We start from the raw sequence: 90427 nt of genomic DNA, 5'->3' as shown, positions 1-90427 counted from the left end.
TACCCACGTGTTACTCACCCGTCCGCCGCTAAGCATCAGAGGTGCAAGCACCTCATCAACTCCGCTCGACTTGCATGTATTAGGCACGCCGCCAGCGTTCGTCCTGAGCCAGGATCAAACTCTCCAAATTGGTGTTTGAAATGCTCATTGCTTTTTTATCGCTTTTTTCGCTTATCCCGAAGGATTTGCGAGGCAGTTATTACTCGTTGTTCAGTTTTCAAAGAACAATTCATTCTTTCGTGTCAACCGCGTGTTTCGTATCGGCGACTTTTATAATATATCACATTCGCCCAAGTTAATGCAAGCTTTTTTTTAAATTCTTTTTTCGAAGCTTGTTTACTTACTCTTGGGGCGAGAACTAATGTAGCACATAATTGAATACAGAGTCAACCTTTTCCTTAAACCTTTTTTTAAATTTGCTAAACCACCACCCACTGGAGCCCAACGATTAAGGCTACTCCAGGTACACCTAATGTAAGTACAGTTCCTATCGTTATGGGGTTCAGCGGGATATACATCCCTGGAACAAGGCCTGAATAGTTTAACAAGTACAGCAAACCAGCCGCCAGAACAAGATGAAGCGAGAAGCTGCGCAGCCATCCCCACGATAACCTGTTCTTAAGCAGTACGACTGCTAACAGGAGAGAAGATCCAATAAAAATCGATAACCATATTGTCTTCACACTCTCACCCCTCTCCATGCTGGCCAGTTCTTGCTAGTACGCTTTGCCAATCGAAGCAGCATCTCATATCGCTTTTCTGCTGTGATCATACAATATATCGCGTAATCCACTTGATCCTTGCCGACTGCATAATTAAAGAAACGATTCGCATTTTCCCATTCACGGTGTGCCTCAACAATTTCGGCTCGGATGTCATCCATTTGGTTCATCCCTTTTTTTAATTCGAGCTGGCCTGTATTGCTCATATCTATCCCTCCCGCTTGTCCTCACTTCATAATGTTCATTACTATATGTATAAGCTTGGACATTAGAATAGAACGGGATATTAAAAGGAACACCTTATCAAAACGACAAAAACGGCAGATCGAGTAATTTCTCGACCTGCCGTTTTCTATATTGATTATGACTAGTTTATTTCTCTTCGACCTTCTAATGCTTTGGACAAAGTAACCTCATCTGCATATTCAAGATCACCGCCAACAGGCAAGCCATGCGCGATACGCGTAACTCGGATACCAAATGGCTTGATCAGCCGGGATAGATACATTGCTGTGGCTTCGCCTTCAATATTCGGGTTAGTGGCCAGTATAAGCTCCTGAACGCGTTCGTCGCTCAGCCTTCTTAACAGCTCAGCGATACGAATTTCGTCTGGACCGATGCCCTCCATAGGCGAAATTGCGCCTTGAAGCACGTGATAATGGCCTTGGAAGTCCTTCATACGCTCAATCGCAACAAGATCCTTAGACTCTTGAACAACACATATGATGGAGTTGTCACGTGATTTATCCTGACAGATTCTACATGGATCTGTATCGGTTATATTGCAACAAACCGAGCAATAGAACAAATTGCGCTTAACGCTTACTAGCGCCTTCGCAAAATCAATGACGTCGTCTTCCTTCATTCGAAGAACATGAAACGCCAGACGGGCGGCCGTTTTGGGTCCAATACCCGGTAATCGCGTAAAAGCATCAATTAACTTCGCTATCGGTTCTGGGTAATACAAAACTGGGTACAGCTCCTTTCAAGCAAAAAACGCCTTCGGTGTCCCCTGGACACTGAAGCAGCTTTGACGGAGAAATAAAAGATAAGTACACGTAATATACCTTCCTTTATTTCAAACAGAAGCAATACTGCTTCTTAGAACAATCCTGGAATTTTCATTCCGCCTGTGAATTTACCCATATCCTTATTCGCTAGATCATCCACTTTAGTTAGCGCATCGTTAACAGCTGTAAGGACAAGGTCTTGCAGCATTTCGACATCTTCCGGATCTACAGCCTCAGGTTTAATCGTAATGCTAAGAAGTTTCTTATGGCCGTTCGCAGATACGGTTACTACTCCGCCGCCCGCTGTTCCTTCAACCGTCTTTGTTTCCAACTCTTCTTGAGCCTTCATCATTTGATCTTGCATCTTCTTCACTTGCTTCATCATTTGGTTCATATTGTTCATTACAATTCACCTCATCATTAGAATTTAATCTTTATCCTTCACTACCACTAAATCTTCACCAAAAAGTTTGACGGCCTCTTCCACCCATACTGGCCGACTTGCAGCTTGTGGTGAAGCAGAAGATTCGGGCTCAAGCTGAAGCGTCTCGCTCTTCTGCGTACTAGCGCCTTGTGCCGCTGCCGCCTGCCAGTCCTTCATCATAACCGTAACAATACGGAATGAACCGCCGAGCACATCATGCATGACTTTCTCAATAATCTCGCGATTGGCCGGCTTCTCGGTCGTTTCTCGGTGCATTGTATTCTTGAATGCCACGAGAATGGCATCGTCAGCAGAAGCAACCGGCTCACCGTCTTTTAGCCAAGCATGGACCGTAATCTTAGCGTCCTTCACACCCTGCAGCACATCGTTCCACTTCATTCTGAATTGATTGAATTCTGGACTGCCTGCTGTTGCCAGGTACGGATCAAGCTTGACTGAAGACCGTACTATGCCGCCTGAGCCGCCGAATGAACTGCGAACCGCATTAGTACGTGCTGCTTGCTTGCTGGCCGCACTGTCAGCCGAAGAAGCGCTGTTCCCGCTACCTACTCCATTTTGAATCGCTTGCTCTAGTTTACGCTCCAATGCCTCAATCTGCTGACGCAAACGTCCTACTTCAGCTGATTGTCCGCCGCTTGATGCTGAAGCTGCTGTACTTGCAGAAGCCGCTCCGCCTGACGATTGCTCGTCATTTAATGTGCAAAGCTTCATAAGCGCTACTTCAAACAAGGTTTGAGGCTGCGAGGCATGCTTAAGCTCCACTTGATAACGGTTCAACGTATCAATCATAGCGAACAATCGCTCTGGAGTGAAGGCCTCCGCCATCATTTTGAAGCGTTCAGGATCAACGATCCTCTCTGTTACTGCGCCGCCCTGCGGAGCAAGCTTCATAACAAGCAAATCACGGAAATAATAAATTAAGTTTTCCATGCATTTGTCCGCACTTTTGCCGGCTTGCATCAAGCTTTCCACAAGCGGCATAACAGCTGCTACATGTCGATCCTTCACAGCTTCCGCCAGCTGGTAGAAATGATCAGCGGCCATGCCGCCTGTCACATCTACTGCCGCGTCGAGAGTAATGCGATCACCTGCAAAAGCAGAAACCTGCTCCAGCAAGCTGATCGCATCGCGCATTCCGCCTTCCGACAATCTTGCAATATAAGCAAGCGCATCTTCGTCGGCCTGTATGCTCTCTTCACGGCAAATCTTAAGCAAGTGCTGCGTCTGCTCTTCAAGCGATACCTGTCTGAAATCAAACCGTTGACAACGGGAGATAATCGTAGCAGGCAGCTTATGCGGTTCGGTCGTCGCCAAGATAAAGATAACATGCCCCGGCGGCTCCTCCAATGTTTTGAGCAAGGCGTTAAATGCCTCGGCCGTAAGCATATGTACTTCATCTATAATATAAACTTTGAACCGCACTTCTGAAGGTGCATATCGCACTTTATCACGAATATCACGAATTTCATCAATACCGCGATTAGATGCAGCATCAATCTCAATTACATCCATAATATGTCCCGCGGTAATCCCTATGCAAGCATCACATTCATTACATGGCTCTTCAGCCGGACCACGTTCACAGTTCACCGCTTTGGCTAATATTTTCGCAGCGCTTGTCTTCCCGGTTCCTCGCGGCCCATTAAAAAGATAAGCATGAGATACACGCTGCTCACGAATAGAATTTTGCAGCGTTTGAATAATATGCTGTTGTCCAACCATGTCCTGAAACGTCTGCGGACGCCAGGCACGGTATAAAGCGATATGTGACACGCAGACCTTTCCTTTCAAGTTGCCTTTTCATTTACAATAAGCAAAAGCACCTTCGGTCCAGTGGACGCTGAAATTGCTTTGCATTGCGAAATATAAGAGTAGTATTAGAAAATAATATACTTTCTTATATTTTAAACAATTGCTACTCCCCTATTATACAACAACTGTGTAGCAAGCAAAACTTTCTTTTGCTAAGACTTTACCCTATTAAAACAACATCTATAAACAAAAACACCTGCATTCGCTAATTTCGACAAAAACATCGAACAGCGATCACAGGTGCTACTTTTGCTATTAGCAAATCATATTAGAAAATTTTAGTACCGTGCACCTACTCCTGATAAATACGACCCAGGCGACATCCTTGCACTACAGCTCGAGTCAGGCACTCCCCCGGCACATGAACTAATTTACTTATGGCTGCTTCCTTCCGGACCTGACCAAGTTCATAAACGTCCATTGCGGAGGACCCAACTGTCAACACTGCTCGCAAGTGCCAAGACCCTACATCAGTATAACCTCAAGTAGGAATTCAACCTCGCTACAGCGGATTGCGAGTTACAGGGCACCGCTACCTCCCCATCTAGCACGGCAAAAATAAGTATAGCCGATTCCGTCCTAAAGCGCAACTCGCGGTTGAAATTGGACGAATGCCAGAGCTACCTTTTGGCTTCTACATGAACCTTATACCGAGGCATATTGTACTGAACGACCGACTGGGCCTTTGCTCGCAGCTCTTCGACTTGAACGTCAGACAGTGCTTTATTTGCTTTTACATTCACATGAAGATCGGTACCGTTAAAGTAAATTTGCGTGTGCTCGATGCCGGAAATCGGCTTCAACACCTGCTCAATGAATTTTCCATCTGCATTATAATTAAGATACTGATAACGATTCGGTAAATTGGGATTGCTGTTGGAATAACCCATGTATCCATCATGACCGTAGGTTTTCAGCCTGTTTTCTTGCTTGCTTCTTCCGTTCCCACATCCTGAGATCGTCATGGCTAACAGAAATAAGCAAGCCAGCAAGGCTGCCATTTGAAATAAACCAAATCGTTTACTCAAACCGAATGTTTGTTTATTCAATCAAAAAACCTCCCTTCTATCCAATAGGATGGCTGAGGGAGGCTCTTGTATTCTGCCAAATAAAGGCGGAACGATTTGTAGGATTAAATACCGTATTTCTTCTTGAAACGATCGACGCGGCCGCCAGCATCCAGGAACTTTTGCTTACCCGTGTAGAATGGGTGGCATTGGGAACAAACCTCTACGCGAAGACTCGGTTTAACCGAACCAGTCTCGAAGGAATTTCCACAAGCGCAAGTTGCTGTAATGATGTGGTATGTCGGATGAATAGCTTGTTTCATCTCGTTCACCTCTTTCTGCCCTGAATCGCATGCGGACTCAGAGTTAAATCGCACATCTCGGATTATAGCATGAACTTATTTGCTGTTGCAATGAATAATCAGTGATATGGTTAATATTAGCCGAATTTACTACCTAATAGGTACTTATCGACGTAATGCGGCTGGTGGAACATGTGTGTAAGAGCCAATAACTACACCCGGCAGCTCTTCACGGAAAATTTCAAGCATTTGCTTCATCCCGTATATTTCACCTTGTGCCTTAGGAATAATCGCTAAGTAGCTTTCAGGATCGATATTCAGGTTGCGCATTTGAATGAGTTTTAGTCCAGTACGCTTAACGAATCCAATCATCGCTTCTATTTCTTCCTCACGGTCAGTGACCCCTGGGAAAATCAAATAGTTGATCGACGTATATACACCATTGTCAGAAGCATATTTCAAAGACTTCTCAACATTTTTTAAGTTGTAGCCGCGAGGCTTATAGTAAGCATTATAGTGATCATCAAGTGCACTGATCGTACTTACGCGCATTAGATTAAGGCCTGCATCAACAATCGCGCGCATGAAATCAGTCAATCCCGCGTTCGTATTAATGTTAATGTATCCAAGCGAAGTTTGACTGCGAACACGCTTCATAGCCTCAACGATGATTTTAGCTTGTGTTGAAGGTTCCCCTTCACAGCCTTGACCAAAGCTAATGATGGATTCCGGCTCGCGCAAATGCTCAAGCATAATTTCAACGATCTCATCAACAGTCGGCTTAAAATTCATCCGCGTCTGTGGTGCAACAAATCCGCTATCGTCAGGTTGTTCAGAGATACATCCGAAGCAGCCTGCATTGCAAGAATACGATACCGGAACAGCACCCTCCCATCTTCCTAGAAACGTGTTGGAAGAGGTTAAGCACTCATAACCTAGAGCACAGTTCGACAGATGCTTATAAAGACGATTATCCGGATATTTAGCGAGAATACGCTCTACTTGAATACCAAGTTCGTCACGATCGCAATTAAGCGGATCCCATCTTTCAGGATCGTCACTTTGCTCAGCCGTTACATAAAAGTTACCGTCTTTCCATACGACAGCTGTATAACCGAACAATGGCAGCTTCTCGTTCTTGTCCGCTTTCACATAGCCCGGCAAGCATAGACGAGTAAAGCCTTGCGGAAGCAAGGCGCCGACTGCTTGAGCTCCGCCTTGCAATGCCTGCATCTCACCCGTGCTCGGATTAAGACCAATGGGTCTAGTGAAGGGCAGGCTAACAAGAGTTGCTCCATTAGGAAGCGGAATTAATTCCTCCTCCATAATTTCGACAATCATATCGCCGCTTCTTCCCAAAGCTATAAAGTCGGGATGGTCAAATACATTTCCGTTTTTATCCGCATATACGAGATTCATGTTGTTCTCCCTCCTGCGGTCTTACGATCCGTGCGTAGTTCTAGGCGTAGGACGCCTGCTGGTCGCTGTAGTACTGCTCTTTATACCGGACCGCTCCGGCTTCGCTTCAACTGTTGTATCAAGAGACATGAGGAACTGTTCGTTGTTCTCACTATCTTTAAGTTTCTTCAAGAAATTATCTACATAATCAGGCGTATCCGTCATTCCTCTGCGGATGGCCCAAACCTTCTCCAGCTCTTCCTTCGTAAGCAGCATTTCCTCACGTCTAGTTCCAGATCTGCGCAAATCAAGCGCAGGGAAAATACGACGCTCAGAAAGCTTACGGTCTAGATGGAGCTCCATATTACCCGTACCTTTAAATTCTTCATAAATGATGTCATCCATACGTGAGCCTGTTTCGATCAACGCAGTCGCAAGTATAGTCAAGCTTCCGCCCTCTTCCACGTTTCGAGCCGAACCAAAAAACCGTTTTGGACGGTGGAACGCTGCTGGATCAATACCGCCGCTAAGCGTACGACCAGATGGAGGAATAACCAAGTTATACGCCCTAGCAAGACGGGTGATACTATCCATCAAGATGACAACGTCCTTCTTATGCTCAACAAGACGAAGCGCTCGCTCAAGTACAAGCTCTGCTACTTTGATATGGTTCTCGGGCAGCTCATCAAATGTGGAGGCGATAACTTCACCCTTCACGGAGCGCTGCATATCAGTAACTTCCTCTGGACGCTCATCAATAAGCAGAACGAACAATTTGATATCGGGACGATTTTCGGAAATGCTGTGGGCGATTTCTTTAAGAAGCAAGGTTTTACCTGTCTTCGGAGGAGCAACAATTAGACCGCGTTGGCCAAGTCCTACAGGAGCAAGCAAATCCATCATTCGAGTGGAAAGCTTCGACTGTGTCGTCTCAAGCACTAGCTTCTTTTCTGGATAAAGAGGAGTAAGCGCAGGAAAGTGCAATCGTTCGGAAGCCGTTTCCGGATTTTCGCCGTTAACAGCATTTACTTGCAATAGACCAAAATAACGCTCATTCTCTTTCGGCGGACGGCATTTACCTGAAACAAGATCGCCGCTTCTCAAATCAAATCTGCGAATTTGTGATGCTGAAATATAAATATCTTCCTTGCTCGGCAAATAGTTAATAGGCCGTAAAAATCCGAAGCCTTCTGACAAAATATCGAGGACGCCTTCCATGAACATAAGGCCGCTCTTCTCTGCTTGCGCTCGAAGAATTGCAAAAATTAATTCCTTCTTCTTAAGTGTTCCGTAATAGGGAACTTGAAATTGCTTCGCCAATTTATAAAGGTCGGTCAATTTCATCTCTTCTAGATCTGCGATCTGAAGGTCTGTCATGTTCTCACCACTTTATTTAATTTTCATTATGATTTTGTATATCTAGTAAAATCATAGGATTGATTATCCATCATTGCCGAATTAGACGCCGTCTATTCCACAGCGTCCGCATCGTCCTATTCCTTATGAAGTGGCTTCCGTTTCACGCCATACTTCCGCACCCAGGCGGCATAAGTTTTCTACTAGATTATCATAACCTCGGTCAATATATTCGACGCCCGAAATTTCAGTAACGCCTTCTTCAACAGTCAAAGCAGCGACAACAAGTGCAGCCCCTGCGCGTAAATCAGCAGCCTTAACTTTTGCAGCACTCAGCTTGCCGCCTTCAATAACAGCTGAACGGCCCTCAACACGAATATCCGCTCCCATGCGAGTGAGCTCAGGAACATGCTTAAATCTAGTACCGTATACATAATCAGTTAAAATACTGACTCCATTCGCTTGTGTAAGCAAGGTTGTCATTGGAGATTGTAAGTCCGTAGGGAAACCAGGGTACACAAGTGCCTTTACATCAATGGACGAATAATTAGGTCCGCCAATAATTCGGATGGATTCATCCATCTCAATAACTTGAACACCCATCTCTTCAAGCTTAGCGCTCATCGCTTCCAAGTGCTTCGGAATAACATTATCAATAAGGACATCGCCGCGCGTTGCTGCAGCTGCAATCATATACGTACCGGCTTGAATTCGATCGGGAATAATGGAATGGCGGCAGCCATGCATCTGATCGACGCCTTCAATACGAATCGTCTCAGTCCCGGCACCTTTGATTTTTGCGCCCATGGCATTAAGGAGAGTAGCTACATCTATAATTTCAGGCTCTTTTGCCGCATTTTCAATAATCGTTATTCCTTTGGCCCGCGAGGCAGCTAGCATGATATTAATCGTTGCTCCAACACTTGAAACGTCAAGGTAAATCTTTGCACCTCGTAATTGCTCAGCATGAATTCGAATAGATCCATGATCATTAGTTACCGTGGCACCTAGTGCTTCAAACCCTTTAATATGCTGATCGATAGGTCTAGGCTCAAAGTTGCAGCCCCCTGGCATTCCGATTGTCGCTTCACCAAATCTACCAAGCATTGCCCCCATCAAATAATAGGATGCACGCAGCAATTTCACTTTGCCGTTTGGCATCGGTTTGGAGACAAGCGCGGAAGGATCAATGCGCATCATATCGCCGTCACGCTTTACGACAGCACCAAGCTCCTGCAAAATTTCACTGTATACAGCTACATCACTTATAATAGGCAAATTATCCAACACAACTTCTGATTCTGCTAAAATAGCAGCAGGTACAAGAGCCACCGCGCTGTTCTTGGCTCCGCTGATTTGAACGGTACCGCGAAGCGGCCGTCCACCGCGTATCATCAATTTCTCCATCTAATTATAGTTCCTCCCGTAGATTGGAAGAGAATAAAGGAAAAACCGCCAAAGCAAGCGAGTGTTAAACCCACTTGCCGTTATGAGGCGGTTTATTCCTTTGCTCCTGTTATTACACTTAGTTGTTACTTCCGAACAAACGGATTTTTGTTAGTAACAGCCAGCTTCTCAATTCGCACAGCTGTCATGTATTGGCGTAGTTCCAATGAATCAGCGTTAGCTATTTGTTTTCTTGGAATTGTATTTGTAAAAGCAACATGTTTCTCTCAATGGTATACTGCAACTGAAATTAATATCATGATCAAAATCAAATCGATTGGAAGACTAGATTTTTTTTGGCCCCGGCACACGCCATTGCAGCAGTGAATTGAATGCCCATATATTTCAAGGCGCTTTCGCTGACCTTACAAATAAACGGTGATTTTTCTTCCTTAGCAGCTTCAACAATCGTTTGTGCAATTACCCTGATGTCTGTGTTGAACTGGACTACTGTTTCTCGCTTGCTATAAGCGCCTGGCAAAATTCATTCATAGGAACTAACAAGATCGATGTCTTCCTCGTAAATGTTATCTTTCTTCCTCCAGCTCGGTCCGACTTGTCATTCTGAGACATTATAACATAATGAGCCTTGGAATAGTAAAGCTTGTTTTGCTATTGCCAATAAATGAAAAAAACGACATCGCCTTCAAGTAAGAGACGATGCCGTTTATTTGCTAAATCAGGAGCCTATTGCAAAACGACTTGTGGAGTTGCCGCCTCGCAGCTGCATATTAACCGCAATTCGCATCTCATCGATGTCGAAAGGTTTCGTAAAGTGCATTAATGCCCCGAGATCCGTCGCTTCTTTAATCATATCCAATTCACCATATGCGGTCATCATGATGACTTTAATGTTTCGGTCGATAGCTTTCACATGCTTTAAAATTTCCAGACCATCCATGCCGGGAATTTTCATATCCAACAGAACAAGATCAGGAGCATCGTTCTTGACGATTTCCAAAGCCAGCTTGCCATTAGACGCTTGGAACGTATTATAGCCCTCGCTGCTGAAAACTTCCATAAGCAATACGCGAATACCGTTCTGATCATCAACGATCAACACTTTCTTCTTATCCAACTCCAAATCCCCCCGCAAATGAGTTTACCCAGAAAATGGCCAACTCTTCCATAATCGTTAATATATTCGCTAAAGTGGGTATATAATCCTTCTCGTTAAGAGAAAAACTTATCTGTTGTTGTTAAAGAATCTGCCATTGATCAAAAATGCAATATATTACTCAGAATGGTTAAGCGCTGCTTGTACAAATCCGCGGAATAATGGCTGCGGACGGTTCGGTCTAGACTTGAATTCCGGGTGGAATTGAACAGCCAAGAACCAAGGATGATCAGCCATTTCCACAACCTCAACAAGACGGCCGTCTGGGGAAGTTCCAGAAATAGTAAGACCAACAGATTCAATCGCTTCACGGTACTCATTGTTAAATTCATACCGGTGACGGTGACGCTCATAAACGAGCTCGTCGCCATATTCACGCTCAGCAAGCGTGCCTGGCTTAAGTTTACAAGGGTAGAGACCAAGACGCATCGTGCCACCCATATCTTCAACATCCTTCTGATCCGGCAGCAAATCAATAACCGGATATGGAGTGGATGAATTAATTTCAGAGCTATTCGCACCAGCTAGTCCCGCCACATTGCGAGCATACTCAATGACAGCTACCTGCATGCCAAGGCAAATGCCGAAGAACGGAATTTTGTTTTCACGAGCATATTTAATCGCTGTAATCTTGCCTTCAATACCGCGATCGCCAAAGCCGCCTGGCACAAGAATACCATTAACGCCTCTAAGCTGCTGGTGGGCGTTCTCTTCCGTAAGCTCATCTGCATGCAGCCAACGAATTTTCACTTCTGAGTCGGAAGCAATACCCGCATGCTCTAGCGACTCTACAATACTGAGGTACGCATCATGCAACGAGACATATTTACCAACAATTGCAATTTCCGTCTTCTTATGAAGCGACTTCACACGCTGAACAAGGCTTTCCCATTCGCGCATATCCGGCTGTTCTGTCTTAAGCTTCAGATGATTAACAACGATCTCGTCGAGGCCTTCCTCACGAAGCATCAATGGCACTTCATACAAAGTGGACGCATCGCGGCATTCCACGACTGCATTCGCATCGATATCGCAGAACAAGCCAATTTTACGTTTCAAATCTTCAGCAAGCGGATGCTCTGTACGGCATACGATTACGTTCGGTTGAATACCGATGCTGCGCAATTCCTTAACACTATGCTGCGTCGGTTTTGTTTTCACTTCACCTGCCGCTTTGATGTAAGGAATAAGCGTTACGTGGATGTACATTACATTGTCGCGCCCGATATCGCTTTTAATTTGACGAATAGCTTCAAGGAAAGGCAAGCTTTCGATATCACCAACCGTACCGCCGATTTCTGTAATTACAACATCAGAACCCGCTTCTTTGCCCGCACGGAATACACGGTCTTTAATTTCGTTCGTAATATGCGGGATTACCTGAACAGTTCCACCCAAGTAGTCGCCGCGGCGCTCTTTGGTAATTACGTTGGAATAGATTTTGCCGGACGTCACATTGTTGTTCTTCGACAAGTTAATGTCGATAAACCGTTCATAGTGACCAAGATCCAAATCTGTTTCTGCACCATCATCGGTAACGAATACTTCTCCGTGCTGATATGGACTCATCGTTCCTGGGTCGACGTTGATGTATGGATCAAACTTCTGAATCGTTACTTTGAGGCCCCTGTTCTTCAGCAATCGGCCAAGCGAGGCTGCTGTTATCCCTTTGCCCAAGGACGACACTACGCCGCCGGTTACAAAAATATATTTGGTCACTGTGATGATACCCTCCAAGCCCTATGGTTAATGTTTAGGTTTGCCCATTTACTCGATAAACATGGATGCGGATACACTCCGCCTATCCATCCAATTTGTGGGAATGCATCCTACAGACCCATCCCTCACAAACAAAAAAAGTGACACCCGTAGCAACGGGGCACTTTTCCTTTTTTGGCATATATAAAAATACAAGCAAGCATCAGCAATGCGTTATGCTCTACTTCTATTTCACCGCGAAACTTGACCTTCTCGTCAAAAGACGAAAACGAGTCGTTTGCGCTTGTATGCGTTATTTGTTAACCGAATCTTAAGCCCATGAGATAGTTTACTCTGCGCTCCTAGCAACTGTCAAGCGAAACTGACTGGATATTCCTCACGCCAGTTCAAACGACTAAGCCATCTGTATAGAGCAGAGCTCGTACCGCAGAAAAGTATAAGAAGGAGGATAAGCTGGGTGCTTAAACCGCCTTATACTTTCAGCAAACATTTACTTGTCAGACTCGTCGTCGTCTTCAAATTCCTCATCATCCGACTCATCATCATCCGCATCGAGTTCACCGTCGACTTCTTCCTCGTCCAGCTCCTCGTCGTCGATTCCAACTTCCTCATCGACTTCAGCTTCCTCTTCTGCCTCTTCGAAGTCCTCGCGGTCCTCGTCGAATACATCGTAGTCTTCTTCAGCCTCTGCGTAAGTATCCTCTTCTTCGTCCGCAAATACATCATCATCTTCGAGATCATCATCATCGTTAATGATACGCGTACGCTTCGCATTACCTACAGGATCTTCAGAACGCTCAACTGGATACCAGCGTTTCAGTCCCCACATGTTGCTGCCAACGCAAGCGAAACGTCCATCAATGTTGATTTCTGTATACACTTGGGCGATGAACTGGTTGATTCCGTCTGCGGAAAGACCGCGTATTTTAGCGATCTCCATCATTAGATCGCGATAGTAGTAAGGCGTATTAGCCGCTTTCAGCACTTCAAAGGCCAAATCGACCATAGGCATTTCCTTCATACGTTCAGGATCCAGCTTTAACGTGAAATTGCTGCTGCTCATATGGACACATCCTCTCTTGCCATTCAATTTATGTACTCGTTCTTACCTATAAAATGCAAGGATCGTGTACGTTATTCTCTTATACACCGCTCACATTTAATCGCAAAACGATCGGTAACTGCCAGAGGCTCGCACCCGTCGTTTACGCTAGTCACAGTATAGTAAAACCTATTTCCTGCAAAAAAGCAAGCGGACCACGCTGCTGCAGTATAGCTTGGACTTCTATGCAAAAAGCGAAAGGATAGTCCTTCCGCTTTGACTGTATCCATCCGGCCATGACACGAGGCAACGCACCTTGGTCGTAAGAGCCCCTGAGAACTCTTTGTTCATCGTATGTCCCCAGTCGATTTTTGACACGGTTTTCAGCCTAATTATGTGAAAAAAGGCAAGTTGCTCATGCGTTATAGAGCGCTCGTTCATACAATAGTTCAGCATGGTCCGTCGGGAGGGGAAGCCAAGTTTGGACACCGTCGCTTTTATCCGTATGTTGCAGGATACGATGGCTCGCACGGACACAACGACTGTTAAGCGTATCATTCGCTTTCAGCGTGCGAGCGACTACCGATACTTCCTACAGCAATTGCCTAAAGTCACTTCATCATCTTTACCGCAAAAAAGCATTAGACAAATGCCCAGCATTCTTGGAATAGCCTGCACATTGCCGGCCGAGGAATCATTAGAGCGATTCGCCGGGCGTGTTTGGATTGAGAAAGATTGTAAAATCAGCGTGCATTCTTCTCCACAAAAGTCGATTATTGTAGATAAGGGCATCCCCTGGGGTGTAAACCAGATTAAAGCCCCGCTGGCTTGGAGCACGACAACCGGTCACCGGGTCAAAGTCGGCGTCATCGATACAGGAGCTGATTTCAGCCATCCAGATCTTCGCCAATCACTCTCTAGGGGCATCAATCTTCTTAATCGCAGCATGCTCCCTCATGATGATAATGGTCATGGTACACATATAGCAGGTACCATCGCCGCAGCAAATCAATTACAGGGCATGATTGGCGTAGCCCCGCGGGCGTTAATCTCGCCTGTCAAAGCTTTTGACCATAATGGGAGCGCCTTCGTATCCGACATTATTCTCGGTATTGAATGGTGCATCCGCAATCGCATGAACGTCATCAACATGAGCTTCGGTATGAAGACAAAAAGCAAAGCGCTGCTTGGAGCTGTCATTAACGCTCACAATGCAGGCGTCATTATCGTTGCTTCCTCCGGCAATGACGGGAAGCGCCGTTCCGTTGATTATCCGGCACGCTACCCTCAAACGATTGCTGTTGGCGCTACGAATAAACTCCGCCGCGTTGCACCTTTCAGCAATCGAGGCTCCTATATTGACGTTTACGCGCCTGGCGACAAAATCGTATCCGCATGGCTGCGCGGCAAATACAATGAAATGAGTGGAACCTCCATGGCCACCTCGCATGTCAGCGGAGCAATCGCGCTTCTGCTCGCACATAAGCCGGGACTTACGCCTACCGAGATCAAGACAATTATTAAACGATCCGTTCAGCCCCTTAGAGGCAGTAAAGCCCGCCGAACGATCGGCGAGCTTGACGTGATGCGTATGATGCAAACCGTGGATAAAGTATGAGTCCACGGTTTATTTTTATGAAACAAAGCTTACATGCGTTCTGGAGCAGAAACGCCGACCAAACGAAGCACGTTCGCAATAGCGATACGTACGGCTCCAAGCAAGGCTAAGCGTGCTTGCGATTGCTCAGCATCTTCTGTGATGACGCGCTCCGCTCTATAATAGCTGTGGAACTGGGAAGCCAGCTCGTATACATAACGAATAAGACGATGAGGCGCATATTGTGCTGCAGCCTCAGAGATCTCCTGCGGCAGCTCACCAACTTTACGAAGAAGATCGAACTCGCCCTCGGCAGTCAGCTTGCTGAAATCGATAGTGTCCGTGGATTTAAGAACAATGCCTTGTTCCTCCGCTTGTCTGAAAATACTGCAAATCCGAGCGTGCGCATATTGAACATAGAACACAGGGTTCTCATTTGAAGTAGAGATCGCCAAATCCATATCGAAATCAAGATGCGAATCCATGCTCCGCATGGAGAAGAAGTAACGAATCGCATCGATGCCCACCTCATCCATCAAATCCTGCATGGTAACCGCTTTGCCCGTACGCTTCGACATTTTCATTTTCTCGCCGTTCTGGAACAAGCTGACCATCTGAGCAATTAACACGGTCAGTTTCTTCGGATCGTTGCCTAGTGCCTCCATCGCTGCTTTCACACGCGGAATGTAGCCATGATGATCGGCACCCCAAATGTTGATCATCTGATCGAAGCCGCGCCCGTATTTATCCATATGATATGCGATATCCGGTGTCAAATAGGTATATGAGCCGTCATTTTTCACGAGCACGCGGTTTTTGTCGTCTCCAAAAGTCATGGTAGACAGCCATGTCGCTCCTTCTTCTTCATAGACATGCCCTGTCGCCTTCAGCGTTGCAAGACCTTGCTCCACTTGTCCGCTCTCGTATAATGCTGTTTCACTGTACCAAACGTCAAAGCCGACGCGGAATCTTCCGAGATCGCGTTTAATTTTATCAAGCTCCCGCTCAAGGCCAAACTGGCGGAAAAACGTAAAACGTTCTTGATCAGGCAATTCCAGCAGCTTATCGCCTTCTTGCTCGACAAGAAGTTTTGCAAAACCAATGATGTCCTCGCCATAATAACCATCCTCCGGCATTTCCGCCGCTTGACCAAGCGCTTGACGGTAACGAGCTTCGATGGATACAGCTAGGTTCTCCACCTGCTTGCCCGCATCATTAATATAATATTCGCGCGTAACCTCATATCCCGCATAATCAAGTACATTGCACAATGCATCGCCAACCGCGGCACCGCGAGCATGTCCAAGATGCAGGCTGCCCGTCGGATTCGCGCTCACGAATTCTACCTGTACACTTTTGCCGGAACCATCCGAAGTACGTCCGTAGTTTTCTCCCGCTTCAAGCGCTGCAGCCACAACCGGATAGAGATAGCTGTTATCCATACGGAAGTTAATAAAGCCCGGGCCTGCAATTTCCGCTGCTTGAATAGAAGCTTGCTTCGTATCCAAATGCGCAATAATCGCCTCAGCGATTTGACGAGGATTTTTCTTCGCCAGCTTCGTCAACTGCATCGCTGCATTTGTTGCCAAATCACCGTGCGATTTATCCTTAGGAACTTCGAGCACAAACGCTGGAAGCTCTTCCCGCGCCGCCAAACCAGCCGCTACCGCTGCATCAGCGATCGCTGCTTTGACTTGTTCATACATCTTCTCTAATACATTTGCATTCATTAATTTTGTTCCTCCTGTATATGGAGCCGGATATGAAACCGACCCGACATTTGATCACCAACGTACAATTCATACTCCCATTCAAGTGTAAAAGGCAGCTGATCGGGCAATGTGTCCATCGCTTTCATTACACCATCTTCACCCGGCGCATGAAGCCGCAGCTGCAGCGTTTCTGCTTCAAGCGATAAAGATGTCATTTGTGATTGATAGCTGCCAGCTCTCCTATGTCCAGGAACAAAAAGCTGCTCTGATTCTATAGCGCCGCGCCGCACAACTGACATTTCTTCCGGCCGGAATCGAATAAGCGTCCGTATTTCACCAGCTTCTGTATCGCCTTCCACTGCCGGCTCGATGTAGCGGATAAATATGGATTTCTCCTTGCGGAACCAATCCCCTTTGTAAGCATGAGAATGCGAGCTTCCATCCTGCACACTCTCCAATGTAATTCGCACTTTCCTGCTGTCTGCCATCATCTTGCTCCTGTTATCAGTCTAATCTTATGTAACTACTATATACAGGTAGGCTCCGAATTTCAACGCTAGAGCCCGGTTAACTTGTTGCAAACGGTACGATTTCACGCCATGCCTCCACACGATCCTCGAGCGTTCGCATACGCGGAGTTGGAATCGGACTGGAGGAAGGCAGCTTGAGTAACGTAATGTTTCGAAAGCTTTCATGCCCTTTATAAAATTTCTGAAAGGTATCGTATGCCTTGCTTCCGTTAAATGCAAAGCAGCGCAGCTCTGGATATTTGGCTACAAGCTCCGGCAGCTTCTGCGGTACGATTCCACGTATGTTCACATCCAAGCTGCCTTCGCGCTCGCAAGATTCGATAACATCCCATAACGCTAAGCGATGCTCCTTTAAGAAAGCGAGACGGTTGTCATACACTGGGTCTGGGTCTGACTCATTGAATAAACGATATATTATTTTCCACATAAAATTTTGCGGGTGTCCATAAAATTGCTTATGCTCAAGCGATTTTACGCTTGGTGCTGTCCCAAGAATCAACACGCGTGATCGCTCATCGATAACAGGCGGAAACGAATAAATGCGCATGTCGTATAGCCCCCTAATCTATTTTTAAAAGCAGCAATAACGTCTTATTATAAGCCCATTCTAGCCTTGATCATACGATCGCATTTTCTGTTTGTATTAGAAAAAGACGCTTCCCGCTAAGATTACGCGGAAAACGTCTTTTTATCAATGCGAATCGATTATTTGGCCGGAATCTTTATGCTTTGACCCGGATAGATTCTATTCGGGTTCTTTAGCTTATTGTAGCTGGCTAATTTCTGCCACGTCGTTCCGTGCTCCAAAGCTATTGCATACAGAGTGTCCCCTGCTTTAACCGTATAAACCGAAGCTTGAGGAGTCGTTGGAACAGAAGTCGTTGGCTTCTCAGGTTTAGCTGGCTCTGTCGGCTTCGTTGGTGTTGTTGGTGTTGTTGGTGTTGTTGGTGTTGTCGGTTTTGTTGGTTCTACCGGCAACACTACTGACTTCGCACTTAGATTAAGCTTAAACTCTGCATAACCGTCAGCTGTATCACCCGTGTAGGAAGTCAACTTATTCGCTTCCGCTGCACTCTTTGCTTCCGGTGACGTCTTGATTGTCACATTCACGGTGTCATTAATTGCCGCTAGCGACCAGTTGCCATCCGCTGCCGGATCAATCGTCTTGAAGGAGCGAATGTAGTCAATGACAACCTGGCGGTTCTCATCCGGGGAAGCAAGGATAATACGTTTGCCGTCCGGGTTAGCGAATTTGCTGGAAGATGCACGGTAGTTGTTCGTTGCAACAACGAACTTCTGATCCGCCTTAATTGGTTTTCCTTCAAACTGCAAATTAACGATCCGCTTCGCGCTTTCGTTCTTGAGCGCGCCGCCAGCTTCATACTTCGTCGGTTGTGCAACATCGATCTGATAGGTCACACCGTCAATGACATCGAAGTTGTACGTTGGAAAATCATAATTGATCAGCTCTTGCTTCTCTGTGCTCGCTGCATCGATCTGCTTGAATTGACCAGCTGACCACTCGAGCCATTCTTTAATCTCCGCTCCTGTGACGAGTACAGCATTCACAGTATTCGAGTACAAATACAAATCGGCAACATTCTTGATTGCAATATCGCCCGCCTGAATATTGGTATAATAGTTCGGTCCTTGGCGGCCGCCAGCCTTAAACGGCGCTCCTGCCGAAAGAACAGGAAGCCCTTCATATTCCGTTCCCTGCAGCTGCTTCTCTACATACCATTTTTGTGCATTCGTAACGATTTGAATGGATGGATCATCTTGAACAAGAGCAAACCAGCTGTTGATTGACGCTGTCGTCTTGCCGACAGGCCCTCGCACATACGCCAGCGTATGCTCATGATCCTCTTTCACCGCATCGACAACAGCTTTGTCAGCTTCTACAAGAGGTACCTTATTTACCGCATCAAAGATAGGCTTAACCGTGCTTTTCGAATCGACAACGGCCCATTTCCCATCCTTGTTCTCCAGTGTTAAATCAATAATCCCAAGATTATTTCCCCAGAAGCCCGGTTCAACCGCAGGCACTCCGTTAATCGTTCCTTTGGCGAGATCGACACCCGTTTTTCCTTCAAACGATTTGTCAGGGAATACTTTATGCGCATGTCCGAACAAAATCGCATTAATGCCAGCAACTTTGCTTAAATAAAGCACCGAATTTTCCATGAGCTCTGATTGCGGGATATCTTCAAAGCCCGAGTGCGGAATCGCAACAATGATATCCGCTCCCTTCGCTTTCATTTCCGGCACAAACTTTTCTGCCGTTTTGACAACATCCTTAACGATAACCTTGCCTTCTAGATGAGCTTTGTCCCATGTTGTAATTTGCGGAGGCACAAATCCAATCACGCCAACCTTCAGCTTATGCTTCGCGCCCTTGCTGTCTGTTACCTCTTTATCAATAATGAGATAAGGCTTAAACAAATTAACATCATTCGTCTCATCCTTGTCTCCATCTACTTTATAAATGTTTGCATTTACATAAGGAAAGTCTGCGCCCGCGAGCGAGGTGTCCAGAAACGATAAGCCATAATTGAATTCATGATTGCCTAAGTTGCCTGCATCGTAGTTAAGCAAATTCATAGCTTTGTACACCGGATGCGTCTCGCCCTGCTTCAGCTTATCAACAGTAGCGACATAATCACCTAGGGGATTTCCTTGAATCAAATCGCCATTATCAAATAATAGACTGTTCGGAGCTTCCTCCCGCGCTTTCTTGATGAGCGTAGCCGTCTTCGCGAACCCATATTCATCAGTAGGCTTGTCCGCAAAATAGTCATAGTTCATCATGTTCACGTGCAGGTCCGACGTTTCCATAATTCGCAGTTGCACTGTATTCCCTGCACCCGCATCAGCCATTGCCGTGAACGGCATAGCTCCTAGACTAACGGTAATAGCAGCAGCTAAAGCACCCTTCCACACCGATTTGTTAACCAACAAAAACGCCTCCTTCATTCTCTTTCTATTAATAAGATGCTCTGCTGCAAGCACAAGATGAAATAATGTTTTCCTACAATATATTAATTTAAATATTCTGAATTGTCATTTATTTATTTTGTTAATCCAAAGTACCCTTTTACAATAAAAAAAAAGGCTTCACGCCACGCGGATAAATGACCGCTGGCAGTGAAGCCTTCACTCTATTTAATGACTATTTCAAAAAGCCTAGAAGCATCTCGCGAATAACCTTCGCCGCAACAATTTGCGTTTGCTCCGTCGGATCATAAGCTGGTGCAACCTCAACGAGATCGAAGCCCACAATGTTCACGCCGGATCGTGCAATGGCATGAACGGATTCAATAAGCTCCTTCGACGTAATGCCGCCCGCTTCCGCTGTACCTGTACCTGGTGCTGCAGATGGATCAAGCACATCTATGTCGATCGTTAAATAAACCGGACGTCCTTCGAGCTCAGGAAGCACCTTCTTAAGCGGCTCCAAAACCTCGAACGGATGGAAGTTGATGTTCTCGCGTGCATATTGCCACTCTTCGCGCGATCCTGAACGAATACCGAACTGGTAAATGTTCTGTCCACCCATAAGACCAGCTGCTTTGCGCAGCGGCGTAGAGTGAGACAATGGCTCGCCTTCATACGACTCGCGCAAATCAGCGTGAGCGTCGAAGTGAATGATCGCAAGATCAGGGTACTTTTTGTACACCTCTTGGAAGATCGGCCAAGAAACAAGATGTTCGCCGCCGAGACCAACAGGAATTTTTCCGTCGTCTAGCACACCGCGAACGAATTCGCCGATGATTTCCAGACTGCGCGCTGCGTTTCCGAAAGGAAGCAGCAAATCACCAGCATCGAAATATTCAATATCCTCGAGGCTGCGATCTAGGTAAGGGCTGTATTCTTCAAGTCCAATCGACACTTCGCGAATGCGAGGAGGGCCGAAACGGGAGCCTGGACGGAAGCTAACCGTGAAATCCATCGGCATGCCGTAGATAACCGCTTTGGAAGCTTCGTAGTTGTCAGAGCTCAAAATGAAGACATTGCCTGAATATTTTTGATCCAATTTCATGAGGTATGTCCCTCTCTTTCCTGAAGCGTAGCCGCTTGTTACTTCACAAGATCTTCAACAAATTTAGGAAGCACGAATGCTGCTTTGTGAAGACGAGGCGTGTAATATTTTGTATCAATTTCTGGAATTGCTGTCTCATCAACAGCAAGAGGATCGTGTTTTTTGCTGCCCATTGTGAACGTCCACAGACCGCTTGGGTAAGTAGGAATGTTCGCGCCATATACACGAACGATCGGGAATACTTCCTTCACGTCTTTGTTTACGCTTTGGATCAGGTCTGCTTTAAACCAAGGGTTGTCCGTTTGAGCAACGAAGATACCGTCTTCTTTCAATGCTTCGTAGATGCCTTGGTAGAAGCCCTTCGTAAATAGGTTTGCCGCAGGGCCAACCGGTTCAGTGGAATCAACCATAATAACGTCATAGGTGTTTTTATGATCATGAATATGCATAAAGCCGTCGTTTACAAGCACTTCAACACGCGGGTTGTCGAGCTCGCCAGCGATGGATGGCAAGTATTTTTTGGAGTACTCGATTACTTTACCGTCGATGTCGACAAGAACTGCCTTCTTCACCTTCGGATGTTTCATTACTTCACGAATAACGCCGCCGTCTCCGCCGCCAACAACAAGCACGTACTCCGGATTCGGATGCGTGAAAAGTACAGGATGCGCAACCATTTCGTGGTAAACGAACTCATCCTTAACCGTGGTCATAACCATACCGTCGAGAACAAGCATCGTTCCAAACTCTTCCGTTTCGATCATATCAAGCTGTTGAAAATCTGTTTGTTCATTAACGTAAGTCTTAGTGATCTTCGCCGTTATGCCGAAGCTATCTGTTTGTTTTTCCGTATACCACAATTCCATGGTGTTAGATCCCTTCTTTCCTTCAATCGTTCAACCTGTATTATAGTAAAATTATTAAATCACTACAAGTACTCTAGACAATCCGTGCATTAACGTTTTTCAAAGATTTTATTAAGTATAATATCCTGATTTTCCGTACGATATGTAGATGCTGTTTCACAACAAAGGCTGTCCCACATAACATGGGACAGCCTTTATTCATCTTGAAAAGGTGATACCTGTTCTTTTGTATAATGTCCGTCTCAACCATTTGCCAGCTTCACGCAGCCTGTCGTTTCACGAATGATCAGCTCTACCGGCAAAGCCTTGCACCTCTCCTGAACAGGGTTGCCATCAATCTGATCGAGCAGCATGCGGATCGCTTCCTGCCCTTTCTCCAAAATATTTTGAGAGACGGTCGTTAGCGCAGGCGAAGTAAAGCTAGAGATGGACAAATTGTCAAAGCCGATTACCGAATAGTCCTCCGGCACCTTTTTGCCTAGTTCTCGCAGCCGTTTAAGCAAGCCCATCGCACTTACATCCGAAAACGAGAAGATCGCCGTCACGTCCGCAAGCTTGATGAGCTGATCCGCAGCGCGATAGCCACCATCAAGCGATGTCGGGAGCCTGATCATTAAGGCTTGATCGTATGGAATACCCGCTTCTGCCAGCGCATCCTTATAGCCTAACCATCGCTCATGCAAAACACCGTAATATGTGATGCGCTCAAGCGGAATATCTCCAATTAAAAGTGCAATTCGTCGATGTCCTTGGTCGATTAAATAACGAATCGCGCGATAGCTTCCTTTTCTGTCCTCTAAATTAACTTGATATAGATCCTCCCGCTTCAAGTAGCTATCAATAAAGACGGCAGGCATGCCTAAGTTTACAATGCGATCAACTGCCTGCGAGCCCTCATTCGTCCCCATCACGATTAACCCATCCAATCGACGCTCCTTGGCGAATGTGAATGTTTCTGTGCTCTCATCAATACCCGATAAAATAATATGAAATTGGCGATCACGAGCCCCTTCTTCTACACCTGTAAGCAGGTCCCAATAAAATGGGTTGTCCTGCAGCCTCCCAGGCTGCATCATCGGTACGACGAGTCCAACAAGATGCGTACGCCGAGTCTTTAGATTTCTAGCAGGCAGATTTGGCGTGTAGCCAAGCTCGATAATTACCCGCTCGATATTTTCTTTCGTTGTGCCCGATACCCTTCCCTTTCCGTTAATAACATTAGATACCGTCGCAATCGATACACCAGCCACCTTGGCAACGTCTACGATGCTTACTTCATTTTTCATCCTCTTATCGCTCTCTTTCGTCTCAAAGCCCATCCGGCTCCTTGAGTTAAACGTTTTATCATAGTATAGCTTATTTGTGGAGGCACTAAAATTTGTACTCCGAAAATATAAAAAAAGAAGAAGCAAACCGGCTCAAGCGAGCCAGCCTGCTTCCCCTATATTTCATACTACCAGCCGCTGTTGCCTGCACCTCTAGTTATTACAAACTGATTATTCGGATTCGATAGGCCTCCCGATGCAGCCCCTGTGACCGTTACATTGCTAAACGTCCCTGATCCAGTAACGGAATCGAACAATATCCCATAGGTGCCGGCGCCGCTGATATTCACTTGATTAAAGCTCACGTTTGTTATCGATTGATTGTAGCTGAATTTCACAGCTTCATAGGTGCTGTCATTAATTTGAACATTATCGACAACGATTGGAGCCGAAATGCTCTGATTTTCTGCATAGATCCATAAACCGCCGAAGCTCGTGTTCCAGTTGCGCTCCCAGCCGCCTGTACGGTTCAACGTATTTCGTTTCACTTCAGTCGTGCCGCTAAACGCAACGGCATTGAACCTTGTGCTGACCACGATGCCTGCAGAAGCCGTCACCGTGTCTGCACCGATGTTATCCCATATCTTGTTGTCCTTGCCGCCGTAAAGGGCGTAAGTATTTGCAAGAACAGGAACCTGGGCGATATTATAGCGGAACATGCTGTTCTCATTCGGTGAGCCGTCCGACCACATCGCGAAGGCGTCGTCCCCTGTATTGCGTACACTGAAATGGCTGATCGTTGTATTTTTGACACCGCCGTGAAGGTTTACACCATCCGCCCATGTATTGCGAATCTTACCTCCGACTACATATAAACCGTCCGTTCCAGACTGCAGCCAGAAGCCCACCTTCGTATGCTCGATCCATACATTTTGAATAAGCGAGCCTGTTCCAAAGTTTCCTTCGAAAGCAGCGTGGTCCGCACCGTCGTTCCGATACAGCGAATCTCCCGTAATCGCAAGATCGGTAATCGTTACATTACCGCCTACGCCATAAAAGCCGCCTTTCCCGTTAGTGCCTTGCAAATTAGAGTACCACATGCCAGCGCCGCGAATATGGATACCGTTCACATTCACTCGGTCATTCATTCGGAAGGTGCCTGATGGAATCCACACGCCTGCTTTGCCTGTCGACTTCGCATTAGCAATAGCGTCGCGAATCGCTTGCGTATCATCACCTGCATCGCTCGCTACAGCTCCGAAGGAGGTAATGCTCACGAAATTAGCAGGCATTGTGTAGGCGGCATCTACTTGTTCCAAGTTAATAAGATCAATCGTATAGTAAGAAGCTGTATCGCCAGAATCCTTCTGCAGCTTCACCGTAGCCCCCGCAGGAATGTTTCCGACAAGGAAGCGGCTCTCATCATAGAAACGATGCCCTTCGCCATTCGCAGCATTGTCGTTGTATGGATAAGCGCCATACGTCCATGCATAACGTGACGTTAGGCTAAGTGTCTGTGTTTTAGTTCCGTTCACATAAAGGCTAAGTGTTCCATTCGTACCGCCGCCCCCTGCCGAATCAGGCATACTGTACCTGACGACAACAGAGTTAGCAGCTTGTGGCGCTGTCCACTGCACATAATGCCCAGTAGATGTCAGCTTTACAGCGCGTCTTCCCGACGATTCTGATTCAATAGTCAAATAAGTGCGGTTTGCTGTAAGCACCTGAGCGTTCGTCGTGCCGCTCTCCGCTTCCAGCTCTTGATAAGGTACGGTTGCTCCCCGCGCCGCCAAGCCGATTCCACCTGATGCAGAAATGTAATCGATCGCTATTCCGCCGCTATTTCCGCTGTCATATTGATACGTAATTGTATTTAAACCTTTGCGAAGGCTCAGCGTCTCGCTTTGACTGCCCCAAGTAGTTGCTCCTCCAGTTGCTGAGAGCGTTGTTGTTTTAACAAAAACACCATTCACGTAAATATTTATCGTCTTGATCGTCCCTGTTCCATTAGCGTAGCGAAGCTCAACGGCCGAGTTCCCTTCCGCAGTCCGGTTAACGGTGAAAATTGCTCTCGCACCGACGCTTGTAAAGTTCTGCAAATAGGTCGATGCTTTGGTTACTCCACCTGAGAAAAATTGATCCTCCGCTTGATACACAAATCCCGTGCCCGGCGTTGGGGTAGGTGTTACAGTAGGCGTAGGCGTTGGTGTCACGGTTGGTGTTGGAGTTGGAGTTGGTGTTGCTGTAGGGGTTGGTGTCGGCGTTGTTGTAAGAGCACCTACAACGAGGTTATCCAAATTGATATTTCCAGAATCCGTCGTATCAAATTGAAGCCGAACGGCATTGCTGCCTGCATTCAGAGTAACGACTTCCAGCTTGGTGCCCCATGTGTCCCAATTCGATGTAGCTGGAAGCGTCACTTGACGCAGCTTTGTTCCATTCAGATAAAGGCTTAATGTTTTATCGCTGCCTGTTCCATTAGCATATCGGAACGTTAGCTCACGGCTTCCGGCTGCGGCTGGCGTAACAGCAAATTGTACCGCCGCGTTTCCTTTGTTGCCATCTGTGAAGCCGCCGACAAATCCGGTTCCCGTATAGCCCGTATGATCGTTAGCTATAGTTGTTCCTCCAGTAAGAGTCGCCGCTTCTGCCTCAAGGGTGTTTGGCGCAGCTGGCGCTGCTTCAACATCAATTTTGTCTAAGTTTACGTTTCCTGTGTCTGTCGTGTCGAATTTGTAGCGGATCGTATTGCTGCCTGCTGCGAGCGTCAATGCTTCCGTGCTGGTCGTCCAGCTGTCCCAATTCGCGGTTGCATTCAGCGTCGTTTGCTTAATCTTGACGCCATTTACGTATAGGCTCAACGTCTTCGCACTGCCATTCCCATTCGCATACCGCACGGTTACGTTATGAACCCCAGCTGCTGCCGCGCTTACCGTAAACTGAGCAGCTGCATTTCCCTTATTGCCATCTGTAAAACCGCCAACGAAGCCAGACCCGGAATAACCCGTATGATCATTCGCATATACGGCTCCCCCTGAGAGTGAAGCCGACTCCGCCTCGTAAGAAGCTGCATAGCTGGTTTGTGCCTGCGCGAAGAATGTGAGCACCATACTCATAATAATGAGTACGGATAGACGTTTCTTAAGACTAATCGTCATTAATCATCACGATCCTTTTCATATAATAGAAGCTCATTTACCTGCGTTGATTTGAATAAGTGCGGTTCTAATGTAAACGCATTCATAAATCGATATCCACTATGTCAGGCAACACCACCTTTCAATAGAACATTTTTTGATCCATTCGCAGCATATTGAGGAAGGTTCATGGATCTTTGCATAATACCATGCCTTATTTTACGATTATGATAACCAATTAAACGTTTAACCAAGTAACGCTCGTCATTCGTGGTTAAACCTTTAATCAGAGATTATCATGCGTTTTCCTTATCGTCAACATCCTAATTTCAAGCCGATTATTCTTGTATTGCAGGCTGCTAATTCTTATGCCACGCTACTGAATAGAGTCCGAATATTAATCTATATAATGAATACTATTTAAATCCCTTCTACAAATATTTACGATTACGCTCCTCTTCGTGAATAGGGTGTTCTTCGTTTTTCCATACTAAGGAAAAGCGAAGTTTTGCATTGAAGGGAGCCTGCTCCATGAAAAAAAATTCCAACCAGCAGGGTAAGCTGCGCCGCAGACCTGCTTTTCCATTTATAACCGAGAGGTTCCTTCCCCAATTTCTGAAAATGAAGAAATGGTTGAGATGGGCAGCTGCCGCATTCACCCTTTTCATACTCATCTTGGCCGGTACACTTATCTTCTTACGTACGCAATCGCTGCCAGTCACTGCGATTAGCCAAACATCTCAAATGCTTGATTTGCATGGCAATGTCATCGATACGTTTCATGCAGGAGAGAACCGCCGTTCTGTGCAGCTATCCGACATTTCGCATTATGTGATTGAAGCTACCTTAGCTATAGAGGATCGCCGCTTCTATGATCATCGCGGCTTCGATATGAAGGGAATGGCGCGAGCCGTTATGGTTAACGTCCAAAGCTTCTCGGCACGCCAAGGCGCAAGCACGCTTACTCAGCAGCTCGCACGTAATCTATATTTGACGCATGAGCGAACCTGGCAGCGCAAGCTGAAGGAAGCGATGTACACGGTTCAGCTTGAAATGAATTACTCCAAAGACGAAATTCTGGGCATGTATTTGAATCAAATTTATTATGGCCACGGCTCCTATGGTATTGAAGCAGCGGCGATGATGTACTTCAATAAACACGCTTCCGAGCTCACGCTTGCAGAAAGCGCGATGCTTGCCGGCATTCCGAAGGGTCCTAAGTATTATTCGCCATACCTTAACATGAAGAATGCAAAGGACCGCCAGCTTACTATTTTGCAGGCGATGCTTGAAGGCGGCTCCATTACATCCGAGCAGGCTGATGCCGCTTATAAGGAAATGCTGAGCTTCCAGACACTTGGCTCTGGCGACCAGGAAGGGTTTGCGCCTTATTTTCGCGATTACATCAGATATATTGCTGTCGACAAGCTGGGTATTAATGAACATTTGCTGAATGAGGGCGGAATTACCATCTATACAACGCTTGATCCGTCCGCGCAAGCAACGGCTGAAGAGGTCATTGCAAAGGGCTTTCCAGAAAACTCCGAGCAGCAAGCGGCGCTCATTGCTATAGACCCGCGCACCGGATATATCAAAGCGATGGTTGGCGGAAGAAATTATAAGAACAACCAATATAATCGAGTGTTTGCAAAGACGCGCCAACCCGGCTCCTCCTTTAAGCCTTTCTTATATTTAACCGCCTTGCAAAGCGGTTTTATGTCGCCTGTTACCCGTTATAAGAGTGAACCAACTGTATTCACTTATGATGAGGGACGGAAGACGTATGAACCACGCAACTATGGTGACAAGTATTTGAATGAGCTGATTGATATGAGACAGGCGCTGGCCAGCTCGGATAATATTTATGCGGTTAACACCATCATGACCGTCGGCGCTGATAAAGTTATTGAAACGGCAAAGAAGCTGGGAATTGAAAGTCCGATGAAGCCGGTCCCTTCACTTGCGCTTGGCACCTTTCCAGTCAGCCCATTCGAAATGGCTTCTGCATTTGGCACTTTCGCAAACGGCGGCATTCACATGGAGCCGATTGCGATTCTCCGCATTGAGGATCGCAAGGGACAGGTATTATATGAAGCGAAACAAAAATCAGTGCAAGCCATCACCCCAGCCGAAGCCTATGTTATGACCAGTTTAATGGAGAGTGTATTTGAAGAAGGCGGAACAGGTTTCCGCGTATCTTCTATTATTAAGCGGCCGATAGCAGGCAAGACGGGTACGACCCCCACAGATGCATGGCTTGTTGGGTATACGCCTGAACTAGCGACAGCAGTGTGGGTAGGTTACGATAAGGATCGCAAATTAACCGTTGCCGAGGCTTACCGCGCTGCTCCGGTTTTCGCCAAATTTACTGAGCAAGCGCTGTCTGCTATACCGCCGAAGATTTTCCCGATTCCGGAAGGCATCGTGAACGTGTATATCGATCCGACAAGCGGCAAGCTTGCAGAAAGCAGCTGTCCGCACAGACGATTAGAAACCTTCATCAGCGGAACGGAGCCGACTGATGTATGCGGCGAGCCTGCGGGTGCAGGAAATAACGACAGTGACGCCACTCAAAATGGATCTGGTACAGCAGGACGACGTTCTTGGTGGAATGACTTGAAACGCTGGTGGACAGACTAAACAAACAGCAGCCTTCCTTTAATGAGGAGGGCTTTTGTTCCATCCAATATTGAACCAACCGTGATCTTTGCGCATTTTTGTCCAACTTATGATCAAAAAGTGAATTTTCTTTGAACAAAACCACAAAGTTGTGGTATAGTATGGATAAGAAAACACTTACAATTGATCGGGAGTGTTAAATATGACAACAAAAACCGCAACAATCAGCAACATTCAGCCTTCTAAATCAGATGTCAAGCGCCTCGTAAAGGCAATGACTGCCATCTCTTGGATCGTTTTATCTATTGGCGTTTTATTAAGCCTCATTAACTTAAGCCATTTCAGCGACAAAAATGTTGGACTTATGGTCGGCATTGGATTCCTAATCGGCAGCGTTCATATTTATGTTATTGGCACAGCGATCGGACTTGTTCATGCACGCCTTAACCAAGAGCAGTCGTCAAAGGATTTTAACGAGCCTCAATAATTAAAATTAACTTCATCACTCTTAACCAATAGACAGTCACATTCGGTCATTGACCAGATGCGACTGTCTATTTGCTTTTACTGGGACAAAACAATTTTATTTGGGTTAAGTTACTATATGTAAGAACAATTCACTGTCTGAACGCTCCTAAATCTAACAGTTGTCTAAGCCGTGAACTTTCTATTACAGAATAAAGACGAATTATTGACGTAATTGTTAACCCCGCAGTTATTACCTTGTGGATCTGCTATTGTAGTCGTAAGCAGTAATTTTGAGGAGTTGAACTGATGATGAGACCGTTTCTTCGTATGCTGACACCCGCACTGATTATGCTAATGGCCGTTATGCTTTCCGGCTGCGGCGAGCAATTCATCGTGCTCGATCCGAAAGGGCCAATCGGCGAGTCTCAGAAAGATTTGATTTATTTTTCAACCATTCTGTGTGCGGTTATTATCGTGCCCGTACTTATCCTGACAGCTGTTATCGTCTGGCGGTACCGTGATAAGCCCGGCAGTAAAGCTTCCTATAAGCCTAACTGGGAGCACAGCACGAAGCTAGAGATTACCTGGTGGAGCATTCCGATTGTAGCGATCCTTGTTCTTGCTATAGTCACCGTCAAATACACGTATGCGCTCGAGCCTTCCAAACCGATTGAGTCGGCTAAGGCGCCAATTACGATTCAGGTTACTTCACTTGATTGGAAATGGTTGTTTAAATATCCTGAAGAGGATATTGCGACCGTCAACTATTTGAAGATTCCTGAAGATACGCCGATTAGATTCCAGTTAACATCGGATACGGCGATGAACTCCTTCTGGGTGCCACAACTCGGCGGACAAATTTATTCCATGTCAGGGATGGCGATGACCTTATTCCTACAGGCTGATGAGCAAGGCAGCTATTATGGCTCCGGTGCTAACTTCACAGGAAAAGATTTTGCCAAAATGACATTCAAGGTGGATGCTACGTCCGAAGAGGACTATAAAGCTTGGGTAGGCGAGGTTAAAGCATCGTCGCCTGAACTGACAATGGAAGGGTTCGAGAAGCTTACTGAACCAGGTCCTTCTAATGTGCAGTTGTTCTCCAGCTTCCCTGAAGGACTGTTCAATAAAATTGTAACGCAATATGTAAAAGGCGACGGCAGCGCTCACCAGCATCATGGTGGAGGCGCAACAGAGCCCGCCGCAGAAACGGATAAAGAATCCATCACAGCGGATACGTCTACGACGCAAAAAGAAACGAAAAGCAAACCAGATTTAAATGCTCATATTCATGCGGGTCATTAACCCGCTTTCAAGCAAATGCTTAAGAGGCGAGTTTGTGCCACAAACTTTTAGGAGGACCCCTCATGTTAGACAAAATTAAAGATTTCGCGTCCGAATTTTTCGTCACAGGCGATCCGCTTATTTTAGGGGCTCAAGTATCCATCGGCCTGTCGGTTGTGGCGATTATATTCACGCTTACCTTTTTCAAAAAATGGCGCTGGCTTTGGACGGAATGGCTGACCAGCGTCGATCATAAGAAGATCGGTATTATGTATATCATCGCATCTATTCTTATGCTGTTCCGCGGCGGCGTTGATGCGCTGCTCATGCGTGTTCAGCTCGCAGCTCCTGAAGTGGAGTTTTTGCAGCCGGATCACTATAACCAAATCTTTACGACGCACGGCGTAATCATGATTTTGTTCATGGCGATGCCGCTTATGTTCGGTTTATTCAATATCGTCGTTCCACTGCAAATTGGTGCCCGCGACGTTGCATTCCCGTTTTTGAACTCCCTTAGCTTCTGGATGTTCTTCTTCGGTGCCATGCTGTTTAACGTATCCTTCATTATCGGCGGTTCACCTGATGCAGGATGGCTCGCTTATCCGCCGCTCTCTGAGCTGTCAGGAAGTCCGGGACTCGGACAGGACTTCTATATATGGGGTATTCAAATCTCAGGTATCGGTTCATTGGCTACAGGTATTAACTTTATCGTTACGATTCTAAAAATGCGTGCACCAGGCATGAAGCTCATGCAAATGCCGATGTTCGTATGGTCTGTTTTGTCGTCATGTGTAACTATTATCTTCGCATTCCCAATTTTGACTGTTACCTTGTTCCTATTGTTCATCGACCGTTATCTGGGCGCTCACTTCTTTACGCTCGACGGCGGGGGCAACCCGATGATGTATATCAACCTCATCTGGATGTGGGGACATCCTGAGGTATATATTGTTATCTTGCCGGCTTTTGGTATTTTCTCTGAAATCGTTTCGGCTTTCTCGAAGAAAAAATTGTTCGGTTATAAGTCAATGGTATTTGCGCTTATGTCGATCAGCTTCTTCTCCTTCTTTACATGGGCGCATCACTTCTTCACAATGGGTTCAGGCGCCAACGTCAATGCTTTCTTCGCTTTGACAACGATGATTATCGCAATACCGACCGGGGTTAAAATATTCAACTGGCTGTTTACAATGTATCGAGGCCGAATTAGGTTTACGACTCCGATGATGTGGACGGTAGCATTTATTCCCTGCTTCGTTGTCGGTGGGATGACCGGGGTGCTCTTGTCTGTCGCACCTGCTGACTTCCAGTTTCACAACAGTTACTTCCTGATCGCGCATTTCCATCAGGTGCTTATCGGCGGCGTTGTGTTCGGTTACTTCGCAGGCCTTTACTACTGGTGGCCAAAAATGTTCGGCTTCCGTTTGCATGAAGGTCTTGGCAAATGGGCATTCTGGTTCTGGAACATCGGCTTCTATGTTTGTTTCATGCCGCAATACGCACTTGGCTTAATGGGTATGACGCGTCGTTTCAACGAATATGACTTCGATATGGGCTGGCAGCCTTTGAACGTCGTCTCTACTGTTGGAGCATTCTTGATGGGTATCGCGTTTATTTTCCAAGTATGGCAAATCGCTCACAGCATCAAGTTTTTCAAGAAAGAAAAGGATGGCGATGCATGGGATGGCCGCACACTCGAATGGTCGATTCCATCACCTGCGCCGCTATATAACTTTGCTCGCTTGCCACAGGTTACTAGCCAAGACGAGTGGTGGGAAGAAAAGCAGCGCATTGCGAATGGTCAGCCTGCTAAACCACTTGCGCCGCTTGAACCGATTCATATGCCGAAAAATTCAGGTATTCCATTCATTATGTCGATCTGCTGGTTTATTGCAGGCTTCGGCTTCGTATGGGATTGGCTATGGATGGCCATACCAGGTCTGGTCGGCGTAGCCGTATGTATGCTTGTTCGTTCGTTCTCTTACGATACCGATTATTACATTCCGGTGGATGAGATTGAACGCACGGAAGCAGCGTTAAGGGGGACAAAATAATGGCACATGCAGTTTCCACTCCAGCAGGAGCGCATGGCGGACATGGCGCTGGACACGGCGGCGGTCACCATGACGATCATCACGATCAAGAATCGATGAAAATGTTCGGCTTCTGGCTGTTTCTTATAACCGACGTTATTTTGTTCGGTACGTTATTTGCAACCTATGTCGTCCTCCGTCTCAACACTGACGGCGGACCGACAGGTGCCGAATTGCTTGAGATGAACGGTATTATCATTTCGACCTTCATTCTACTGACAAGCAGCTTTACAAGCGGTATAGCCGTTCTTGAAATGAACAAGGGCAACAAGCGCGGCCTTATACTTTGGCTTGCCATTACAGCAGTGCTCGGCGCTTCATTTATCTATCTTGAAGTAAATGAGTTCATGCATTTGGTGCACGAAGGCGCTAATATCGGAACAAGTGCCTACTGGTCGGCCTTCTTCGTTCTCGTCGGCACACACGGACTTCACGTATCGCTCGGCTTAGTCTGGATGATTGCACTAATTCTTCAGATTAGACGCCGCGGCATTACACCCGTTACGAAGCGCAAAGTAGGCATCATCAGCTTGTACTGGCATTTCTTGGACGTCGTATGGATTTTCGTATTCTCAATCGTTTATTTGATGGGGGTGATGTAGGATGGAAAACCATAACACACATTCGCAGGACGCACACGGGTCCCACGGCGGATCGATGAAGTCTTATGTGATCGGCTTCCTATTCTCCATCATTCTGACAATCATTCCGCTTGTCGTAGTAATGAATGACCTGCTCAGCAAAAAAGCTGCAACGCTGCTCATCCTTGTGACGGCAGTTCTGCAATTTGCTGTTCAGCTTATCTTCTTTATGCACATAAGGGATGAGGAGAAACCTCGCTTCAACCTGATGGCGCTTATATTCGGCCTCGTTATTTTGCTGACAATCGTCGCAGGTTCTGTATGGATTATGACTTACAATGCCGTTGCCGTCGCTTCATAATCGGCAATATGAATAAATATAAAGCTGTGCTAAAGTCTATCTGACTTTGGCGCAGCTTTTTTTCGTTTGTTATTTAATGCTTATAGTCAAACTCTCCCTATCTAGGGCTGCTTCATCCGTGCCATAATCATCTTATATGAATACCGAAACGAAAGATGAGGTGGGACGCCATGTCCATTACACTACGCCCCTTGCAGCTGCCAGAGGACTACGAGCAGCTTGCACAATTGCTTAATCAAGTGTGGTCAGAACCGACGACTGCTGAGAACCTGCATGATGCAGATAAGAAGCTTTATGAAATTGGACATACATGGATGGATGAGAACGGACTGCTTGCCGGATACGATCGCGAGCGGCAGGTTGCAGTAAATGAGCAAGGCGATATTGTCGGCTACGCTTGGACGTGGCGGGCGCCTTGGACAGAGCCTGGCTATTTATGCAATACGCTTGTCGTATCAGAGCCTTATCGCAAGCAGGGAATCGGCCAATTGCTGTTAGCTCACATTGGAAAATGGGCTTTGAAAATAGGCGCTTCTACGCTCATTACTGAAGTATGGGACGATAATGAGGATGCGATTCAGTTTGCAAAGCGACATGCTTTTGTAATTGAACGCCATGCCTTCCAGTCCGTCCTTACACTTGGTGAACATGATGGAGCGCAACAACCGCAATTTCCAAGCATGCCAGACCTTGGGGCGCTACGCTTCCTAACGCTTGCCGATGAACCCGGTGAAGAAAGCGAACAGAAGCTGTATGAGATCTATAAAGAAACGCTGGTGGACATTCCCGGTTATCTTGGTGAAGTCCCTGATTTCGTCGAGTGGCGCAAATGGTATTTGAAAGTAGACGGCTATGCGCCTGAGCAAGTGATTATCGCTGCTGACGGCGACCGCTTCGTAGGGGTTACTAATGTCCTGCTTAATCCACAAACAAACGGAATGTATCATGAATATACCGGCGTAAGCAGAGCTTATCGCGGCAGGAAGATTGCTTTTGCTTTAAAGCTCAAAGCGATTGAGCTTGCTCAGCAGCATCAAGCCGCATATATCCGTACAGATAATGACTCAACAAATGCACCTATTCTCAGCATTAATCGCAAGTTAGGTTATATACCTCTTCGCGGCTCTTATCGTGTCCTAGCTCCTCTTCAAGAGGTGTTGAGTAAGTTGCCCATCGAAGTACAGCAATGAACGACATCTCCTCATATCCCCTCTCTTAAAAAAAGCAGCTTGAAGCGAGAACATCCCGCTTCAAGCTGCTTTTCCAATTTCGCTACTAACGCCCCTGTTCCACGACCTCTACATCCTTCGGTACAATTAATGTCAGCTCCGGGCTGACAGTATCTGAGATGAGGCCGCCGTCCCGGTGATCGACGGAACCAACCATGACATACATCGTTGAGCCAACAACATCGGTTTTCAGCATTTTATTGTCCAATCGCTCATACTTCTCGGATGACCAATAACGAATTTGGCCAAACAGCTTAAGCTCACGTGTTTCCGTTTGCTCAAGCGTCACGCCATCCAAGGTGTGCACAACAATCTTCTTAATATCAGCAGGCACCACTATTTTCTTCGTTTCCACGAATGCTGATCGCTGCGACATTTGCAACCCTCGCTGCAGCTCATCGAATAAGCCCGTTGACATAAGCAGAGCAAGCCCTAGACTGGCTGTTCCAACCATTCCTACAAAAAAGACACTCATCCAATCATAACGAACGATAGTACGCGCACTGTTAGAAAACTTCAAGTAAAGCAGCAGTTCCGCTCCGAGCATAATGAAAACGACTGGCGCGACCCAAACAAGCACCTCGAAAGCCTCCATGTCCTGCCATAGAGAGACAGCTAATGCTGTCCCCACGAGAATCAGTGTCACGCCCATGGATAATGAGCCGACGCGCCAAGTGCGAACGCCTGCTGGTTGATTGACAGACGATTCAGCCATATTTACCGTGTTGGTGTTCAATGCGAATCCTCCTCGTACTTTCTTGGCATCGGCTTATGAAGCTCTGGCGGTTTACCTTTGCTCATTACCGGAGATGCCTTGCTTCCGAAAGCTAGACGCATGCCTACAATAATCATAATAAATGCGACAACCGCCGTTGGTATCATATATTTAATTTGCATGTATTGGGAATAAAGCTCCCTTGAGAAATGAGAAGTAACCTCTACAGCTACACGATCGAGCAAGTAATAAACGCCGAATCCCAGCAGCCCAAAACCAAACCAGCGCTGATAAGGGACAAGCTGCGTCAATACCGGTTCATCGGTAAGCTCCTGACGCTCATAACGAGACGTCTGCTGCAGCGCATCGAAGAAAGCAAAGCACCAGAACAGCGGAAGCAGGAAAAAAAACAGCGACAAGCGCAAATTGTCCATAATATAGACGGCGAGAAGAAAACCACCCATTAGCTGCAGGCCGCGTTTTTGCAAACCTAGATACAGATGTCCTGCACCTGGAAAAATAGCTAATGCGATAGCCAGCACTTTGCTTTTACGCCCAGAGGCGATATACGATTCCACGTCCTCAAATATAGCACGGTCCGCCACATGCTCCCCGCGCTGCTTGGCATGCAGCTGGCTAATTGCGTCAAACATGCTGTATATCCAAATAACAGGAAGCGCCAAAAGAAACACGAGCAGCTCTGCCCTGTGCGTTATCGTGCCTAAGAAGACGATAATCGCAAACCAGCCAATGAAGGAAATGAGAAAGGTAATGCCCCGCTGCATAAGCCCCATATTCATATGCCCTAGACCCGGAATCAGAGAGAACATGATCGTCCGCGACTTCTCGCGCTGGCGCTCCTGCTCCAAAGGAACAAAGCCTGGCGAGAAATGATCAGCAGGATGCTCGAATGGATGCTGGTTTGCCCCGCCTGACGGCAATCCCTTGCCTAGCAGCAGGAAGATGACCATATCAATCATATTGATGATTCCCGCCATCGCCGCTATAAAAAACAAAAAGATATAAACTGTATCCTCCATATACCCGCCCATTAATCCAAATAGCATACACAATCCTATCGAACCAAAGAAAGCTCCCCCGTACAAAACCGCACGTACTGGGCGACCTGCATAGGCATGTCCTACGCCAGGTAAAAAAGAAAGAAAGAACGCCGCTAACGGGCTTTTATTCATCATTTATTCATTCCCTTCTGTCTTCTTTTTTTCATTTATCTAAATCGAGAAGCTTTTAAGCCATCGAGCCACGATCCGGTTTGATCAACCATTCTGTCTGACCAAGACTCGGAATGTCCACCTGCCGCCGCTGGCGGATTTGGCCTTATATCCTGCTGTTTATTCTCATTCATATCAAGCTGAGCCAGCTTCTGTGAGAAGGAGGCAAAAGTCCCGCTGGCAAGCAGCAGCAGCGTAATCGAAGCAGCTATGGTGTAATGCGTTACCGGATGCTGAAGCCATGTCCGCAGACGGCGAGGCTTCTCTTGTATAGTACTCGTCACAACATGTGGCCCGACTTCTCTATGATCATGTTCCTGCTCCATCATCAATTGCTCCACGACACGCTTTTCTATTTGCTCCATGTTAGGCATCGGCGTCGTTAAATCAGAATCTGCCCGCTGCATCTCGCCCTCAGCTGTTTCAATCGCAATGACGAACAGCTGCAAACAGAAATCGCAAGCAGCCAAATGCTGCTCAACCGGTATACGCTCAGCCTCAACCAGTCTGTCGTTTACGTAACGGGACATTTGATCAGAAGAGATATGCTCAATCATCATTCGAAGTCCTCCTTCCGAAAATGGCGCTTCATCCAGCCTCTTGCACGGTACAGCCTGGACTCTACGCTTTTGCGTTCTAGTCCAGTTTCGGCTGCGATTTGTTCATATGACTTGTCTTCCATATAATAAGCGGTTATGACTTCACGATAGTTTTCCGGCATTTCATCAACTCGCTCTCGTATCTGCTGCCTATCCGCCTGTTCGATGGCTAATGTTTCTGCAGCAGGAGCAGACACAAGTTCTTCATGTACTTTTTCAGACATCGCTTCGCTATCCATTAGCTCCTCTGGCTTTCGTGCACGGCTGCGTTTGAAATCGATCGCTCGATTGACGGCAATACGGGTAATCCATGTTTTGAGCCCATCCAATCGACAATCCGGAAGGGAGCGATAAATTTGCAGCAGCACTTCCTGTGTAATATCCTCCGCATCATGCGGTGAACGAAGCACTGCGAAGACTGTTCTATATATATAAGGACCATATGCCTGTACAAAAGGACCAAAATGCTCGGGCCCGCCCTTCTGTACCTCTCTGATCCAATCCTCGTCTTGAATGTCGCTCCCCTCCTTCCCAATCTAATAGACGCCAGCTTGTCCCGCATACCCTGCACTTGCTGCCAAAAAAATTTTTTAAATGCTTTAACAGCCTCTATCAACGCGGAAAACCTCACCATTCGATAGGACTAGCCTACGAACGATGAGGTTCTCATCCATAATTCACGATAACGGTAATCTGCTGCTAATAACGCTAACTGCTATACGTCCAAAGCTTGCTTAAGCTCGTCTGGGGAGCGATCCCACCACTCAAGATTATGCTCCACAAGCAACTTGCGAAGCGCCGATTTATCGACATCGCCAAGCTCGGACAAGTTATAGCGGCGTTTGAGTGATTGATCCAGCTTGTTCACGTGATCCGGGAGAAGCTTCCACCCGCGACGCGCCTCGGAATCAATCAGCATCTCGCATGCCGTAGCGCCCGCGTAATAGGAGCCTTCTTCATTGCGGTCAACCGCTACCCATACGATCCAGCATTGACGACCGTTCGGAGTATCCTCTTTGTTAGGCGTAAACTTAATGCCACGCTCTACTTTACTCTTTGCATGCATAGCGCCAACATCAATATAAGCAACGCCATCATCAATAATAACACAGGATACCGCGCTCAAATCGATCGTTCCTGCTCCAAAACCTTTATGTTGTTTGCTGCTCACTACGTTGAGCGACAGTGATTTCTTTTCTTTCTTTACCGGCTCAGCCGGTTGTCCTTGTTCTTCCGTCATGCATATTCACACCTTCCCCGATACAATAATTCCATTTTAGCTAATAATCATCGAAAAGCAAACATATACATGCTGTAGATGCTTGTCAACGGGAGGGAAACGTTCAATGACTCCACGCTATTTCAAACGAATTTTACTCGTAATACTCGCAGTCGCGCTGCTCGGCATATCGATGCAGCATGACTTCGGGACTGCTTGGCAATCCCAATATACTTATGCTTTTGCCCCCGCCGCTAACGCCAAGCAAGCACTAGCGCCTGCCCAAAAGTCGGTCAAGCCGCCTGCCGTGCAGGAGCCGAATACGGTCATCACACCTAAACCGCAAGAGCTGAGCAAACGTGTCGTTGAGTACCATATCAACGTGCATTTAACGAATGATGCAAAGCAGCTGAACGGTGAGCAAACCGTAACTTGGACTAACCCTGGCAAAAAAACAGTGTCCGAGCTCTATTTCCATCTGTACCCGAACGCCTTTCAATCGGGCAAAACCACGTTTATGAAAGAATCCGGCGGCAAGCTGCGTCAGGACAAAGCAACAACCAATAGCCAAGGCTATATGAACCTGCTTACGCTAGAAACGCTGAACGGTGAGAGCCTTCTGCCACGTCTTCAATATGTACAACCTGACGATGGCAATGCCAATGATTTTACTTTGGCCAAAATCCGCTTGCCGGAGCCTATCGCTCCCGGCACCTCCGTAACGCTGCGAATGAGCTACGAGGTGAAGCTCCCAGAGGTATTCGCAAGAATGGGCTATTCCGGCAACTTCGTGATGGCTGGGCAGTGGTTTCCAAAGCTCGCTGTATATGAGACAGCCGGCATGCGCGGACGTACAGCTGAGGGCTGGAATGTCCATCAGTATCATGGCAATTCTGAGTTCTACAGCGACTTCGGCATATACAGCGTTCGGATTAATGTGCCTGAGAACTACACCGTCGCTGCAACGGGCTTCCAAACAAAGCCTATCGAGATCAAGGAAGCAACAAAGATTTACCAGTTTTATGCTGATGATATTCATGATTTTGCTTGGTCGGCCTCGCCAGACTTCGTATATGAAGAGACTGCTTATTCAGATACCGGCATTCCCGGTGTACGCATTAAGCTGTATCTTGATCCTGCGCATGCTGACCTTAAGGACCGCTACATGCATGCAGCCAAATCCGCACTCTCAAGCTACGCCAAGTGGTATGGAGAATATCCTTACAGTACGCTGTCGATCGTCGTTCCGCCCAAAGGAGCGAACGGAGCTGGCGGCATGGAGTATCCAACACTCATAACCGCTTTCGCTGCAGAAAATGATAACCCAGGCTACGATCTTGAACGTACGGTCGTGCATGAGATTGGCCATCAATATTGGTACGGAATGGTCGCCTCTAATGAATTTGAGGAGGCATGGCTGGACGAGGGGTTTACGTCCTATGCCGAGGATAAAGTAATGGAGACGGCATACGGCTTGGAGCCGAATTTACGCATGGAAGCGAGCTATATGACCAACCCCGCTCCGCTCAAGCAGCAATCTTGGTCATACGCCAGCCACTCGCAATATGCCGAGAATGTATATTTGAGGGCAAAGCTGGTGCTCATTGGCATCGAGAATCAGGTCGGCTCCAGAACGATGCAAAAAATATTGCGAACCTATTTCCAAAAGTATAAGTTCAAGCATCCATCGACAGCAGACTTCCAGCGTGTTGTCGAACAGGTAACAAAAACGAAATGGAATGATTATTTCAGCCAATATGTCTACGGCAACAAAATGGCCGACTTTTCGATCGAATCGATTCATGTACGCCCAGTCACCCAAGATGGTGCTGAGATGTATGAATCTGTTGTACTCGTTAAGAAAAACGGCGGCAGCAATGGCGAGATTAAAGTGTTGATGAAGTTTACTGACGGCACCAAAATAACAAAGCTTTGGGATACTCAGGAATCCCATATGCAATATAAACAGCTGCATTCCGCTCCGCTTGAATGGGCAGTCGTTGACCCAAACAACAGCAATGTGCTTGATAATAAGCTCATTAACAACTACATGCAGGCTCAGCTGCCAGAGGATAAACGCACAAGATGGAGCCTCGGCGTTGTCCAACTAATTGAAGGACTGCTCGGGTCGCTGAGCTGGTAAGTAATTGCGTTCAAGGAGCGATAAACGATGAAAATACATTTGAAGCAAGGCTGGCGGTTAGCGGTAAAACATTTTTACATTGTTGTTTTATTATTTCTTTATCAGCTGATCTGGGGGTTCTTCCTTTACCGCTTCATTGATTCGGTCGTAGCTCCACTGCTGCGTCGATATCCAAGCTCCGCTCCTTCAGAAGCAGCCGTTCAGCTATTCATGACCGAAGCACAATTCCAGCTGTTCAAGACCGATCTCATTAATCCTTACGTCTGGACGCTGGGCGGTCTCCTTGTTGCCCGAATGCTGATCACTCCCTTATTCAATGCCGGTCTATTCTATTCGTTAAATCAGTCCAGATCGAATGGAGGGACACGATTTCTAGAAGGTATTCGCAAAGCTTGGAAGCCTGTAGTTCTGCTTTACTGGATCGAGGTTATTTTATCTGTGGCTCCTGCTTGGTATGTGCTGCCGCGCTCACTGGATGCGCTTCTAGAGAGCGGCTCTATTCCAGAGCTGCTGCAAATGGTGCTGCCTAGCGCCCTTCTATGGCTCCTATGGGGCACAGTACTGCATCTGCTGTTTCTAGCCATGCAATTCAGCGCTGCATCAGGAGGAAGCATATTCCGTTCCTTATGGCACGCTCTCCGAAATTTCCTTACCTATGCAGCTGTGTCGCTCATCATGTGGGGGATTGGAGCGGCTGCTGGGCTTGTGGTGACAAGTCTCTCCATGCTTTGGGCCGGGCTGATTGCACTCATTCTGCATCAAGGCTATTATCTCATTCAAACACTGATGAAGGTTTGGACGATTGCCGCGCAATATGACTTTTTGGAAACGAAAAGAATGTAGCAAACCAAAAAAGCCTTCAGCGTCCTCTAGATGCTGAAGCAAAAATAAACCTTCATTCCACGCTTTGCTGTGGTGTGGAGGTTTTTTTTACAACTAACCGCAACTAAATGATGGCAGTTCTGTATAAATAACTGAAAGAAAATCAAAAATGGGGGATATTCACAAATGATGCGTAAAAAACTAGTTATTATATCCATGGTATTGCTCTTATCGGGCGGTTCATTGGTTGCAGCAGACAAACTATTTCAAAAGGTAACGCTCCTTTATAATAATAAGCAATCCACTGACGATGCTGTCGTTGTGGATGATAAGGTTTATATTAGCATTCGTTCTTTAAGTGACAGCCTTCAAGCCTTCGTCCAATGGAAGAGCAATGATAAGAAGCTCATTATTCAGAAGCCCAATGTGCATATGTTTCTAATGAACGAGAAGCGAGCTATGTTCGGACAGGTTGATAAAGGCAGTGTTCAGAAATTTTTAGTGCAAGCACAAATCGATAATTTGAATATGGCGATTTCAGAGTTCAAAGTGACCATCGTTGATCCTAATGATAAGGAAACGACAATCGACAGCCGCAGCCAGGATGATGATGATTTTAAAGAGTTCGTCGAAAAAGACACCTTTTGGTTCAGCTCCAAGCTCGTTTCCTACGATTTCAAAAATGCCGGAAAATACAAGGTACAGTTTTGGATGCAGCAAAAAAACAACGATCCACAGCTCATTTCTGAAAAAATCGTTACTGCAAAATAAATCTTTTTTTCGATTGCCCAAAGGGGGCTGTTCTCATGAACAGCCTCCTTTGTCTATTTCTGCCGCTCTATCTGGAGCAGCAGCTAGGCTGTCTGAATCTACGCTTATTCACGAGTGATATAGATGAGATTTTTCTAATTTATGAGGAGCAAAATGGTGAAATACCGCCGTTTACGGCACTTTAAGCTAGTCCTTGCGATATAGCGCCTAAAGGACAAATCGGTATATTTTACACAACATCCACATAATTAATGAAATTGACTCCATGTATTTAGTTAGAAAGCACTACTATGGCGTGTTTATATTACAGAAAGAACGGTTTAACGAAGCAAATTGTCAAAAGGTTACATGAGAATTATTAGAAATTGCCACTAAAGGCAGGAGATCATTGAAAATAATCGAATATTTCTCAAAGCAATAAAAAAACTGCCTAATTCCCTATTGGGATACGGGGGAACCACTTTGGGTGAATTGATTCCGACGTTTGAGTTTTTTTCAAACGCCCGAGGAATCATAGGGAGCCTTCAACCGAACCCCACAGCTAACCTCGTCGGCATTGGAAGGAGTTTCACAATTGAAGAAGATTACCGCATTAATCCTGGGTCTCGTTCTCGTGCTCGCTTTTCAAGCGGGAAGCGCTTTCGCTGACTCAAAATTGAACGGAATTGTTAATGATCTTATTGGCACTCCGTACAAAAGCGGCGGAACGTCGTCGAAAGGTTTTGATTGCTCCGGCTTCACGAGCTATGTGTTCGAGAAAATGGGCATTGAGCTTTCACGTACTTCTGGTTCGCAAGCAAAAGAAGGTACAAAGGTCGCTAAGGCTGACCTCATTGCGGGAGATCTTGTGTTCTTCGACACAGTTGGCGGCAATAATAGCGCCATATCCCATGTTGGCATTTACATTGGAGATGGCAAGTTTGTACATTCATCCTCGAGCAGAGGCGTTGTAACTGACAAACTTAACTCCGAGTACTATGAGGGACGATATGTAACTGCTCGTCGTATCATGGATGCTGATTCATACCAAGCCAACGTTGACGTAAAATAGAGCAGCCTAATCCCTCTTCTTGAGGGTTGAACGGGTAGACTCATCTAGCAAAGCCGCAGTTTTTTGTCCTCTGACGACAAATGACTTGCGGCTTTGCTGTTTCATTCCAGCTGGAATGCGGCCGTTCAATGTTGCGCTTATGGAAGGAGCTATCACTGATGTATTTGTTTATTCACCGCAAGGATTTGCGTATTGCAGATTTGCGCGCTTTTGATTATTTGAAGAAAAAAGAGAAACAAGGCATTCATTTGCTAATCATAGATCCCGTTATTACAGGAGATGGCCGTTTAACTAGTCATAGCGGCCGGAATTTCATGGCGCAAGCCGCCTCGCTTCTGCACAACTATTCTAATGCAGGAAAGGAACTGCATGTGCTTTATGGTAATCCTGCTGCGATCACCGAAGCTCTGCTGCATGCGCATCCTATTGATGAGGTTATTGTTCATACAGACTATACGCCTTACTCACGGCAGCGAGATGAGCAGCTTGGGCTAATCACACGCAGCCTTGGCCGCCGCTGGATGTCTATTGCCGATTCACCTCTTGCTGATCTAGATGCTTTCCCGGCATTTGCTCGAAAAATGGATCCATACAAGGTTTTCACACCCTTTTATCGCAAGTGGAGCAGCTTTATGCTGGAGTGCTATAGCCCAATGAGTGAAACGACGATTCATGAGCTTGCTACCTTAAGCGAAATTAATGCCAAGGTTGCGCAGTCCTTCGCTTTGCCCGAATCCGTTTCATGCGCCCTAGGCGGCACAAACGTGCAAGGATCGTCCAAAGGATTATCCAAGCTGGAACGGTTCGTACGAGAACGCCTTGCCTCTTATTCGGAGAGCAGGGACGCCTATGCCGATGATCATACAAGCCAGCTTGCACGTTTCCTTAATACGGGCGCCATCTCCGCCCGCCAAGCCTACGAAATGACCCAAGGGCTCCCGGGGTCTGAATCATGGGTACGGCAGCTGGCATGGCGTGATTTTTATTTATATCAAGCGATGTATCATGATGATTTCTTTCGTTACGAGCAGCTAGCTGATATGTCCAAGCTCTCAAATGCTCATCTAGAAGCATGGGCTGCAGCTGCCACCGGCATTCCAATCATTGATGCGGCCATGACGCAGCTCAATCGTACAGGTGAGCTGCCCAACCGCTTGCGAATGGTAACAGCCATGTTTTTAACTAAAAATCTGCTATGCCCCTTCACGCTTGGCGAACAATATTTCCGCCTTCACTTAAGCGATTATGACAATACGCTTAATCGCGGCGGTTGGCTGTGGTGCGCTTCACTCGGGTATGACGCAGCGCCTTACTTCCGCATCATGAATCCCGCAACTCAGTCACAGACGCATGATCCTAGCGGCAGCTATATTAGGCGCTGGCTGCCTCATTTGAATCATCTGACAGACAAAGAGATTCATCAGCCGCAAAGCGGTGCCATCGTCGACTTGAAAGCATCACGCGCGCGCGCCATAGAGGTATACAAAACCATTCTTAAATAGCTGAAAGCATTTAGAATAACACGTTTAATAATAAATAAACCTCCACACCCGCTTTGAAACAGCGAATGTGGAGGTTTTTTTATAATTTGCAGTTCATTTAAGCCTTGGATCGTACGCTGTGAACTTGTTTTCTTCCGAGCAGGAGCATCGCCGCTAGCAGAAGCAGCATCAGTATAACTAAGCTGCTTATATACCATAACGTAGATTGCACATTGTACTGATCCATTATCCAGCCAGTCAAACGAGGAAAAATCGCTCCTCCAAGCCCGCCGAATGCTACAAGCAAACTCGTCGTCCTCTCCGTCATACCCGGAATGAGCTCATTGGCATAAACAAGAGCGATACCGAATATACCCGAGAAGAACAATCCGCTAAGTGCGACAAAGGCAAGCATCCAGCTAAGCTGACCCATAACAGCCATTAAAACAAAAACGACCGAGGCGCCCGCTGTAGCAATAAGCAAGTAACGCGAATAACCCATTCGGTCAGCCAGCAGCCCCGCAAATAGACGCCCTAGCACCATCGTTCCCCAGAACAAGCTGAGCACCGCTGCCGCACTGGAATCTCCTACACCTGATCGAACGATGAGAATAGAAGGCAGATAGTTAGAGAAGCTCATTTCCATTCCTACATAAATCATAAAAAATAAAGCCGATAACAAGAGAAATGGAAGTGCTTTGCGCGGATAGCCAAAAAAGACAGATCCGCGAGTGGTTTGCATTCCTTCCAACTCATTCGAATGGCCTTCCTTCACTCCCGGTGTTCGAGCAACTATACCAAGCTCATCATCCAGCTCTCCAAAGGACATCGTCAGCCAGAGAACAAAGGTGATGCCTGACATCGCTGCCAGAATCGGAAAGGAAACCTGCCATATGCTATGCTGAATCAGATAAGCCGCTGCAATTGGAATCAACAATGCACCAACGCCAAAAAAGGTTTCCAATCGGCTCATTGCCGATGCCTTGCCGTTTTTCGCCATATCAATAATCATTGCGCCGACGACCGCTTCCGTCATCCCAAAGCCAAGACCCGCAAGCGGAGCAATCGCGAGCATCCAGCCCCATGGCAGCAGCAAACTATACGCCGCCTCACTCAGCGTCAGTACGCCCATCGCAATCAGTACTGCGCCTCTTTTTCCAACTCTCGAAGTAATAGATGGCGCTAACAGAACACCCACCAGGAACCCGAGGAATTGATTCATAATCCATTGCCCGCCATCTTTATAGGTTAAACCATAATGAGCGATGAGCTGTTCCAAGATAGATCCGCCCACAACATGGGCAACGCCGATGACTAAATATGACAAGCAGCCTAGCCAGATCAACTTCTTCATTTTGATGCTTCTCCTTATTTACGCGCGATCAACGCACGCCTATCTGTTATAATAAACCTATTTCATTCGACATTCGCTCTATTCAGCTACTTTTTTTCAAGCGGAGGTAAAAACAAATGACAAGCCATCAAAGCTCTATTCATTATAATCGAGATGAAGGCGATATGACCATATGCCCGCTCGAAACCGTCCATGCACAGCAACTATGCGGCTGGCGCTACGAGGCTCCATTTGATGTTTATAATTGGCCGACTTGGGAGCAAATGAAAAAAGACGAAATCGAATTTGGCGATCCCGTCCTTCGTGCTGCCCAATATATGGCTGTCCTAGACGCTCAGTCTGCGCTTATTGGGTTCGCGCAGTTTTTTCCTTTAACAGGCGTAACGCGGCTCGGGCTCGGATTGCGGCCTGATCTTTGCGGTAAAGGCCTCGGCCTTGCCTTCACACGTCTCATTGTGGCAGAGGCAATAAGGCGCACCCCTCAAAACGAAATTGATTTGGAGGTGCTTACTTGGAATACTCGTGCGATGCGCGTTTATGAACAAGCCGGCTTCCATATTACCGACACCTATGCGCGTTCTACTCCCACTGGCTTTGCCGAATGCCATTGTATGGTTTATGAGCCAGCAGCCGCACGTTAACGACGCTGGACTCCGCGCTCAGAATCCCTCAAATCCATAAGTAAAATAAGACCAGGCGCTGCTAGAACAGATACGGTTCTAATCCATGCGTGAGAATCGAGATCAGTATAGGCGCGCGAAACGATTGCACGTCGATGCTCATTGAGCTGGACGAGATTAGGAACAAAATAGGGACGCCAACACCAGTTGGCACCGCGGTATTGCTCCTCTCGCCTCCAAGCCTTGTCCGCATCGCGATAATAGTTGGATGAGAGCTGAATACCGCTCTCATTGCACAAATAAACCCGAATGCAATGGTCGTAAAGCTCGGGAAGCAGCCCCTCTATCCATTCATCCTCATGATCCAGGTAACGCGTCTCCTGAACAAGCGCAACCCACTGCTCTGCCAGCTTCTCCGATTGCCGCTGCCAATAGCGTTCAGTTCCAACGAAATGCAGCAGATGCTGATCAAGCTCCGCTTCAATTAGAGATGCAAAACAAGCAGGCTCACGAAACTCCGGCTCTGCCCTTGCAAACATATAGCCTTGGACGTAACGGGCGCCTGCCTGAATTGCGCGGGCCAAATCCTCCCTTGTCTCCACTCCCTCGACGAGCAGCGAAGCTCCAATTTGCTCTGCTAAATCAGAGAAGGATCGCAGCACACCGAAATAGCCGTCATGAGTCGCGCTTTTCTTAATCATATGAATATCGATTTTGAGCAGGTTGGGCTGAATGTGAGCAATCCGATCCGTATTGCTAAAACCACTGCCTACATCATCGATTGCAATTAAACAGCCCCTTGCCCGGTATATGTCGACAACAGAACGAAGCCTATCCATGGAACCTTGGAAGCTTTCCTCCGTTATCTCGATGACAATTCGTTTAGGGTCAATTCCGTACTTATCAAGCAGCGACAACGTGTAGAGCTCGCCGATTTCCTCATACCGATAAATCCAAGACGGCTTCAAATTAATGAATAACATCGGCTGCTCTTCTTCCATTGAAGCCAGCTTCGAGAATGCTTGCTCCCGCAGTACCCGGTCCACAATAATGTGGTCATCTTCTGGAATTTGCTCATTGCAGAAGAAAGGTCCAAGACTCCTCACGGAATCACCCTTTACAGCTCGAGCAAGCACCTCGTAACCCATAATGCGTCTTGTATCCATCGCTATAATGGGCTGATAAAATGCAGCTAATGTTTCACCATCCAATTCAAGCGCTTTCGGCAACAGCAACGATGATGAGCACTCATTCATGTCGTTCTCCTCTATGTTAGATCAATGTCAAATTATATGTCATGTTGTATTGAATAACATTGTAATAGAGTCGACATAAAATGTAAAGATCCGACAGGAGCACTACTTATATGAAGTTTTATGCCGAATGCTTATATCAATCTAATGATTTGGGTCACCTTATCGTCTTGTGAAACCTCTATGATGTGATGTTTGCTATTATACGTAATGACACCGCTGCCTACCTCAATGACCGGATTCTCTCCTAGCCCAAAGAAAACATCATCCGCCAAAGCCTCCATCACTTCATGCCGATCGCTTACAGGCAGCTGAGCCCATTCATCTGGTTCCATTTCAAAAAAAGTATAGCTATTCTCAATTTCAGCCACAGCTGCTGTAAAATCCTTCAATATATCTGAATATTCTCTTGCATGTCTTACGCCCATTTGCGTATACCACCTTTGCTATCGTCATTTTTTGTACATATCTCTCTACTATTCTACCGCATTTTATCATTTTTTAACGCATTCGCCTTAAATCATTCCATATACTCTAACTTCAGAATACCCATTTGTCGATAATATAAGAAGTAGAGAAATGTCGAAAATGTATTGGACGGGGTGTATGATGAAAAATTCAACAATTATTGGTTTGGTGCTAGGATTAGTCGCTGTACTTGGAGGCATGGTTTTAAAGGGAGCACACCTGTCCTCTCTTGCAAATCCAGCTGCTTTTATGATTATTATTTTGGGAACTATAGCCTCCGTCATGATCGCCTTCCCGATGTCCGAGCTATCCAAAGTCGGTAAACTATTCAAAATGGTGTTCACTGAGCAAAAGCTGCCTATGCGTGATGAGCTGATTCAGCGCTTCATGGAATGGGCTTCCATTACACGTCGCGAGGGTTTGCTCGCTCTTGAAGCAAAAGTTGACGAGATTGAAGATACATTTCTTCGTAACGGCATGCGTATGATTATTGACGGAAATGACCAAGATTTTGTACGCGATGTTTTACTTGAGGATATTGCCGCAACAGAAGACCGCCACAAAGCGGGAGCACTTATTTTTACGCAAGCAGGTACATATGCCCCTACACTTGGGGTACTCGGTGCAGTTGTAGGCCTCGTTGCCGCACTTGCTGATATGAGCGATATGGGAAAACTCGCACATGCCATCGCAGGAGCTTTTATCGCAACACTTCTTGGTATCTTTACAGGTTATGTATTATGGCATCCTATTGCTAATAAACTGAAGCGCATGTCTAAGAAAGAAATTCAAATCCGTCTTATGATGGTGGAAGGCCTTCTTTCTATTCAATCCGGCGTATCAACGATCGCTATTAATCAGAAGCTGTCTGTTTTCCTTACACCTACAGAAAGATTGAAGATGAGGGAAAAGGAGGAAGGCGCCGTTGAGCAGAAAGCATAGACATGAAGAACACGAGGAGCATGTGGATGAATCATGGCTCATTCCTTACGCCGATTTGCTCACCCTGCTGCTAGCACTTTTTATCGTGTTGTACTCCATGAACTCCGTCGACGTAAAGAAGTTTGAAGAAATGTCGAAAGCATTTAGTTTAGCACTCAGCACTGGCAGCGGTATTCTAACCGAAACGTCCGCTGTGAAAAGCGGCGAGGATGACGGGAAGAAGCAAAAAGAAGAAGGCGGCAAGCTTCCCGACAAGGATGTAAACAAAAATCAATCAGATGAAGAGAAAGCTCGCGAGGAACTTATTAAGCAGGAGCAGAAGGATCTCGAGGATCTGAAGAAAAAAGTAGATGCCTATATTAAGAAAAACGGCCTGACATCTGATCTTGAGACGAAGTTAAATCTCTCACAGCTGATGATTACGATTAGCGACAACGCATTATTTGCACCGGCACAAGCAACTGTTAAGCCTGAATCGAAGGAGCTTGCCGTTGCGATCAGCAAAATGCTGCAGCAGTACCCTGATTATGAGGTCATCGTTTCCGGTCATACCGATACAACGCCGATCTCGACTTACCAATTTAAATCAAACTGGGATTTGAGCTCTATGAGGGCGATTCGTTTCTTGGACGTTTTGCTCGAAAATAAACAACTTAAACCCGAGCGCTTTAGCGCTATCGGCTACGGTGAATATCGTCCTGTTGCCGACAACGAGACGGTTGCAGGCAAATCCAAAAACCGTCGTGTAGAGGTTTCGATCATCCATACGTACACTGATGTCACGAATGCCCAGCAGTTAAATGTAAAAAAACCATAATTAAAAACCTGAATCAACTCGCCCTAAGCGTGTGATTCAGGTTTTTTTGTCGTTATACGAATGAATGTTTCCTGCTTAGACCGGCTCATAACTTAATGTCTCGAACAAAGTCGCCTTCTCGGCTTCGCTCAAATCACGCCATTTGCCAACATGAAGACCGCCGAGCTGGATGTTCATAATACGCTGCCGCTGCAGTCTCCGAACATGATAACCGAATGCTTCGCACATTCTACGAATTTGACGATTGCGGCCTTCCGTTAAAATAATGCGGAATACGCGGTCCGTCACTCTTGTTACAACACATGGCAATGTCATGCTGCCTAGTATATGAACTCCGCTTGCCATTCCTTTTAAGAACGCTTCTGTCATCGGTTTATCTACAGTAACCAAATATTCTTTCTCATGCTTGCCCTCCGAGCGTAGAATCGGATTGACGATATCACCGTCATTCGTGAGAAGAATTAATCCCTCCGAATCCTTGTCCAGCCTCCCGATCGGGAAGATACGCTCCTCATGACCAACAAAATCAACAATATTGCCTTTAATATGAAGCTCGGTTGTACAGGTAATGCCTACCGGCTTATTAAGCGCAATATAAACATGATTTTTTTGCTCGCCGATTTTGCGGCCATCAACACGTACATCGTCACCTATTTCAGCTTGGCTGCCGAGCTGTGCCTTTTCTCCATTGATCGTAACACGTCCGCTGTCTACTAGCTTATCCGCCTCACGTCTGGAGCAATAACCTGTTTCACTAATAAACTTATTGATTCTCAAAGCTGCTTCACCCCGTTGTATGTAATGCCAAGTCGGCAATTTTGTCCGATGAATAATATTGAATCATCGATGACTTGCTTGCTGCCTTCATTTGTCCAGCTTGTCCCGCCGCTCTTCTCATTGCCAAAGCTACATCCTCGCCCTTAATCGGCCGATACTTGCGCAGCGGACCAACCATCGCAAATTGCAGCCCTTTCGAAACGACAGCTCCAAACGCTTCACCAGGTCGAGCCTGCGGTCTTTCGCCAAGCAGAAGCGAGGGTTGGAACACTTGAACTAGCGGAATGCACAGCTTAGCAATCGCATCCTGCAGTTCCCCTTTCACTCTGCTGTAAAATATTTTTGAACTGGAGGAAGCCCCCATAGCCGTCACGATAGAAAATAAAGAAGCATTCGTGCGTTCTGCAAACCGGGCAAGCGTGAGCGGATATTCGTAATCTACTTTGCGAAAGGCTTCTTGCGTCTTCGCAACCTTAATCGTCGTGCCAAGCGTACAAAACACGACATCTGCATGTACCTGCTCCAGCGTTTGATCCAAATCATCAAAGGCGGTGACGATCATATTCAGTTTGGAGAGCTCATTTGCGCTGCCCAAAGTTTTCGTCTCTAGCGGCCGCCTTACAATAACGGTTACCATCGTCACCAGCGGATCATGAAGCAGCTGCCGGAGCAAAGCTGCTCCGATCAAACCAGTAGTTCCTACGAGTAAGGCGCTGTAGCCTGAAGCATCATGAAGCACGTTCCCTTTTTGCCATGAACCATCTACAGAAGATTCCTGCTTCAACGAGAATCCCTCCTCTTACTTTTCAGTTAGAAGCCCGATCTGTGCTTATGCTTCCAGTATACCGCTCTCCCGTGTTTCTTTCAAAGCTGGCAGCAGCAAATGTATCGTTGTTCCGACATTAACCTGGCTTTTAATATCCATCGTTCCGCGGTGGCTGTTAATAATACGCTGACTAACCATAATGCCGAGCCCTGTGCCCGTTTCCTTCGCTGTAAAAAAGGGATCTCCAATTTTCGGTATCATATCGTCCGGGATGCCCATTCCTTCATCCGTTATCGTGATCGAAATGTATTCCCGTTTATGGTTAATATGAATATGGATTCGTCCACCACTTGGCATCGCTTCAATCGCATTTTTCAGCAAATTAATAAACACTTGCTTCAATTGATTTTCTTCACATGAAATTAAGCAAGAATCATCGGTTAGAGTAACACAAAACTCGATATTATGAAGAAGTGCCTCACTGTTCATTAACGCAATAACATCTTGCAGTACATCCCGTATGTCCTTGGTGACAAACCTCGTCGCTTGCGGCTTCGCAAGAATGAGAAACTCGCCAACAATGAGATTGATCCGGTCAAGCTCCGATAACATAAGCGTTACGTGGGAAAGCGCCAGCTTCTTGCTCTCCTGCTGGAGCTGCAGGAAACCGCGCAGCGTCGTCAGCGGGTTGCGAATTTCATGGGCTACACCTGCTGCTAGCTGCCCTACTGTCGTCAGCTTCTCCGACCTGCGCAGCAGCTCTTCCATTTTGTTACGGCTCCTCATGTCTCTTGAAATGCTGGCAAAGGCACGAATCGTTCCGTCCGAATCACGAATTGGCGATATGGTTACACTTACAGGTATCAGCTCTCCAAGCTTTGTCATTCGTATCGTTTCCTGAGCTGGCAGTACTTTGCCCGACAAGATCTGGTTTAACATATCCCTCATCTCTGCATGATGAGAGTCGGGAAGAATAGGATTTATGAGACCAATTGCTTCTTCTTCCTCATAACCAAAGAGCAGCTCGAAAGCACGGTTTACTTGAATAACCTTACCATCCAAATCAATAAGATGAATCGCATCGCTCGTGTGATTAATAAATGACTCCAAATGCTCCTTCATCCGGCGGTTTTCCTCAAACGCTCTGCGCAGCTTGTTCATATATATACTTAGATTTTGCGACATCGCATTGACCTTAAGAGCCAGCAAGCCGAATTCATCCTTGCGTTTAATTCGAATCGGCTGTTGAAACCTTGCAGATGAAACCTCGTTAACCTTCCATAATATATCTTTTAAGGGTCTAATCATTACTCCTACCAGCCAATAGCTAATAAAGAGGACGAGCACCATCGATATGCCCGTATAAATGAATGAATCATTTCGCTTCTCCGCGATAAGCTCATTAATTCCCTTTTTGTCATAAACGACACTTATAATGTAATTACCCATCTGCTTCGTGTAATAATAACTTCTAAAATAGCATTTTCCGTTGATCTCCATCTTTCGAAGCTCAAAACCTGTTTTCTTCACATCGGTTATAATAGATTGATCGCTATTTGAATCCAAATACGTGTAAGTACCGTAACGCACAGCCAACGTATCTTGCTCAAATACTGTAATTTCATTTATATTTGGATTTAATGTTTTTACGATATCAAAGATATGCCCAGGGCCTGAGCGATCCTTCTCCGGAAAGATATAGCCTGAACCTGACTTCTTCTCGTAAGAGGAAAATGTGTTCGCCACATGCATGGAAGTATCGTGCATCGCTCGTTTTGCTTGCTCACGCATGCTTTGAATCATCGAATACTCACTAAGCATGTGTTGGAATATAAAAAACGTCAAAACGATAAGCGTGATCAAGACTGAAAATTTCATCTTTATTGACAATGAATGACACATCCTTTTACACAAAAACGTTTTTATTAACAACTTATACACAATATCCACAATTACTGTGCACAGCTCTGAATAAATTGTGAGTATTTATGTGTATATCATGATAGTTATCCACAATGTTATCCACGACATGTTAACAACGGAATATTTGTTCGTTGTATAATGAATAAATAGTAAAGGAGTTATTGTATATGACAAGAGAGCAAGAAGATCAGAAATGGATGCTGGAAGCTATTGAAGAAGCCAAAAAAGCCGAGCAAATTGGAGAGGTTCCTATCGGGGCTGTTATCGTCAGAAACAATGAAATCATCGGAAGAGGCTACAATTTGCGTGAGACGAGGTTTGATCCAACCGCTCATGCCGAAATGGTAGCTATTCGTGACGCCTGCGATCGCATCGGCGCATGGAGATTATTAGATTGTACATTGTATGTCACGTTGGAGCCTTGTCCAATGTGCGCCGGCGCCATTGTTCAATCTCGGGTTAAACGTGTCGTTTATGGAACAACCGACCCGAAGGCTGGATGTGCTGGGACGCTCATGAATTTACTGCAAGAGCCCCGTTTCAACCATGAAACGGAGCTCACTAGTGGTATTTTACAACCTGAATGCTCAAACCTGTTGACTCAATTTTTCCGACGGCTTCGAGAGAGATAATATTCTCTACATATCGTCGCGGCGTATCGTAATATGTGTTAGCTCGTTTCTTTGTATATGCTGTAACGCAACAATTAGTTGATCGGCCTCTTCGCTAATCGCTAGAACATCCGGATCTGTCAGACTGCCGCGCGCTTCGGCTATTTCATGAAGCTTTAGCCGCAACGACTGCAATTGTTTAAGCAAGTGTTTTTTGTCCATAGCTCGCTTCGGGGCACGCTCCTTATCTAGCACTCGTGTGGTAATGCTTCTATTATACTCGTAGAGCAATAAGGAGTTTGTAAAAACTTGTCGACGAACGTAGACAATTTTCGGGCATTATTCGACAAAATGAAGTTATTTTATCCAATTTCTAGTTCTTTTTAACTAGTAAAATCGATCAATATATGGAAAAAGTTACTTGCGTTAAATACAGAATAGTAAAATATACATATATATGAATAATTGAAAAATGTTAATAAAATCACAAATATGCTAATAACGCTCATCAAGTGCTTTAATGTTAAAAATTCCGATAAATGGTTTCAGCGATTTACGGGTAATGGTGTCGAATGCCAGAAAAAACGGCTGATAAAGAAGCTGTTTTAAGCGGCAGCATGCGCCTCGGATTTGGTCCAAATCCTCCACATCTTTGTAGCTATTATGAGGATAAATCCATTTGTATTATAAGAAAGTATGAAGTAAAATTATTTAAAACATTAGTCGTAATACAGGGAAATGAACATAAATTAGGATGTCGGGATGTGCCTTTGTGAATAATAAAGCAGTAATTTTGGGTTGTAATTATTATATAGGTTTAAGCACCATTCGTTGCCTAGGCATTAACGGTGTACATACGGTTGCCGTAGATTATTCGACTAAAGATACCTATGGCGCCGATTCAAAATATACGTCTGAGAGACTAATCTCTCCTCATTATAAAGAAGACACGGCAGCGTTCATTCGTTTCTTGAAGGAATATGCCCGCAAGCAAAGCGCTCCTCCTGTCCTTATTCCATGCCACGATTCTTATCTTGAGGTTATCGATGAGCATTTGGAAGAGCTTAGAGAACACTATCTCATACCACAAGACATTCCGGGCATATACTCGGATATGATGAATAAAGAGGTGCTGCAGCGCCTTTCTCTAGAAAATGGCGTAGCTGTTCCCGAAACGGTCCGTGTAGACGAAGATCGTTTTTTTGAGAAGATCGACGAAATCATTAAATATCCTTGTATCGTCAAACCAACAGATTCTCCATCCTTCGTTGCCAAGTTTAGACGCAAGCTATTTAAGGTACACAGCCGCGCTGAGCTCGAACAAGCGCTGGCCAAAGCGAAGGAAGCGAGCTTGGAAGTCATCGTACAGCGTATCATCCCGGGTTTCGACGATCATATGTATACGTTCGACGCGTATTTAAACCAAGATTCAAAGGTCACTCACTGGGTCACTTGTCAAAAATTCCGCCAATATCCGATTAACTTCGGCGCATCGGTGTATACAGGGCAGAGATACGTACAAGAGCTGTTCGATATCGGAGCTCCTTTTCTAGAGAAGATGAAATGGAAAGGCTTCGCGGAAATTGAATTCAAAAAAGACGCCGAAACTGGCCGTTTTTATTTAATCGAAGTCAATTGCCGGATTACCAACCTGAACAACCTGCTGTACCGAGTTGGGGTAAATATTCCATGGATTACTTACCAAGAGTTAACTGGCGGCAACCTTGTGCCTCCCAAAGCCGTCAAAGAGAATACGAACCGTGTTTTCTGGTACGGATATGAGGACATGCTTGCTGTTCGCGATTACATCAAGACGGGTCAATTGACTTGGAAGCAAGTATTCGTATCCTTGTTTAAACCGAAAGCTTATGCGATCTGGGATTGGAAGGACCCGAAACCAGCCTTTTCCTATGCGGCTATCATCGGTGGCAAGCTTACGAAAAAGCTTCTAAGAAGATAGCCTGCAAAAATAGTAATAGGTAATAGAATGGAGCTGATCGTATGTTATTGACCTCCTTACTGAAAGATCTGGATTACACGCTCGTGAAAGGCGATTTGCATATTGAAGTAAGCTCCATTGCCTTTGATTCGAGGGAAGCTTCAGCCAATGGCGTATTTGTCGCGATAACGGGCTTTTCGGTTGATGGACACCATTTCATCGAAAAAGCAATCGCACTTGGTGCGACCGTCGTTATTGTCGAGAAGGATGTTCATGTGCCAGCAGGAATAACGGTGCTGCAAGTTAACGACACGCGTGAGGCGCTCGCCCTGGTATCTGCAAACTTCTATCATCGCCCGACTGAGCAAATGAATCTTCTCGGCATCACTGGAACAAACGGGAAGACATCGACCACATATTTTCTAAAATCTATATTCGAGCAAACGGGGACAGCCCTCGGAATTATCGGCACGATCGGCACAGTTATCGGCGACAAGCTGATTCAAAATAAAAATACGACGCCGGAATCGCTGTATTTGCAACGAATCTTCGCCGATATGATCGAATCACATATGAAGCATTGCGTCATGGAGGTTTCTTCGCATGCGCTCAATTTGAAACGCGTTGCTCATTCCAGCTTCAAAACTGGCATTTTCACAAATCTAACGCCGGATCATTTGGAGCTTCACCATACGATGGAGGAATATTTCGAAGCGAAGGCTTTGCTGTTCGACATGACGACGGACTTTAACATTATTAATGCAGATGATAAATTTGGGCGTATTCTCATTGACCGATTGCAGCATAAGGGTCCAAAGCTGGTTACTTATGGCATTGAGCAGGAAGCTGACATTTACGCGACGGATATTACTTATTATGCCGACTATACGACTTATAATGTAAATACGCCAAAGGGCAGCATCGCAATTAAAGTAAACCTGCCTGGGACGATCTACGTATATAATAGTCTAGCCGCTATTGCAACAGCTTATTGCAATCAATTTACTCTACAGCAAATCGCAGATGGCATTGTGTCTGTTGAGGGTATTAAAGGCCGGCTGGAAGTTGTCTATCAAGATGAGGATACGAAGATCATCGTCGATTTCGCTCATACCGAGGACAGCCTAGAGAAGGCATTAAAAACAATCAGGCCTTTTACCAAAGGCAAAATCATTCTCGTGTTCGGCGTTTACGCATCTGATGGGGAATCAGGCACAGAGAAACGTAGAGCGATGGCTAAGGTAGCCGCTACATTTGCTGATTTTTCCGTAATCACCTCTGATAATCCCAAGGAGCAGGATAATAACCTGATTATTAGGGAAATTATTGAAGGAGTCGAAGCTTATAACGGAGCTTATGAGGCCGTTATCGACCGGAGAGATGCTATTGCTTTTGCCATTGATATCAGCAGAAAAGACGATGTCATTCTCATTGCCGGCAAAGGTCATGAAACGTCGCAAATTATTGGGAAAACGGAAATCCCATTTAATGAATCGGAAATCGTCAGGGAAATCAAATTAAAAACGATGTGACTGCGCTTAAAACAATAAAGTTAATGAAAGGTATTCCACATGTGCGGTTTTGTAGGTTTTGCAGATAGTCGTCCCGACGTTGATCAAGTAGCCATTATTAAAGATATGATGGATATGATCGTTCATAGAGGTCCCGATAGTGGCGGTATCTATTCAGATGAGGAAGTAACTTTAGGGTTTAGACGCCTCAAAATTATAGATATGTCTGAAGAAGCCAGCCAACCGATTTACAACGAGGATAAAAGCTGTGTTCTTGTATTTAATGGAGAAATCTACAATTATCAAGAGCTGCGCGAAGAGTTGATTCAGTGCGGGCATACCTTTGTTAGCCATACGGACAGCGAGGTTATCATTCATGCTTATGAAGAGTATGGAACCTCGCTGCTTCAGAAGCTAAGAGGCATGTTTGCTTTTGCGATATGGGATACGAATACGGAAACGATGTTTCTCGCCAGGGATTTCTTTGGCATAAAGCCGTTGTATTATACACAAAACACAACGGATAATTCCTTCCTATTCAGCTCTGAAATCAAAGCTTTCTTAAAGCAGCCTGCCTTTCGCAAAGAGCTGAACAAGGATGCGCTCAAGCCTTACCTGACCTTTCAATACTCCGTGCTTGATGAAACGTTTTTTAAAGGCGTGTACAAGCTGAAGCCTGGTCACTATATGCTTTACAAACAAGGCAAGCTAGAAGTGAAGCCTTATTGGGACGTTAACTTTGCAGAAGAACCGAACAGCCTGTCCCATTACGTAAACCAAATTAAAAGCACAGTAAAAGAATCAGTCGCCTATCACCAAATTAGCGATGTGCCGGTCGGGTCTTTTTTGTCCGGAGGCATTGATTCCAGTTATATTACCGCTTTGCTAAAACCAAACAAAACATTTTCCGTCGGCTTTGAGGATTATGAAGGCAACTTTAATGAGACGAACCTCGCAGAGGATTTGTCAGAAATTTTAAACATCGAAAACTATAAACGACTGGTTTCAGCGGATGAGTGCTTCAAAATGCTGCCAACGATTCAGTATCATATGGACGAACCGCAGTCCAACCCTTCCTCCGTGCCTCTCTATTTCCTAGCAGAGCTTGCGAGCAAGCATGTGACCGTGGTGCTCTCTGGAGAAGGCGCAGACGAAATTTTCGGCGGTTATGATTGGTACGATACGACACCAGCGATGAAAAAATACAAGAAGCTTCCGTTTGCAATCAGGCGGCCGTTATCATTATTAAGCGGCAAGCTGTCCAAAAACAGAATCACCTCCTTTGTCGTAAAAGGCGGACAGCGGGTTGAGGAACGTTTTATCGGTCAAGCGCAGGTGTTTGAAGAAGCTGATGCCTTAGCCGTATTGAAGGACGAATATAAGCAAGGACCATCCGTACAAAGCATTACGAAGACTGTATATGATCAAGTGCGGGGCAAAGATGATATAACCAAAATGCAATATCTCGATCTGAAGCTTTGGCTTCCGGGAGATATTCTTCTTAAGGCAGACAAAATGAGCCTCGCCCATTCCATTGAGCTGAGAGTTCCATTTTTAGACAAAGTGGTTATGGATCTGGCTTCCAAGCTGCCTACTGATCTTCGTGTACATCCAAGCAATACGAAGTATGCACTGCGTACAGCTGCGAAGGAAGTACTTCCCGATGAATGGGCGAATCGACCAAAGGTTGGTTTTCCTGTACCTATTAGGCACTGGCTAAGACAAGAGAAATATTATAAGCTCGTTAAGGACATGTTTCTCTCGGACCGAGCGAAGCTGTTCTTTCATACCGATGAGCTGATGAAATATCTGGATTCGCATTATTCAGGCAAGCAGAACTACGCTAGATACATTTGGACAGTGTATGTGTTCCTTATATGGCATAAGACGTTCTTCGAGCAAGCGTAACAGGCATGGGGCAGCCACCGGCTGCCTGCTCGTTACACACTGTCGCATAACTATTACGGCTATAAAGTGAAGGAGCCACCAACATGAAGAGAATGATCAAGCTCCTGGTGTTATTGGGTATTATATTTTTTATTTATACATTGTTTACGAAAGAAGATGCAAAACCTGTATTCAATGAGAAAGTCGATTCTACACAAACGACTGCCCCTACTCCAGAAATAGAGCAAGGAACAATTACAATAATAAGCAAAGACGAAGCAACGCAGCAGCCGATTAAAGATGCTGTATATACAATAACCGCTGCTAATAGCGGATCGGTTATCGGCACCATGACAACAGACGAAATGGGCAAAGCAACATCTATTTTGCTCGATTACGGTACCAGCTATAAGATAAAACAACAGAAGGTCGGCAGGCCTTATCAGCTGTCGGAGGAAGAGCATCAAATAGCGGTTAACGGCCCTGCACAAGAGCTGACAACCACCAACAAAACGTTTGAATATGTGAAGGATTATGAGCGGGCAGCTGATGGCTCCATTAACATTAAGAAGGTTTATATCGATGTCGATACCATCATGCAGAAGCCTGAGCTGCCTAACGGCTGTGAAATTACTTCATTAACCGCGGTACTCAATTATTACGGATATGACGTTACCAAAACAGAAATGTCGGATAATTATTTGCCGAAGCAAGCTTTTATCACCAAAAACAATAAATTGTATGGGCCTGATCCCTATAAGTCATACGCTGGCGAACCTAGGTCGTTAAAGGGCGGATTTTTCAGCTTTGCTCCTCCTATCGTGGAGGCGGCTAACTTGTATTTTGATGTCGCAGGGCGCAGCAACAGTACTTCAGATATTAGCGGCAGCACGCGAGAGGAAATCATCGAGCAGCTTAATAAAGGGATTCCTGTCGTAACTTGGATCACGCTTGATCTCACGCCGCCAAAAATGAATTACGCTTGGTATTTCAGTGATACTGGTGAATATTATTCAGCTCCTATTAATTTGCACGTGGTTGTCCTAAATGGATATGAGGATGGTAAAGTACATGTAATGAATCCGTTAAAAGGACAAGTTACTTACGATGCAGACACTTTTTTTAACAGCTATGACGCAATGGGAAGCCATGCTATGATCGTTGAATAACTAAATCATTTCAATTAAACACTTCATCAAAAGTAGGTTGAGGCAATGGAAGCTAAAAGCTTAGGCATCATAGGCGGGATGGGCCCAAAAGCAACATCCGTATTTTTCGATATGATTATCGAGCAAACGGCAGCAGACCGTGATCAAGAGCATATTGATATCGTCATTCTCAATCATGCCACTTTGCCAGATCGAACAGGTGTCATATTAGAAAACAAAGGCGAGTTGTTTCTCAAAGCGGTTGCTAAAGATTTCAAAATCCTTGAGGCAGCAGGCGTATCTAATATTGCGATTCCTTGCAATACGTCGCATTATTTCTATAATGATATGCAGCAAATGACAAGCATAAATATAATCAACATGGTGGATGAGACGCTGAAAAAGATCCATGACACCTTTGGAGAACACTGCAAGATTGGTATTCTAGCTACAAATGGAACGGTTAGCAGCGGCGTGTATCGTCATGGCTGCAATCAGTATAATATGCACCTTCACGAGCCTGAAGAAGTCATTCAGGAGCATGTGATGGACATTATATACAACAAGGTCAAACGCAATTTGCCTGTTGAGCCTTCCGAGTTTGAAGGCATCATTAACCACTTGCTCGTGCAGGATGAGTGCCAGTGTGTGATCATCGCATGCACTGAATTATCCTGCATACCGATCCAAAAAGACGTCGCAGCCTTTTGTGTAGATGCAATGACGGTGCTTGTACAAAGATCTATTGAGCTGTCGGGCAAACAAACCATCGCGAAATAAGAACATCACAAAAAATCCGGAGATCATTCTCCGGATTTTTTTTGTGCTTTGGGCTTGTACTATTTTAGATTAAAGAAGATTGAGTTCTACATTAATGTTGCCTCTAGTGGCTCTAGAATACGGACATACCTGATGAGCGGCTTCGACCAATTCCTTCGCTACGTCTGCTTCAACGCCCTCAAGCGCAATATCCAGCTTCACAGCCAGCTCATATCCGCCATCTGCATCCTTGCCAAGCGTAACATGAGCGGTTACTTCGGTTTTCTCCACTTTAATTTTCTTCATCCGGCACACAACGTTAAGAGCACTCTCGAAGCAAGCTGCGTAACCTCCTGCAAACAATTGCTCCGGGTTCGTTGCGCCACCCACTCCTCCAAGCTCTTTAGGAGCTCTCACATCTACATTCAAAATATTATCGCTTGAAACAAGCTTTCCATCTCTTCCACCTGTTGCCGTTACCGTAGCTGTATATAAGTTTTGCATCATTAATTCCTCCATTTTAGTTTTTATTTTAGTACGTTACTTTGCAAGCTCTAGACCTTGAAGCTCCTCATGAAAAAGCACCTTATCGACAATGGCCTTTTATTTAACCTCCGTTACTTGAAATAACTTCTTGTTTTCTTATTGCCAAAGAGAGCCTTCTCTATTCTCCTCATGCAATTTGGTGCAGTGAAGATTTTATATTTTATACAATTCAATTTTATAAAATTTAATATACACTCGCTCATAGGCGATGTCAATAGTGCGAAGTGAAATATGCTGAACTAACAAAAAAGATTTCCTCCCAAACTGACGGGAAGAAATCTTGTTGTTTAATTATATTCAGTTGAAATAGGAATCCTCATTCGATCTTAGAAATTCGCTCTGTTACCCATTAAGTTGAGGGTTCTAGACTAATCTCGATTGTTTTCTTTCCTAACCGTTTGTTCAAATAATCACGATTTGCCAAAATGCGCTCGTCCGTCGGCCGGAATTGTGCTGCTTTTTCATTGTGATCGTAAGCGGCTTCGTAATCACCTATGCCATCGTAACAAACGCATAGCTGCAGCTGCGGCAGCCATGTAGAACAAGCTAAATTCTCAAAGCCCCAGTTCTGCTCTGGCTTCTCTGTGCTCAGCGCTAATTTATACCAATAAATTGCCAGCTTATACTCTTGACGCTGTAAGAAATAATAACCGAGGCGGCAACAAAATTCCGGACGAGGCTTGTCGTAATGAAAAGAGCGAAAGATCGAATCGACCACATTGCGTACTTCATTAAGCTCGCTGTAGCAATCCGCAAGCCTGCCGCAAGAAGCAATGTTATCCTCAATCCATCCTTTGCCCGTCGCAAGAAACTTTTCGTAGTACCTTATAGCAGCCTCATATTTCCCATGGTCCTTAAGTTCATTGGCATAATAGAATAAATCGCGCGGAGAAAAGATTTCCCCTTTAGCCAGTCGTTTCTCATAAATGTTCAAATTGCGATCACTGTCATGATGTATACTGCTATGGGTTACGGCGATATCGCTGCTCAATATATCCCCGTAAACTTCAAGGTATTCATGAACCGGACCAATCCATTTGAAAGCCCGCGATCTTTTTACAATTCGGTTTCGTCTTAGCTTTGAAGTTACATTACCGAATTCATCAAACGCCAAGTGGTATTCCATAGAAATGGAGTCGACGGCAGGATCTACATTTTGTTTTAGCGCCAGCAGTTTCTGCTGATCGATTTCCTTCAAAATATCATCTGCATCCAGCCACATAATATGGGATTTGGTTGCTAAAGAAAAAGCATAGTTGCGAGCTGCCGCAAAATCATCGATCCATGTAAAATGTTCGATGCGATCGGTAAACTCGCTCGCAACCTGCTTCGTTAAATCCGTGGAACCCGTATCCACAATAATAATCTCATCAGCGATATCCTTCATGGAAGCTAGACATCGACCGAGCGTTTTCTCTTCATTTTTGACAATGAGGCACAAGCTGATGGAAATCAACAAAACCACACTCCCGTGAGTCGATTAGATTGATACATCATATTCTCATGCCATTGTCCTGTTACTTCTGCTTTATTAACTAACCCGAATGATGGTCAAAGCCGCACCTGCTCCGCCGCCTAACAGCGTTGCTGTTCCTAATAATCCAAACATTTGAAGCGTTATGGTACTGCCTGCTGACAAAGTAACAATAATATCGTTATTAAAGCTTGATAAGCTTAGAACTGGAGCCACCGTAGAAGGAAGATTCGCTGCACCATTAATTAGAAGACGAGTACTGAGCAGTAAGGCAGCGGTGGTGTTGATCTGATAAGTGATATAGTATCTGCCTGCATTAACAACTGTAAAGGTATCATTAGCTCCGTTGACGGTAATATTCGGGCTTAGGTTTTGTGAGCTCGGGAGTGGTACATTCGTTCCTCCGAGCACAACAGCGATAAGTGCACCCGTTGTATTGCCAGCATAACTAGAATCGGCCGTTGGTTCAGCACCTGTTACACCTGTGGCTCCCGTAGTTCCAGTTGCTCCTGTTGCTCCTGTTACGCCATTCGTTCCAGTGGCACCCGTTGCCCCTGTTACGCCATTTGTTCCGGTGGCTCCTGTGGCACCGGTAGCTCCTGTCGCTCCAGTTCCAGTTGCTCCTGTCGCGCCTGTTACACCGTTGGCTCCTGTTGCTCCTGTGGTGCCCGTTGCACCCGTTGCTCCTGCTACTCCTGTGGAGCCTGTTGCACCCGTTGCTCCTGCTACTCCTGTCGCTCCTGTTGCCCCAGCAGTTCCTGTCGCTCCCGTTACGCCGTCTGCTCCTGTTGCTCCTGTAGAGCCCGTTGCACCCGTTGCTCCTGCTACTCCTGTCGCGCCTGTTGCCCCAGCCGTTCCTGTCACACCAGTTACACCGTCGGCTCCTGTTGCTCCTGTGGAGCCCGTTACACCCGTTGCTCCTGCTACTCCTGTTGCACCAGTTACACCATCAGCTCCTGTTGCTCCTGTGGAGCCTGTTGCACCCGTTGCTCCTGCTACTCCTGTCGCTCCTGTCGCTCCTGTTGCCCCAGCAGTTCCTGTCGCACCCGTTACGCCGTCTGCTCCTGTTGCTCCTGCTACCCCTGTCGCTCCTGTTGCCCCAGCAGTTCCTGTCGCTCCAGTTACACCGTCTGCTCCTGTTGCTCCTGTGGAGCCCGTTACACCCGTTGCTCCTGCTACTCCTGTCGCTCCAGTTACACCATCAGCTCCTGTTGCTCCTGTAGAGCCCGTTACACCCGTTGCTCCTGCTACTCCTGTTGCACCTGTTGCTCCAGCAGTTCCTGTTGCACCAGTTACACCGTCTGCTCCTGTTGCTCCTGTAGAGCCCGTTACACCCGTTGCTCCTGCTACTCCTGTCGCTCCTGTTGCCCCAGCAGTTCCTGTCGCACCAGTTACGCCGTCTGCTCCTGTTGCTCCTGTAGAGCCCGTTACACCCGTTGCTCCTGTCGCTCCTGTTGCCCCAGCAGTTCCTGTCGCACCAGTTACGCCGTCTGCTCCTGTTGCTCCTGTAGAGCCCGTTGTACCCGTCGTTCCTGGTAATCCAGTCGCCCCGGTCGCACCTGTTTCACCCGCTCCCGTAGCACCCGTTGCTCCTGTTGCACCACTCGCCGCAATCAGCGTATAATCTGGCGAAGTTCCCGGTGTGCCTGTTGGCGGCGCCGTATTCACGATATACGTGCTTCCATTAAACGTTACGACCTGACCTACTGGATAGCCTGGCGCTGCGAGTGGATCAAATACTACAATTCCACTCAGACCGACACCTGTTGCACCTGTCGATCCCGTCGTTCCTGTCTCTCCTGTTACTCCTACTCCAGTTGCTCCTGTCGCACCTGTTGCACCAACAGCTCCCGTTGCGCCTGTCGATCCTGTTGCACCCGTTGCTCCATCTGTTCCCGTAGCACCTGTTACTCCTGCTCCAGTCGCGCCCGTTGCTCCCGTAGCACCACTCGCTGCAATCAGCGTATAATCCGGTGACGTACCCGGTGTCCCTGTTGGGGGCGCCGTATTCACGATATACGTGCTTCCATTAAACGTTACGACCTGACCTACTGGATAGCCTGGCGCTGCGAGTGGATCAAATACCACGATCCCACTTAGACCAACTCCAGTTGCACCGGTAGATCCAGTAGCACCTGTTTCACCCGCTCCAGTCGCACCCGTTGCTCCTGTTGCACCACTCGCTGCAATCAGCGTATAATCCGGCGATGTTCCCGGTGTGCCTGTTGGTGGTGCCGTATTCACGATATAGGTACTTCCATTAAACGTTACGACCTGACCTACTGGATAGCCTGGCGCTGCGAGTGGATCAAATACTACAATTGCACTCAGACCGACTCCTGTAGCTCCGGTAGATCCTGTCGTTCCTGACGCTCCTGTTACTCCTACTCCTGTCGCACCTGTTGCACCATCAGCTCCCGTTGCGCCTGTCGATCCTGTTGCACCCGTTGCTCCATCTGTTCCCGTTGCACCTGTTACTCCTGCTCCAGTCTCGCCGGTTGCACCTGTAGCACCACTCGCTGCAATCAGCGTATAATCCGGCGAAGTTCCAGGTGTCCCTGTTGGCGGTGCAGTATTCACGATATACGTGCTTCCATTAAACGTTACGACCTGACCTACTGGATAGCCTGGTGCTGCGAGTGGATCAAATACTACAATTCCGCTTAGTCCGACTCCTGTAGCTCCGGTAGATCCCGTCGTTCCTGTCGCACCTGTTGCACCGACAGATCCAGTTGCTCCTGTGGAACCTGTTACACCTGTGGCTCCATCTGTTCCCGTTGCACCTGTTGCTCCCGCTCCCGTAGCACCCGTAGAACCTGTAGCACCACTCGCCGCAAGCAGTGTATAATCCGGTGAAGTTCCTGGTGTGCCTGTTGGCAGAACTGTATTCACGATATAAGTGCTGCCGTTAAACGTCACAACTTGACCAAGAGGATAGCCCGGTGCTTCGAGTGGATCAAATACTACTGCTCCGCCTAGACCAACTCCTGTCGCACCAGTAGATCCCGTTGTTCCTGTTGCACCTGTTACTCCCGCTCCTGTTGCACCCGTCACGCCTGTAGCACCACTCGCCGCAAGCAGTGTATAATCCGGTGAAGTTCCAGGTGTGCCTGTTGGCGGAACTGTATTCACGATATAAGTGCTGCCGTTAAACGTCACAACTTGACCAAGAGGATAGCCCGGAGCTGCGAGCGGATTAAATACTACTGCTCCGCCCAGACCAACTCCTGTCGCACCAGCAGATCCCGTTGTTCCTGTTGCACCTGTTACTCCCGCTCCTGTTGCACCCGTCGCGCCTGTAGCACCACTCGCTGCAAGAAGCGTATAATCCGGCGAAGTACCCGGTGTGCCTGTTGGCGGCGCCGTATTTACCACATACGTGTTTCCATCAAACGTTACGACCTGACCTACTGGATAGCCTGATGCTGCGAGTGAATCATAAGTCACGACACCGTCTAGACCTACTCCCGTTGCACCAGTTACTCCGCTTGCTGCAAGCAGCGTATAGTCTGGCGAAACACCGGGTGTTCCTACTGGAGAAGACGTATTTACAACATACGAGCTCCTATTAAACGTAACCACTTGGCCTGCTTGATAGCCAAGTGCTGCGAGTGGATTAAATGCAACAATACCATTTAAGCCTGCTCCTGTAGCACCTGTAGTTCCTGTAGCACCTGTAGTTCCTGTAGCTCCCGTGGCACCTGTTGACCCAGCAGCACCTGCTGCCCCAGGACTGCCCGCAGCTCCCGTTGCCCCGGTTGCTCCTTTTGCACCTGTATCTCCATCCGTTCCACGAAAACCTCTGTGCCCCCTCAAACCTCGAGGTCCTCTATCTCCCTTCGGCCCTCTATACCCACTTGGCCCCCTTACGCACCTTTTTACTCTTTTACTCGGTTTTGAAGAATGGCCGCCCAGGCATTTCAAAGCACTATTGAGGATTATGATAGAGTCCTTCACATCAACTTTAGCTCTTCTAATTTTATCTCTACGTGTAAGCCTTCTGGCCTTCCGCAGCTCAACAATCGCTAAGTTTAGTTTTCTTAAGCATTTCGACCGTTTATGCGCCAACTCTATACACCTCCAATAAGATCAGATTTTGCATTTTTCTTCCGTTTTTTATGAACAATACTGCCCATCGAAGCGACTGCTTCATGTATTTGCTGCTCAGCGTGTTTTAAGTGTTTCGTTTTAATTAAATTTTTCGCTGATTCCAATTTGTAAATCGCTTCATTTATTTTCTGCCCTTGAAGCCTTTTGTTCATAGACGTTTTATCACCCTCCGCTATTTAGCTTGTAATCCGCTCTAGCTTATAAAGTGTTTATAATAACTAAATCAGTCTATGTCCAAAATGGTTTTCGAACACGGTAAATACCTAGCCTTTCAAGCAAAGTACAAGCAAGCGCCCTATATTTATTAAATCAAAGCTTGGACGACACTGAATTTAAAAACAAAAAAGACCTCATTGGGTTCACCCCAACAAGGTCTGCAAGCAGCTTCTACTCCTTCTCCAGCCAATCAGCATCACGATCTCTTATTTCCAAAAGAAGCGGCAGCTGTTCAAAAAAAGCATCTACCACCTGAGGGTCAAAATGCCTCCCCCGTTCTTCTTTGATCAGTCCCAAAATGCGATCCATCCCCCAAGCCTCTTTGTACATTCTTGCGCTGCTTAAAGCATCAAATACATCTGCCAGCGCAGTAATTCGCCCATATATATGAATAGCCTCACCCTTAAGGCCTTGCGGATATCCGGTACCGTCCCACTTTTCATGATGCTGCCAAGCCACGATCGCCGCAGCCTGCAGCAGCGGTCTCTTGGAATTGTGCAATAATCGGTAACCGATAATGGCATGCTCCTTAATCTGCTCATACTCTTCTGCCGTTAGCTTCCCTGGTTTTTTCAACACAGCATCCGGAATAGCTACTTTGCCGATATCATGCATTGGAGATGCGCTGCGCAGCATGTCTGCTTCAGGATCACTCATGCCTAGTCCTTTTGCCAAAACATATGAATATTGTGCAACCCGTTTTACATGATTGCCCGTTTCTTGCGAGCGGCCTTCACCGATTTTTCCCATTGCCAAAATAATCTCTTTTTGCGTCTCAATTATTTCCTCATACAGCATGATGGACTCAAGCGACTTGCCTGAGTAAGAGGCAGCAAGCGATAAGTATTCCATATCTTTCACCGAGAATATCTGCTTCTCTGTTAATTTGTTTATGGCTTGATAGGCACCAATTACTTCTCCTTGATTATTGTGAAAAGGGATCGTCATAATCGATTTCGTCCGATAACCGGTCTTTAAGTCGTTATCCGGATTATGCCTTGGATCTTCATAGGCGTCATCTATAAATATAGATTGTCCCGTGCTTATAGCACTTCCTACCAGCCCGCTGCCGTAAGGAATCCGTATCTCGCAAGCCCCGTGAGCTACCGCTGTAAAAAGCTCACTGCGAGCAGCATCAATCAACCAGACGGTGCACCGATCTGCAACGACCATCTCTCTGCCCATATTGGCCATTAAGATAAGGACAGCATCCAGCTTCTTTTCATTCGCTATTTTAGCTGTATATTCAAAAATCACCTTAAGCATTTGTTCAGGCGACAAATCCAATCGAAACGATTGCGGTTCATTTTGGAATTCAAGCATTCGAACAATCCTCCAGCCGATCAAACTCGTTATCCTTACCTCTATTCGCCTTTACAAGCTTTTTATCCTCTTGATTCCATATAAAAGCGCAGTTATTCGACAAAAAAATACAATAGTCTTACACTAAAATGGTTAATCTTGCTTCACCTAAAGCACCCATGCTATAATCAATGTTGCTGCGCGTCCGTAGCTCATCCGGATAGAGCAAACGTTTCCTAAACGTTAGGTGGGAGGTTCGAGCCCTCTCGGGCGCGCCATTTCTTTCACGAATATATAAAGCTTATTGCTAATGCCGGCAATAAGCTTTTTTTGTTTTCATCCAAACCGCACCAACAGGCAAGTGTCGAATAATTTTTATAAGACACCTGATCAGGATACATTGACTACGGAACGTTTGTTCGCATATAATGTGCATGAGGTGATTTACAAATGGCCATGCCGTTGTCCAAAGTAAACAATTCATACCTGTACCATCCACCTGCTCACGATGAGATACAGCTTCTTCACAAAGCTATTATCCTTCCACTAGCTCTCGTTATTGTTGAACGAAATAGACGCGAGCTTGAGAGAAAAGCGCGAACTTTACGTTCTATTTTTACTAGGGCAGCAGACATTATGATTGCAAAAATGAAAACAGATCTAACAACAAATACACAGCAGCTCCTTCAGAAAAGCATTACTCTGTGCATGTATAAAAACACTGCTGAACAGATCAGCTATCGCTATAATTGCCGCGGTTTTGAAGACCAGATTGCTTATTCGCATGCCTACATACGTAATGAGATAAATAAGTGTATTTCAACCTATAGTGCTGAGATTTTCACTAAATAAGCATCCCTCGATGATCAAAAAAACAGACGATCCTCTTAAAGCTTCTTAAGAAGTCTCACTATTGAAGTGAGGCTCTTTTCTCTACTCGTAATTTCGTCATACAACGCTATAATCTTCCATTCCAATCTGCTATACTACAAATAGTTTCATATCGTTCTACAAAACATACAGTTTTAACCAAAATTATTGTCGAAAAAACAGCTTTTTATTATGCATTGAGGAGGCAGTTCATATGGGAATTAATTTAAATCCGCCAGGAAGACCATCCAACATTCTTGGAGGCCAAGGCGGCATTCAACAGGGCGGTATTCAGCAAGGCGGTATCCAACAAGGGGGTATTCAGGGCGGATCAATAAATAACGCTTTTGGCGCAGCTCCCGCTCCTCAGGCCAGTCCTAATGGTGGGCTTATCCTTACCAAAGGACAGAAGCTGGATTTGACCAAAAATAATGCAGGGCTTGATTTATTGAAAATCGGACTTGGATGGGACACAAATAACCTGCAAGGCCAGAGCTATGACCTAGATGCAGAGGTGTTTATGCTGAATCAGACAAACACGGTTTCTTCCACTAGTCATATCGTTTTCTACAACAATCTCGTGAGCCCCGATGGATCAACACGCTATAAGGGTGATAACCGTGACGGACAAGGCAGCGGTGACGATGAGACGGTTGAAATTCAATTATCCAGAGTAGCTTTGGATATCCAAAAAATCGTATTTACCGTTACAATTGATGAAGCTATTCGCAAAAACCAAAACTTTGGACAAGTTTCCAATGCATATATTCGTGTCGTGAACCAAGCAAACGGAGCCGAGATCTGCCGATTTGATCTTTCCGAGGACTACTCCACCTCAATCTCCATCCTAGCTGGAGAAGTATATCGCCACGGCAATGAATGGAAATTTAATGCTGTTGGAACAGGCTTGTCGCTTGATCTAGCGGGCATATGTGCGCATTACGGGGCAATGTAACAGCTTACTTGTTAATGAAGCAGCTATAATTTCATTTTATATATTATATGGAGGTTACCCCGCATGCCGTTTCAATTCCAGGTCGAACGGGAATTATTTTTGAAAGCAGAAGGACAAGGCCAGTTTTTTGCCAAAAAAGGATCGATGGTTGCTGATCAAGCCTATAACAAGAAATTCAAATATTCTAAGCGGTTGTTAGGAACGAATTCCGGAAATGTTATCGGACAAGTGATCAACCATGGTATGCGTAAAGTAACGGGAGAAAACTTAGAGATTATGGAAGTCGAAGGACAAGGCATCGTATATCTCGCGGATGAGAACTCTCATGTTACAATCATTAATTTAGAGCAAGGCGGACCATGGCAAAGCGTAAGTGTTGAGAGTGAGGATCTGCTCGCATTTACGGATACTTGTCATTATGGCGTTACCATCATTGGAACGGGTGTCCTATCCCAGCGCGGCTTGTTTACATCCAAACTTACTTACAACGGACAGGGCGCACAGGTTGCCGTAAAAACCAAAGGCAATCCACTGGTTTTGCAAGGCCCTTGCCGTGTAGATCCTGATGCCATCGTTGCTTGGACAGGTCCTTCCCCAAGTGTGAAGATCGATGTCAACTGGAAAACGCTTATTGGCCAAACCTCCGGGGAATCTTATATGTACGAATTCAGTGACCCTAATCAGGTTGTTATTATACAGCCATTTGAACGTGAGAGCGGCGTGAAATTCGGTATGGATGACAACCGTTACCAACCGCAAACGCAGAGCAGCGCATTCAACAACACCTTTGGCGGCAGCCAAGGAGGACATGACAGCAACAGTGGGCTTGGTGGAATTATCGGCAAGTTTCTGAAATAAGCATCGTATAATGATATAAGCCTTGCCGTATCGTTCGGCAGGGCTGTTTTCTTTGAAAACCAGCTGCTCTCCTATGGATAGCTGCCTTTTTGCTTGAAAGCATGTAACCCGGATCGCTTTTGCTGCGTACAAAGATAAACAGAAAACAAAAACTGCCCCATAGAATAATTTAAATATAGAAATAGGAGGAAAATAAAATGAAAGCTGCAGGTACGCTTTTACTAGTCACTGCTATTATTGAAGGCATCTTAGGAATCCCCTTGCTGGGTGGCACCCTAGTCATGTTATCTGGATACACGCTATTATTTGCAACGCTCATTCTTCATATCGTAACGCTTGTTCTTTGCTCGCAACATAATAAGCCAGTCGTAGGCAGTATTTTGGGGATCATTACCTCTGTATTAGCATGGATACCTATTCTCGGCATGATCATGCATCTTACTACAGCCCTATTCCTGTTCATTGGCGTTTCCAAAAACAATCAGCAAAATTACCCTACCCGTCCACCCGCTCCAGGCAGCTTCTAATCAAGAGGGCTATCCTACTGTAGATATTCTACAATAGGATAGCCCTTTTTTTATCTTGATGGCTCGCGATTTAGTAAGCTGATCATATTTTTTCTCCGATTGATGCTTAGCAGCAATCCCATGACCATTAATTCGATAATGCCATTTGTACCGCTATACGATACTAAAGGCATCGTCATGCTATTCATAGGCAGCAGCCCAAATGACATCAGAATATTCCATACGAAATGCAGACCAATAATTGAAAATAAGCCAAGGACCAGACCTTTAGCATATACATCCTGGAGCGTTTTCGCCATGCCGATCACTTTAACAATCAGTAATACGGCTAGCAGCACTATAGCTATACCAAAAACCAAACCGAGGCTGTAGATCAAATAAGTAAAGACCATTTCGCTATAAATATAACGAATATTGGGGTTCTCAACGCCAAATCCTTGCCCCCACATCCCTCCCAAACGAATAGATTCCAAGGAACGCTGCAATAAATAGTTTACATCATCAGTGGAAGAATTGGGATTTAGAAAAGCGGTATACCGTTCCCATCCATATTTATAGCGATATGGATCAATTGTTACAAACACCGCTCCTGCAGCTATGATTGAACTCGCAATGGTTAAAAACAGCCTATACGTTTTCGCAACAAACAGCATTAATACGGTCAGTCCAAATAAATATAAAATAAAATTAAGATAAGAGTTTGCCTTGCTATACAGTATGGTGGGCACGATCGCATATAAAAGCACCATTTTTCCGAAGTAAAGTGAATTTCTGAATAGTCCCTGCTTCTCCTTATGCTTAACAAGCAGTGTCCCTGCAAAAGCAATCATAAATAAGTAAGGAGATGTGCCATATACATCAAAGGTAAAAGACCCGATTGTGAGCCAGCTTTTCGAACCATTGACTTCGACTGCATAAAAAATACAGGCTACCATCAAAAAAATTGTTCCGCTATAAATGTACCACGAATACTTTTCCCATTTTCGATAGTCCAAAAAATAAATGCCAATGATGAACACAATGCCTATCGCTGTGAAAACTGCCTTCTTAAGAAAAAATTGAAACCCACTATACATATTTTGATCACTATAAGCGAACTCCATTGCATACATAGCAAGCAGGCCAATACCCACCATTATTGCGACAAGTGCGGCTAATCCCCATTCCATAACCGGCTTATGTGCTGCATGAAGATGCTTGCCGATTTGATCGGGATCACCCATCTGGACTAGAGCAGCACGAACCGCCTCTTCCTCTGAAAACCCTTCGTTTAGCTTATCCTCCACCAGCTCGTCCAGATGGTTCTGCATTTCAACCTTGATGTCACGATGCACATCTCTTGCTTTTACATGTCTGCAAACCTGCACTAAGTATTCCTGAATCGACTCATACTGAACAGGTTTGTTATTCATGCATGGCCCTCCCCGATTACGCGGTCTACCGTCGTCCGAAACAACGTCCACTCCTGCTTCTTCTCCTCCAGCTGCCCTCTTCCACGCGCTGTGATGCGATAATATTTCCGTTTGCGGCTGCCATCCTCATTCCAGTACGATTCAACCAGCTGTTCCACCTCAAGCGTATGTAAGATCGGATAAAGCGTCCCTTCTTTAAAAGTAAACACACCGCTCGAGCTTTTTTCAATTTCTTTGGTCATTTCATAGCCATACATTTCCTTACGGTCAAGCAGTGTCAAAATAAGAATAACGGTACTGCCTTTCATAAGCTCCTTATTAATTTTCATAACGCCCTCCTGTTTAAGTATCGCATTTCTATGCATCGATTATCTATGTATAAGTATATAGTTGACCACCACCGATTACAACATCATTTTAGGAATGGATTCCCATAATAGCTAATCGGTGATATATTTATGCATATCTTATCGCTGCGTTAACGTATAAGTACATAAGTCACATTAATCGGCGGTTTTCAATTTAAGGGAGGCAATACACAATGAATCAATCTTTCGGACTTCATAAGGAAGAAAAAACGTACGGCATGCTTTGCCATCTGCTTGCTTTTAGCGGTGTAATTATTCCGCTCGGCAACATTCTTGGACCACTCATCATTTGGCTTCTGAAGAAGGATCAATCCAGCTATGTGGATATGCATGGCAAGGAATCACTCAATTTTCAGATCAGCAATATGATTTATTCCATTATTTCCGGTTTGCTCATTTTTGTTCTCATCGGATTTATTACTACACCGCTTTTGTTTATTTTCTGGATTGCATTTACCATCATTGGGTCTATGCGTGCTTCAGAGGGCAATGGCTATCGCTATCCTCTAACCATTCGTTTCTTCAAATAAAACATAGAACCGCCGGGACGCAAATCGTTCCGGCGGTTCTATTATTTAGGAAGCTGCGAGCTATATTTTTTCCTCATCACATGCAAGCGGTCCAATTGGTCAAACGCCTGCTGCCCGCGCCGCTTTGTAACGGCTACTGACAGTGCATCAAGAAGCGCAACTGGCGCTGCCATCGAATGAAAGCCCTCCAGTTCCCCCCGATCAACCTGCAGCACGAGATCGCTCTGCTCCAGCATATCGGATACGAGCAAATCCGTAATCAGTATTGTAGTGTAGCCTGCCTCTTTGGCATGCTCAAGCAGCACCGTTAATTCAGGTGAGCGCCTGACAAAGCCGAACATAAGCAGCACATCGCTGGAATCAGCATGAACAAGCGTTTCAAGCAGCTCGCTGCCACTCCCCGCCATACCTTCGATTTGCACATTTATCCGATTCAGACGAAATCGGATGAGCTCGATCAAGCTAGCTGCTGCTCCCGTTCCAAATACATACACTTTTCTAGCCTTATGAATGGCCTCCACCGCTTGATGAAACTGCTCACGGTCTACACGCTTTGAAGTAACCTCTACGTTAGCTGCTGCAATCTCCAGCATTTCACTTACAATATCAGCCTCTTCATGATCTACCTTATTCAATATTTTCTTCATCTTATGGGCAGGCGTCGCATGCTCGCTTTGCAGCAGCGTTTTCTTAAATGCCTTCAAATTAGCAAACCCAATCGTCCGCCAAAACCGCGATACCGTCGCCGTACTGACACCTACAGCCATCGCAATATCTTCCTCTGTACAATAAGGAATCTGCTGCAGTGCTCCCACCACGTAATTAGCAATGGATTGGTGGCTTTTTGACATCTTATCCAAGTCCATATCCAAATGAAAAGCCGTCATCTTTAATTCCTCCTGCCTATACCAACATCGCAGCATATTTTCTAAACGAAGTATATCACCTTTTGATCAAAAATGATAATTTTATTTCATTTTTATTTTTATGTAATTTATTTTACGTAATCGTAATAATTTGTTGATGATCTGATAACATTCGATCTCTATATTGTAGAAGAATTCGTTTTGAATCGAGGCATTCGAGACGTATTCCGCCTCAAAAACAAATTAGGAGGAATCACAATGGTTACAGCGCCTAAGCGCCGTTATGAGCTAACGCAATCGCAGAAGCTTATGGTATTCATTTTATCGATGTCCTTGTACGGTATTTCCAACATGTTCTCCGAGCTTATTCCTGAGCTAAAGCTTGGTCCCATTGAGCTGAAGGTCGAATACTTCGCTTTTATCCCATTAACGCTCTGTATTCTATTTAATCCGCTGTATGCTGCACTTGGCGCATCCTTCGGCGAGGTTATATTCGGGGAACTGCTGCTTGGACAATTCGGCGGACTCGGAGAATTGGAAAAATTCATAGAATTTACGATTGCCATGTACATAGCTGGCCTGCTCGTAAGCGATCCACGAAATCGTAAACAACTCGCACTCGCTTCGTTCGTTGCAGTAGGTATTGACCAGATGCTTGGAGCGATTGTCGACATCAGCAAGGTTTGGTTTGGGATCGAAGAGCTCGAAGCTGTTCCAGGCATTCCCGAAAGCATATTGCTTATCGAAGGCGTAGGTTTCCTTAACGCCATGCTCATAACCGGCATCTTTTTCTCCCTGCTGCCTACTTTATTTCTCGTACCGCGTCTATATGGAAAAATCGAACCGCTTCTCGGCATAAAACCACGCGACAGCAGAGTTTCTATATCATTCGGACAGCTAATAACACCGCGGCTGCTTATTACCGCTATTATATTTGTTTTTATTGGGATCGTTGCAGAATTTTTGTCTGAGTCTGATATTAACTTTGCTGTATGGGAGCCAGAATTTATTGAGCAATATGGCAGTGGGTTCATCTGGATTAGTGCTGCTGCAGCCGCATTAGTGCTCATATTAACACTCATCGCAGCATTTCGTGCCAAATCCAAATCTGCGCGCACGACGGAGGATGTTAAGCTTTGAGACCTTCATCCTTCCAAGCCAATCAGCAGGGGCCGCAGCATGCGGCTCCCATCATTAAGCTGCAGGACATTCAATTTCAATATCCCGGAGCGGAGAACAAGGCGCTCCACAACATTCAGCTTACTGTTCAACCCGGCGAGTTTATCGCTATAGCAGGTACGAATGGCAGTGGCAAGTCAACGCTTTGCAAATGTTTAAACGGCCTTATTCCAAACTATTATGTCGGCGATTTAGACGGCTCCATTGAAGTTGCAGGGCTAATAGCTGTCGAGGAAACGGTATCCTCCTTGTCACGCAAGGTCGCTTATGTGTTTCAGGATTTTGAGAACCAGCTCGTTCGGCCGACCGTCTATGATGAAGCCTGCTTTGCTCCACTTAATTATGGCTTTAGCGATTACCGTGAACGCGGACTTCGAGCTTTGTCCATGCTTGGCATTGATCATTTGAAGGATCAGTGGATTTGGCAGCTAAGCGGCGGACAAAAGCATCTTACGGCGCTTGCTGGCGCTTTATCCCTCGATCCAGAAATTATTATTATCGATGAGCCCGTGGCGCAGCTAGATCCCTTTCATGCTAGACTCATCTACGACAAACTTAAGCTGCTGAATGAAAAGCATGGCAAAACAATCATCGTCATTGAGCACCATACCGAGTTTATTGCAAACTATTGCAATAGGGTCGTACTTATGGATAGCGGCACAATACGCTGGGTGAAGCCTGTCCATGAGGCATTATCTGCAGTTGATGAGCTTGCTGAACTGCATATATTACCGCCGCAGGTTACGCTTGCTGTTTGTACACTAGAGGCTGCTTCCGGAAAAGCAAAAAGTGAGGATTCATCACAATACCCGATCACCATCGATGAAGCAGTCGCTTATTTTGAGAAGATGCTTAAACCGTCATTCACGCTTTCAGCTGACCTTACGGATAAGCCTATTTCTAATAATGAACATACTATGCAGCCCCTTGTTACGTTTGCTAATGTCTCCTATAGCTACAAAACAATTGCAAGAACGATGCATCCCGTCATTCGGAACATGAGCATCAGCTTTTATGAAGGCGATCGTATTGCTCTTGTCGGCAATAATGGCGCGGGCAAATCAACGCTGCTCAAGCTCCTTTCGGGCATTCGGCGCCCTACGGAAGGACACTTAACCGTATGCGGGCATATTACGAAGCAATCTTCACCTGAACTGCTGTCTGATTTTGTCTCCTATATTTATCAGAATCCAGAGGAGATGTTTATTGAAGATTCCGTCCGCAAGGATGTTGAATATTTTCTAAAAGCCCGCGGAATTGCTGATTATCACCCTTTTGTTGATGAAATTCTGGAGAGGCTGCGGCTAACCGCCCTGCAGGATCGAGATGGCAGACTGCTCAGCGGCGGACAGCAGCGCAGAGCGACATTAGCGATCGGACTCGCCATGCGTCCCACTGTCATGCTGCTGGATGAACCGACAGCCAGCCTTGATGCAGCGAGCCGCCGTGAAATGACTGAAATGCTGGCGCAGCTGCAGGATCATGTAAAAACGACCATCATAGCGACACATGATATGCAGCTGGTTGCCGAATGGGCAAATCGCGTTATCGTTATGCATGATGGCTGCGTCGCACTTGATACAGATGTACGCTCGTTATTCAGCCATGTTGCCATTCTCAAACAAGCAGGTCTCATTGCGCCGCAAATCGCTTTGCTTAGTCAAAGACTGGGTTTCGAGCCGCCTTGCCTATCTGTCAATGAATTCACCACGCGGCTTATCAAAAATATAAATCCGTCAAACCCATTTGAGCAGGAGGAGATTACGGTTGGAAGCAATTAAACAAAGCATGCTCGACAAGCTGAGCGTAGAACAAATTAAAATTGAGCTGATGCGTACCGCTTTCGGCAGACAATCGACCTTTCTGTCGCGCTTTGATCCGCGTATCCTCCTGATTTGGTATTCCTTTTTCGCCATAGCGCCTTGGTTCTTTCATAATAAAGCCATTCTGCTTGGCTTGCTTATTCCAATGCTTGTTCTTACTTTATCTTCAAAGGTAAGTCCACTTGTTCTACTTATTATGGGCGTCGGCCTGGTAAGTGAGATTAGTTATATTTTTTTCGGCTCCATCTTCTTCGGAGGGAGTCTAGCGGGCGTATGGCCGTTATTGACCTTAACATTAAAAATATTAATCATCTCGCTGGCCAGCATTGCCGTGTTCTCTAGCATGGATCCCGAGAAGCTGAGTGACGCCCTGCTTAGTATGGGGATGCCTGGACAATTCAGCTTTGGTGTGTCCTACGGCTATAGGATGCTTCCGATTCTAATTGAGGAGTACCATAACCTTATTCACTCATTCCGATTGCGCGGCCGCGCTCCCCGCAATAAGGGTTTTCTTCACTGGCGTTCAATTATATACATGGCGAAGATTAGCGTTTATGCCTTTTATCCGCTCATTCTGAATACAGCTAAGCGAACGAGAACGACGGTCGAAGCATTAGAGGTGCGCGGCTTTACCTATTCGCTTGTCAGCCCTGAGACGAAGAAGCTTAAGCTTGCCCATATGCAGGTTCGACCGCATGATTTTATTTTCTTAAGCTGCTCCCTGTTCTATATGATCGGGCTGGTTGCTTTTGGACAATTCATTTCCTTTTAAAATTACATAATTGAATGGAGATAACACACTAATGATGAGCATCGATTTGCATACACATGGCAAGCTGTCAAAGAAAACAAATTTTTCACTCGACTACTTCCTTTCCATGGCTCGCGAAGCCAAAGAAAACGGTCTGCACGCGGTGGCGTTGACCGAGCATTTTAACACGCTTCACTTTGCCGATATGATGGATCAGCTGGATCATCATTTTGAATACAAAGGTGATTATTATGTCGTGGAGGGCTTGAAGGTTTTCTCTGGCATGGAGATTGATGTAGCGAATAAAGGCCATATTCTAATCATTGGAAACCGCAGCCATATTCGTGATCTGAGGCAGCAGCTTGAACCCCATACCGCAAAAGATAGCTTTATCGCTTTAGAAGAGCTGCTGAACCGCACCGACGGCTATCCCTTGCTTCGAATTGGTGCTCATCCCATGAGAGAAAGCACGCCGCTCACTCACCATGATGCTGACACACTCAGACGCCTCGATGCGCTTGATATAAATGCAAAAGATTTATTCCAATATGGTTTCGGCATGGCTGATCAGGTTCGACAGTTCGCAGATCATCTTGGCTTAAAGGTCATTGCAGGAAGCGACTCACATCAGCCTCTACAGTTCGGCAGCGTTGTTAATCATGTAGATAACGTTTGCGAAACAGCTGAACAACTGCGCAACGAGCTGCTGAGTGGCAATTATCAGCTTGAAATTTCCGCTTGCTTGAATGTTAAAGTAAAAGCTGCTCAAATGATGAAAGAGCTTCTAAAAAAATCGATGGTTGTCGCTTTGTAAGAACACCCGCTTCACTAAAAAAGCAGCTCCTGACACTCAGGAGCTGCTTCATTTTCAATCTATTACATACCAACTGGCAATTGGAACATCTGTGTCAGTTCGTCCAGTGTAATCGCATCCGTAGGAATTTCACCTTCGAACTTCGCATCTTTATTAATCTCGGAGTAAGTAACATCATAATGAAGGCCAAGCTTCATCTTCTGGCCGCTCTCTTTGTCAGAGCCTTCAATGCTTACCTTACCCGATTGGTAAGCAAGATATCCATCTGTGATAGCGCCCGTTACTTTCAGAGTATTCACTTTAACATCATTTTTAAATGTGGTTAGAATCTCTGCTTTGTTCGTCTCAAGATCCGACTTCATCTTCTCGATGTCCGCCTTATCAAGCTGAAGAGTCTTTAATGATGCTTCATTAGCAAGCAATACATTTAGCACCTCAGGCAGCACTTGGTTAACGATGGTTTCTACTGTTTTTGGATAGTTGCTTTCATTAATCTCAAAGGCGATTATTTGATCTGCTTTCATATCAGCAGGCAGGCCAGCTGCCTCAGCCTTAGGCTGGCTGAAATATGTTTTCTCGTCAAAATGCTTAAGCATTACTTCTCCAAGTTCCTTGCCTAACTTTTGTTGTGCAGCAAGATCCAGCTTAGCCGTGCCTTCTTTCTCAGCAAGCTCCTTTAGATCAATTTTAATAAATTTACTTGTAATCGTCTCCGGCAATGGCAGCATCGGAACTTGCGGTATTTTCACATACAGCGCTTCCTCAGTCATAATCATAGGTACCGTTAACTTCATCTCCATGTCGCCTGGCACTACGATTTGCATATTCATATCGGTACGCATCGGTTTTTTCTTATATACAGCATCAACTGTAATGGTTGCATCTTTAATCAAACCTACGATTGCTGCTGTAGCAGCTGCGTTGCCTTCCAAAGTTGCCGTTTGTGGAACTTCCAATTCATCCAAGCCAAATGACATTTTTACTGCATATGAGTCCGCTTCATTAATTTTCGTCATAGCCGCCTGCAAAGCTTCCTTCGGTGGTTTTGCCGAGCTGCAGCCTGCAATAACAACTAAAATAACGGCTAACATAAGAACCGCTATTTTTTGAACATTCTTCATGTAGTATGTTCCTCCCTATCTTTTTGTGAGCACCTCCATTCTATACTAAAATAACTTCATTTAGAAGTTATATCCAAAAAATCCCGTTTCAGCGTACTGAAACGGGACGTTTGAACTAGCTTTTAACAGCACATTGATCTATCCTTGCGGGTTATGATGATCCACATGATTACGCTGCTTTGTTTTCTTAGATCCAGAAAGCGGCTCTTGCTGCCCGCCTCCGTCATTACGCTTCCGATTATTTTGCGGATTGCTTTCCGGCACCGGAATGCTGTCTGGCTTCGACATTTGAATTCCTCCTATTTAGATCTCATCGGCTTCGAGGGAAGCGTTAATTTTTTTGATGTTCTAAATCTGTTGGATGATCATGGTTCATGTCATCCTGATTGCTTCGATCGTTCTTATCCTGCTGCAATTGCTGAGCTTGATGGCTGTTAACCGCCTCAACCTCCAAAGCTTCTACCACATTAGATAAGTTTTTATCAGCCGTTCCTTGTGCCTTCGTCATAAGCAGCTCTCTCCTCTAAGCATGCGTCAAGCGTTGGAGCGCTTGAGCACATTCATGCAGATGTCTAGTGTAATTTTGTATCAGCTCTTGAATGATGTCTCCACGCTCATCGATGGATACCTTGTCTTTCTCCACATCGATAAGCTCAACCTTCACTTCACGGCTATCTACATAAGTAACTTTAAAATCAAACGAATACATTTGATGTCCGGCTGTATCGATCGTTACGCGCAGCGCTTTGGAATCTGACTCATCAGGCAGCACTCTGCTGCGGTCAGCGTCTTTTAGCGTCTCTGGCAAGGTTTGACGCCAAGCATCTGCCAAGTTTTCTTGATTCATTTGCAGTTCATCTGATTTGCCCATTAAATGAAGCACCTCCACATCGTATAACATGCGAAATGCGGCATTATTTTATACGAGGGGATAGAATGAAAAAAAAGCCCAAACGCTTAGCGTCTGGGCTTGTCATGTACATTTTAAAAAATATGGAGGAGAGAGTGGGACTCGAACCCACGTGGGCTTGCGCCCTAACAGTTTTCAAGACTGCCCCGTTATGACCGCTTCGGTATCTCTCCATCGTTCATTTGTCACAAGAAATATAATACCACAGGTCAAAATAAAAATGCAAGTGTATTTTGACCATGTGGCAAAAAAAAATTTAAAGCTTTGTTGAATCGATTGAACTAATGCCGCCCATATACGGACGCAGTACTTCTGGGATCGTCACAGAACCGTCCGCTTGCTGGAAGTTCTCGATGATTGCCGCAAAAGTACGACCTACAGCAAGTCCCGAACCATTCAGTGTATGAACGAATTCCGGCTTGCTCTTCGTATCTCTGCGGAAACGAATACCCGCACGGCGAGCTTGGAAATCCTCTACATTTGAGCAGGACGAAATTTCACGATACGTGCCTGCACTTGGCAGCCACACTTCAAGGTCATATGTTTTAGCCGCTGTGAAGCCCATATCTCCCGTACAAAGCGTTAGAACACGGTAAGGAAGTCCAAGTAGCTGCAAAACCTTCTCCGCGTTAGCGGTCATTTTCTCCAGCTCTTCGTATGAATCCTCCGGTTTCGTCAATTTGATCAATTCAACCTTGTTGAACTGATGCTGACGAATCAAACCACGTGTATCACGCCCAGCAGAACCTGCTTCTGAACGGAAGCACGAGCTGTAAGCCACAAAATATTTCGGAAGCTCTTCAATCGGCAAAATCTCTTCGCGGTGCAGGTTTGTAACTGGAACCTCTGCAGTCGGAATGAGGAAATAATCCGAATCCGAAATTTTGAATAAATCCTCTTCAAACTTCGGAAGCTGACCCGTACCGATCAAGCTGTCACGATTAACGATATAAGGAGGCAATACTTCCTCATAACCGTGCTTATCGCTGTGAAGATCCATCATAAAGCTGATAAGCGCACGCTCAAGACGAGCTCCAAGGCCGCGGTAGAACGTGAAACGTGATCCCGTTACCTTCGCTGCACGCTCGAAATCCAATATGCCGAGTGATTGCGCAAGCTCCCAATGTGGCTTGGGCTCAAAATCAAAGGTTGGAACCTCGCCATTTTTGCGCAGCTCTACATTATCTTCCTCCGACTTGCCGACTGGCACGCTATCGCTAGGAATGTTCGGAATCGCTTGAGTCAGCTCAATCACTTGTACATCCAGCTCACGAAGTTCATCGTCAAGCTCTTTAATGCGGTCGCCAACCTCTCTCATCTCAAGGATAAGCGATTCTGCGTCGCCGCCTGTGCGTTTGAGTTTAGCTACATCCTGCGAAACCGTATTGCGTCTGCTCTTCAGCTGCTCCGTCTCTTGAATAAGATCACGGCGCCTAGTGTCGAGCGCAGGAAAATTAGCAATAAGATCAAGGGAAGCTCCGCGATCAAGCAGCGCTTTCTCAACCTTCTCAAATTCATTTCTTAACAATTTTACATCCAGCACGATCCAAAAGCCCCTCTCTGAAGGGAGTAATTTTATTATTGTAAACGTTTATTCCTTGCTTGCAGCTGCTTCCTTCACCATATCAACGAAGTATGCATGCAGCCTATAATCGTCCGTTAGCTCCGGATGATACGATACAGCTAGAAGATGTCCCTGTCTTGCTGTTACAATTTCATCTCGGTATGTAGACAATACGTCTACGCCTGCTCCAACTTTTTTGATCAATGGAGCTCGGATAAATACAGCGCGAACCGGTTCGTCAATGCCTTTGACATCCAAATCCGTCTCAAAGCTTTCTTGTTGACGCCCGAATGCATTTCTTGCAACGGTCATATCCATAAGACGCAAATGCGCATCCTCTTGGCCTTCTATTTCATCAGCCAAAACGATAAGACCAGCACAAGTGCCGAACAATGGCTTGCCTTGTGCAGAGAAATCCTTAATAGCTTCCATGAAGCCATAATTGCGTATCAGCTTGCCGATCGTCGTGCTTTCGCCGCCTGGAATAACAAGCCCTTGCAGCTCTTCAAGCTGCTCAACCCGCTTAACGGCGACCGCCTCTGCGCCCGCCGCTTCTAAGCTTCGTATATGCTCTGCCACTGCGCCTTGAAGCGCTAGTACGCCTATCTTCATCGCTCTACTCGCCTTCCTTTACGGGCAAGAGCCGGCAGCACTATTCGCGCTAAGCCGGCACCTGCATATTACAACTATTAGATACCGCGGTCTTGCATACGCTCGGAGGAGTTAAGCTTGGAAATTTCGATTCCCTTCATAGCTGCTCCCAAGTTTTTCGACACTTCAGCAATTAGCTTGTAATCTTGATAATGTGTCGTTGCTTCAACGATTGCACGAGCGAATTTCTCTGGGTTTTCTGATGTGAAAATACCAGAACCAACGAATACGCCGTCTGCTCCAAGATGCATCATCAAAGCTGCATCGGATGGAGTAGCTACTCCGCCTGCTGCGAAGTTCACGACAGGAAGCTTGCCCGTTTCATGTACGTTAAGAAGCAAGTCGTAAGCTACGCCTAGAACCTTAGCTTCATGATAAAGCTCGTCCTTCGACAAACCTTGGATTTTACGAATTTGTCCATTGATCAAGCGAAGGTGACGAACAGCCTCTACTATATTGCCTGTTCCCGGCTCACCTTTCGTACGAAGCATTGCTGCTCCCTCTTGAATACGGCGCAACGCTTCTCCAAGATCTTTTGCTCCGCATACGAATGGAATCGTAAACTCATGCTTGCTGATGTGGAATACTTCATCTGCTGGTGTAAGTACTTCACTCTCATCGATATAGTCAACGCCCATGGATTCGAGCACTTTTGCTTCTACATAATGCCCGATACGAGCCTTTGCCATAACTGGAATCGATACAACTTTCATTACTTCTTCTACAATTGTCGGATCAGCCATACGAGCTACTCCGCCTGCTGCACGAATTTCGGAAGGGACGCGCTCAAGCGCCATTACCGCTGTTGCTCCTGCTGCTTCTGCTACTTTCGCTTGCTCGGCGCTCATAACGTCCATAATGACGCCGCCTTTTTGCATTTCTGCCATGCCGCGTTTTACGCGCGATGTACCTGTTTCCATGCTAAAATCCTCCTATTTTCATCCATTAATTTGTATATTACCGCAGTTGTTCTAACCATTGATTTTACAGGATGCAAGAATAATCGACAAGCCTTGATTTGCTTTATTCCCCTGTTTTCTACTCGGATTAGAACAAATTGACGATTCCATTAAATAAACCTGAGAAAAAATCTCCAATTCCACGGAACATCAAGCGGAACCAGCCTGCTTTCGTTCCATCCTCCGTTGTAACGAGGTTAACCGTTTTTTTGAGCTCTTGTTTCGTTTCGGCATCCGTGTACTTGTAAGTTACTGTACCTACAACCGTGCCTGCTGGAATCGGAGCTACCAGCTCAGCTTCTGACTTCACGTCGCTGGATACAACCTCGATTTTAGGCTCTACGCCCTTTTTAACCATAAACGTAATATCTTTTTCCGTTACGATCGGCAAGGTTTTCTTTTTACCCTTTTTAATCTTAACCGTTTTCGCTGTTTCTACCACAGATTTTGGCGCAAGCACCGTCTTTTTCTCAAAAGTGCTGAAACCGTAGTTGTACATCTTAGCTGTTTCATTAAAACGAGCAGACTTTGTAGCAGTATCCATAACGACGCTAATAAAACGCTGCTCGCCTCTTTTTACAGTACCCGTGAAGTTGTAGCCAGCAGCATTAATGAAGCCTGTTTTCATGCCGTCAACGCCTTCATAAGCTAAGTGCTTAAGGCCCTTTTGATTCACGTTTGTGCCGAGCATCCAGTTAATGTTGATGATTGGATCCTTGTCGCGTTCACGGAATTTATATTCCTGCAGCTTAGAATAATCCAAAAATTCAGGGTGCTTGCTCAAAATAATTTGTGCTAGCTTTGCCATGTCCGTCGCAGAAATAACAGTTGTCTCCGATAGACCAGTCGCACTTGTAAAAATAGCTGTTTTAAGACCCAACTCCGCAGCTACCTCATTCATCTTCTTTACAAACCCTTGCTCACTTCCAGCTATTTGCGATGCTAATGCAATCGTTGCATCATTCGCAGAACCAACTGCCATTGCTTTGTACAAATCTCTAACCGTATGTTGATCTCCTTGAGCTAAAAATACAGATGATCCATCCGATGGCGTTGAGGCCGCTTCCGCACTAGTGGTAATAACCTCATCCCAGGACAGGCGTTCATTCGTAATTTCCTCAAGAACGATATATTCCGTCATTAACTTCGTCATACTTGCTGCAGGGAGCGGCTCCTCTGAATTAACTTCATACAAAACTTGTCCTGAATCCGCATCAATTAGAATAGCAGCTTTCACTTGTAAACCTAAATCGTTTTTCGTACTTTCTCTTCCTTGATATCCATTCGCCATTGCTACCGCAGAACCAAGCGACAGCATTACCATCCAAACCGCCAAACTTGCAGCGATGACCGTCTTTATTCGAACCGGCCTTACCATTTCCTTCAACGTCGTCTCCCCTTTTCCCACTTGGTTTGTCCGTTGTTAATTGTAACATATCGAAGCCTAACAATTAAACCACAAACAGGTTACAGAACAATGAGTAATCCTTCATAAAAAAAACAGACAAGGGCCAGCGACTCAGTCGCCTTTCCTTGTCTGTTATTATCGTATCTAGAAAGTATAGCTTAAAGTGAATAGTTTGGTGCTTCTTTCGTAATTTGCACATCATGTGGATGGCTTTCACGAAGACCAGAACCTGTAATACGAACGAATTGTGTATCGTTCTTAAGCTCGTCCAGAGAAGCTGTACCGCAATAGCCCATACCTGAACGCAAGCCGCCGAGCAATTGATGCACAGTGTCAGCAAGCGGCCCCTTGTAAGGAACGCGTCCTTCGATACCTTCCGGAACAAGCTTGTTCTCGTTCTCTTGGAAGTAACGATCCTTGCTTCCTTCCTTCATAGCGCCAAGGGAGCCCATACCACGGTAGACTTTAAAGCTGCGTCCTTGGAAAATTTCGGTTTCGCCAGGGCTTTCAGCTGTACCTGCGAACAAGCTTCCGATCATAATCGCGCTTGCTCCAGATGCGATTGCTTTCGTAATGTCACCGGAGTACTTAATACCGCCGTCTGCAATAACCGGAATATTGTATTCACGAGCAACTGACGCGCAATCATAAATTGCTGTAATTTGTGGAACACCGATACCAGCGATAACGCGAGTTGTACAGATCGATCCAGGACCAATCCCTACTTTAACCACGGAAGCGCCTGCTTCGATAAGATCACGGGTAGCATCGCCAGTAGCAACGTTACCTGCAATAATAGTAAGGTCTGGGTAAGTAGCACGAAGCTTACGAACTGCATCCAAAATATTAATGTGGTGACCATGTGCCGAGTCTACAACAAGAACATCAATTCCTGATTGAACCAATGCTTCTGCACGATCCATTGTATCCTTCGAAATACCAACCGCTGCTCCGCAAAGCAAGCGACCATGCTTATCTTTCGCCGCATTAGGGAATTGGATTGCTTTCTCAATATCTTTAATCGTAATAAGACCTTTAAGTGTATTGGACTCATCAATCAGCGGCAGCTTCTCAATCTTGTGCTTTTGAAGAAGGCCTTCCGCTTCCTGCAGCGTTGTGCCAACAGGTGCCGTTACAAGGTTGTTACGAGTCATAACTTCATTTATCTTAATTGAATAATCATGTACGAAACGCAAATCACGGTTGGTCAAAATACCTACAAGCTTCTTATCTTGATCAACAATCGGTACGCCTGAGATGCGGTATTTTCCCATCAATTCTTCTGCGTCGTAAACATGGTGATCAGGCGTAAGCGAAAACGGATTTGTAATTACACCGCTCTCCGAACGTTTTACACGGTCAACTTCCTCCGCTTGCTGTGTAATCGACATGTTCTTATGGATAATGCCGATACCACCCTCACGCGCAATTGCAATCGCCAATGCGGCTTCTGTAACGGTGTCCATACCAGCGCTAATGAGCGGAATGTTTAGCTTAATGTCCTCGCTTAATCGAATCGAGATGTCAACTTCCCTAGGCAGCACTTCTGATTTGCGCGGAATAAGCAGGACGTCGTCAAACGTTAGCCCTTCTTTGGCGAATTTCGTTTCCCACACGAGTATGTTCCTCCCTTATTTTAAGTACGTCTCACATATATTATTAGCAATATTAGCAGAGGGGGTATAGGCTGTCAAGGCTGATGAATACCTTTGTTCATCCTGTTTTATACTCGATTTGGAAGTCTCAAAACATGCTATTTCTTTAGAAAAAGTCAGGTAAATACGTAGTTCGTTCGGGAATACGAGATTGTAAGCGTTTAACCAATCCTATATCTCCTTCTATGCGTGCGAATTGGGCTAATTGCTCTAACTGAATATACCCAAATAGCACACTCGTAAAGGAACCAATATCCAGTTTAATTGCCTCATCTATTTTTTCACTATCGTCCTTACGACGAAGTGAAGCTTTCCCAGACGCATCGATATGAAGTAAAAAATGACCATTATTCCATGGAGCTTGAGCGTCGATCAGTTGAATATGAATGTCATCAGCATGATCTGCTGCCTTAAAATCATATTGACTCACAAAAGCTTCCGCATCCACAATTCGAGCCATAAAATAAGGTGTGATTTCCTGTTTTATTCTCGGATTGCTCAGCAAGTAGGGAAGGCGATCGTTAGATGGCATTTTAATCGTCAGCTCTTCGATCATTGAATCATGCTGTGCAAGAAATGACCATATTGCAGCTCTTGCAGGCTCATTTAAATGAACAAACTCATGGACCGTTAACCGGCTGTTTTTAACTTCATAAATGACGTAGCCTTGTGCTGCTCCGCTCTTATCGTAATAAAGTGCAGTTTGTCCTGGTTTTCTTCTGTTAATCCGATACTTCCACCAGAAGTCGTCACGCACCAACGAGCCATTAAATTGAGATGCATAGGCTTGATAGACGTCGTTCAGCAAACCATAGTTTCCTGTAATGCGCTCAAACCTACCCTCGTATGCTATTCTCGCTGGAAGCATATCCGTCTTAATCGTATAGGTTTTATGTTCAGTGTAGGTTTCCCATCCAAATTTACGATAAAAGCTGAATGAAAAAGGATGAAGAAAAGAAACCGTTTGACCGTTCTCCTTCATCTCTATTAGCGATTGAATGAGTAATTGAGCAACTAGCCCCTGCCTCCTGAACTCTGGCCATGTCGCAACACCTGCAACACCTCCCATATCAAAAACCTTGCCTCCGATATATGTTTGCAGCTTCAACACTGCAGCTTGCGCAGCCAACTGATTATCGACATACGCTCCGTACCTTACAGTAGGCTCACTCAAATACTGCTCTTTCGTTTGCTCTAGCTCTGCAGCAGAACGTTCATATTGAAATGCAAATTGAGATAAAGCCATACTCTCGTCAAATTGCTCTATACCGGTATGCTTAATAACGATACGTGTTTCCAATTCGAAGCACCTCCAAATTTGATATAACCCTATCATACCGCATAAACAACAAAAAAACCTATCGCATCACATGCGATAGGTCTTTCGTGCTTGGCGACGTCCTACTCTCCCAAGACCCTGCGGTCTAAGTACCATTGGCGCTGGAGGGCTTAACGGTCGTGTTCGGTATGGGAACGCGTGGTTCCCCTCCGCCATCGCCACCAAACGTAGCGTGTTGCACGCTGAAAACTGGATACGAAAGATTAGGCTTGCTGAAGCCTTAATGCTGCTGTCTACTGGATGTATGGGTCACA

At 45.8% G+C, this 90427-nt stretch carries 85 protein-coding genes, 2 tRNA genes, 2 rRNA genes, 1 other RNA gene and 1 riboswitch; of the genes, 34 read left to right on the top strand and 56 right to left on the bottom strand.

Annotated elements, in window-relative coordinates; translation table 11 throughout:
- The 16 genes from AC1DM9_RS30125 to rpoE all read right to left on the bottom strand — a co-directional run.
- A 16S ribosomal RNA gene (locus tag AC1DM9_RS30125) occupies positions 1 to 130 on the bottom strand; the annotation flags it as partial.
- Positions 131 to 419: 289 nt separating this feature from the next.
- The gene (locus tag AC1DM9_RS30120; RefSeq protein WP_076271600.1) at positions 420 to 683 is read right to left on the bottom strand and encodes a pro-sigmaK processing inhibitor BofA family protein; all 264 of its coding nucleotides are present in this window, start codon (positions 681 to 683) and stop codon (positions 420 to 422) included.
- A complete protein-coding gene (locus AC1DM9_RS30115) occupies positions 680 to 928 on the bottom strand; it encodes a DUF2508 family protein (RefSeq protein WP_430053873.1) in 249 nt (82 codons plus the stop codon). The genes AC1DM9_RS30120 and AC1DM9_RS30115 overlap by 4 nt, the downstream gene beginning before the upstream one ends.
- Before the next feature lie 161 nt (positions 929 to 1089).
- Complete coding sequence (gene recR / locus AC1DM9_RS30110) at positions 1090 to 1689, bottom strand: recombination mediator RecR (RefSeq protein ID WP_076271598.1); 600 nt, start codon at positions 1687 to 1689, stop codon at positions 1090 to 1092.
- 134 nt (positions 1690 to 1823) lie between these two features.
- Positions 1824 to 2135, bottom strand: a complete 312-nt coding sequence (locus AC1DM9_RS30105; protein ID WP_054025909.1) for a YbaB/EbfC family nucleoid-associated protein — start codon at positions 2133 to 2135, stop codon at positions 1824 to 1826.
- A 24-nt stretch (positions 2136 to 2159) separates the two neighbouring features.
- Entirely contained in the window at positions 2160 to 3950 is a 1791-nt protein-coding gene (gene dnaX, locus AC1DM9_RS30100) for a DNA polymerase III subunit gamma/tau (protein ID WP_477583754.1), read from the bottom strand.
- Positions 3951 to 4273: 323 nt separating this feature from the next.
- Positions 4274 to 4542, bottom strand: an RNA gene (gene ffs, locus AC1DM9_RS30095) — signal recognition particle sRNA large type.
- A 67-nt stretch (positions 4543 to 4609) separates the two neighbouring features.
- Positions 4610 to 5038 (bottom strand): hypothetical protein, encoded by a 429-nt coding sequence (locus AC1DM9_RS30090; protein WP_477583752.1) that lies wholly within the window; start codon positions 5036 to 5038, stop codon positions 4610 to 4612.
- A gap of 83 nt (positions 5039 to 5121) precedes the next feature.
- Positions 5122 to 5319, bottom strand: coding sequence for a 50S ribosomal protein L31 (gene rpmE, locus AC1DM9_RS30085; RefSeq protein ID WP_339205996.1), 198 nt, complete (start codon positions 5317 to 5319; stop codon positions 5122 to 5124).
- A 144-nt stretch (positions 5320 to 5463) separates the two neighbouring features.
- On the bottom strand, positions 5464 to 6717 hold the full coding sequence (locus tag AC1DM9_RS30080) for a radical SAM family protein (protein WP_477583750.1): 1254 nt from the start codon (positions 6715 to 6717) through the stop codon (positions 5464 to 5466).
- Positions 6718 to 6738: 21 nt separating this feature from the next.
- Positions 6739 to 8073, bottom strand: coding sequence for a transcription termination factor Rho (rho, locus tag AC1DM9_RS30075; protein ID WP_339205993.1), 1335 nt, complete (start codon positions 8071 to 8073; stop codon positions 6739 to 6741).
- Between the two features lie 123 nt (positions 8074 to 8196).
- Positions 8197 to 9459 carry a UDP-N-acetylglucosamine 1-carboxyvinyltransferase gene (locus AC1DM9_RS30070; RefSeq protein WP_076271592.1) on the bottom strand — a complete coding sequence of 421 codons (1263 nt, stop codon included), beginning with the start codon at positions 9457 to 9459 and terminating at the stop codon, positions 8197 to 8199.
- Positions 9460 to 9766: 307 nt separating this feature from the next.
- Positions 9767 to 9979, bottom strand: coding sequence for a class II fructose-bisphosphate aldolase (locus tag AC1DM9_RS30065; RefSeq protein WP_477583748.1), 213 nt, complete (start codon positions 9977 to 9979; stop codon positions 9767 to 9769).
- A gap of 198 nt (positions 9980 to 10177) precedes the next feature.
- Positions 10178 to 10576: a response regulator gene (locus AC1DM9_RS30060; RefSeq protein WP_076271590.1), complete on the bottom strand. Its 399-nt coding sequence runs from the start codon at positions 10574 to 10576 to the stop codon at positions 10178 to 10180.
- 156 nt (positions 10577 to 10732) lie between these two features.
- Entirely contained in the window at positions 10733 to 12334 is a 1602-nt protein-coding gene (locus AC1DM9_RS30055; RefSeq protein ID WP_339205989.1) for a CTP synthase, read from the bottom strand.
- A gap of 490 nt (positions 12335 to 12824) precedes the next feature.
- Positions 12825 to 13397, bottom strand: coding sequence for a DNA-directed RNA polymerase subunit delta (gene rpoE, locus AC1DM9_RS30050; protein ID WP_076271588.1), 573 nt, complete (start codon positions 13395 to 13397; stop codon positions 12825 to 12827).
- Positions 13398 to 13857: 460 nt separating this feature from the next.
- Here rpoE and AC1DM9_RS30045 point away from each other — a divergent pair, with 460 nt between their 5' ends.
- Positions 13858 to 14994, top strand: a complete 1137-nt coding sequence (locus AC1DM9_RS30045) for a S8 family peptidase (RefSeq protein ID WP_339205988.1) — start codon at positions 13858 to 13860, stop codon at positions 14992 to 14994.
- Positions 14995 to 15023: 29 nt separating this feature from the next.
- On the opposite strand, the gene argS is transcribed toward AC1DM9_RS30045, so the two are convergent.
- The 8 genes from argS to AC1DM9_RS30005 all read right to left on the bottom strand — a co-directional run bounded on the left by argS (position 15024) and on the right by AC1DM9_RS30005 (position 26543).
- Positions 15024 to 16703, bottom strand: coding sequence for an arginine--tRNA ligase (gene argS, locus AC1DM9_RS30040; RefSeq protein ID WP_477551848.1), 1680 nt, complete (start codon positions 16701 to 16703; stop codon positions 15024 to 15026).
- Positions 16703 to 17176, bottom strand: a complete 474-nt coding sequence (locus AC1DM9_RS30035; protein WP_477583746.1) for a YwiB family protein — start codon at positions 17174 to 17176, stop codon at positions 16703 to 16705. The genes argS and AC1DM9_RS30035 overlap by 1 nt, the downstream gene beginning before the upstream one ends.
- 76 nt (positions 17177 to 17252) lie before the next feature.
- Positions 17253 to 17762 carry a DNA-deoxyinosine glycosylase gene (locus AC1DM9_RS30030; RefSeq protein WP_477583744.1) on the bottom strand — a complete coding sequence of 170 codons (510 nt, stop codon included), beginning with the start codon at positions 17760 to 17762 and terminating at the stop codon, positions 17253 to 17255.
- A 158-nt stretch (positions 17763 to 17920) separates the two neighbouring features.
- Positions 17921 to 20188 carry a bifunctional 2',3'-cyclic-nucleotide 2'-phosphodiesterase/3'-nucleotidase gene (locus tag AC1DM9_RS30025; RefSeq protein ID WP_477583742.1) on the bottom strand — a complete coding sequence of 756 codons (2268 nt, stop codon included), beginning with the start codon at positions 20186 to 20188 and terminating at the stop codon, positions 17921 to 17923.
- 196 nt (positions 20189 to 20384) lie between these two features.
- Positions 20385 to 21254, bottom strand: coding sequence for an agmatinase (speB, locus tag AC1DM9_RS30020; RefSeq protein ID WP_076271583.1), 870 nt, complete (start codon positions 21252 to 21254; stop codon positions 20385 to 20387).
- A gap of 38 nt (positions 21255 to 21292) precedes the next feature.
- A complete protein-coding gene (gene speE, locus AC1DM9_RS30015) occupies positions 21293 to 22120 on the bottom strand; it encodes a polyamine aminopropyltransferase (RefSeq protein ID WP_054025894.1) in 828 nt (275 codons plus the stop codon).
- A 242-nt stretch (positions 22121 to 22362) separates the two neighbouring features.
- Positions 22363 to 23406 carry a LacI family DNA-binding transcriptional regulator gene (locus AC1DM9_RS30010; RefSeq protein ID WP_477512197.1) on the bottom strand — a complete coding sequence of 348 codons (1044 nt, stop codon included), beginning with the start codon at positions 23404 to 23406 and terminating at the stop codon, positions 22363 to 22365.
- Between the two features lie 167 nt (positions 23407 to 23573).
- Positions 23574 to 26543: a carbohydrate-binding protein gene (locus AC1DM9_RS30005; protein WP_477583739.1), complete on the bottom strand. Its 2970-nt coding sequence runs from the start codon at positions 26541 to 26543 to the stop codon at positions 23574 to 23576.
- Positions 26544 to 27053: 510 nt separating this feature from the next.
- Here AC1DM9_RS30005 and AC1DM9_RS30000 point away from each other — a divergent pair.
- The 7 genes from AC1DM9_RS30000 to AC1DM9_RS29970 all read left to right on the top strand — a co-directional run bounded on the left by AC1DM9_RS30000 (position 27054) and on the right by AC1DM9_RS29970 (position 35118).
- Complete coding sequence (locus AC1DM9_RS30000; protein WP_477583737.1) at positions 27054 to 29162, top strand: transglycosylase domain-containing protein; 2109 nt, start codon at positions 27054 to 27056, stop codon at positions 29160 to 29162.
- Between the two features lie 181 nt (positions 29163 to 29343).
- On the top strand, positions 29344 to 29628 hold the full coding sequence (locus AC1DM9_RS29995) for a hypothetical protein (protein ID WP_076271581.1): 285 nt from the start codon (positions 29344 to 29346) through the stop codon (positions 29626 to 29628).
- 287 nt (positions 29629 to 29915) lie between these two features.
- Positions 29916 to 30914 (top strand): ubiquinol oxidase subunit II, encoded by a 999-nt coding sequence (gene cyoA, locus AC1DM9_RS29990; RefSeq protein WP_477551854.1) that lies wholly within the window; start codon positions 29916 to 29918, stop codon positions 30912 to 30914.
- A gap of 62 nt (positions 30915 to 30976) precedes the next feature.
- Positions 30977 to 32947: a cbb3-type cytochrome c oxidase subunit I gene (locus tag AC1DM9_RS29985; protein WP_076271580.1), complete on the top strand. Its 1971-nt coding sequence runs from the start codon at positions 30977 to 30979 to the stop codon at positions 32945 to 32947.
- A complete protein-coding gene (cyoC, locus tag AC1DM9_RS29980) occupies positions 32947 to 33588 on the top strand; it encodes a cytochrome o ubiquinol oxidase subunit III (RefSeq protein WP_076271579.1) in 642 nt (213 codons plus the stop codon). The genes AC1DM9_RS29985 and cyoC overlap by 1 nt, the downstream gene beginning before the upstream one ends.
- Before the next feature lies 1 nt (position 33589).
- Positions 33590 to 33928, top strand: coding sequence for a cytochrome o ubiquinol oxidase subunit IV (gene cyoD, locus AC1DM9_RS29975; protein WP_076271578.1), 339 nt, complete (start codon positions 33590 to 33592; stop codon positions 33926 to 33928).
- Between the two features lie 170 nt (positions 33929 to 34098).
- The gene (locus AC1DM9_RS29970; RefSeq protein WP_339205976.1) at positions 34099 to 35118 is read left to right on the top strand and encodes a GNAT family N-acetyltransferase; all 1020 of its coding nucleotides are present in this window, start codon (positions 34099 to 34101) and stop codon (positions 35116 to 35118) included.
- A gap of 85 nt (positions 35119 to 35203) precedes the next feature.
- On the opposite strand, the gene AC1DM9_RS29965 is transcribed toward AC1DM9_RS29970, so the two are convergent.
- The 5 genes from AC1DM9_RS29965 to AC1DM9_RS29945 all read right to left on the bottom strand — a co-directional run bounded on the left by AC1DM9_RS29965 (position 35204) and on the right by AC1DM9_RS29945 (position 38943).
- Complete coding sequence (locus AC1DM9_RS29965; RefSeq protein WP_477551855.1) at positions 35204 to 35893, bottom strand: hypothetical protein; 690 nt, start codon at positions 35891 to 35893, stop codon at positions 35204 to 35206.
- Positions 35890 to 37068 carry a hypothetical protein gene (locus AC1DM9_RS29960; RefSeq protein ID WP_477551856.1) on the bottom strand — a complete coding sequence of 393 codons (1179 nt, stop codon included), beginning with the start codon at positions 37066 to 37068 and terminating at the stop codon, positions 35890 to 35892. Before AC1DM9_RS29960 ends, AC1DM9_RS29965 begins: the two co-directional genes overlap by 4 nt.
- 32 nt (positions 37069 to 37100) lie before the next feature.
- Positions 37101 to 37664: a hypothetical protein gene (locus tag AC1DM9_RS29955; RefSeq protein WP_477512190.1), complete on the bottom strand. Its 564-nt coding sequence runs from the start codon at positions 37662 to 37664 to the stop codon at positions 37101 to 37103.
- Positions 37661 to 38113 carry a sigma-70 family RNA polymerase sigma factor gene (locus AC1DM9_RS29950; protein ID WP_339205969.1) on the bottom strand — a complete coding sequence of 151 codons (453 nt, stop codon included), beginning with the start codon at positions 38111 to 38113 and terminating at the stop codon, positions 37661 to 37663. The genes AC1DM9_RS29955 and AC1DM9_RS29950 overlap by 4 nt, the downstream gene beginning before the upstream one ends.
- Before the next feature lie 305 nt (positions 38114 to 38418).
- Complete coding sequence (locus tag AC1DM9_RS29945) at positions 38419 to 38943, bottom strand: YwhD family protein (RefSeq protein WP_441884804.1); 525 nt, start codon at positions 38941 to 38943, stop codon at positions 38419 to 38421.
- Between the two features lie 106 nt (positions 38944 to 39049).
- Between AC1DM9_RS29945 and AC1DM9_RS29940 the strand changes: the two genes are divergently transcribed.
- The 6 genes from AC1DM9_RS29940 (at position 39050) to AC1DM9_RS29915 (ending at position 45211) form a co-directional block, all read left to right on the top strand.
- A complete protein-coding gene (locus tag AC1DM9_RS29940; RefSeq protein WP_441884806.1) occupies positions 39050 to 41065 on the top strand; it encodes a M1 family metallopeptidase in 2016 nt (671 codons plus the stop codon).
- Positions 41066 to 41092: 27 nt separating this feature from the next.
- Positions 41093 to 41908: a hypothetical protein gene (locus tag AC1DM9_RS29935; protein WP_477551858.1), complete on the top strand. Its 816-nt coding sequence runs from the start codon at positions 41093 to 41095 to the stop codon at positions 41906 to 41908.
- 165 nt (positions 41909 to 42073) lie between these two features.
- Positions 42074 to 42658, top strand: a complete 585-nt coding sequence (locus tag AC1DM9_RS29930; protein ID WP_441884810.1) for a hypothetical protein — start codon at positions 42074 to 42076, stop codon at positions 42656 to 42658.
- 35 nt (positions 42659 to 42693) lie between these two features.
- A complete protein-coding gene (locus tag AC1DM9_RS29925; RefSeq protein WP_477512188.1) occupies positions 42694 to 42843 on the top strand; it encodes a hypothetical protein in 150 nt (49 codons plus the stop codon).
- Positions 42844 to 43075: 232 nt separating this feature from the next.
- A riboswitch (cyclic di-AMP (ydaO/yuaA leader) is annotated at positions 43076 to 43229 on the top strand.
- A 3-nt stretch (positions 43230 to 43232) separates the two neighbouring features.
- Entirely contained in the window at positions 43233 to 43709 is a 477-nt protein-coding gene (locus AC1DM9_RS29920) for a C40 family peptidase (RefSeq protein ID WP_076271568.1), read from the top strand.
- Positions 43710 to 43867: 158 nt separating this feature from the next.
- Positions 43868 to 45211, top strand: coding sequence for an FAD-binding domain-containing protein (locus tag AC1DM9_RS29915; RefSeq protein WP_477551859.1), 1344 nt, complete (start codon positions 43868 to 43870; stop codon positions 45209 to 45211).
- A 97-nt stretch (positions 45212 to 45308) separates the two neighbouring features.
- On the opposite strand, the gene AC1DM9_RS29910 is transcribed toward AC1DM9_RS29915, so the two are convergent.
- Positions 45309 to 46544: an MFS transporter gene (locus AC1DM9_RS29910; RefSeq protein ID WP_477551860.1), complete on the bottom strand. Its 1236-nt coding sequence runs from the start codon at positions 46542 to 46544 to the stop codon at positions 45309 to 45311.
- A 116-nt stretch (positions 46545 to 46660) separates the two neighbouring features.
- Between AC1DM9_RS29910 and AC1DM9_RS29905 the strand changes: the two genes are divergently transcribed.
- A complete protein-coding gene (locus AC1DM9_RS29905) occupies positions 46661 to 47185 on the top strand; it encodes a GNAT family N-acetyltransferase (protein WP_441958835.1) in 525 nt (174 codons plus the stop codon).
- On the opposite strand, the gene AC1DM9_RS29900 is transcribed toward AC1DM9_RS29905, so the two are convergent.
- Positions 47182 to 48420, bottom strand: coding sequence for an EAL domain-containing protein (locus AC1DM9_RS29900; RefSeq protein WP_477551861.1), 1239 nt, complete (start codon positions 48418 to 48420; stop codon positions 47182 to 47184). The two genes, AC1DM9_RS29905 and AC1DM9_RS29900, sit on opposite strands and share 4 nt — an antisense overlap.
- A gap of 131 nt (positions 48421 to 48551) precedes the next feature.
- Positions 48552 to 48845: a hypothetical protein gene (locus tag AC1DM9_RS29895; RefSeq protein ID WP_076271564.1), complete on the bottom strand. Its 294-nt coding sequence runs from the start codon at positions 48843 to 48845 to the stop codon at positions 48552 to 48554.
- A gap of 181 nt (positions 48846 to 49026) precedes the next feature.
- On the opposite strand from AC1DM9_RS29895, the gene motA reads away from it, so the two are divergent.
- Complete coding sequence (motA, locus tag AC1DM9_RS29890; RefSeq protein WP_054027115.1) at positions 49027 to 49827, top strand: flagellar motor stator protein MotA; 801 nt, start codon at positions 49027 to 49029, stop codon at positions 49825 to 49827.
- On the top strand, positions 49811 to 50644 hold the full coding sequence (locus AC1DM9_RS29885) for a flagellar motor protein MotB (protein WP_441912794.1): 834 nt from the start codon (positions 49811 to 49813) through the stop codon (positions 50642 to 50644). The genes motA and AC1DM9_RS29885 overlap by 17 nt, the downstream gene beginning before the upstream one ends.
- Positions 50645 to 50719: 75 nt before the next feature.
- Here the strand turns inward: AC1DM9_RS29885 and rluF are convergent, their stop codons facing one another.
- The 3 genes from rluF to AC1DM9_RS29870 are packed head-to-tail and all read right to left on the bottom strand — an operon-like array spanning position 50720 to position 53990.
- A complete protein-coding gene (rluF, locus tag AC1DM9_RS29880) occupies positions 50720 to 51421 on the bottom strand; it encodes a 23S rRNA pseudouridine(2604) synthase RluF (RefSeq protein WP_076271562.1) in 702 nt (233 codons plus the stop codon).
- 7 nt (positions 51422 to 51428) lie between these two features.
- Positions 51429 to 52205: an NAD(P)H-binding protein gene (locus AC1DM9_RS29875; protein WP_477551862.1), complete on the bottom strand. Its 777-nt coding sequence runs from the start codon at positions 52203 to 52205 to the stop codon at positions 51429 to 51431.
- A 45-nt stretch (positions 52206 to 52250) separates the two neighbouring features.
- On the bottom strand, positions 52251 to 53990 hold the full coding sequence (locus AC1DM9_RS29870) for an ATP-binding protein (protein WP_477583734.1): 1740 nt from the start codon (positions 53988 to 53990) through the stop codon (positions 52251 to 52253).
- A gap of 287 nt (positions 53991 to 54277) precedes the next feature.
- On the opposite strand from AC1DM9_RS29870, the gene tadA reads away from it, so the two are divergent.
- On the top strand, positions 54278 to 54742 hold the full coding sequence (gene tadA / locus AC1DM9_RS29865) for a tRNA adenosine(34) deaminase TadA (protein WP_076271560.1): 465 nt from the start codon (positions 54278 to 54280) through the stop codon (positions 54740 to 54742).
- Positions 54743 to 54748: 6 nt separating this feature from the next.
- On the opposite strand, the gene AC1DM9_RS29860 is transcribed toward tadA, so the two are convergent.
- Positions 54749 to 54943, bottom strand: coding sequence for an aspartyl-phosphate phosphatase Spo0E family protein (locus AC1DM9_RS29860; protein ID WP_076271559.1), 195 nt, complete (start codon positions 54941 to 54943; stop codon positions 54749 to 54751).
- A gap of 350 nt (positions 54944 to 55293) precedes the next feature.
- Here AC1DM9_RS29860 and AC1DM9_RS29855 point away from each other — a divergent pair, with 350 nt between their 5' ends.
- The 6 genes from AC1DM9_RS29855 to AC1DM9_RS29830 all read left to right on the top strand — a co-directional run bounded on the left by AC1DM9_RS29855 (position 55294) and on the right by AC1DM9_RS29830 (position 61986).
- On the top strand, positions 55294 to 55497 hold the full coding sequence (locus AC1DM9_RS29855) for a hypothetical protein (protein ID WP_477551864.1): 204 nt from the start codon (positions 55294 to 55296) through the stop codon (positions 55495 to 55497).
- The gene (locus tag AC1DM9_RS29850) at positions 55494 to 56681 is read left to right on the top strand and encodes a carboxylate--amine ligase (RefSeq protein ID WP_076271558.1); all 1188 of its coding nucleotides are present in this window, start codon (positions 55494 to 55496) and stop codon (positions 56679 to 56681) included. Before AC1DM9_RS29855 ends, AC1DM9_RS29850 begins: the two co-directional genes overlap by 4 nt.
- Positions 56682 to 56722: 41 nt before the next feature.
- Positions 56723 to 58192 (top strand): UDP-N-acetylmuramoyl-L-alanyl-D-glutamate--2,6-diaminopimelate ligase, encoded by a 1470-nt coding sequence (locus tag AC1DM9_RS29845; protein WP_477583732.1) that lies wholly within the window; start codon positions 56723 to 56725, stop codon positions 58190 to 58192.
- 39 nt (positions 58193 to 58231) lie between these two features.
- Positions 58232 to 60079 (top strand): asparagine synthase (glutamine-hydrolyzing), encoded by a 1848-nt coding sequence (gene asnB, locus AC1DM9_RS29840; RefSeq protein ID WP_477583730.1) that lies wholly within the window; start codon positions 58232 to 58234, stop codon positions 60077 to 60079.
- An 83-nt stretch (positions 60080 to 60162) separates the two neighbouring features.
- Positions 60163 to 61227 carry a C39 family peptidase gene (locus AC1DM9_RS29835; protein WP_477583728.1) on the top strand — a complete coding sequence of 355 codons (1065 nt, stop codon included), beginning with the start codon at positions 60163 to 60165 and terminating at the stop codon, positions 61225 to 61227.
- Between the two features lie 45 nt (positions 61228 to 61272).
- Positions 61273 to 61986: an aspartate/glutamate racemase family protein gene (locus tag AC1DM9_RS29830; RefSeq protein WP_477583726.1), complete on the top strand. Its 714-nt coding sequence runs from the start codon at positions 61273 to 61275 to the stop codon at positions 61984 to 61986.
- 69 nt (positions 61987 to 62055) lie between these two features.
- On the opposite strand, the gene AC1DM9_RS29825 is transcribed toward AC1DM9_RS29830, so the two are convergent.
- From AC1DM9_RS29825 to AC1DM9_RS29805, 5 genes are all read right to left on the bottom strand, one after another.
- Positions 62056 to 62469, bottom strand: a complete 414-nt coding sequence (locus tag AC1DM9_RS29825) for an organic hydroperoxide resistance protein (protein WP_076271553.1) — start codon at positions 62467 to 62469, stop codon at positions 62056 to 62058.
- Between the two features lie 391 nt (positions 62470 to 62860).
- Positions 62861 to 63967, bottom strand: coding sequence for a glycosyltransferase (locus AC1DM9_RS29820; RefSeq protein ID WP_441884870.1), 1107 nt, complete (start codon positions 63965 to 63967; stop codon positions 62861 to 62863).
- 75 nt (positions 63968 to 64042) lie between these two features.
- Positions 64043 to 67801 (bottom strand): BclA C-terminal domain-containing protein, encoded by a 3759-nt coding sequence (locus AC1DM9_RS29815; protein WP_477583724.1) that lies wholly within the window; start codon positions 67799 to 67801, stop codon positions 64043 to 64045.
- A gap of 254 nt (positions 67802 to 68055) precedes the next feature.
- On the bottom strand, positions 68056 to 68247 hold the full coding sequence (locus tag AC1DM9_RS29810) for a hypothetical protein (RefSeq protein WP_441884841.1): 192 nt from the start codon (positions 68245 to 68247) through the stop codon (positions 68056 to 68058).
- Between the two features lie 235 nt (positions 68248 to 68482).
- A complete protein-coding gene (locus AC1DM9_RS29805) occupies positions 68483 to 69634 on the bottom strand; it encodes an HD domain-containing phosphohydrolase (RefSeq protein WP_441884843.1) in 1152 nt (383 codons plus the stop codon).
- 180 nt (positions 69635 to 69814) lie between these two features.
- On the opposite strand from AC1DM9_RS29805, the gene AC1DM9_RS29800 reads away from it, so the two are divergent.
- The 5 genes from AC1DM9_RS29800 (at position 69815) to AC1DM9_RS29780 (ending at position 72823) form a co-directional block, all read left to right on the top strand.
- Positions 69815 to 69891, top strand: a tRNA-Arg gene (locus tag AC1DM9_RS29800).
- A gap of 172 nt (positions 69892 to 70063) precedes the next feature.
- Entirely contained in the window at positions 70064 to 70465 is a 402-nt protein-coding gene (locus AC1DM9_RS29795) for a YhjD family protein (protein ID WP_477583721.1), read from the top strand.
- A 409-nt stretch (positions 70466 to 70874) separates the two neighbouring features.
- A complete protein-coding gene (locus AC1DM9_RS29790; RefSeq protein WP_256711106.1) occupies positions 70875 to 71438 on the top strand; it encodes a TerD family protein in 564 nt (187 codons plus the stop codon).
- 63 nt (positions 71439 to 71501) lie between these two features.
- Positions 71502 to 72296: an AIM24 family protein gene (locus AC1DM9_RS29785; RefSeq protein WP_076271771.1), complete on the top strand. Its 795-nt coding sequence runs from the start codon at positions 71502 to 71504 to the stop codon at positions 72294 to 72296.
- A 197-nt stretch (positions 72297 to 72493) separates the two neighbouring features.
- A complete protein-coding gene (locus tag AC1DM9_RS29780; protein ID WP_076271770.1) occupies positions 72494 to 72823 on the top strand; it encodes a hypothetical protein in 330 nt (109 codons plus the stop codon).
- A gap of 50 nt (positions 72824 to 72873) precedes the next feature.
- On the opposite strand, the gene AC1DM9_RS29775 is transcribed toward AC1DM9_RS29780, so the two are convergent.
- Positions 72874 to 74235 (bottom strand): FtsW/RodA/SpoVE family cell cycle protein, encoded by a 1362-nt coding sequence (locus AC1DM9_RS29775; protein WP_477583718.1) that lies wholly within the window; start codon positions 74233 to 74235, stop codon positions 72874 to 72876.
- Positions 74232 to 74564 carry a PadR family transcriptional regulator gene (locus tag AC1DM9_RS29770; protein WP_339205935.1) on the bottom strand — a complete coding sequence of 111 codons (333 nt, stop codon included), beginning with the start codon at positions 74562 to 74564 and terminating at the stop codon, positions 74232 to 74234. Before AC1DM9_RS29770 ends, AC1DM9_RS29775 begins: the two co-directional genes overlap by 4 nt.
- Positions 74565 to 74776: 212 nt before the next feature.
- Between AC1DM9_RS29770 and AC1DM9_RS29765 the strand changes: the two genes are divergently transcribed.
- Complete coding sequence (locus AC1DM9_RS29765) at positions 74777 to 75133, top strand: DUF4870 domain-containing protein (protein WP_339205934.1); 357 nt, start codon at positions 74777 to 74779, stop codon at positions 75131 to 75133.
- A gap of 41 nt (positions 75134 to 75174) precedes the next feature.
- Here AC1DM9_RS29765 and AC1DM9_RS29760 read toward each other — a convergent pair whose 3' ends face one another.
- A complete protein-coding gene (locus AC1DM9_RS29760; protein WP_477583716.1) occupies positions 75175 to 76020 on the bottom strand; it encodes a MurR/RpiR family transcriptional regulator in 846 nt (281 codons plus the stop codon).
- Between the two features lie 237 nt (positions 76021 to 76257).
- On the opposite strand from AC1DM9_RS29760, the gene AC1DM9_RS29755 reads away from it, so the two are divergent.
- The 4 genes from AC1DM9_RS29755 to AC1DM9_RS29740 are packed head-to-tail and all read left to right on the top strand — an operon-like array spanning position 76258 to position 80566.
- The gene (locus AC1DM9_RS29755; protein WP_076271765.1) at positions 76258 to 77139 is read left to right on the top strand and encodes a DUF8171 family membrane protein; all 882 of its coding nucleotides are present in this window, start codon (positions 76258 to 76260) and stop codon (positions 77137 to 77139) included.
- Positions 77136 to 78959: an ABC transporter ATP-binding protein gene (locus tag AC1DM9_RS29750; protein WP_477583714.1), complete on the top strand. Its 1824-nt coding sequence runs from the start codon at positions 77136 to 77138 to the stop codon at positions 78957 to 78959. The genes AC1DM9_RS29755 and AC1DM9_RS29750 overlap by 4 nt, the downstream gene beginning before the upstream one ends.
- On the top strand, positions 78946 to 79773 hold the full coding sequence (locus tag AC1DM9_RS29745; protein WP_430063456.1) for an energy-coupling factor transporter transmembrane component T family protein: 828 nt from the start codon (positions 78946 to 78948) through the stop codon (positions 79771 to 79773). The genes AC1DM9_RS29750 and AC1DM9_RS29745 overlap by 14 nt, the downstream gene beginning before the upstream one ends.
- Positions 79774 to 79804: 31 nt before the next feature.
- Positions 79805 to 80566: a PHP-associated domain-containing protein gene (locus AC1DM9_RS29740; RefSeq protein ID WP_441884858.1), complete on the top strand. Its 762-nt coding sequence runs from the start codon at positions 79805 to 79807 to the stop codon at positions 80564 to 80566.
- 62 nt (positions 80567 to 80628) lie between these two features.
- Here the strand turns inward: AC1DM9_RS29740 and AC1DM9_RS29735 are convergent, their stop codons facing one another.
- The 12 genes from AC1DM9_RS29735 to rrf form a co-directional block, all read right to left on the bottom strand.
- Positions 80629 to 81687 carry a hypothetical protein gene (locus AC1DM9_RS29735; protein WP_477583711.1) on the bottom strand — a complete coding sequence of 353 codons (1059 nt, stop codon included), beginning with the start codon at positions 81685 to 81687 and terminating at the stop codon, positions 80629 to 80631.
- Between the two features lie 138 nt (positions 81688 to 81825).
- Positions 81826 to 81975, bottom strand: a complete 150-nt coding sequence (locus AC1DM9_RS29730; protein ID WP_076271763.1) for a small acid-soluble spore protein P — start codon at positions 81973 to 81975, stop codon at positions 81826 to 81828.
- A gap of 43 nt (positions 81976 to 82018) precedes the next feature.
- Positions 82019 to 82195 (bottom strand): hypothetical protein, encoded by a 177-nt coding sequence (locus tag AC1DM9_RS29725; RefSeq protein WP_339205924.1) that lies wholly within the window; start codon positions 82193 to 82195, stop codon positions 82019 to 82021.
- Between the two features lie 15 nt (positions 82196 to 82210).
- On the bottom strand, positions 82211 to 82558 hold the full coding sequence (locus tag AC1DM9_RS29720) for a hypothetical protein (RefSeq protein WP_083682741.1): 348 nt from the start codon (positions 82556 to 82558) through the stop codon (positions 82211 to 82213).
- 123 nt (positions 82559 to 82681) lie between these two features.
- Positions 82682 to 82770, bottom strand: a tRNA-Ser gene (locus AC1DM9_RS29715).
- Between the two features lie 83 nt (positions 82771 to 82853).
- Complete coding sequence (serS, locus tag AC1DM9_RS29710) at positions 82854 to 84140, bottom strand: serine--tRNA ligase (RefSeq protein ID WP_441884864.1); 1287 nt, start codon at positions 84138 to 84140, stop codon at positions 82854 to 82856.
- A gap of 48 nt (positions 84141 to 84188) precedes the next feature.
- Entirely contained in the window at positions 84189 to 84773 is a 585-nt protein-coding gene (pdxT, locus tag AC1DM9_RS29705; RefSeq protein WP_477583709.1) for a pyridoxal 5'-phosphate synthase glutaminase subunit PdxT, read from the bottom strand.
- Positions 84774 to 84850: 77 nt separating this feature from the next.
- Positions 84851 to 85732, bottom strand: coding sequence for a pyridoxal 5'-phosphate synthase lyase subunit PdxS (pdxS, locus tag AC1DM9_RS29700; protein WP_076271759.1), 882 nt, complete (start codon positions 85730 to 85732; stop codon positions 84851 to 84853).
- Between the two features lie 127 nt (positions 85733 to 85859).
- Positions 85860 to 87149, bottom strand: coding sequence for a D-alanyl-D-alanine carboxypeptidase family protein (locus tag AC1DM9_RS29695; RefSeq protein ID WP_441884872.1), 1290 nt, complete (start codon positions 87147 to 87149; stop codon positions 85860 to 85862).
- A 188-nt stretch (positions 87150 to 87337) separates the two neighbouring features.
- Positions 87338 to 88795: an IMP dehydrogenase gene (gene guaB, locus AC1DM9_RS29690; protein ID WP_076271758.1), complete on the bottom strand. Its 1458-nt coding sequence runs from the start codon at positions 88793 to 88795 to the stop codon at positions 87338 to 87340.
- Between the two features lie 145 nt (positions 88796 to 88940).
- Positions 88941 to 90134, bottom strand: a complete 1194-nt coding sequence (locus tag AC1DM9_RS29685) for a GNAT family N-acetyltransferase (RefSeq protein WP_477583707.1) — start codon at positions 90132 to 90134, stop codon at positions 88941 to 88943.
- Positions 90135 to 90222: 88 nt separating this feature from the next.
- A 5S ribosomal RNA gene (gene rrf / locus AC1DM9_RS29680) occupies positions 90223 to 90339 on the bottom strand.
- Positions 90340 to 90427 lie beyond the last annotated feature (88 nt).

This window comes from Paenibacillus sp. 01T431 (assembly GCF_056398625.1).
The sequence above is the reverse complement of the archived record's forward strand: the minus strand, read 5'-3'. Positions and strand labels throughout refer to the sequence as shown.

What these genes read in the sequence shown, in the direction of transcription:
- AC1DM9_RS29765 (WP_339205934.1), top strand. Translation starts at nt 74,777, where the DNA reads ATGAATCAATCTTTCGGACTTCATAAGGAAGAAAAAACGTACGGCATG.
- rho (WP_339205993.1), bottom strand. Translation starts at nt 8,073, where the DNA reads ATGACAGACCTTCAGATCGCAGATCTAGAAGAGATGAAATTGACCGAC.
- AC1DM9_RS29870 (WP_477583734.1), bottom strand. Translation starts at nt 53,990, where the DNA reads ATGATTCAAAGCATGCGTGAGCAAGCAAAACGAGCGATGCACGATACT.
- AC1DM9_RS30030 (WP_477583744.1), bottom strand. Translation starts at nt 17,762, where the DNA reads ATGCGCATTTATTCGTTTCCGCCTGTTATCGATGAGCGATCACGCGTG.
- pdxS (WP_076271759.1), bottom strand. Translation starts at nt 85,732, where the DNA reads ATGGAAACAGGTACATCGCGCGTAAAACGCGGCATGGCAGAAATGCAA.
- AC1DM9_RS29760 (WP_477583716.1), bottom strand. Translation starts at nt 76,020, where the DNA reads ATGACGGCTTTTCATTTGGATATGGACTTGGATAAGATGTCAAAAAGC.
- AC1DM9_RS29785 (WP_076271771.1), top strand. Translation starts at nt 71,502, where the DNA reads ATGCCGTTTCAATTCCAGGTCGAACGGGAATTATTTTTGAAAGCAGAA.
- AC1DM9_RS29925 (WP_477512188.1), top strand. Translation starts at nt 42,694, where the DNA reads ATGAACAGCCTCCTTTGTCTATTTCTGCCGCTCTATCTGGAGCAGCAG.
- AC1DM9_RS29740 (WP_441884858.1), top strand. Translation starts at nt 79,805, where the DNA reads ATGATGAGCATCGATTTGCATACACATGGCAAGCTGTCAAAGAAAACA.
- motA (WP_054027115.1), top strand. Translation starts at nt 49,027, where the DNA reads ATGAAAAATTCAACAATTATTGGTTTGGTGCTAGGATTAGTCGCTGTA.
- AC1DM9_RS30000 (WP_477583737.1), top strand. Translation starts at nt 27,054, where the DNA reads ATGAAAAAAAATTCCAACCAGCAGGGTAAGCTGCGCCGCAGACCTGCT.
- AC1DM9_RS29730 (WP_076271763.1), bottom strand. Translation starts at nt 81,975, where the DNA reads ATGTCGAAGCCAGACAGCATTCCGGTGCCGGAAAGCAATCCGCAAAAT.
- AC1DM9_RS30010 (WP_477512197.1), bottom strand. Translation starts at nt 23,406, where the DNA reads ATGAAAAATGAAGTAAGCATCGTAGACGTTGCCAAGGTGGCTGGTGTA.
- AC1DM9_RS29735 (WP_477583711.1), bottom strand. Translation starts at nt 81,687, where the DNA reads ATGAAGAATGTTCAAAAAATAGCGGTTCTTATGTTAGCCGTTATTTTA.
- AC1DM9_RS29985 (WP_076271580.1), top strand. Translation starts at nt 30,977, where the DNA reads ATGTTAGACAAAATTAAAGATTTCGCGTCCGAATTTTTCGTCACAGGC.
- AC1DM9_RS29825 (WP_076271553.1), bottom strand. Translation starts at nt 62,469, where the DNA reads ATGCAAAACTTATATACAGCTACGGTAACGGCAACAGGTGGAAGAGAT.
- AC1DM9_RS29845 (WP_477583732.1), top strand. Translation starts at nt 56,723, where the DNA reads ATGTTATTGACCTCCTTACTGAAAGATCTGGATTACACGCTCGTGAAA.
- AC1DM9_RS30080 (WP_477583750.1), bottom strand. Translation starts at nt 6,717, where the DNA reads ATGAATCTCGTATATGCGGATAAAAACGGAAATGTATTTGACCATCCC.
- AC1DM9_RS29835 (WP_477583728.1), top strand. Translation starts at nt 60,163, where the DNA reads ATGAAGAGAATGATCAAGCTCCTGGTGTTATTGGGTATTATATTTTTT.
- AC1DM9_RS29795 (WP_477583721.1), top strand. Translation starts at nt 70,064, where the DNA reads ATGGCCATGCCGTTGTCCAAAGTAAACAATTCATACCTGTACCATCCA.
- AC1DM9_RS29830 (WP_477583726.1), top strand. Translation starts at nt 61,273, where the DNA reads ATGGAAGCTAAAAGCTTAGGCATCATAGGCGGGATGGGCCCAAAAGCA.
- AC1DM9_RS30025 (WP_477583742.1), bottom strand. Translation starts at nt 20,188, where the DNA reads ATGAAGGAGGCGTTTTTGTTGGTTAACAAATCGGTGTGGAAGGGTGCT.
- AC1DM9_RS29720 (WP_083682741.1), bottom strand. Translation starts at nt 82,558, where the DNA reads ATGGGCAAATCAGATGAACTGCAAATGAATCAAGAAAACTTGGCAGAT.
- AC1DM9_RS29900 (WP_477551861.1), bottom strand. Translation starts at nt 48,420, where the DNA reads ATGAATGAGTGCTCATCATCGTTGCTGTTGCCGAAAGCGCTTGAATTG.
- AC1DM9_RS29995 (WP_076271581.1), top strand. Translation starts at nt 29,344, where the DNA reads ATGACAACAAAAACCGCAACAATCAGCAACATTCAGCCTTCTAAATCA.
- AC1DM9_RS29895 (WP_076271564.1), bottom strand. Translation starts at nt 48,845, where the DNA reads ATGGGCGTAAGACATGCAAGAGAATATTCAGATATATTGAAGGATTTT.
- AC1DM9_RS30105 (WP_054025909.1), bottom strand. Translation starts at nt 2,135, where the DNA reads ATGAACAATATGAACCAAATGATGAAGCAAGTGAAGAAGATGCAAGAT.
- AC1DM9_RS29695 (WP_441884872.1), bottom strand. Translation starts at nt 87,149, where the DNA reads ATGGTAAGGCCGGTTCGAATAAAGACGGTCATCGCTGCAAGTTTGGCG.
- AC1DM9_RS29960 (WP_477551856.1), bottom strand. Translation starts at nt 37,068, where the DNA reads ATGATGAATAAAAGCCCGTTAGCGGCGTTCTTTCTTTCTTTTTTACCT.
- pdxT (WP_477583709.1), bottom strand. Translation starts at nt 84,773, where the DNA reads ATGAAGATAGGCGTACTAGCGCTTCAAGGCGCAGTGGCAGAGCATATA.
- rpmE (WP_339205996.1), bottom strand. Translation starts at nt 5,319, where the DNA reads ATGAAACAAGCTATTCATCCGACATACCACATCATTACAGCAACTTGC.
- AC1DM9_RS29930 (WP_441884810.1), top strand. Translation starts at nt 42,074, where the DNA reads ATGATGCGTAAAAAACTAGTTATTATATCCATGGTATTGCTCTTATCG.
- cyoA (WP_477551854.1), top strand. Translation starts at nt 29,916, where the DNA reads ATGATGAGACCGTTTCTTCGTATGCTGACACCCGCACTGATTATGCTA.
- AC1DM9_RS29755 (WP_076271765.1), top strand. Translation starts at nt 76,258, where the DNA reads ATGGTTACAGCGCCTAAGCGCCGTTATGAGCTAACGCAATCGCAGAAG.
- AC1DM9_RS30070 (WP_076271592.1), bottom strand. Translation starts at nt 9,459, where the DNA reads ATGGAGAAATTGATGATACGCGGTGGACGGCCGCTTCGCGGTACCGTT.
- tadA (WP_076271560.1), top strand. Translation starts at nt 54,278, where the DNA reads ATGACAAGAGAGCAAGAAGATCAGAAATGGATGCTGGAAGCTATTGAA.
- AC1DM9_RS29955 (WP_477512190.1), bottom strand. Translation starts at nt 37,664, where the DNA reads ATGATGATTGAGCATATCTCTTCTGATCAAATGTCCCGTTACGTAAAC.
- cyoC (WP_076271579.1), top strand. Translation starts at nt 32,947, where the DNA reads ATGGCACATGCAGTTTCCACTCCAGCAGGAGCGCATGGCGGACATGGC.
- speE (WP_054025894.1), bottom strand. Translation starts at nt 22,120, where the DNA reads ATGGAATTGTGGTATACGGAAAAACAAACAGATAGCTTCGGCATAACG.
- AC1DM9_RS30115 (WP_430053873.1), bottom strand. Translation starts at nt 928, where the DNA reads ATGAGCAATACAGGCCAGCTCGAATTAAAAAAAGGGATGAACCAAATG.
- asnB (WP_477583730.1), top strand. Translation starts at nt 58,232, where the DNA reads ATGTGCGGTTTTGTAGGTTTTGCAGATAGTCGTCCCGACGTTGATCAA.
- AC1DM9_RS29770 (WP_339205935.1), bottom strand. Translation starts at nt 74,564, where the DNA reads ATGAAAATTAATAAGGAGCTTATGAAAGGCAGTACCGTTATTCTTATT.
- AC1DM9_RS29945 (WP_441884804.1), bottom strand. Translation starts at nt 38,943, where the DNA reads ATGACGGAAGAACAAGGACAACCGGCTGAGCCGGTAAAGAAAGAAAAG.
- AC1DM9_RS29860 (WP_076271559.1), bottom strand. Translation starts at nt 54,943, where the DNA reads ATGGACAAAAAACACTTGCTTAAACAATTGCAGTCGTTGCGGCTAAAG.
- argS (WP_477551848.1), bottom strand. Translation starts at nt 16,703, where the DNA reads ATGAATGCAAATGTATTAGAGAAGATGTATGAACAAGTCAAAGCAGCG.
- speB (WP_076271583.1), bottom strand. Translation starts at nt 21,254, where the DNA reads ATGAAATTGGATCAAAAATATTCAGGCAATGTCTTCATTTTGAGCTCT.
- AC1DM9_RS29780 (WP_076271770.1), top strand. Translation starts at nt 72,494, where the DNA reads ATGAAAGCTGCAGGTACGCTTTTACTAGTCACTGCTATTATTGAAGGC.
- AC1DM9_RS30035 (WP_477583746.1), bottom strand. Translation starts at nt 17,176, where the DNA reads ATGATGGCAGACAGCAGGAAAGTGCGAATTACATTGGAGAGTGTGCAG.
- AC1DM9_RS29855 (WP_477551864.1), top strand. Translation starts at nt 55,294, where the DNA reads ATGCCAGAAAAAACGGCTGATAAAGAAGCTGTTTTAAGCGGCAGCATG.
- AC1DM9_RS29775 (WP_477583718.1), bottom strand. Translation starts at nt 74,235, where the DNA reads ATGAATAACAAACCTGTTCAGTATGAGTCGATTCAGGAATACTTAGTG.
- AC1DM9_RS29725 (WP_339205924.1), bottom strand. Translation starts at nt 82,195, where the DNA reads ATGACGAAGGCACAAGGAACGGCTGATAAAAACTTATCTAATGTGGTA.
- AC1DM9_RS29935 (WP_477551858.1), top strand. Translation starts at nt 41,093, where the DNA reads ATGAAAATACATTTGAAGCAAGGCTGGCGGTTAGCGGTAAAACATTTT.
- AC1DM9_RS29905 (WP_441958835.1), top strand. Translation starts at nt 46,661, where the DNA reads ATGACAAGCCATCAAAGCTCTATTCATTATAATCGAGATGAAGGCGAT.
- cyoD (WP_076271578.1), top strand. Translation starts at nt 33,590, where the DNA reads ATGGAAAACCATAACACACATTCGCAGGACGCACACGGGTCCCACGGC.
- AC1DM9_RS29970 (WP_339205976.1), top strand. Translation starts at nt 34,099, where the DNA reads ATGTCCATTACACTACGCCCCTTGCAGCTGCCAGAGGACTACGAGCAG.
- AC1DM9_RS30005 (WP_477583739.1), bottom strand. Translation starts at nt 26,543, where the DNA reads ATGACGATTAGTCTTAAGAAACGTCTATCCGTACTCATTATTATGAGT.
- AC1DM9_RS29805 (WP_441884843.1), bottom strand. Translation starts at nt 69,634, where the DNA reads ATGCTTGAATTCCAAAATGAACCGCAATCGTTTCGATTGGATTTGTCG.
- AC1DM9_RS29915 (WP_477551859.1), top strand. Translation starts at nt 43,868, where the DNA reads ATGTATTTGTTTATTCACCGCAAGGATTTGCGTATTGCAGATTTGCGC.
- AC1DM9_RS29940 (WP_441884806.1), top strand. Translation starts at nt 39,050, where the DNA reads ATGACTCCACGCTATTTCAAACGAATTTTACTCGTAATACTCGCAGTC.
- AC1DM9_RS29910 (WP_477551860.1), bottom strand. Translation starts at nt 46,544, where the DNA reads ATGAAGAAGTTGATCTGGCTAGGCTGCTTGTCATATTTAGTCATCGGC.
- rpoE (WP_076271588.1), bottom strand. Translation starts at nt 13,397, where the DNA reads ATGAGCAGCAGCAATTTCACGTTAAAGCTGGATCCTGAACGTATGAAG.
- AC1DM9_RS29810 (WP_441884841.1), bottom strand. Translation starts at nt 68,247, where the DNA reads ATGAACAAAAGGCTTCAAGGGCAGAAAATAAATGAAGCGATTTACAAA.